This window comes from Marinobacter sp. NSM, assembly GCF_052380025.1.
Lineage (GTDB): Bacteria > Pseudomonadota > Gammaproteobacteria > Pseudomonadales > Oleiphilaceae > Marinobacter.
The window spans coordinates 1-113,925 of sequence record NZ_JBQTCK010000001.1; the positions used below are offsets into that span (position 1 = coordinate 1).

General features: G+C 57.8%; 108 protein-coding genes (1 of these 108 only partly in view). 77 read left to right on the plus strand and 31 right to left on the minus strand.

Features of this window, described 5'->3' with window-relative positions:
* Positions 1 to 277 precede the first annotated feature (277 nt).
* Complete coding sequence (locus ACTZWX_RS00005; protein WP_444712214.1) at positions 278 to 838, plus strand: hypothetical protein; 561 nt, start codon at positions 278 to 280, stop codon at positions 836 to 838.
* 72 nt (positions 839 to 910) lie between these two features.
* Here ACTZWX_RS00005 and ACTZWX_RS00010 read toward each other — a convergent pair whose 3' ends face one another.
* The 6 genes from ACTZWX_RS00010 to ACTZWX_RS00035 all read right to left on the minus strand — a co-directional run bounded on the left by ACTZWX_RS00010 (position 911) and on the right by ACTZWX_RS00035 (position 7,731).
* The gene (locus ACTZWX_RS00010; RefSeq protein ID WP_444712215.1) at positions 911 to 1,381 is read right to left on the minus strand and encodes a response regulator; all 471 of its coding nucleotides are present in this window, start codon (positions 1,379 to 1,381) and stop codon (positions 911 to 913) included.
* Positions 1,381 to 3,219, minus strand: a complete 1,839-nt coding sequence (locus ACTZWX_RS00015) for a sensor histidine kinase (protein WP_444712216.1) — start codon at positions 3,217 to 3,219, stop codon at positions 1,381 to 1,383. Before ACTZWX_RS00015 ends, ACTZWX_RS00010 begins: the two co-directional genes overlap by 1 nt.
* Before the next feature lie 56 nt (positions 3,220 to 3,275).
* Positions 3,276 to 4,031 carry a response regulator transcription factor gene (locus tag ACTZWX_RS00020; protein ID WP_444712217.1) on the minus strand — a complete coding sequence of 252 codons (756 nt, stop codon included), beginning with the start codon at positions 4,029 to 4,031 and terminating at the stop codon, positions 3,276 to 3,278.
* Between the two features lie 108 nt (positions 4,032 to 4,139).
* Complete coding sequence (locus ACTZWX_RS00025) at positions 4,140 to 5,147, minus strand: hypothetical protein (protein ID WP_444712218.1); 1,008 nt, start codon at positions 5,145 to 5,147, stop codon at positions 4,140 to 4,142.
* 53 nt (positions 5,148 to 5,200) lie between these two features.
* On the minus strand, positions 5,201 to 6,409 hold the full coding sequence (locus ACTZWX_RS00030; protein WP_444712219.1) for an acyl-CoA dehydrogenase family protein: 1,209 nt from the start codon (positions 6,407 to 6,409) through the stop codon (positions 5,201 to 5,203).
* Between the two features lie 17 nt (positions 6,410 to 6,426).
* On the minus strand, positions 6,427 to 7,731 hold the full coding sequence (locus tag ACTZWX_RS00035) for an acyl-CoA dehydrogenase family protein (protein ID WP_444712220.1): 1,305 nt from the start codon (positions 7,729 to 7,731) through the stop codon (positions 6,427 to 6,429).
* A gap of 217 nt (positions 7,732 to 7,948) precedes the next feature.
* Here ACTZWX_RS00035 and ACTZWX_RS00040 point away from each other — a divergent pair, with 217 nt between their 5' ends.
* Together ACTZWX_RS00040 and ACTZWX_RS00045 are read left to right on the plus strand one after the other, a co-directional pair.
* Positions 7,949 to 9,697: an autotransporter assembly complex protein TamA gene (locus ACTZWX_RS00040; RefSeq protein WP_444712221.1), complete on the plus strand. Its 1,749-nt coding sequence runs from the start codon at positions 7,949 to 7,951 to the stop codon at positions 9,695 to 9,697.
* Positions 9,694 to 13,473, plus strand: a complete 3,780-nt coding sequence (locus ACTZWX_RS00045; RefSeq protein ID WP_444712222.1) for a translocation/assembly module TamB domain-containing protein — start codon at positions 9,694 to 9,696, stop codon at positions 13,471 to 13,473. Before ACTZWX_RS00040 ends, ACTZWX_RS00045 begins: the two co-directional genes overlap by 4 nt.
* A gap of 10 nt (positions 13,474 to 13,483) precedes the next feature.
* On the opposite strand, the gene ACTZWX_RS00050 is transcribed toward ACTZWX_RS00045, so the two are convergent.
* Genes ACTZWX_RS00050 through ACTZWX_RS00060 form a run of 3 tightly spaced genes read right to left on the minus strand, consistent with a single transcriptional unit; the run spans position 13,484 to position 15,910 of the window.
* Positions 13,484 to 14,170: an SIMPL domain-containing protein gene (locus ACTZWX_RS00050; protein ID WP_444712223.1), complete on the minus strand. Its 687-nt coding sequence runs from the start codon at positions 14,168 to 14,170 to the stop codon at positions 13,484 to 13,486.
* 2 nt (positions 14,171 to 14,172) lie between these two features.
* Complete coding sequence (locus ACTZWX_RS00055) at positions 14,173 to 14,916, minus strand: gamma-glutamyl-gamma-aminobutyrate hydrolase family protein (protein WP_444712224.1); 744 nt, start codon at positions 14,914 to 14,916, stop codon at positions 14,173 to 14,175.
* Positions 14,909 to 15,910 (minus strand): amidoligase family protein, encoded by a 1,002-nt coding sequence (locus ACTZWX_RS00060; protein ID WP_444712225.1) that lies wholly within the window; start codon positions 15,908 to 15,910, stop codon positions 14,909 to 14,911. Before ACTZWX_RS00060 ends, ACTZWX_RS00055 begins: the two co-directional genes overlap by 8 nt.
* A 166-nt stretch (positions 15,911 to 16,076) precedes the next feature.
* Between ACTZWX_RS00060 and lexA the strand changes: the two genes are divergently transcribed.
* On the plus strand, positions 16,077 to 16,685 hold the full coding sequence (gene lexA, locus ACTZWX_RS00065; RefSeq protein ID WP_058090186.1) for a transcriptional repressor LexA: 609 nt from the start codon (positions 16,077 to 16,079) through the stop codon (positions 16,683 to 16,685).
* A gap of 40 nt (positions 16,686 to 16,725) precedes the next feature.
* Complete coding sequence (locus ACTZWX_RS00070) at positions 16,726 to 17,217, plus strand: cell division inhibitor SulA (protein WP_444712226.1); 492 nt, start codon at positions 16,726 to 16,728, stop codon at positions 17,215 to 17,217.
* Positions 17,218 to 17,223: 6 nt separating this feature from the next.
* Here ACTZWX_RS00070 and ACTZWX_RS00075 read toward each other — a convergent pair whose 3' ends face one another.
* Together ACTZWX_RS00075 and ACTZWX_RS00080 are read right to left on the minus strand one after the other, a co-directional pair.
* Entirely contained in the window at positions 17,224 to 17,484 is a 261-nt protein-coding gene (locus ACTZWX_RS00075; RefSeq protein ID WP_444712227.1) for a hypothetical protein, read from the minus strand.
* Positions 17,485 to 17,545: 61 nt separating this feature from the next.
* A complete protein-coding gene (locus ACTZWX_RS00080) occupies positions 17,546 to 18,028 on the minus strand; it encodes a DUF6586 family protein (protein WP_444712228.1) in 483 nt (160 codons plus the stop codon).
* Between the two features lie 222 nt (positions 18,029 to 18,250).
* Between ACTZWX_RS00080 and ACTZWX_RS00085 the strand changes: the two genes are divergently transcribed.
* From ACTZWX_RS00085 to flhB, 23 genes are all read left to right on the plus strand, one after another.
* Entirely contained in the window at positions 18,251 to 19,609 is a 1,359-nt protein-coding gene (locus ACTZWX_RS00085; RefSeq protein WP_444712229.1) for a DUF1329 domain-containing protein, read from the plus strand.
* Positions 19,610 to 19,698: 89 nt separating this feature from the next.
* Positions 19,699 to 20,028: an SOS cell division inhibitor gene (locus tag ACTZWX_RS00090; RefSeq protein ID WP_444712230.1), complete on the plus strand. Its 330-nt coding sequence runs from the start codon at positions 19,699 to 19,701 to the stop codon at positions 20,026 to 20,028.
* Between the two features lie 70 nt (positions 20,029 to 20,098).
* Positions 20,099 to 21,547: a sigma-54 dependent transcriptional regulator gene (locus tag ACTZWX_RS00095; RefSeq protein ID WP_444712231.1), complete on the plus strand. Its 1,449-nt coding sequence runs from the start codon at positions 20,099 to 20,101 to the stop codon at positions 21,545 to 21,547.
* Between the two features lie 202 nt (positions 21,548 to 21,749).
* Positions 21,750 to 22,988, plus strand: coding sequence for a sensor histidine kinase (locus ACTZWX_RS00100; RefSeq protein WP_444712232.1), 1,239 nt, complete (start codon positions 21,750 to 21,752; stop codon positions 22,986 to 22,988).
* A gap of 25 nt (positions 22,989 to 23,013) precedes the next feature.
* Positions 23,014 to 24,471 carry a sigma-54-dependent transcriptional regulator gene (locus ACTZWX_RS00105; protein WP_444712233.1) on the plus strand — a complete coding sequence of 486 codons (1,458 nt, stop codon included), beginning with the start codon at positions 23,014 to 23,016 and terminating at the stop codon, positions 24,469 to 24,471.
* 250 nt (positions 24,472 to 24,721) lie between these two features.
* Positions 24,722 to 25,090 (plus strand): flagellar hook-basal body complex protein FliE, encoded by a 369-nt coding sequence (gene fliE, locus ACTZWX_RS00110; protein WP_444712234.1) that lies wholly within the window; start codon positions 24,722 to 24,724, stop codon positions 25,088 to 25,090.
* Positions 25,091 to 25,105: 15 nt separating this feature from the next.
* Positions 25,106 to 26,809 (plus strand): flagellar basal-body MS-ring/collar protein FliF, encoded by a 1,704-nt coding sequence (fliF, locus tag ACTZWX_RS00115; protein ID WP_444712235.1) that lies wholly within the window; start codon positions 25,106 to 25,108, stop codon positions 26,807 to 26,809.
* On the plus strand, positions 26,802 to 27,848 hold the full coding sequence (fliG, locus tag ACTZWX_RS00120) for a flagellar motor switch protein FliG (RefSeq protein WP_058090175.1): 1,047 nt from the start codon (positions 26,802 to 26,804) through the stop codon (positions 27,846 to 27,848). Before fliF ends, fliG begins: the two co-directional genes overlap by 8 nt.
* Positions 27,848 to 28,738 carry a flagellar assembly protein FliH gene (locus tag ACTZWX_RS00125; protein ID WP_444712236.1) on the plus strand — a complete coding sequence of 297 codons (891 nt, stop codon included), beginning with the start codon at positions 27,848 to 27,850 and terminating at the stop codon, positions 28,736 to 28,738. The genes fliG and ACTZWX_RS00125 overlap by 1 nt, the downstream gene beginning before the upstream one ends.
* The gene (gene fliI / locus ACTZWX_RS00130; protein ID WP_230714313.1) at positions 28,719 to 30,110 is read left to right on the plus strand and encodes a flagellar protein export ATPase FliI; all 1,392 of its coding nucleotides are present in this window, start codon (positions 28,719 to 28,721) and stop codon (positions 30,108 to 30,110) included. The genes ACTZWX_RS00125 and fliI overlap by 20 nt, the downstream gene beginning before the upstream one ends.
* Positions 30,110 to 30,553, plus strand: a complete 444-nt coding sequence (gene fliJ, locus ACTZWX_RS00135; RefSeq protein WP_444712237.1) for a flagellar export protein FliJ — start codon at positions 30,110 to 30,112, stop codon at positions 30,551 to 30,553. Before fliI ends, fliJ begins: the two co-directional genes overlap by 1 nt.
* A 133-nt stretch (positions 30,554 to 30,686) precedes the next feature.
* Positions 30,687 to 30,992, plus strand: a complete 306-nt coding sequence (locus ACTZWX_RS00140; RefSeq protein ID WP_058090171.1) for an STAS domain-containing protein — start codon at positions 30,687 to 30,689, stop codon at positions 30,990 to 30,992.
* Positions 30,967 to 32,760: a SpoIIE family protein phosphatase gene (locus tag ACTZWX_RS00145; protein ID WP_444712238.1), complete on the plus strand. Its 1,794-nt coding sequence runs from the start codon at positions 30,967 to 30,969 to the stop codon at positions 32,758 to 32,760. The genes ACTZWX_RS00140 and ACTZWX_RS00145 overlap by 26 nt, the downstream gene beginning before the upstream one ends.
* A complete protein-coding gene (locus tag ACTZWX_RS00150; RefSeq protein ID WP_152437757.1) occupies positions 32,753 to 33,103 on the plus strand; it encodes an Hpt domain-containing protein in 351 nt (116 codons plus the stop codon). The genes ACTZWX_RS00145 and ACTZWX_RS00150 overlap by 8 nt, the downstream gene beginning before the upstream one ends.
* Before the next feature lie 85 nt (positions 33,104 to 33,188).
* Positions 33,189 to 34,331, plus strand: coding sequence for a flagellar hook-length control protein FliK (locus ACTZWX_RS00155; RefSeq protein WP_444712239.1), 1,143 nt, complete (start codon positions 33,189 to 33,191; stop codon positions 34,329 to 34,331).
* A gap of 180 nt (positions 34,332 to 34,511) precedes the next feature.
* Positions 34,512 to 35,015 (plus strand): flagellar basal body-associated FliL family protein, encoded by a 504-nt coding sequence (locus ACTZWX_RS00160; RefSeq protein ID WP_152437759.1) that lies wholly within the window; start codon positions 34,512 to 34,514, stop codon positions 35,013 to 35,015.
* Positions 35,016 to 35,055: 40 nt separating this feature from the next.
* On the plus strand, positions 35,056 to 36,054 hold the full coding sequence (fliM, locus tag ACTZWX_RS00165; RefSeq protein WP_058090166.1) for a flagellar motor switch protein FliM: 999 nt from the start codon (positions 35,056 to 35,058) through the stop codon (positions 36,052 to 36,054).
* Positions 36,047 to 36,550 (plus strand): flagellar motor switch protein FliN, encoded by a 504-nt coding sequence (fliN, locus tag ACTZWX_RS00170; protein WP_444712240.1) that lies wholly within the window; start codon positions 36,047 to 36,049, stop codon positions 36,548 to 36,550. The genes fliM and fliN overlap by 8 nt, the downstream gene beginning before the upstream one ends.
* Before the next feature lies 1 nt (position 36,551).
* The gene (gene fliO, locus ACTZWX_RS00175) at positions 36,552 to 36,998 is read left to right on the plus strand and encodes a flagellar biosynthetic protein FliO (protein ID WP_444712241.1); all 447 of its coding nucleotides are present in this window, start codon (positions 36,552 to 36,554) and stop codon (positions 36,996 to 36,998) included.
* Positions 36,999 to 37,002: 4 nt separating this feature from the next.
* The gene (gene fliP, locus ACTZWX_RS00180; protein ID WP_058090163.1) at positions 37,003 to 37,764 is read left to right on the plus strand and encodes a flagellar type III secretion system pore protein FliP; all 762 of its coding nucleotides are present in this window, start codon (positions 37,003 to 37,005) and stop codon (positions 37,762 to 37,764) included.
* Positions 37,765 to 37,774: 10 nt separating this feature from the next.
* Positions 37,775 to 38,044: a flagellar biosynthesis protein FliQ gene (gene fliQ, locus ACTZWX_RS00185; RefSeq protein WP_061331811.1), complete on the plus strand. Its 270-nt coding sequence runs from the start codon at positions 37,775 to 37,777 to the stop codon at positions 38,042 to 38,044.
* A 3-nt stretch (positions 38,045 to 38,047) separates the two neighbouring features.
* The gene (fliR, locus tag ACTZWX_RS00190; protein ID WP_444712242.1) at positions 38,048 to 38,833 is read left to right on the plus strand and encodes a flagellar biosynthetic protein FliR; all 786 of its coding nucleotides are present in this window, start codon (positions 38,048 to 38,050) and stop codon (positions 38,831 to 38,833) included.
* A gap of 2 nt (positions 38,834 to 38,835) precedes the next feature.
* Positions 38,836 to 39,972 carry a flagellar biosynthesis protein FlhB gene (flhB, locus tag ACTZWX_RS00195; RefSeq protein WP_444712243.1) on the plus strand — a complete coding sequence of 379 codons (1,137 nt, stop codon included), beginning with the start codon at positions 38,836 to 38,838 and terminating at the stop codon, positions 39,970 to 39,972.
* 241 nt (positions 39,973 to 40,213) lie between these two features.
* Here the strand turns inward: flhB and ACTZWX_RS00200 are convergent, their stop codons facing one another.
* Both ACTZWX_RS00200 and upp read right to left on the minus strand, forming a co-directional pair.
* Positions 40,214 to 41,467 (minus strand): uracil-xanthine permease family protein, encoded by a 1,254-nt coding sequence (locus ACTZWX_RS00200; protein ID WP_444712244.1) that lies wholly within the window; start codon positions 41,465 to 41,467, stop codon positions 40,214 to 40,216.
* A 2-nt stretch (positions 41,468 to 41,469) separates the two neighbouring features.
* Positions 41,470 to 42,108: a uracil phosphoribosyltransferase gene (gene upp, locus ACTZWX_RS00205; RefSeq protein ID WP_106695409.1), complete on the minus strand. Its 639-nt coding sequence runs from the start codon at positions 42,106 to 42,108 to the stop codon at positions 41,470 to 41,472.
* Positions 42,109 to 42,333: 225 nt separating this feature from the next.
* On the opposite strand from upp, the gene flhA reads away from it, so the two are divergent.
* The 16 genes from flhA (at position 42,334) to ACTZWX_RS00285 (ending at position 59,987) form a co-directional block, all read left to right on the plus strand.
* Positions 42,334 to 44,508 (plus strand): flagellar biosynthesis protein FlhA, encoded by a 2,175-nt coding sequence (gene flhA / locus ACTZWX_RS00210; protein WP_058090157.1) that lies wholly within the window; start codon positions 42,334 to 42,336, stop codon positions 44,506 to 44,508.
* A 57-nt stretch (positions 44,509 to 44,565) separates the two neighbouring features.
* Entirely contained in the window at positions 44,566 to 45,882 is a 1,317-nt protein-coding gene (gene flhF, locus ACTZWX_RS00215) for a flagellar biosynthesis protein FlhF (RefSeq protein ID WP_444712245.1), read from the plus strand.
* 69 nt (positions 45,883 to 45,951) lie between these two features.
* Positions 45,952 to 46,764, plus strand: a complete 813-nt coding sequence (locus ACTZWX_RS00220) for a MinD/ParA family protein (protein ID WP_058090155.1) — start codon at positions 45,952 to 45,954, stop codon at positions 46,762 to 46,764.
* Positions 46,765 to 46,796: 32 nt separating this feature from the next.
* A complete protein-coding gene (locus ACTZWX_RS00225) occupies positions 46,797 to 47,540 on the plus strand; it encodes an RNA polymerase sigma factor FliA (protein ID WP_444712246.1) in 744 nt (247 codons plus the stop codon).
* Positions 47,541 to 47,699: 159 nt separating this feature from the next.
* Positions 47,700 to 48,083: a chemotaxis response regulator CheY gene (gene cheY / locus ACTZWX_RS00230; RefSeq protein WP_011785448.1), complete on the plus strand. Its 384-nt coding sequence runs from the start codon at positions 47,700 to 47,702 to the stop codon at positions 48,081 to 48,083.
* A gap of 20 nt (positions 48,084 to 48,103) precedes the next feature.
* On the plus strand, positions 48,104 to 48,889 hold the full coding sequence (locus tag ACTZWX_RS00235) for a protein phosphatase CheZ (RefSeq protein ID WP_444712247.1): 786 nt from the start codon (positions 48,104 to 48,106) through the stop codon (positions 48,887 to 48,889).
* Between the two features lie 20 nt (positions 48,890 to 48,909).
* A complete protein-coding gene (locus ACTZWX_RS00240) occupies positions 48,910 to 51,003 on the plus strand; it encodes a chemotaxis protein CheA (RefSeq protein ID WP_444712248.1) in 2,094 nt (697 codons plus the stop codon).
* 44 nt (positions 51,004 to 51,047) lie between these two features.
* Entirely contained in the window at positions 51,048 to 52,208 is a 1,161-nt protein-coding gene (locus ACTZWX_RS00245) for a protein-glutamate methylesterase/protein-glutamine glutaminase (RefSeq protein WP_444712249.1), read from the plus strand.
* Complete coding sequence (locus ACTZWX_RS00250; RefSeq protein WP_444712250.1) at positions 52,208 to 52,948, plus strand: flagellar motor protein; 741 nt, start codon at positions 52,208 to 52,210, stop codon at positions 52,946 to 52,948. The genes ACTZWX_RS00245 and ACTZWX_RS00250 overlap by 1 nt, the downstream gene beginning before the upstream one ends.
* A gap of 17 nt (positions 52,949 to 52,965) precedes the next feature.
* Positions 52,966 to 53,748, plus strand: coding sequence for a flagellar motor protein MotD (motD, locus tag ACTZWX_RS00255; protein ID WP_444712251.1), 783 nt, complete (start codon positions 52,966 to 52,968; stop codon positions 53,746 to 53,748).
* Positions 53,749 to 53,935: 187 nt separating this feature from the next.
* The gene (locus ACTZWX_RS00260) at positions 53,936 to 54,733 is read left to right on the plus strand and encodes a ParA family protein (protein ID WP_444712252.1); all 798 of its coding nucleotides are present in this window, start codon (positions 53,936 to 53,938) and stop codon (positions 54,731 to 54,733) included.
* Positions 54,726 to 55,481: a chemotaxis protein CheW gene (locus tag ACTZWX_RS00265; RefSeq protein WP_444712253.1), complete on the plus strand. Its 756-nt coding sequence runs from the start codon at positions 54,726 to 54,728 to the stop codon at positions 55,479 to 55,481. The genes ACTZWX_RS00260 and ACTZWX_RS00265 overlap by 8 nt, the downstream gene beginning before the upstream one ends.
* A 153-nt stretch (positions 55,482 to 55,634) precedes the next feature.
* Positions 55,635 to 56,123 (plus strand): chemotaxis protein CheW, encoded by a 489-nt coding sequence (locus tag ACTZWX_RS00270; RefSeq protein ID WP_072677648.1) that lies wholly within the window; start codon positions 55,635 to 55,637, stop codon positions 56,121 to 56,123.
* 65 nt (positions 56,124 to 56,188) lie between these two features.
* Complete coding sequence (locus tag ACTZWX_RS00275; protein ID WP_444712254.1) at positions 56,189 to 56,581, plus strand: DUF2802 domain-containing protein; 393 nt, start codon at positions 56,189 to 56,191, stop codon at positions 56,579 to 56,581.
* 26 nt (positions 56,582 to 56,607) lie between these two features.
* Positions 56,608 to 58,887, plus strand: coding sequence for an ATPase, T2SS/T4P/T4SS family (locus ACTZWX_RS00280; protein ID WP_444712255.1), 2,280 nt, complete (start codon positions 56,608 to 56,610; stop codon positions 58,885 to 58,887).
* On the plus strand, positions 58,884 to 59,987 hold the full coding sequence (locus ACTZWX_RS00285; protein WP_444712256.1) for an ATP-binding protein: 1,104 nt from the start codon (positions 58,884 to 58,886) through the stop codon (positions 59,985 to 59,987). The genes ACTZWX_RS00280 and ACTZWX_RS00285 overlap by 4 nt, the downstream gene beginning before the upstream one ends.
* On the opposite strand, the gene ACTZWX_RS00290 is transcribed toward ACTZWX_RS00285, so the two are convergent.
* Together ACTZWX_RS00290 and fliK are read right to left on the minus strand one after the other, a co-directional pair.
* The gene (locus ACTZWX_RS00290) at positions 59,973 to 60,290 is read right to left on the minus strand and encodes an EscU/YscU/HrcU family type III secretion system export apparatus switch protein (RefSeq protein ID WP_444712257.1); all 318 of its coding nucleotides are present in this window, start codon (positions 60,288 to 60,290) and stop codon (positions 59,973 to 59,975) included. The genes ACTZWX_RS00285 and ACTZWX_RS00290 overlap by 15 nt on opposite strands.
* On the minus strand, positions 60,287 to 61,684 hold the full coding sequence (gene fliK, locus ACTZWX_RS00295; RefSeq protein WP_444712258.1) for a flagellar hook-length control protein FliK: 1,398 nt from the start codon (positions 61,682 to 61,684) through the stop codon (positions 60,287 to 60,289). The genes ACTZWX_RS00290 and fliK overlap by 4 nt, the downstream gene beginning before the upstream one ends.
* A gap of 135 nt (positions 61,685 to 61,819) precedes the next feature.
* Between fliK and ccmA the strand changes: the two genes are divergently transcribed.
* From ccmA to ccmI, 9 genes are read left to right on the plus strand one after another with little or no spacing between them, the layout of a single operon-like run.
* Positions 61,820 to 62,455, plus strand: a complete 636-nt coding sequence (ccmA, locus tag ACTZWX_RS00300; protein ID WP_444712259.1) for a cytochrome c biogenesis heme-transporting ATPase CcmA — start codon at positions 61,820 to 61,822, stop codon at positions 62,453 to 62,455.
* On the plus strand, positions 62,448 to 63,173 hold the full coding sequence (gene ccmB / locus ACTZWX_RS00305; protein ID WP_444712260.1) for a heme exporter protein CcmB: 726 nt from the start codon (positions 62,448 to 62,450) through the stop codon (positions 63,171 to 63,173). The genes ccmA and ccmB overlap by 8 nt, the downstream gene beginning before the upstream one ends.
* Positions 63,174 to 63,232: 59 nt before the next feature.
* A complete protein-coding gene (gene ccmC, locus ACTZWX_RS00310; protein ID WP_444712261.1) occupies positions 63,233 to 63,976 on the plus strand; it encodes a heme ABC transporter permease CcmC in 744 nt (247 codons plus the stop codon).
* Between the two features lie 3 nt (positions 63,977 to 63,979).
* On the plus strand, positions 63,980 to 64,216 hold the full coding sequence (gene ccmD, locus ACTZWX_RS00315) for a heme exporter protein CcmD (RefSeq protein WP_444712262.1): 237 nt from the start codon (positions 63,980 to 63,982) through the stop codon (positions 64,214 to 64,216).
* A 14-nt stretch (positions 64,217 to 64,230) separates the two neighbouring features.
* On the plus strand, positions 64,231 to 64,710 hold the full coding sequence (gene ccmE, locus ACTZWX_RS00320) for a cytochrome c maturation protein CcmE (protein WP_444712263.1): 480 nt from the start codon (positions 64,231 to 64,233) through the stop codon (positions 64,708 to 64,710).
* Between the two features lie 36 nt (positions 64,711 to 64,746).
* The gene (locus tag ACTZWX_RS00325) at positions 64,747 to 66,753 is read left to right on the plus strand and encodes a heme lyase CcmF/NrfE family subunit (protein ID WP_444712264.1); all 2,007 of its coding nucleotides are present in this window, start codon (positions 64,747 to 64,749) and stop codon (positions 66,751 to 66,753) included.
* The gene (locus ACTZWX_RS00330; protein ID WP_444712265.1) at positions 66,750 to 67,286 is read left to right on the plus strand and encodes a DsbE family thiol:disulfide interchange protein; all 537 of its coding nucleotides are present in this window, start codon (positions 66,750 to 66,752) and stop codon (positions 67,284 to 67,286) included. Before ACTZWX_RS00325 ends, ACTZWX_RS00330 begins: the two co-directional genes overlap by 4 nt.
* Positions 67,286 to 67,756, plus strand: a complete 471-nt coding sequence (locus ACTZWX_RS00335; RefSeq protein ID WP_444712266.1) for a cytochrome c-type biogenesis protein — start codon at positions 67,286 to 67,288, stop codon at positions 67,754 to 67,756. The genes ACTZWX_RS00330 and ACTZWX_RS00335 overlap by 1 nt, the downstream gene beginning before the upstream one ends.
* A 48-nt stretch (positions 67,757 to 67,804) precedes the next feature.
* Positions 67,805 to 69,082 carry a c-type cytochrome biogenesis protein CcmI gene (gene ccmI / locus ACTZWX_RS00340; RefSeq protein WP_444712267.1) on the plus strand — a complete coding sequence of 426 codons (1,278 nt, stop codon included), beginning with the start codon at positions 67,805 to 67,807 and terminating at the stop codon, positions 69,080 to 69,082.
* A 28-nt stretch (positions 69,083 to 69,110) separates the two neighbouring features.
* On the opposite strand, the gene ACTZWX_RS00345 is transcribed toward ccmI, so the two are convergent.
* From ACTZWX_RS00345 to ACTZWX_RS00370, 6 genes are read right to left on the minus strand one after another with little or no spacing between them, the layout of a single operon-like run.
* Entirely contained in the window at positions 69,111 to 70,838 is a 1,728-nt protein-coding gene (locus tag ACTZWX_RS00345) for a BatD family protein (RefSeq protein ID WP_444712268.1), read from the minus strand.
* Positions 70,832 to 72,634, minus strand: a complete 1,803-nt coding sequence (locus ACTZWX_RS00350) for a VWA domain-containing protein (protein ID WP_444712269.1) — start codon at positions 72,632 to 72,634, stop codon at positions 70,832 to 70,834. Before ACTZWX_RS00350 ends, ACTZWX_RS00345 begins: the two co-directional genes overlap by 7 nt.
* The gene (locus tag ACTZWX_RS00355; protein WP_444712270.1) at positions 72,627 to 73,646 is read right to left on the minus strand and encodes a vWA domain-containing protein; all 1,020 of its coding nucleotides are present in this window, start codon (positions 73,644 to 73,646) and stop codon (positions 72,627 to 72,629) included. The genes ACTZWX_RS00350 and ACTZWX_RS00355 overlap by 8 nt, the downstream gene beginning before the upstream one ends.
* On the minus strand, positions 73,643 to 74,110 hold the full coding sequence (locus ACTZWX_RS00360; RefSeq protein WP_444712271.1) for a DUF4381 domain-containing protein: 468 nt from the start codon (positions 74,108 to 74,110) through the stop codon (positions 73,643 to 73,645). Before ACTZWX_RS00360 ends, ACTZWX_RS00355 begins: the two co-directional genes overlap by 4 nt.
* Positions 74,107 to 75,045, minus strand: coding sequence for a DUF58 domain-containing protein (locus ACTZWX_RS00365; RefSeq protein WP_444712272.1), 939 nt, complete (start codon positions 75,043 to 75,045; stop codon positions 74,107 to 74,109). The genes ACTZWX_RS00360 and ACTZWX_RS00365 overlap by 4 nt, the downstream gene beginning before the upstream one ends.
* Positions 75,046 to 75,077: 32 nt before the next feature.
* Positions 75,078 to 76,040, minus strand: a complete 963-nt coding sequence (locus ACTZWX_RS00370) for an AAA family ATPase (RefSeq protein ID WP_061331841.1) — start codon at positions 76,038 to 76,040, stop codon at positions 75,078 to 75,080.
* 165 nt (positions 76,041 to 76,205) lie between these two features.
* On the opposite strand from ACTZWX_RS00370, the gene ACTZWX_RS00375 reads away from it, so the two are divergent.
* The 5 genes from ACTZWX_RS00375 (at position 76,206) to ACTZWX_RS00395 (ending at position 84,658) form a co-directional block, all read left to right on the plus strand.
* Positions 76,206 to 81,086 carry an NAD-glutamate dehydrogenase gene (locus tag ACTZWX_RS00375; RefSeq protein WP_444712273.1) on the plus strand — a complete coding sequence of 1,627 codons (4,881 nt, stop codon included), beginning with the start codon at positions 76,206 to 76,208 and terminating at the stop codon, positions 81,084 to 81,086.
* A 65-nt stretch (positions 81,087 to 81,151) separates the two neighbouring features.
* The gene (can, locus tag ACTZWX_RS00380) at positions 81,152 to 81,829 is read left to right on the plus strand and encodes a carbonate dehydratase (RefSeq protein ID WP_444712274.1); all 678 of its coding nucleotides are present in this window, start codon (positions 81,152 to 81,154) and stop codon (positions 81,827 to 81,829) included.
* A 124-nt stretch (positions 81,830 to 81,953) separates the two neighbouring features.
* Positions 81,954 to 82,127 carry a hypothetical protein gene (locus tag ACTZWX_RS00385; protein WP_444712275.1) on the plus strand — a complete coding sequence of 58 codons (174 nt, stop codon included), beginning with the start codon at positions 81,954 to 81,956 and terminating at the stop codon, positions 82,125 to 82,127.
* 144 nt (positions 82,128 to 82,271) lie between these two features.
* A complete protein-coding gene (locus ACTZWX_RS00390) occupies positions 82,272 to 83,339 on the plus strand; it encodes a methyltransferase (RefSeq protein ID WP_444712276.1) in 1,068 nt (355 codons plus the stop codon).
* 185 nt (positions 83,340 to 83,524) lie between these two features.
* The gene (locus tag ACTZWX_RS00395) at positions 83,525 to 84,658 is read left to right on the plus strand and encodes a class I SAM-dependent methyltransferase (protein ID WP_444712277.1); all 1,134 of its coding nucleotides are present in this window, start codon (positions 83,525 to 83,527) and stop codon (positions 84,656 to 84,658) included.
* A gap of 4 nt (positions 84,659 to 84,662) precedes the next feature.
* Here ACTZWX_RS00395 and ACTZWX_RS00400 read toward each other — a convergent pair whose 3' ends face one another.
* Positions 84,663 to 85,286 (minus strand): riboflavin synthase subunit alpha, encoded by a 624-nt coding sequence (locus ACTZWX_RS00400; RefSeq protein ID WP_444712278.1) that lies wholly within the window; start codon positions 85,284 to 85,286, stop codon positions 84,663 to 84,665.
* Between the two features lie 157 nt (positions 85,287 to 85,443).
* Here ACTZWX_RS00400 and ACTZWX_RS00405 point away from each other — a divergent pair, with 157 nt between their 5' ends.
* From ACTZWX_RS00405 to ACTZWX_RS00425, 5 genes are read left to right on the plus strand one after another with little or no spacing between them, the layout of a single operon-like run.
* The gene (locus ACTZWX_RS00405) at positions 85,444 to 86,340 is read left to right on the plus strand and encodes a hypothetical protein (RefSeq protein WP_444712279.1); all 897 of its coding nucleotides are present in this window, start codon (positions 85,444 to 85,446) and stop codon (positions 86,338 to 86,340) included.
* A gap of 60 nt (positions 86,341 to 86,400) precedes the next feature.
* Positions 86,401 to 87,078, plus strand: a complete 678-nt coding sequence (locus ACTZWX_RS00410) for a TetR/AcrR family transcriptional regulator (RefSeq protein ID WP_061331848.1) — start codon at positions 86,401 to 86,403, stop codon at positions 87,076 to 87,078.
* A gap of 50 nt (positions 87,079 to 87,128) precedes the next feature.
* Positions 87,129 to 87,638, plus strand: a complete 510-nt coding sequence (locus ACTZWX_RS00415; RefSeq protein WP_444712280.1) for a L,D-transpeptidase family protein — start codon at positions 87,129 to 87,131, stop codon at positions 87,636 to 87,638.
* Positions 87,639 to 87,661: 23 nt separating this feature from the next.
* Positions 87,662 to 88,867, plus strand: a complete 1,206-nt coding sequence (locus ACTZWX_RS00420) for a mechanosensitive ion channel family protein (RefSeq protein ID WP_444712281.1) — start codon at positions 87,662 to 87,664, stop codon at positions 88,865 to 88,867.
* Entirely contained in the window at positions 88,851 to 89,639 is a 789-nt protein-coding gene (locus tag ACTZWX_RS00425; protein ID WP_444712282.1) for an S-methyl-5'-thioinosine phosphorylase, read from the plus strand. The genes ACTZWX_RS00420 and ACTZWX_RS00425 overlap by 17 nt, the downstream gene beginning before the upstream one ends.
* Here ACTZWX_RS00425 and ACTZWX_RS00430 read toward each other — a convergent pair.
* Together ACTZWX_RS00430 and mfd are read right to left on the minus strand one after the other, a co-directional pair.
* Complete coding sequence (locus ACTZWX_RS00430) at positions 89,623 to 90,369, minus strand: CsiV family protein (protein WP_444712283.1); 747 nt, start codon at positions 90,367 to 90,369, stop codon at positions 89,623 to 89,625. The two genes, ACTZWX_RS00425 and ACTZWX_RS00430, sit on opposite strands and share 17 nt — an antisense overlap.
* 63 nt (positions 90,370 to 90,432) lie before the next feature.
* Positions 90,433 to 93,966, minus strand: coding sequence for a transcription-repair coupling factor (gene mfd / locus ACTZWX_RS00435; RefSeq protein ID WP_444712284.1), 3,534 nt, complete (start codon positions 93,964 to 93,966; stop codon positions 90,433 to 90,435).
* Between the two features lie 171 nt (positions 93,967 to 94,137).
* Here mfd and ACTZWX_RS00440 point away from each other — a divergent pair, with 171 nt between their 5' ends.
* The 10 genes from ACTZWX_RS00440 (at position 94,138) to sthA (ending at position 104,500) form a co-directional block, all read left to right on the plus strand.
* The gene (locus ACTZWX_RS00440) at positions 94,138 to 95,607 is read left to right on the plus strand and encodes a glyceraldehyde-3-phosphate dehydrogenase (RefSeq protein WP_444712285.1); all 1,470 of its coding nucleotides are present in this window, start codon (positions 94,138 to 94,140) and stop codon (positions 95,605 to 95,607) included.
* A 235-nt stretch (positions 95,608 to 95,842) separates the two neighbouring features.
* Positions 95,843 to 97,189, plus strand: coding sequence for a Na(+)-translocating NADH-quinone reductase subunit A (locus ACTZWX_RS00445; RefSeq protein WP_444712286.1), 1,347 nt, complete (start codon positions 95,843 to 95,845; stop codon positions 97,187 to 97,189).
* A 4-nt stretch (positions 97,190 to 97,193) separates the two neighbouring features.
* Positions 97,194 to 98,402, plus strand: a complete 1,209-nt coding sequence (locus ACTZWX_RS00450) for an NADH:ubiquinone reductase (Na(+)-transporting) subunit B (RefSeq protein WP_072677624.1) — start codon at positions 97,194 to 97,196, stop codon at positions 98,400 to 98,402.
* A complete protein-coding gene (locus ACTZWX_RS00455) occupies positions 98,395 to 99,189 on the plus strand; it encodes a Na(+)-translocating NADH-quinone reductase subunit C (protein WP_444712287.1) in 795 nt (264 codons plus the stop codon). Before ACTZWX_RS00450 ends, ACTZWX_RS00455 begins: the two co-directional genes overlap by 8 nt.
* 2 nt (positions 99,190 to 99,191) lie before the next feature.
* On the plus strand, positions 99,192 to 99,857 hold the full coding sequence (locus ACTZWX_RS00460; RefSeq protein WP_058090112.1) for an NADH:ubiquinone reductase (Na(+)-transporting) subunit D: 666 nt from the start codon (positions 99,192 to 99,194) through the stop codon (positions 99,855 to 99,857).
* On the plus strand, positions 99,857 to 100,465 hold the full coding sequence (gene nqrE, locus ACTZWX_RS00465; protein ID WP_072677623.1) for an NADH:ubiquinone reductase (Na(+)-transporting) subunit E: 609 nt from the start codon (positions 99,857 to 99,859) through the stop codon (positions 100,463 to 100,465). The genes ACTZWX_RS00460 and nqrE overlap by 1 nt, the downstream gene beginning before the upstream one ends.
* Positions 100,466 to 100,506: 41 nt before the next feature.
* Positions 100,507 to 101,733: an NADH:ubiquinone reductase (Na(+)-transporting) subunit F gene (nqrF, locus tag ACTZWX_RS00470; protein ID WP_444712288.1), complete on the plus strand. Its 1,227-nt coding sequence runs from the start codon at positions 100,507 to 100,509 to the stop codon at positions 101,731 to 101,733.
* A gap of 9 nt (positions 101,734 to 101,742) precedes the next feature.
* The gene (locus ACTZWX_RS00475; RefSeq protein ID WP_444712289.1) at positions 101,743 to 102,792 is read left to right on the plus strand and encodes an FAD:protein FMN transferase; all 1,050 of its coding nucleotides are present in this window, start codon (positions 101,743 to 101,745) and stop codon (positions 102,790 to 102,792) included.
* An 11-nt stretch (positions 102,793 to 102,803) separates the two neighbouring features.
* Positions 102,804 to 103,046 (plus strand): (Na+)-NQR maturation NqrM, encoded by a 243-nt coding sequence (nqrM, locus tag ACTZWX_RS00480; protein WP_152437793.1) that lies wholly within the window; start codon positions 102,804 to 102,806, stop codon positions 103,044 to 103,046.
* 62 nt (positions 103,047 to 103,108) lie between these two features.
* On the plus strand, positions 103,109 to 104,500 hold the full coding sequence (sthA, locus tag ACTZWX_RS00485) for a Si-specific NAD(P)(+) transhydrogenase (protein ID WP_444712290.1): 1,392 nt from the start codon (positions 103,109 to 103,111) through the stop codon (positions 104,498 to 104,500).
* 28 nt (positions 104,501 to 104,528) lie between these two features.
* On the opposite strand, the gene ACTZWX_RS00490 is transcribed toward sthA, so the two are convergent.
* From ACTZWX_RS00490 to dusA, 5 genes are all read right to left on the minus strand, one after another.
* Positions 104,529 to 105,302: a glycerophosphodiester phosphodiesterase gene (locus tag ACTZWX_RS00490; protein WP_444712291.1), complete on the minus strand. Its 774-nt coding sequence runs from the start codon at positions 105,300 to 105,302 to the stop codon at positions 104,529 to 104,531.
* Entirely contained in the window at positions 105,299 to 106,426 is a 1,128-nt protein-coding gene (locus tag ACTZWX_RS00495; protein ID WP_444712292.1) for a 3-deoxy-7-phosphoheptulonate synthase, read from the minus strand. Before ACTZWX_RS00495 ends, ACTZWX_RS00490 begins: the two co-directional genes overlap by 4 nt.
* Before the next feature lie 15 nt (positions 106,427 to 106,441).
* Positions 106,442 to 106,891 (minus strand): tellurite resistance TerB family protein, encoded by a 450-nt coding sequence (locus tag ACTZWX_RS00500; protein WP_061331864.1) that lies wholly within the window; start codon positions 106,889 to 106,891, stop codon positions 106,442 to 106,444.
* A gap of 33 nt (positions 106,892 to 106,924) precedes the next feature.
* A complete protein-coding gene (gene tal, locus ACTZWX_RS00505; protein WP_444712293.1) occupies positions 106,925 to 107,893 on the minus strand; it encodes a transaldolase in 969 nt (322 codons plus the stop codon).
* A 119-nt stretch (positions 107,894 to 108,012) separates the two neighbouring features.
* Positions 108,013 to 109,041, minus strand: coding sequence for a tRNA dihydrouridine(20/20a) synthase DusA (dusA, locus tag ACTZWX_RS00510; RefSeq protein ID WP_444712294.1), 1,029 nt, complete (start codon positions 109,039 to 109,041; stop codon positions 108,013 to 108,015).
* A gap of 229 nt (positions 109,042 to 109,270) precedes the next feature.
* On the opposite strand from dusA, the gene ACTZWX_RS00515 reads away from it, so the two are divergent.
* A complete protein-coding gene (locus ACTZWX_RS00515; RefSeq protein WP_444712295.1) occupies positions 109,271 to 110,125 on the plus strand; it encodes a putative RNA methyltransferase in 855 nt (284 codons plus the stop codon).
* Here ACTZWX_RS00515 and ACTZWX_RS00520 read toward each other — a convergent pair.
* Both ACTZWX_RS00520 and ACTZWX_RS00525 read right to left on the minus strand, forming a co-directional pair.
* Positions 110,122 to 110,850, minus strand: a complete 729-nt coding sequence (locus ACTZWX_RS00520; RefSeq protein WP_444712296.1) for a DUF3581 family protein — start codon at positions 110,848 to 110,850, stop codon at positions 110,122 to 110,124. The genes ACTZWX_RS00515 and ACTZWX_RS00520 overlap by 4 nt on opposite strands.
* A gap of 128 nt (positions 110,851 to 110,978) precedes the next feature.
* Positions 110,979 to 111,836, minus strand: a complete 858-nt coding sequence (locus ACTZWX_RS00525; RefSeq protein ID WP_444712297.1) for a PA4780 family RIO1-like protein kinase — start codon at positions 111,834 to 111,836, stop codon at positions 110,979 to 110,981.
* A 97-nt stretch (positions 111,837 to 111,933) separates the two neighbouring features.
* Here ACTZWX_RS00525 and ACTZWX_RS00530 point away from each other — a divergent pair, with 97 nt between their 5' ends.
* The 3 genes in view from ACTZWX_RS00530 to ACTZWX_RS00540 are tightly spaced (at most 32 nt apart) and all read left to right on the plus strand, a layout consistent with a single transcriptional unit that may run on beyond the window.
* Positions 111,934 to 113,442: an intermembrane phospholipid transport protein YdbH family protein gene (locus ACTZWX_RS00530; RefSeq protein WP_444712298.1), complete on the plus strand. Its 1,509-nt coding sequence runs from the start codon at positions 111,934 to 111,936 to the stop codon at positions 113,440 to 113,442.
* A 32-nt stretch (positions 113,443 to 113,474) separates the two neighbouring features.
* Positions 113,475 to 113,654 (plus strand): YnbE family lipoprotein, encoded by a 180-nt coding sequence (locus tag ACTZWX_RS00535; RefSeq protein ID WP_058092783.1) that lies wholly within the window; start codon positions 113,475 to 113,477, stop codon positions 113,652 to 113,654.
* 29 nt (positions 113,655 to 113,683) lie between these two features.
* Positions 113,684 to 113,925: the 5' portion of a YdbL family protein gene (locus ACTZWX_RS00540; protein WP_444712299.1), read on the plus strand. The gene runs 103 nt beyond the window's last position; the window shows 242 of its 345 coding nt (coding positions 1–242); it begins with the start codon at positions 113,684 to 113,686; its stop codon lies off the right edge, out of view.

Here is a 113,925-nt window from a genome sequence, read left to right on the forward strand (position 1 = left end):
TTTGGATATAGAGATTTGATGGTGATCGGGATTTGCCACTTTGGGACAGGTAGTTATCCGATTCATTGCTAAAGCCCAGTCAGCGCCTGGTTCTGCGCCATTATCTGGATCAAGAGTGAGGGCGGCTGATATTTATGTTACGAAAACTAATATGCCGATTGGCATACAGTAAATTATGCCGATCGGCAGACGACTCGTACTTTGGGTTTGCCTAATATGTTTGGCGTATGAGGGCTTTTGAAAAGCATTCTTGGATCAACAATTGAGGTAATTCCAGATGAATAGGTTAGCTACTAAACATAAGATATCCGGTCTCGTTGCTCTTTCTCTTGCTGTGTCTGCGGCTTTCTCTGCAAACGCCCATGCAGACATTTCTGAGGCAGATGTACTTGCTGCCCAAAAGGCGTGGGGGGATGCGGTTGTCATGCTTTCAGAACACTATGCTGAAGGCGGCATTGAAAAAGCTCGAAATTCGGCGAGAGAGGTTATCGATTCGGCCTATGGCTACACGATGGGCCCTGTTTTGTTTAAGCCGACACTGGCCGCTATTCCTCAGAACATTCGTCTGACAGCTGAAGGCGCATTAGCGTATTTCGTTGGTCACGACGAAGCCTTTCCAAATGACGGAGGTTTTGGCATCAAGGGTTGGGCTGCGGTTGAGTTTGAAAACGCAGCCATCCATCTCTCGGGCCCCGTAGCTATGTCCATGGGCAACGTTCATTTCACCCATAATGATGGCTCTGTTACAACTGTAGACAAGTCATTTGGTTACCAGCTGGATGACGCGGGCAATCTGCGCATCGTTCTTCATCACTCGTCACTGCCTTACGGCAATTGAGCCAGGCGCTTGTTACGTCCCGGAAATGAATTCCGGGACGTAACAGCGGATATGTTGCTCTGCTCTGGCGCCTCAGGACTGCCATGGCCCATGGGGCGACATATTCGGTGACTCGCCCAAGGACTTTAGTTGAAGGTAAAGGCGTCTCATTTCCAGCAGGTTCCACACGCGTAACACGACTTCCATATGGTCGAAGGGTTTGGTTAGGAAATCCGAGGCACCTAGCGACAACGCTTTGTAACGAGCTTCCTTGGTAATGTCCGCAGTGAGAACAACAACTGGAATCCAGTGCCCCTGCTCGCGCAAGTCATCTAGCAAACTTAATACTTCAAAACCATCAATATCAGGCATTCGCAAATCGAGTAAAATGATGTCAGGGCGAAATCCCTGGATAAGTGAAGAGACTCGGACAGCATCAACGGATGAAAGCACTTGTTCAAAGCCTTCTTTTGCAAACAGCTCTTCGAGCAACTCAAGATTTGCTGGTTCATCATCGATGATCAGCAGCTTGGATTGGCGAATATCGTCGAGAATCGCTGACATTAATGCATCTCCTTTAATAAAAGCCGAATTCGCATAGGCGTTGCGGGAGGAGCGAGCCATCGGATGTCGTTGTTTTGATCGCTCGGAGGAGGCTCTGGCGTGATGTGCAGCTGTTTTCCTGACCGCAGGCTGGGTGGCAGGTCCAGTCGAGCTGCTGGTATGTCTGTGATGAGAACAACATGAGTGTCTGGGAGTAACTCCGGCCAACATGGATCGGACACATGAATAACCTTGGCGTGAAACCGAGCTGCTAGCGTCTCAAACAGTATAGGGAGGTCCGGGCTTTCAATGGCGAGTACCCACGTCGTTTCAGGATAACGTTCCTCTTTGAGCAGTTTTGACTCCCTATCAGGCGGGCCATAGCTGTCTGAACCTCTGCCTCGTGAAGAACCATCAGCCGCCGGCAATCTGAGTACAAATTCACAGCCACCTTTGGTGGCCCGATGTTCTATGTGGCCGTTCATATTCGTTGCCAGAGAACGGCTGATGGCCAGCCCTAAACCGATGCCGTCAGTTTTGCTATCGAGGCGATTGAAGGGACAGAACAAGTCTTTCTCAAAGCCGGGCGTTATGCCTGGCCCGCAATCATGAACGACGATTTCATAATTCTCTCTACCAGAACTGCCTAACGGTCGCCAATTGACGGTGACCGCCGTCTTTTTCGGAGTGAATTTAATCGCGTTGTCCAAAAGATTGATGAGAATTTGTAGCAAGCATTTCGGATCAGCCAACACATAGCTTTTGTCGTCGTCCGAGATATTCAGTTTAACGGCTTTAGCTCTTGCTGCCTGGGAAACAAAATCTACTGCTGTGGTGACAATCTCTTTCAATGATACTGGTGTGATCTCTGTTGAGATGTTCCCGTTCTCGAATCGAGAAAGGGTCAGAAGATCGTTAACCAGCTCTAGGAGATGGCTGGCGCTGCGCCGAATGACACCCACATGCTGTAATTGGTCGCGTGTCAGTATGTTGTTGCCTAATAAGTCACTGAATCCGATTATGGCATTGAGAGGAGTTCTCAGTTCATGACTGGTGCGGGACAGGAAGTCGGTTTTCGCCTGGTTTGCATTTTCCGCAAGTAACTTCGCATATCTGAGCTCTTCAAGTCTTTTGTCCTGCATAAAACCTGTCTGTACCACTAGCTTGTCGAGTTCAGCCAGTTCGTCTTGATATTCACTCTGCCGCTCCTTCAAAGGGATGCCTCGACCAATGTTGGTCGCGTTATCTCGTATGCGGCGTATCCGTATTATCAGGTCTTGGGCGAAACTCTGAGAAAATAATACGGCAAGTGCTACAGCCACAACCAGGGTACTGAAAATGATCCACTGGCTATTTTTTCGCGCCCGTTGCAGGTCTTGCTGCAAAGCAAGAATGATTTGATTTTCACGGGTCTCCATCTCTTTGATGTGTTGGCGCAAACGATCAAGCAGTGCTTTGTTGTCCAGCGAGTAGGAGCGAATAGCGCCGCCATTTCCTTCCAGGTCCGGGCTTTTGAGTTGGGCGAGGTTAGCCAGCTTTACGGCAACGAGCGCGGATATGTCGAGCAGATTCTGGCGCTGCACTGGATCTTTCACATCTACCTCCAGCTGCCGCAGCGATTGCTTCAAAAGCTCTTCAGCCCGCTGGTAGGGTGCCAGGAATGCTTCATCCTGCGTCAGCAAATACCCTCGTACACCACTGGCAGCCTCGGCTAAAGCAGCGTGTGCCGCGTGAATCTGCCCGAGAACTCGTAAACCGCGCTGAAGTTCATCCTCTGCGTGCCGGTTGAAAGCAAGGACTTTCGCCATAACAAGGAGAACGATGGTCGCAACCAACAGTGGGATAATCAGCGAAGCCAAGCTGCGACGTCTCAGGCTCCACCCATGCCAATGCTTTTTGATAGTGGCTATCATCTTTAACAACCAGAGTTGCCCAACTTGGATTCCACCGCAAACGCAGCGGCTTGCGCTCGATCTTCAAGCTGAAGCTTCTTGAGAATACGCTCTACATGAGTTTTGACCGTTCCCGGTGCAATATCCAGAGTGGCGGCGATACGGGCGTTGCTCATGCCTCGTGGTAACAAGCTCATGACCTCTTTTTCGCGCGGTGATAGCAGCGATAATTCAGAGTGTTTGTGCCGAATCTTCTGGTTTGTTGGCGTGCTTGTGAAAATTAATTGGCCCGTCAATAGGCTTGCAAGAATCGACATTAGCTGTTGATCACGTTCTCCTGGAGCGGGTTGCGACTCAAAGCCGGCCAGTGCCAGTAAACCAATGACCGATCCCTGAAGAGTGATGGGGACGAGCCATTCGAATCCCGGGTTTGTGCAATAGAAGATCCAGGCACTTTCGGGCAGGTTCCGGAGGTAGGGCTTACATGGCCATTTCAGAAAGGGTGCGAGGTTGGCTTTTACGGCTTGCCTCGATGCGTTTATTGCTGCGCCACCGGTAGACGCCAGTGTACGTAACCTCCCGGATTGATAGGCAAACAGAGCAGCATGAGGAACGCCATAATGAATAACTACGGTTTCTAATAGCTTTGTGCAACTTTGTTCGTCCGGCGATTGAAGCAGCCCGGCACATATTCTCAAACATGAAAGTTGACGCTCAGATAGCCCCGTTGCCCTGTAGCCTGCCCTCAGGTCTGCGGCAGTCGAATTTGATTCAGACATTCAACGTCCTTCTGGAATCTATTGTCTGTTAGCCTAAATAATGCGGTCTTGTATGAGATTATGAAGTTGTGCTGTGTAAATTTATGTAGATCCTTCAGCGCCTGAGTGTCATGGAAGGTTGGCCCGCCAATGCTTCACTTTCACCTGATCCTTAACTGCATCGAGTATTTCCAGGACCAGATTTATCAACGCTTCTTGCTCCCTCTCCTCGGCACTTTTATTGTCTGGCTCGGGCAATAAGACGTTCACGATATCTTCAATGAACGCATGGTTTGAAGATGAAGCGAGGTCTTCCAGAATCTGGTGAATCACGTTTGCGACAATATCGCCAACGGCATTTTCCAGAGTGTCCTGTATGGTGGGGCCCACTACCGGCAGGTATTTCAGTCTTGAGAGTTCGAGGTTCTGGTTGAGAGCGTTGTCTACACGGTCTTCCAGGTACACCCGCAGGGCGCCCCGGTTGGGAATATAGCCGTGCTGCGCAGCCAGGGCGACGCGTTCCGATAACCAATCCGACAACATGGACCGTCTCGGGAACAGGATGTCAGTCTGGATCCGTTCAAACAGGGGCGAACCACGCTTTACCTCATCCTGAACGCCGCTCAGAACCTTTAGAACAATCCGGTCTGATAACTCTTCCATGAAGGCTTCATAGTAAAACGACACAAACTGGTACAACCGAGTGCTGGTGAAGTCGATGATCTTGTATTGGTGCAGGCGGTAGATGATCGAAATGATCCGCAACGCCCGCAGGAAGCGGAAGCCGCCAACGGGGATGCAGCCCACCAGATCGTACCAGTGTATGAACGGGTAGAAATACCAGCGGTCGTAGATCTTGGCTTTGACGGCGTATCCCCAGCGGACAAAAAACTCGGTCAGGAAGATGGAGACGAAGATCAGATCATAGAAAATAAACCGTTCATGGATCGGCTGGTAGATCGCATTGACGGCGGGGAGGCTTTCTTCCAGCAGGTTCTGAACCGCAACGAAACTGTATATCGAATCCCAGATGATAAAGGCCAGGTTGATGATCAGCAGGCCCAGCATCAGGAAATCGATAAGGAACCAGATCAACTGATGGCTGGACCGAAGGTTGTCGCGGTTAATCCTGAGCATCCGGGCTACCTGTCATTGGTCAGGGGCATTATATAAGTCCCTGACAGGTTAGCTTATTTCAGCTCGGAGGACGACTTTCCGAGTAATCGTCGGGCGATGATCAGCAGCTGGATCTGCTGGGTGCCTTCGAAAATATCGAGTATTTTGGAGTCCCTGGCCCATTTTTCGAGCAGTTCCGTTTCCTGGTACCCCAGTGAAGCACACAGCTCCACGCAGCGGAGCGTGATCTGGTTACCCACCCGGCCGGCCTTGGCTTTGGCCATGGAGGCTTCTTTGGAGTTGGGTTTGCCGTTGTCGGCCATCCAGGCGGCTCTGAGCGTCAGTAGCCTGGCGGCTTCCAGTTCCGCTTCCAGCAAATGCAGTTCCCGGACAGCGGCGGTGGTTGGCCAGCTCTGTTGTTGGTAGGTAAGGTTCAGTCCCGCTACCTTCAGAATTTCCTGAGTGCGCTCCAGGGCGGCCCGGGCCACTCCGATGGCCATTCCAGCGACCACCGGGCGGGTGTTGTCAAAGGTTTGCATGGCGCCGGCAAAACCCTTGTCCACGCTGATCTCGGGATCACCCAGCAGGTTTTCTTTCGGAACCCGGCAATTGTCAAAACGGATAGCGGCCGTGTCTGAGGCGCGGATACCCAGTTTCTTCTCCAGTCGCTCCACGGTCATTCCAGGCGTGCCTTTCTCCACCACGAACGATTTGATGGCGGCTCGGCCCAGGGATTTGTCGAGTGTGGCCCACACCACAACGGCATTGGCCCTCTCACCGGCGGTCACATAGATCTTTTCACCGTTGATAATATAGTGGTCGCCGTCTTTAGTGGCAGTTGTCCGAATGGCGGCGGAATCCGAACCGACACCGGGTTCGGTGATCGCCATGGCTGCCCAGGTCTTGCCAAACCGTTGAAGCTGTTGCTCGTTGGCAACGGCGGCAATTGCGGAGTTACCCAAACCCTGGCGAGGGATGGACAGAGCCAGGCCGACGTCGCCCCAGCAGAGTTCCGTGAGACCCAGAACGGTTTTCATGTTGGTGCCATTCTGGTTGCCGGTGCCAGTGTCTCCAGCGGACCGGGCCAGGCGGCCAGCCCCGGCACCACCATCGGCAGCGCCATCGTTCATGCCGTCCATGATGGATGCGAACATATCCAGTTCCTTGGGATAGGCGTGCTCGGCGCGGTCATAATATCGGGAAATCGGTCGGAAAACTTCCCGGGCCACCTGTTGGGCCTGATGAACAATCGGTGCAAACTTTCCAGGAATGTCGAGATTCATAGCGAATGTCCTTGATGTCAGGCGTGAACGCCGCCATGGTGAGTGGCGGTGGAGCGAAGATCCCGATACCAGCGCTCTACCGGGTGTTCTTTAACAAAACCGTGGCCACCGAGCAGTTGGACACCGTTGGTTCCAATTTCCATGCTTTTCTCATTGCACAGCAAGCGGGCCAGGCAGCTTTCCCGGTGGTAGCTTTGGCCGGTTTCGGCCCGGCTGGCGGCGCGCCAGGTGAGCATGCGCATACTGTCGGTCTCAATGGCCATATTGCTGATCATGAACGCCACCGATTGCCGGTGGCTGATAGGCTCGCCAAAGGCCTGGCGGTCGTTGCAGTAGGGAATGACATAGTCCAGTACCGCCTGTGACGTGCCTATGGCCAGGCCGCAGCGCATCAGGGCGGCTCTGTCGATGAAGGTCTGAAAGCAAAAATCGTCATCGCCGAGCAGTGCGTCGGACGGTACGTCCAGGTTGTCGAACCGGACCGAGGTGGCCGCCGCCGCGCGCAGCCCCATACCCGGGGTTTCCGCCATCGCCAGGTTTAGGCCAGCAGTTTCAATAATAAAAACCCGGGGTGTGCCATTGAGGACAGCCGAGACCAGCAACAACTCGCACTCGGCGCCTGCAATCACAAACGATTTTTCACCGTTAATCCGGTAGCCCTGATCGGTCTCGGTAGCCATGGTGGACGGTTGCATTGGGTCAAACAGCGGCGTTGGTTCGTCAATGGCGAGGCTGGCCACCGGCGGCGTATCCTCGCAGAAGGCTGGCAGATAGCGGGACTGTTGCTCGCCAGTGCCCCAGGAACTGATCGCCTGGGCAACGCTGAAGGGTGCCAGTAGCCGAATTGCCAGAGCCATATCGCCCCAGGCCAGTTGCTCAGCAATCAACACGCTGGTCACCGGCGACTGCTGTTCGGCCACCCCGCCAAATTCACTGGGTACCGCGTACATGGGCAAGCCAAGGGCAGCAGCCTCGTGTTTAACGGCCTCAGGCAATCGGCCCTGTTCGTCGGCCTCCTGGGCTGCGGGCCTGAGGACATCACGTGCCAGGCGTTTGAGGCTGTCGACAATCATTTGCTGGTCGTCGTCCAGGCTAAGGTCAAACAGGTCCCCTGGGGCCCCGGGTGGCAGTCGCTTCCGGGGCAGCCAGTTGCGAACCCGCTTGAACTCACGGCCCGCCAGGGCAATGGTCCGGAAACCGGTCCGAGTACCTTGGTATGCCGTGCGTTCAAGGGGAGATCTCAAGCCCAGTCGATCCAGTAAAGGGTTGCCGGATATCCGGTTCATGATCGAGAGTGCAAGTCCGATTGGATCCCTGGTCACGCTGAACTCCTGAGGTTGTCTGATTGATCACACCACGTGGAACCGAGCATGGCCCCGGAGGTCACAATGGCCATTGGCAGGCGCAGCATTCCCTTGTGGCATTGTGGTCAATTGTGATTTTGGCGCTCCAGTCGTAGAAGCGCGCATCCGCTATCGGTAAACTCACCCCCTTACTCAGGGATTCGTCAATCATCCAGGTGGAAAACCCAAACACTGCATGCTGTTAGCCCGATACCACATTCAAAGAATCCTGAAGCTGACCGGGCTTGCGGTGCTGTTGAGCGCGTCTGCCAGCCATGCCAGTCAGGTCAGGGTTGAGGTTGAGGGCGATCACAGTGACTTGAGAGACAATGCCCGGATTTTTGTGGGTGAGGTAGAGGGCCGCTCAGCTGATGGCCTGCGCCGTTACGCCTCCACGGCGATAGCCCAGGTTGAACAGGCCATTCGGGCCCTGGGGTACTACAATCCGGTGATCGCATTCGAAGTCACCGAAGATGCGGATGGGCTGGCCGAGCTGGTGTTGACGGTGGTACCGGGGGAGCCCGTACGCATTCGTTCCCGGTCAGTGCTGATCGAGGGGCCAGGCAGCGAGGACCCGGCACTGTTTGATCAGATTCCGAGAGAGCCAGCGGAAGGAGACGTGCTTCATCATGGCCGTTACAACACGCTGCGGCAGGCCATACAGAATCGGGCGCGACGTCTGGGTTACTTTGACGGTGAGTTTGTGACCCGCCGACTGGAAGTAGACCCGTCCGAGAATCAGGCAGATATTACCTTGCACTACCGTACCGGAGAGCGGTATCGCCTGGGCGCGGTTACCTTCCTGGAAGACCATGGTTTTGATGAAGGTTTACTGAACCAGTTTGTGACCTTTGAACCCGGCACACCTTTCCACGCCGATGAAGTGGCGAAGCTCAACAGCGATCTCTCCAACAGCGGTTACTTTTCCGGTGTCGATATTGATGCTTCACCGAACCGGGCAGAGGATGGTGTGATACCGGTGGATATTGGTCTTACCCCCAGGCCGCCCCGGTCGGTAGGCGCCGGTGTTGGCTTCTCAACAGACGTCGGCCCCCGGTTCCGCGGTAACTGGCGAGAGCATTACACCAACTCCATGGGTCATCGACGCGGGGCAGACACGGAGCTTTCGGAGCTACGGCAGAACGTCAGTGGATGGTATGAGCTCCCGCTGGACCCACCGATGACGGATTCTATTCGGTTTGGCACCGGTTATCAGCGAGAAAATATTGAGGATGTGGAGTCAGAGCGACTGACGCTCGGCCAGCAATGGCGGCACCAGCTGGATACCGGCTGGATGCAGGTGCTGTCCCTTCGATGGGAAGGCGAGCGCTTCAAAATTGGTGAAGATGAACGGGGCAACTCCAGCCTGTTGCTGCCGGGGCTCAGTTACTCCAAGCTCCAGGCCAACTCGCCCCTGGACCCGTCCCGGGGCTATCGATTGCAGCTTGATGTGACCGGTGCCCACCGGGCCATCATATCGGACGCAGACATCCTGCACGTGAATGTGCTGGCCAGGGGGCTGTATACCCTGGCTGATAATCACCGGTTCCTGACCCGGTTCAACTTTGGTGGGGTGGCGACCAACAGTTTTTCCGATGTGCCTCCCTCATTGCGCTTCTTTGCCGGTGGTGATCAGAGTGTTCGGGGCTATGGCTACGAAACCCTGTCGCCCCGTGATGACAACGGTGTAGCCGTTGGTGGTCGTTTTCAGCTGGTCGGTGGTGTCGAATATCAGCACGAGTTTGTCCGGAACTGGCGGGTGGCGGCGTTCGTCGACAAGGGCAACGCGGTGAACGATGTGTTTGACCGGCTGGCGACAGGTGCCGGCCTGGGGATTCGCTGGGTGAGCCCGGTCGGGCCGTTGCGCCTCGACGTGGCCAAGGGGTTGGACGAGGAGTTTGGCGGCGGCTGGCGTATTCACTTTTCCATGGGGCCAGAGCTGTGACCGATCATCCACCGGTGCCGCCAGAACAGGCTGAACGTCAGCCGGAGAAACACAAAAAGCCGCTGCGCCGGCAATGGTGGTTCTGGCTGTTGCTGGTCGTCGCATTGTTGCTGTTTTTGCCCCTGGTGCTGGTTGGGCTGATTTTGCTGGCCCTGCATACCGAAAAGGGTGCAGCCTGGACCATTGATCAGATTCCCGGGTTGCAGACCGAGGCCGACCGAGGTTCCCTGCTTGGCCAGTGGCAGGCCGACCGCCTTGAATGGCAGGGCTATGGCGTGGGTGTGGTGGTTGAGGCTCCGGAAGTAGACTGGTCTCCGACGTGTCTGTTCGAAAAAACCATCTGCCTGGATACGCTCAAGGCCGATCGGATTGCAGTGACCCTGCAGCCCTCTGAATCTGATGATGAACGTTCCGGTGATATCAGCCTTCCCAGGATTAACCTGCCGCTGGCAGTGGTGATCGGGGATGTTGCCTTGGGGCCGCTGACGTTCAATGACGGAGCCATCTGGGACCGGTTTGAGCTGCAATCCCGGGCCTCCGGTGCCAGCCTGGAGCTTGAACATGTGCTGTATCAGCTGGATGAGATACGGGTATCGGCGAGTGGTCGCGCTGACATGCGGCGGGATTGGCCCCTGGATATCGATGTTGACGTATCCTTGCCGCCGTCATCGGGAGACGACTGGCAGATCACCGTTAACCTGGGTGGCAGCGTCAGGGACTTGCGGTTGCGAGGTGCCAGTAAGGGTTATCTCAATGCGAATATACAGGGGCAGGTTCAGCCGCTGGAAAGCCGTCTGCCAGCGTCCATCAGACTCGAATCCGAGCGTTTTCTTGCCCATCATGATCTTCCGGAAACACTGACGCTGAAGAACTGGCGATTAACCCTTGACGGTTCCCTGGCCAACGGTTTCAGGACCCGCACCCAGGCGCTACTGCCGGGTACCGAGGGTGATATCCAGACGTCTATCCAGGGATTGGTCACCACAGAGAAGGTGACAGACCTGGTACTGTCCATGGCCGGCCCGGAAAGAGGGGGTGGTGAGCCACCCGGAACCCTGGAGGTGCAGGGCGAGGCCTCCTGGGCTGATGGCCTGGCCGCTGATGTGGGGCTGGCCCTGAATCGCTTCCCCTGGTACAGCCTGGTGCCGGGGCTGGACGAGCCTCCGGTTTCGCTCAACCGTCTGGCAGGTCGGGCAAGTTACCAGGAAGACCGCTACCAGGCGGATCTTGACGCGCAGGTTGCCGGTCCCCTTGGGGACGCCGAGCTGAAGGCCCGCCTTGATGGCGACACTCAGGCTGTCCGTATCACCCAGCTCGACATGACGACCGGAGCGGGTTCCCTGTCTGGTGAAGCCGAGCTCGATTTTTCTTCCCAGCTGGCTTGGAAAGCTGCCCTGGTTCTGGACCAGTTCAATCCGGGCTATTGGGTGCCTGTGCTGGAGTCCCGGTTGGACGGCAACGTAACCAGCGAAGGCCGGCTTCAGGACGACGCATTGCCCCGAATGTCGGCGGACTGGAATCTGCAGGGACGATGGCAGGGGAACGATGCTCGCGCCCGGGGCCAGTTGGCCATTGATGGTCGCGAATGGCAAGTGGATGATCTTGTGCTTGTCGTGGGTGAGAACCGTGTAGAAGGGCGGGGTCGTTACGGCAGCCAACTGGCAGGTGACTTGTCCATCCTGTTGCCTGAACCGGCGATGGTTGCCGAAGGCTTGGCTGGTGAACTGGAGGCCAGCCTGCAGTTTGCGGGCACCGTGGATGAACCCACCGCCGAGCTTGTCGTGGCTGGCCGCGGATTGAGCTGGCAGGATCTGTTGCAGATTGAGGCCGTGGATCTTGAGGCCAGTCTGGCCAAAGGCGGTGTGCTGGATGCAGCGCTGGAGATCAATGAGATTCGTGCTGCCGACCAACAGCTGGAGAGCGTATCCCTTCGCCTTGAAGGTACCCGGGATGAGCATCAGCTAACAGTCAATGCCAGCCACAGTGAGGCGACCCTGCTTGCCGTATTCGCCGGCGCCCTGGGTGAGAGCCTTGATGGCTGGCAGGGTGCCCTGAACCGTGGTGAAATCGACATACCCGGCCCGGGCCAGACGTGGCAACTGGAATCTCCCGCTGACCTTGCCTACACCGAAGAAGGCAAACTGAGCCTAGGCGCTCACTGCTGGCGCTGGCAGGACAGTTCTGTGTGCGCTGACGATCAGCAGCTATTGCCGGATGCCCACATCGCCTTCCAGATTCGCCAGTTTCCGACCACGGCCCTTGAACCACTGTTGCCTGATACCTTCCGATGGAGTGCGCACCTGGATGCCGACGTGGATCTGTCACTGACCGACGCAGGGCCGGATGGCAGAATCACACTGGATGCCGGTGAGGGAACCTTCGAATTCCTGGTGCTGGATGAGTGGGAAACCCTGGGTCATGAGCGTTTGATCGTTGATGCTCGTCTTCAGCCCAGCATCGCTGAGTTGTTAGTTGCCCTGCGAGGGCCGGAGCTGGGCGATTTTAATGCCGAGCTGGCGGTTGACCCGATGGCTGAAGAGCGACCGGTACAGGGCCGTTTCAGCCTGAACTCACTGGATCTGGCGTTTGCATCCGTCTTTGCCGGGGTGGAAGAGATTGGAGGTCAGGTTAACGGCCAAGGCGAAATTACCGGCCCATTGTTACGACCCATGATTCATGGCGAGCTGGCTCTTACGAGCGGTCGTTTTTACGATCCCGGCCTGCCACTACCACTGAACGATGTGGTTCTGGTGCTCGAGTTTCTCGGGGATTCCGCTGATATCAGCGGGCGCTGGAACAGTAACGACCGAAGTAGTGGGCAACTCTCGGGGATGGTCAATTGGCAGCAGGAGCCCGAGATTGAGCTGTCGATTGTTGGCGACAGGCTGCCGGTGAATGTCGAACCCTATGCCCGGGTTGAAGTCGGGCCAGACCTCACCATTGCTTTCCGCAGTGGTGAGCTCTCTGTGTCTGGACGGGTGGAAGTACCCCGTGGTGAGATCGAGATCAAGGGGCTTCCGGAGTCAGCGGTTTCTATCTCCGAAGATGAGGTGATTGTCGGAGTTGAAACCGAGGAGCCGACCATCCGGCGAATGGTGATGGACGTGACTGTGGTGGTGGGTGAAGACCGGGTAGCGTTTGATGCTTTCGGTGTGACCGGGAATCTCGAGGGGACCCTGCGGATTGGCAACGACATGGATACCCGGGGTGCGCTTCAACTGGTGAATGGTCAATACCAGGCATTTGGGCAGGATCTGGAACTGCGGCGAGCGAGAATCCTGTTTGTTGGTGCCCTGACGGAACCCTACCTGGACATAGAGGCAGTGCGCAGAGTAGACACTGTTGTTGCCGGTATCCGGCTTAGCGGCCCCGTGAACGCCCCTGAAACCGAGGTATTCTCAGAACCCTCCATGCCCCAAAGCGATGCGCTGTCCTACATTATTCTGGGCCGCCCGCCTCAAAGCCGCGGTGACGACGGGCAGATGGCGCAGGCTGCTCTGTCGCTGGGGCTGACCCAGGCAAGCCGTCTGACCCAGGGTGTTGGAGACGAGCTGGGCATTCGCAATCTCACCCTGGAAACTGCGGGCTCCGGAGATGAAGCCTCGGTGGTGGCCAGCGGATACATAACCGATGAGTTGAGCCTGAGGTACGGCGTCGGGATATTCGAACCGATCACCACGGTCGCACTGCGTTATGATCTGGGCCGGTATTTCTATCTGGAGGCGGCCAGTGGCCTGGCCGCCTCGTTGGATATCTTCTACACCCGGGATTTCTGATCGACGGTTGTTAATCCAGGTTGAAGGTGGCGTTGACGCTGGCCTGGATTTCCCGGGGGGCGATACTGGAAACGGTGTCGCTGGCGGCTCTTGCTCCCGCCATCATCATGGGCATCGGGCGTTGCCCACCATTGATGTTGATGGTTTTGACCTCACCACAGGTTTTGCCCAACTGTTCCGCCACAAAGGCACACCGGCTGCGGGCATCTTCGATGGCTCTGGCCAGTGCCTGGCGTTGCAGGCGCTCTTCGTCGGAATGGAAGAATTGGTGTTCGCTCAGATGGTATTGCAGACCAGCCTTGTGGGCCTGTTCCAGCAGAGGGTTCAGGAGTTCAAGATTGTCTATGGAAAAGCTGACTGTCTGGCTTGCCACCGCCATTCGCTCCGGTTGTTGCCCACGCTCCTGAACCGGTAGTGACCGGGTATACAGGTTAACGTTGGCGTCTGAATAGTCCACCAATTGGTCGCGCATGCCCTGTATCGCCTTGCGCCATTGCTCCATGGTCTCGGAAAGGCGATCAGAAGCCCGCTCGGGCAGGTTGTGCTCGGCACTGGCGGTAAATTGCAAACGGGCGCTGTCCGGAATGTAGCGAACGCTGCCCTCCCCACTCAGGCTCACTTCGCCAGCGGAAACGGCCAGTGGTGCCAATGAAGCCACAAACACCGTTGCGGCCAGTGCTTTGGTGTATTTTTTCATGATCAGTCTCCTTGTTGGCCAAAGGCCATATCTTGGCTTTGCAGCCGCTCCAGTTTCCGAGCCCGAGCGGCATGCACAAAGTGGCTGAAAATCCGCCGGTGGCCGGTGTGATACAGCAGGTATTCCGGATGCCACTGAACCCCCATCAACCATTGTTGCCCGGTGTTTTCGATGGCCTGCACGAACAGGTCGTTGTCTAGTGCCGTTACCCTGAGATTCCGCCCCAGGTGATTAATCGCCTGGCTGTGAATACGGTTCGCGCCAATCAGGGTGCTGTGCATCAGCCGGCCTATACGGCTGTCCTGGACCAGCTGGACCGTTTGAAGGGGGAGCAGCAAAGGGCGGTGGCGGGTTTTCATTCGCAGCGGGGTCACGTTCTGGCACAACGACCCGCCATGAAAGACATTGATGAACTGGGCCCCACGGCATATACCCAGTACCGGGATGTCTATTTCCTCGGCTTGCTCAAGCAGCCTGAAGTCGGTTTCGTCCCGTTTCAGGTCGTATCTCGCGGTCACTTGTGGCTGTTTGCCATAGCGGTTGGGGTGTACGTGGGTGCCGCCAGAGAGCACCAGGCCATCGAGCAGGGAGACGTCCGTGCTGAATCCGGGGCGAATGTAGTGCGTGTGGGCGCCATGCAGCCGCAGGCCCAGATTGATCAGTCTGTGGGCGGTGCTGCGCCGGGCGGGGCCGCTGATGCCAATGGTGATCCCCGGCGATCCTGGTGCTTCTGAGATCTCAGACATAACCGCGCTGTTTAAGCCATTGTTCCGTGGTGTCATGCCATGAGCGGGTGAGATTGCGAAAACTGAATGTCTGGGCTTCGCGGAACAGTTCCCTGAGTTCTTTCAGGTGCTCTGGATGGCTTGCGATCTGCTCCAGTACCACCCAGTCGTTCCAGACCGTGGAAAAATGCCATCGGGGGTTGTCGATATCGCAATCGGGTAACCGGTAGTGGAGCGTCGGCCGGCTCTTGATTCTCGGGTCGTCCACATAGTCGTGCAACAGCTCTGAATCCAGATGTGCAAACAGTGGCAGAAGGTCCAAGGCCTTGTTCCGCGTCGGGTTGAAGTTCAGGTAGTCTTTCATCAGCGAGGCCTGGTCGGGAGCATAATCTTCCGCCATCAGCATGTCCGTGTAACGGCTGCTCCAGGGCTCGATGTAAGTGGTAAATTTTCGGCTTATGTCAATCTGATGCCGGGATTTGAGCCAGTCATAAAGTGCCGCGAAGGCCTGCAGGTAGGTGACAATGGTTGCGGGTTCCAGGTCCGGCAGTTCGGGATTGAGTTGCAGGCCGAAAGCAAAATAAATCGCTTCCCGGCTGCCTTCCGCGCCAAGTTCGCGCAGCTCGTCTACCAGTTCTTCGATCAGACCCAGTCTGGAAAAGGGCAGAGGTGGCCCGACAATCTCAAGAGGCACAATGCGTTCTGCGGCAAAATCGATGACATCCATGGCGTGGGTGCCCAGCTCGCGGATTGACTCGGGCAGGCGTTCGTCCGCCAGGTCAAGATCTTTCACAGGGTCAGAGTCCAGCTCAATGGTGAAGGTTCCGGCGTCAGTCTCCAGGCGGCTGACATAACGCGACTCCAGCTCCGGGCTGCCCTTGAGCAGGCGGGCGACATGTTCAACCAGTTCATCGTAGCCCAGTCCGGAGAGTTCGATCTCCACGCCAACTCTACGCTCTTCTCCTTGATGATTACGAAGCCGCTCCGGCATCGCACAACGCTCTGTCGAATTCATTGGCACCTTGCATCCATATAATTCACGGACTTAAACCATAACACACCGATATGCAGCGGCCCGATTACATGACAGAAAATTTCAATCGGGCTTTACACTGGATAAAACACTGTATATAGTCAAATCACTGTATATAAAACCAGGATGAAAAACCCGGAGTACATGCATGAAGCTGACCGCGCGACAGTCCCAGGTGCTGGATATCATCCGGCGGTACGTAGACGAAACCGGTTACCCGCCAACGCGGGCAGAAATCGCTGCCGAACTGGGGTTTCGCTCCGCCAATGCGGCAGAGGAGCACTTGCGGGCCCTGGCCAGGAAAGGCGCCATCGAAATGGTGCCTGGCGCCAGCCGGGGGATTCGACTGCCGGAAGTGGAGCAGGACCCGGGGTTACCGGTTGTCGGCCAGGTTGCGGCGGGTAGCCCGATTCTCGCCCAGGAACACATTGAAGAGCACTGTACTTTGCAACCGGAATTTTTCTCGCCATCCGCCGATTACCTGCTCCGGGTGCGCGGCATGAGCATGAAAGACATTGGCATTCTCGACGGTGATCTGCTCGCAGTACATCGCACTCAGGATGTTCATAACGGGCAGGTGGTTGTGGCCAGGGTTGGTGAAGAAGTGACGGTAAAGCGGTTTCGCAGGGACGGCTCAAAGGTCTGGTTGATTGCGGAGAACGAAGAGTTCGCCCCGATTGAAATTGATCTGGCTGAACAGGAGTTGTTTATCGAAGGTCTGGGTGTGGGCGTGATCCGCCGATCAGATTTGCATTGATAACCAGCAATAAGAAACGATTAGCGCAGGTAGGTGAGCAATGGAACAGTTAAGCTTCACTCAGAACATGGCGTTCCAGCCGGCGGCCATCATGCCCGCCCGCACGGTGTCTACAGGAAAAGCACGGGCCACAGCCCTTGACTCTTCGTCAGACGTCGGTCGGGGAACCAGGGATTTTGGCGGTAACGTGACGGAAATTATTCTTCCTGAAGGCCAGGTAGAGAATGTCCAGTTGCTGCTCCCTATGCTCACCCAGCTGAACCAGGAGAAGCGCTGGCTGGCCCTGATTGACCCGCCACAGTCCCTGGTTGGTAAGTGGCAGAAAATGCACGGTATTGTGGCCAGTGAGTTGCTGGTATTGCGCTCAACCAACGATTACTCCGCACAGCAGCTGGCAGAGCGGGCTTTGAGTGCTGGAACCTGTCATGCGGTGGTGCTCTGGACTAACAAGCTCGGGCGTTCAGCCTTTGAGTCCCTTCAAAAGGCTTCGGCGCAAGGTAGCAGCCACGGCGTGGTGCTGCGTCATCGGTAAAGGAGTTCAGTGGAGGGTGTATCGGGGCTGGGATTCGGCCAGATCATTGTCGTCATCGTCCCAGTCAATATCGTGTGCGATATTGCCAGCGGCCTCAATCCCTGCTGCAATCATCGCCTTGGCAATGCTCATGTCGCGGTCTTCCATCATTTCCCTCGCCTCCTGCGAGAAGGAAATGCGCACCAACGGTGCTGCGTCGTCATCAATGCGGCGCAAGGCGTAGTCGCCATTGGCAAGCTGTACGATTTCAAAAAACGATGGTGACATTCGTTCAACCTTTGTCTTGGTGTATTCGATTCGGTGCGGGAATTTAGCCAACAGGATGGGGCTACCACTCGCTGTGTTGTTCCTCAAGCCGTTTGGCCAGTTCAGTCATGGCCGCCAGAGTCTTTCTGAGTGTTGCGGCGGAACGGTCCGGGCCCTGTTCGACGGAAACCGCAATGATATTCTCTTTCGTAACATTCTTGCGTGTGGTCGGAGGCTGGCTCAAAGCTGATTCAACCTGGTCAAGATGGTTCCACCAGCTTCCTGATGTCTCCGCCAGTTCTCTTAAAAGCCGGGTCTCGTGTACCTCGTAAGGAAACAGCGCTTCCAGTTCCTCCAGTGTCTGTGGTTTTTCGGCTTTATGCTGATGGTATCGGGCAATCATGACCAGCAGCGTTTGCCTTGCCCGCAGCAGGAGCTCGGCGGAGCCCTGAGACAGCGCTTCCGTTTCCGCAGCGGAGCGCTTGGTGTCCGACTCAAGCCTGGCGAGTAAGGTGTTGGCCAGAAAAAGCTTTTGGGCTACCAGTGAGTACCATTGTGATGCCATCTACCACCCGCACTACGTGAGCGTTCAAGAGTCCAATCAGAACAACCGTCAGAGTATATCATTTTTGCGCGCAAATTTCTCCTCCCCTGGGCTCCCCGGAATAGCTGCATTTCACAAGAAACTACAAACAATCACTTGAAACGGTCGTTTGAAACTGGCACAAAGGCGCACAGATTGAACAAGCTTTGATCGTCTTATGGTCCATTATTGGAGGTAATGAGGATGCGGAACCGGATAATTGCTGCTATTGCAGCGGCGGTATTGGGGTGTTCAGGTCCTGTCTTGGCCAAGGTGTCGCCGGCCGAGGCCGAGCGTTTGAAGAATGATCTCACACCAGTGGGTGCAGAACGTGCGGGTAACGAGTCTGGCACTATTCCGGCATGGACTGGCGGGTTGGTTTCACCCCCGGCCAATTGGCGCGAAGGCACCGTAGAGATTAATCCGTTCCCGGAAGACGAAGCGCTGTACATTATCACCCGTGACAATCTGGACCAGTACCGGGACGTACTGTCGGACGGCCACATCCAGATGCTGGAGCAGTACGGCCCGGAATTTTTCATGCCGGTGTACCAGACCCGCCGAACAGCAGCGTTCCCCGAGCATGTCTTCGAGAAGTTTTACCAGAACGCTCTGACAGCTGAACTCCTGGATAACGGTAACGGTGTTCGAGACACCATCATGACCAGTCCGTTCCCCATTCCACAGAACGGTCTGGAAGCGATCTGGAACCATATTCTCCGGTACCGGGGTGAGGAACTGTCGTTCCGCAGTGCATCGGCTACGCCGCAGCGCGACGGCTCATTCAACCCGGTCGTCAACCAGTACGACTATTTCTTTGCATACAGTCGCCCCGGCGCTGAGCTGGAAGACATCGATAACAAGATTTTCTACCTGAAAACCGAAACCGTCGCGCCGTCCAGCCTGGCTGGCACCATTACCCTGGTGCATGAAACCCTTGACCAGGTTCGCTCACCGCGGCTGGCATGGCGTTACGATTCCGGTTCCCGCCGTTTGCGCCGGTCCCCGAATCTGGCCTATGAGACGGACCTGCCGAACTCTTCGTCTCTGCGTTCAGTCGACCAGAAGGACATGTACAACGGTGCCCCCAACCAATACGACTGGGAACTTAAGGGCAAGCGTGAACTGATCGTTCCCTACAACGCCTACAAACTGCACGATGAAAGTGTTCGGCCAAATGACGTGATCCGGCCGAACCACATCAATCAGGACCTGACCCGATACGAGCTTCACCGGGTGTGGGTGGTCGAGGCGAAGCGACGCACCGGCATCAGCCATATCTATGATCGCCGTGTTTACTACATTGATGAGGACAGCTGGCAGATTCTGGCCACGGAAGAATATAACGAGGCTGGTGAACTCTGGCGTGTATCCGAAGCACACAACATTGTTTATTACAGTGTGCCGGTCTTCTGGACCACCATGGAAATGACGTATGATCTGAAAGCACAGCGTTATTACATCGATGGCCTGGATAACGGCTACCCGGCCTACAATTTCGAGCCTGGGTATCGGGGCAACGAATTTTCCGCTGCCGCCGCCCGCAGGGCCGCGCGCCGGTAAACCTCCCCGGGTGCTGCCTGCTTATGGGCGGCACCCGCCTCAACCAACTGCCAGGCTCCAACATCCCGTCAAAACGTGGAGTACATCGCATGGCAGACCCCCAGGCTCTTCTTGAAAGTCTTGATCAACTCCGGTCCGAGCTGGACCAGGCCCTCGCTGCCCAGGACTGGGAGCAACTTGCGGGACTGAATGCCCGTGTTAAACCCGCAATTGAACCGTTAATGGTGGCGCTGGAACAGGGGCGCATTGATGCGGCCCTGGTCAGGGATCGACTAGACGCCTTGAATCAGTTTGTGGAAGCGGCAAACCAGGCCGCAATCAAGGCCCGGGATGAAGCCCGGGAATCGCTCAAGGGCGTCAATGAAAACCGTACGGCGGCCCGTGCTTATCAGAACGTTTCAACAAACCGCCAAAGATAGCGTCATAAAATTGACTCCTGAGCTTATACAGTCTTAAATACCGCACAAATTCCCAAAGAGATTCTCGTGAATGTCCAAAAATAACAAAGTGCTGGTGCTGAGTGAGGATGACTCCAGGCGCAGGGACCTGATCACCATTCTGGAATTTGTCGGCGAAGAGCAGGTGCTGGCCGGTGACGAAGCATTGGCGCTTTTGGAGAGCGACGACGAGCAGACCAAAGAAAGTATCGGCGTAGCCGTGATCAACGGCGAAGACGCCGCCAGCACCGCGCATGTGCAGAGAGTGTGCAAACTGGCCAAGGGGCTGCCGATTCTTCTGGTGGGTGACCCGGACCTTAAGGGCGTGTCGGAAGACGATGCAAACCGTATTATCGCCAGGATGGAATGGCCCCTGAACTACACCAAGTTTGTGGATTCACTCTACCGGGCCCAGATTTACCACGACCAGTTCAGTCGCAGCAAGGAGCGGGGGCAGCAGCGGGGTGTTCAGTTGTTCCGCAGTCTGGTGGGCACCAGTCGCAAGGTTCAGCAGGTGCGCCAGTTGATGGAGCAGGTGGCTGATAAAGACGTCAGCGTTCTGATCACCGGTGAATCCGGTACCGGCAAGGAAGTGGTCGCTCGTAACCTGCATTATCATTCCTCCCGCCGGGATAAGCCGTTTGTGCCGGTCAACTGCGGCGCCATTCCAGCAGAGTTGCTGGAGAGCGAGCTGTTCGGGCATGAGAAAGGAGCCTTTACCGGCGCCATTACCGCCCGGGTAGGGCGTTTTGAGTTGGCCGAAGGGGGCACCCTGTTCCTGGACGAAATCGGGGATATGCCGCTGAACATGCAGGTTAAAATTCTGCGGGTGTTGCAGGAGCGTACCTTTGAGCGTGTGGGCAGTAACCGTACCCAGTCTGCGGATGTGCGGGTGATTGCCGCCACTCACAAGAATCTCGAAGACATGATTGAATCCGGCGATTTCCGGGAAGACCTCTATTACCGTCTCAATGTATTTCCCATTGAAATGCCGGCGCTGCGGGAACGGGTGGAAGACATCCCGTTGCTGATTAATGAGCTGATCTCCCGGATGGAGAAAGAGAAGCGCGGCTCACTGCGGATGAACTCCGCTGCCATTATGAGTCTGTGTCGCCATGACTGGCCGGGCAATGTGCGGGAGCTGGCCAACCTGGTTGAGCGCTTGGCCATCATGCATCCCTACGGGGTGATTGGTGTGCAGGAGCTGCCCAAGAAGTTTCGCTACGTGGATGACTATGACGAGAACCGCCCAGTGGAGGACACCGGCATGCCATCGGCCATTCCCGGGCTGGTGGGCCTGGATGCGCCGGCCCTGTTACCGGTGAATGGTATCGATCTCAAGGACTACCTCTCCAATCTGGAGAAGCAGCTTATTCAGCAGGCGCTTGATGAAGCTGCCGGCGTAGTGGCGCGGGCGGCCGAGAAACTCAGAATTCGCCGTACCACCCTGGTGGAGAAAGTCCGAAAATATGGCCTTCGGGAAGAGTCAGACGAAGGTTGATCGCGCTCCCTGAGCGGCGTCAAAGGTTTGTAACCTTCGGCGCCGCTTGCATTTTCGACCGACGGAAACTTGTCGTTTTCCAGTTCGTCGTTTTCTTAACCTTCTAAAAAATATAGCAAAAACCAAGTTGGCATAGTGTTGGCTTAATCAAACCTGAACGAAAGATCCGTTGGCCCGGTCGGGGCCCGTCAGGGGGTAGGTTATGAGTCACGCACGCGTTGCCATGGAATCCGGTCACCAGAAGTCAGGTGCCAATGCCGCTGCTGATGTTAATGACAAGGTCACCGCTCTGTTTCCACAACAGGGTGATGAGGCCGTGGACTCTGCGCTTGAGTTGTTTAATCGCATGTCCCGGCAGATTACCGACTCCTACCGAACCCTGGAATCCCGCGTAAACCAGCTTTCCGGTGAACTCTCCCACGAGACGCTTCAGCGTCAGCAGGAGCTGGAGGAAAAGGAACAGTTGGCCGACCGGTTGTCGACTCTGCTCAAGGCGTTGCCGGCTGGCGTGGTGGTGCTGGATCAGCAGGGCGTGGTCAGCCAGTGCAATCCGGCGGCTATTGCGCTGTTGGGGGAGCCCCTGGATGGCGAGCGCTGGGTGGATGTGATCCGGCGCTGCTTTTCTCCCCGCAGCGATGACGGTCACGAGGTGTCCCTCAAAGATGGCCGGCGCGTCAGCATTGAAATCCGGACCATGGAAAACCAGCCCGGCCAGTTGATTCTGTTAACCGACCTGACTGAGACCCGGCAGCTGCAGTCACAATTGGCCCATGCCCAGCGCCTGTCTGCCATGGGTCGGATGGTGGCGTCTCTGGCCCACCAGATCCGCACTCCGTTGTCTGCCGCCATTTTATACGGCGGTCACCTGAGCCAGCCGGACCTGGACGAAGAGCTGCGTCAGCGGTGTGCTTTACGACTGATGTCGAGGTTGACTCACCTGGAGCAGCAGGTGCGGGACATGCTGATTTTCGCCCGTGGCGAAACCCGCCTGGCGGAGGAGTTGTCGGCCGGCAAATTGATGGCCTCCCTGTCCGCGGCCGTTGAGGGTCTGAAACCCGCCAGTGGTATTGATGTGACACTGGACAGCCGGGTAGATGACCAGTGCCGATTGATGTGTAACCGCGATGCCCTGGTTGGCGCCTGCATGAACCTGGTGAACAACAGCCTGGAAGCCGGTGCCACCGATGTGCAAGTTCAACTGGCGTCCTCCGCTGAAGGTATGGAGATACGGGTGCTGGACAATGGCCCGGGCTTTTCGAAAGAGCAGTCCGGCAGGATCACCGAAGCATTTTACACCACCAAGTCTCACGGCACCGGTCTAGGCCTGGCCGTGGTGCAGGCGGTGGTCAAGGCCCATAACGGCCGCTTTTCTATTTTCTCGCCGGAGCAGGGCGGCGCAGTGGCGACACTGCAGCTGCCGACCCTGGCCGACAGAGCATAACGAATAGACGTTGGAGGCAGATACCATGGCTAAGGCCCAGATTCTGATCGTTGAGGATGACAGGGACCTGAGGGAGGCGCTGGTCACCACCCTGGAGCTGGCCAAGTTCCGGGTGCGGGAAGCTGCCAACGGCGAGGAGGCGCTTGCCGCCCTGGCTCGCGACCCCGTCGATATGGTGGTCAGCGATGTCAACATGCCGGGCATGTCAGGCCATGAGTTGCTGGCGGAAGTGCAGCGCCATTATCCCGGGCTACCGATGATGCTGATTACTGCCTATGGCCAGATCAGCCACGCGGTGTCTGCCATGCAGTCCGGAGCCATTGATTATCTGGTCAAACCCTTCGAGCCCCAGGTTCTGGTGGAGGCGGTCACCAAGGTGGTGGGAGGCGCGAAACCAAAATCCGGTGACGAACCGGTGGCGGAAGATCCGATCAGCAAAAGAATGTTCCAGTTGGCGGCGAAAGTTGCCGGCAGTGATTCCACGGTCATGATCTCTGGCGAGAGTGGCACCGGTAAAGAAGTGCTGGCCCGCTATATTCACCAGCAGTCGCCCCGGGCAGATCAGCCCTTTGTGGCGATTAACTGTGCCGCCATTCCCGAGAACATGCTTGAGGCCATACTGTTTGGTCATGAAAAAGGTGCCTTCACCGGTGCGGTGGCGTCGTCCCCGGGCAAGTTTGAGCAGGCCAATGGCGGCACCATCCTGCTGGACGAAATTTCCGAAATGGAGCTTGGCTTGCAGTCTAAACTCCTACGGGTGTTGCAGGAGCGTGAAGTGGAGCGGGTAGGAGGACGAAAGACCATCCCGTTGGATGTTCGTGTCGTGGCAACCACCAACCGTGACCTGGCGGATTACGTCCGCGAGGGTAAGTTCCGTGAAGACCTGTATTACCGGCTAACGGTGTTCCCCATGCACTGGCAGCCGCTGCGGGAGCGACCGCTGGATATTCTTCCGTTGGCCAAATTCCTGCTCAAGAAGCACTGCCGTAAAATGAAGCTTACCGGTATTGCTCTGGCGGAGGATGCGCGCAAGGCACTGATCAGCCACCGCTGGCCCGGTAATGTTCGCGAGCTTGATAATGCCATTCAGCGGGCACTGGTGCTGCAGCAGGGCAATGTGATTCACGAGGGCGATTTGTGCCTGGAGCTGGGGATCACTGGCCGGGCCGATTTCGGCTCACCGGGTTTGCACACTGTCGCACCACAGATTAATCACCAGCCGTCAGAGCCCGACCCCCTCCATTCCGTTCCTATGGAGTCGGCACCGGAAACGCTCAGTGAAGAGCTTCACGAGGCCGGTTCACTGGGGGATGATCTGCGACAGCAGGAGTTCCGTATCATTATCCAGACGCTCAAGAAAGAACGAGGCCGTCGCAATCGGGCCGCAGAGCAGCTGGGTATCAGCCCCAGAACGCTCCGCTACAAACTGGCCCAGATGCGCGATGCCGGGATCGACCTTGAGTCCGAACTTGCGTTGGCCTGAAAGCCGTTTTTGTTTGTTGTCTTGACCTATACTCCTTCGGGCACCCTACGGGGTGCCGTTTTTTATACGCCTGTCCTTACTACCTGTCTTCGTCAAATGTCCGTCACTGATTAACCCTCTTTGACATTAACGATCCTCAATATATTGAATTTAAACGATAAAGTGTTTCTGGCCTGTCATTTGCTTGGCCCTATCCATGTAACGAACAAGTGAAGCCCGAGGGCTTAGCCTGGTTAGCGTGGAGAGAAATATGGTTCAGCGTGCCGACATCAACAGTGTTCTGTCAGATATCCGTTCCCTGCGTTCCCAGATGATGCAGAACCAGCGTATTGAGCAGGATCAATCGGTTCGTGGCCGTGTTGACGGCCCGCGCAACGTTCAGGAACCCCGGGAAATTCCCAGTTTCAGCGATATGCTGGGAAATGCGGTCAACAGTGTGAATGATGCCCAGAAGCAGGCCAACGACCTGCGCACGGCCTTCGACATGGGCGACCCCAATGTCGATATCACCCGAGTGATGATTGCCGCCCAGAAATCCAGTGTGTCTTTCGAGGCGCTCACCCAGGTGCGTAACCGGGTGGTACGAGCGTACGAAGACATCATGAATATGCCGATCTGATAACGGAGCACCAGCATGGCAAGCGTACCAGCACAAACCACTGCCACTGACGTGCCGGCAACCCAGGACGCGGATGCACCTGAAAGCCGCAGCAACCTTCTGCTGGGCTTCAACCGCCTGAATCTGTTACGACAGGTTGGCCTGATGGTCGGCCTGGCGGCCAGTGTTGCGCTAGGGGTTGCCGTGGTGCTTTGGGCCCAGGAGCCCAACTACCAGCCGGTTGTGGGGGATCTCTCTGCTTACAACCCACAGGATGTCACGACCATTCTGGACAGCAATGGCATCAAGTACCGGATGGATCCGCGCACTGGCGCGCTCCTGGTTCCTTCTAATGAAGTTCATAACGCCCGCCTGAAACTGGCCGCCGAAGGGGTGACCGATCGGCGTACCATCGGTTACGAGTTGCTGGATCAGGACCGGGGGCTGGGTACCTCCCAGTTCATGGAAACCATCAGCTATCGCCGTGGTCTCGAGGGTGAGCTGGCCCGCACCATCGCCACCATGCGTGGTGTACGCAATGCCCGGGTACACCTGGCCATTCCCGAGCGTTCGGTGTTTATCCGGGATGCCCGAGAGCCAACGGCGTCGGTGTTCCTGGAAGTGTTTGCCGGTCGCCGGCCCGAACAGGAACAGATCCGCGCCATTGTTAACCTGGTCGCCGGCAGTGTGCCGATGATGAGCCGGGAACAAGTCACGGTGGTGGATCAGAACGGCAATCTGCTGACCGGGGACGAAACCCGGGCTAATGCCGACCAGATGAAAGACCAGTACGAGTATACGGCGCGGGTTGAAGACCGTCTTTCGCGCCGGGTGGCGTCAATGATCGCCCCGATTGTCGGCAATGGACGCTTCCGTACGGAAGTCACCGCAGATCTCGATTTCTCCGCCGTGGAGCGGGCGGAAGAACTGTATAACCCGGAACAGCAGGCGGTGCGCAGCGAACGTGAGCTGAGTGAACAACGCGGTGCCGGTGCGAACGGTGGCATTCCGGGTGCCTTGAGCAACCAGCCTCCGGGCAATGCAACCGTGCCTGAACAGGCAGCAGGCCAGGAAGGCGATGGTGCTCCCGCGGCACCTCCGGTGAATGTGCGTCGTGAATCCACCCGAAACTATGAACTGGACCGCACCGTCAGCTATACACGTCAGCAGTTGGGCGGTATCAAGCGGGTAACCGTTGCCCTGGCAGTGGATGACATGAAGGTGGTGAACCCGGAAACCGGGCAGGTTACCTATGAGCCCTGGCCGGAATCCGAACTTCAGCGCCTGAGTATGCTGGTGCGGGATGCGGTCGGTTACTCGGCCGCCCGAGGCGACAGTGTGACGGTTATGAACACGGCGTTTTCGCCGGAAGAATCGGTGGAGTTTGACACGCCTGGATTCTGGGAGCAGCCCTGGTTCTGGGACCTGATGAAGCAGGTTCTGGCCGGCCTGGTGATTCTGATTCTGGTGTTAGGCTTGCTACGGCCCACGCTTAAGAGCCTTTCTGGCGCGGGAACCAAAGAGCGCGGTGATGAATCTGACGGTGGTGGTTACGGTGGCTTGGATGGAATCGAGGGCGGCGATGCGCTCAGAGACGCCATGTCAGCCCAGGATGATCTGCTTTTGCCGGGTGCCACAGATAGTTATGATAGGCAATTGAATGCTCTCAAAGGCCTGATTGCGGAAGACCCGGCCAGGGTCGCTCAGGTCATGCGCCAGTGGGTGAATGTCGATGACTGAAGAGAACGCTCAGTTCCAGGGGGATAACACCCCTAGAAAACAGCAGCGCAAGATTCCGCGTGTCGAGCAGGCGGCCATACTGTTGATGTCCCTGGGCGAGGCAGATGCCGCCGAGGTGCTCAAACACATGGGCCCGAAAGAAGTTCAGCGTGTGGGCGTTGCCATGGCCCAGATGAGGGATATCAGTAAAGACGACGTCACCTTTGTGTTGAACCAGTTTGTCGAAGCCGTGGGCGGCCAGACCGGGCTCGGGGTTGGTAATGACGATTACATCCGGGCCATGCTGACCCAGGCCCTGGGCGATGACAAAGCCGCCAGTTTGATTGACCGGATTCTGGTGGGCGGCAACACCACGGGCCTGGATACCCTGAAATGGATGGAGCCACGGGCCGTTGGCGATATTATCCGTTACGAACACCCCCAGATTCAGGCCATCGTCATTTCCTACCTTGATCCGGACCAGGCCGCCGAAATTCTGGCAACCCTGGATGAAAAAGTCCGGCTCGATGTCATGATGCGGGTAGCCTCTCTGGAAAGCATCCAGCCCCAGGCCCTGCAGGAGCTCAACGACATTCTCGAAAAACAGTTCTCTGGCGGTTCCGCAGCCCAGACCAGTCGGATTGGCGGTGTCAAACGGGCGGCGGATATCATGAACTTCATGGACCGTGGCATTGAAGGTAACCTGATGGACTCCATCAAGGACATGGACCCGGATCTGGCCTCAACCATTGAAGACCTGATGTTTGTCTTCGACAACCTCAAGGAAGTGGACGACCGCGGCATTCAGGCGCTGCTCCGGGAAGTATCTTCCGAAGTGCTGGTGGTTGCCCTTAAGGGCGCTGATGATGCGGTCAAGGACAAGATCTTCAAGAATATGTCGAAGCGTGCCGCTGAACTTCTGCAGGACGATCTGGAAGCGAAGGGTCCGGTGAAAGTCAGCGAGGTGGAAGCCGCCCAGAAAGACATCATTACCGTGGCACGCCGGATGGCGGAAGCCGGTGAGATTTCCCTCGGTGGTGCCGGTGAAGAAATGATGTGATGAAAGATTCAGACCAGGACACCAATCGCATTCCGAAAGAACAGCTGACCGCCTGGGAACGGTGGGAGCTTCCCCTGCTTGATGAACGGGGCAACCAGGTGGTTCAGGAGCAGGAAGTCAAACCGCTGACAGCGGCGGATCTTGAAGAGATTCGTCAGGCGGCCAGGGAAGACGGCTTTCAGGAAGGTCGGGAGGCAGGCTACCGGGAAGGCTTTGAGAAAGGCCGTGCCGAGGGGCACCAGCAGGGGCTTCAGGCCGGCGAAGCAGAGGGCCGGGAACAGGGCCAGCAGCAGGCCGAAGAAGCGACTCGAAAGGAAGTGGAATCCCGGGTTGATCGCCTGGAGCATTTGCTGGGCGAACTGGTGTTGCCGATCCAGCGCCATGAGGAAGAACTGGAATCTGTATTGGTCAATTTGACCACCGTGCTGGCAAGGGCGGTGGTTTACCGGGAGCTTAGCCTGGATTCTTCCCAGATTCGCCAGGTGGTCCGTAAAGCCCTTGCGGCCTTGCCTTCCACCGCCGATAACCTCCGAATACATATTCACCCAGATGATCTTGAGCCGGTTCGCGAAGTGGCCGGTCGGTTGGAAGTCAGTCCCTCAATCATCGAAGACGACACCCTGATGCCTGGCGGATGTAAAGTAGAGTCCCGCCACAGTCTGGTGGACTACACCGTTGAGAAACGCTTTCAGCGGGCGGTACAGGGCATGCTTGAGGAGCAGTTGAGTGATCACGCCGGCGCCGAAGATGAAGAGCTGGGTTCAATCATGGTGGACCGGAGCGATTTTCATCGGGACGTCCTGAGCGAATCGGACATGACCAGTCCCGAGACTGATTTGCCGAATGCCGCAACAGAGCAGGGCGAGGACGATGACCTACCGCCTGGCTGAACGCCTGCGCCAGCTTCAGGGCGCCATTGTTGCTGAACCCGAACCGGAATTGTCTGGTCGATTGACCCGCATGGTGGGACTGACCCTCGAGTGTGTTGGCTGCCCGATGGTCGTGGGTGATCGTTGCATCATTCAGGGCGAAAGCAGCGGCAGTGTGGAAGCAGAAGTGGTTGGCTTCGAGGAAGACAAGGTTTACCTGATGCCGCTGACGGCCATCGAGGGCTTGAAGCCCGGCGCCCGGGTTATTCCGCTGTCGTCGGCCAGCCTGGTGCCGGTGGGTCCGCAAATGCTTGGGCGGGTAGTGAACGGTGCTGGCGATCCGTTGGATGGCAAAGGGCCTTTGCAGGCTGAGGCCAGGGTTCAGCTGACAGGAGACATCATTAACCCACTGAACCGGGCTCCGGTTCGGCAGTCCATGGACGTGGGTATCCGGGCGATCAACGCCTTGCTGACTGTGGGCCAGGGCCAGCGGCTGGGGCTGTTCGCCGGCAGCGGTGTGGGTAAAAGTATGCTGCTTGGCATGATGACCCGGTTTACCGACGCCGATATCACCGTGGTTGGCCTGATTGGTGAGCGGGGTCGGGAGGTAAAGGAGTTCATCGAAGACATTCTGGGCGAGGAAGGTCTGGCCCGCTCGGTTGTGGTGGCTGCCCCGGCGGATGATTCGCCGCTGATGCGGCTGCGGGCCGCCATGCTGACCACCCGTATTGCCGAGTACTATCGTGATCAGGGAAAGCGGGTGCTGCTGTTGATGGATTCGCTTACCCGTTATGCTCAGGCCCAGCGTGAGATCGCCCTGGCTGTGGGGGAGCCGCCCGCCACAAAAGGCTATCCGCCCTCGGTCTTCGCAAAATTGCCACAGTTGGTTGAACGGACCGGCAACGGACGGCCAGGTGGTGGCTCCATCACCGCCTTTTATACCGTTCTGACAGAAGGCGATGACCAGCAGGATCCGATTGCCGATGCTGCCCGGGCGATTCTGGATGGCCATATTGTGTTGTCCCGCCGGTTGGCCGAAGAGGGCCATTACCCGGCCATCGATGTGGAAGCGTCTATCAGCCGGGTCATGCCTCAGGTTACCGAAGCCGAACATTTCTCCCGCGCCCAGCGGTTCAAGCAGGTGTATTCCCGTTACCAGCAGGCTCGGGATCTGATCAGTGTGGGTGCTTATGTCAAGGGCTCTGACCCTGAAACTGACTTTGCAATTCAGCACATCGGTAATATGCGGCAATTCCTGCAACAGGGGCTGAACGAGTCCGCCCCCTTGAGCGAGAGCATAGAACAGTTGCTGGAGGTGGTTCCGGAGCGCCGATCGCCAGAACGGCGCAAGACGGCCGTTCATAACCCCGCCGCTGAGCGTGGTGAAGGTTAATGTTACGCTCGAAGCGGCTGGAACCGGTACTCGCCCTGGAAGAACGTAAGGAGCAGGAAGCTCTGGAGCGCATGGGTGAGGCCCGCAAGCTGGCTGAAGCGCATCGGGAACAGGTGGAAAACCTGGAACGCTATCAGCAGGAATACCGTGACCAGATCCGTGCCAACCAGCAGGGGGTGGTGCCCGTGGCTCGCTTGCAGGCCTGGCAAGCCTTTATTGCCCAGCTCGATCAGGTGATTGCCCAGCAGAACCGCCAGTTGCAGCAGGCCGAGCAGATGTTCGAGGTTCGCCGCAAAGAGTGGCAGCAGGCCTGGGAGAGACGTCGGGGCATGGAAAAGTACATTGAATCCTGTCGCCAACAGGAACAGCGGGACCAGGACATGAAGGATCAGAAGTTGGCGGATGAAGCCGCCGGCCGTGCCTTCGCCCGCCGAAATCGATAACATGCCGGGTTGATCTCAATCAGTAATGTCAGATGCATTTTTCGCTAACTTGGCTATGCTTACCCAGATACGGTAGAAGCTGAACAGGGAGAACTGCCATGATCGTTGAACACAGGGGCCGGGGGGTGATGGAATGCCAATAGAAACGCGCCGGAGTGACGACGGTCAGACTCTGACAATCCGGGTAGAGGGCCGTTTTGATTTCAGCACTCATCAGGCCTTCCGAGACGCTTATGAGCACAGTGATGCCAGCGTCAACCGTTATGTGATCGACCTCTCCGACACCACTTACCTCGACAGCTCCGCCCTGGGTATGTTGCTCCTGTTGCGGGACCATGCCGGTGGAGACAGTGCCAGTATCTCTATCGAGAACTGCAACAGCGATGTCCGGCGCATCCTCTCTATCTCCAATTTTGAGCAACTCTTCAGTATCGGCTGAGGCCGACGCCCTGAGGGTACTGATCGCTGAAGACAGCGACAGTGACCGGCTGATCCTCTCTGCCCTGGTTCGGCGACTTGGCCATCAAGTTGTTGAGGCCAGGGACGGCGTAGAGGCGGTTGCCATGTTCTGTGATCATCAGCCGGATATCGTCCTGCTGGATGCGCTGATGCCCAGGATGGATGGCATGGAGGCGGCCCGGCAGATCAAGGCCCTGGCCGGTGAACGCCTGGTCCCCCTGATCTTCCTGAGCTCCCTGTCCGATGCCGCTGAGCTGGCCCGTTGCCTGGAGGCTGGGGGGGATGATTTTCTGGCGAAACCCTATAACCGGGTGATCCTGGAAGCCAAGATCAATGCCTTCAATCGCATGCGCAAGATGCACCAGGTGTTATCAGACCAGCGGGACCAGATCCGCCGACAGCACGAACAACTGGTCGAGGAACAGATGGTCGCCCGGCGGGTATTCGACAACGTTGCCCATACCGGATGCCTGAATGTCCCCCATATTCGCCACCACGCTTCCCCGCTGTCTGTCTTCAATGGTGACGTACTGTTTGCGGCGGAACGTCCCGGGGGCGGTACATTGATATTTCTGGGAGATTTCACTGGCCATGGCTTGCCTGCGGCCATCGGTGCGATGCCCGTTGCCGAGATTTTCTACGGCATGGCAACCAAGGGGTTTGGCGCGGCGGACATTCTCTCTGAGATCAATCGAAAGCTGAAAAAGATCCTGCCGGTGGGGATGTTCTGTTGTGGGGCCATGCTCGATGCTGATTTCAAGCTGGGCCAGCTGCGCGCCTGGAATGGCGGATTGCCGGATGGCTGGTTGGTGCGTGCCAATGGCAAACACCTGACCATCCCCTCCCGGCATTTGCCGTTGGGGGTCCAGGCCCCTGATCAGTTCCAGGCCTCCATGACGGTGCTGCCTGTGCAACCTGGTGACCAGGTTGTCATCATGACCGATGGCTTCTCGGAGTCACGGAATATCCGGGGTGAGCAATTCGGGGAAGAGGGCATGCACCGGGTTCTGGCGGATCTTGAGCCACCAAGGGAGCCCTTTGATGCGCTGATGGAGCACATCCGCATGTTCACCGGAAAACCGGATGCCGCGGATGATCTGACGCTGTGTGTGCTGGAAATCATTCATCACGAACAGCTCCAGGCACGGACTGACCTGGCGCCGGAATCGGCGCTGTCCGGGCCGGTCGACTGGCACTGTGTCTATGAGGTACGAGAGCGAACGCTAGCGGATTTCAACCCGCTACCCCTACTGCTACACATTTGTATGGAGGTCCCTGGTCTTCGTCGCAAGAGCGGTGAGGTTTACACCCTGTTGTCCGAGCTCTACAACAACGCCCTGGAACACGGCGTGCTCGAACTGCCGTCGGATTGGAAAACATCCCCCGACGGATTTGGTCACTATTACAAGGAAAGAAGACGTCGACTGGCCCATACCAACGGCCACTATATCCGGTTTGCCCTGAGCCACCAGCCCACGGATACGGGCGGTCGGTTACATGTGGTTTGTGAGGATAGCGGGCAGGGCTTTGATTTTGAGAGTTATTCTGAGAAGGTGTTGGAACAGATGTTGCCTCCCGGTACACGTTACGCGGGCCGCGGCCTTGAATTATTGCGCCGGATGACCCGGCAGCTGAGGGTGCATGGGCGCGGCAATCATGTAGAAATCGTTTATGATTGGGAGTCAACCGAACCCGCCGACAATGCGCCTTCCGGCCACAACGATACGCAGAGGATTGCAGATGACTGACAAACCACATCTTGACGAAGAGGCGTTGGCTGAATTGCAGGATGTCATGGAAGATGAGTTTGAAGTATTGATTCAGACCTATCTGGCAGACTCGCGAACGCGCCTGGACAGCCTCAGACAGACCCTGGAAGCAGGCGACGCCGATGCCTTCGCCAAAACCGCCCATAGTTTCAAGGGCAGCTGTATCAATATCGGTGCGCCGTGTCTCGGGGCATTGTGTATGGAGGCTGAGCAGGCGGGTAAGGCTGGCAACCTGGATGCGGCAGAGCCCATTGTCAAAGCCATAGAAGTGGAATTCTCTGAGGTGACCACACGGCTGAATTCCTTCGGTGAATCAACCTGACACCTGTTCTGGCATCGCTTTTGCTATCTTCTGCTCAGAGCCCGATTGCGGGCAATACAGGTTGATAAAGCGGCAAGAGGTTGCCATGCAGCAGATGATTCTTCCCCAGGCGCCAGCGCCGGGGGCACAGAAGGACACAGCGACCAACAAACCGGCGGGCAATCGGGATTCCGGCTCTGAATCTCGGTTTGACGAGGTCTCCCGCGCAGAAAGGAAGCGCCTGGACCAAAAGCAGGCAGACCGTCAGGACCAGAGCCGAGCGGTTCAGGACAAGCGCGAAGCCCGGCGTGCCGACAAGAAAGACGCCAATGCGCCCAAAGAGTCCACTGCCTCGGAAAGTGCCGATAAGGCGGGCGCCCCGGTTACAGCGGGTAAAGAGCCTGGTTCACAGCGCACGGCGGCCGAACAGGACGATCCTGCCCAGATTGATGCAGTGACCATGACCTTCGCCAGTCTGCAGTCCTTGCTAACGCCCGCAGGCAATGCCTTGCCGGCTACGGATGCCGATCCCCTGATGGACCCCGCCCTGATGCCGATGGCTGGCATGCAAGGCGCCATCAATGGCCAGAACGGACTACAAGGCCCGACTACCGCCACCATGAATCTGAGTACGCAACTAACTGACCTGTTGTCGGCCGGCGTGGCCGGTGAAAGTACAAGACCGGTTGATCCCGCCAACCTGTTGTCGGCCCCCAGATTCCAGGCAGCCCTCGAGGTTGCTTCACAACAGGCGGCCCAGCCCGCACGGCTGGCGGCAGAGGCTGCTGTGCCCTTGAAGGGATATGCCACATCGGTAGAAGTGCCCGTGGGGCAGGCGGAGTGGGGCGACAAGGTGATGGGCAAGCTCAGCTGGCTGACCGCCCGAAACATGTCTGTGGCAGAAATTCACCTGACGCCGCCGGATATGGGACCGATGGAGGTAAAGGTTCGGGTACAGAATGACCAGGCCAACATCACCGTGCATGCCGCCAACCCGGTTGTACGAGAGCAGCTGGAACTCAACTCCCACAGGCTGCGGGATATGCTGGGGGAGCAGGGTTTGTCTCTGAGTCAGTTTGATGTTTCCGACCAGCCCGGCAGGCAGGGTGGTGAGCAGGGAGATGGTTCCGGAGAGCATGCGTCGGCTGGCGGAAGTGGCGGGCCGTTGACCGGAGATACGGATGAGTCCCTGCAAGAGATGGCTGGCCTCGACCTGGCCTGGAAGGGTGAGGTGGATGTGTTTGCCTGATTTTGTTCGTTTTCTGACCGCTTTGAGTTAACTCTCCAATCCTCTTTGCCCATCCCCTCCGGCAACGCTAAACTGCGGTTCTGAACCGGGGGGATGGGAGTTCTGGCCCGCCCCTTGCATTAATCATGGAAAGTCAGGTGCAGATTGCCTGACTGACAAAAATCTGACAAAGCGGACATTATGGCTGAGAACACTGCTGCACCGGCACCCGCCAAGAAAGGTAAACTCAAGCTCATCATCATGCTGGTGGTGATCATTGTTCTGGCGGTTGCGCTTTCGGTCGCTGGAACGCTCTGGTTCCTTGGGGGAGGCCTTCCAGGTGGCGGAGAGGGAGAGCAGCAGGCCTCTCCGGCAGAGCCGGCCTTTGTCGCCAGCAGCTATATTGACCTGGAGCGCCCTCTGGTGACGACAGTTCAGGCCCAGGGGCGCCAGCGTTATGCCCAGGTTCACCTGTCACTCGAAGCGTCGGACCCAGCCGCCCTGGCCGCGGCGGAAACACACATGCCGTTGATTCGCAGTCAGTTGGTGATGGTTCTGGGGAACAGTGAATTCAATGAGCTGCAAACGCCGGAAGGGCGGTCAGCCCTTGCCGAGCAGCTGCTAACGACCGTTAATCAGGTGCTTGAGGAAGAAGGCGAGCCGTCGATCAAGCGGGTGCTATTCAGAAACTTTGTAGTGCAATAGGTACCCGATCGGGTAAACGAATCTCAGGGCAGGGTCAGGTATGCAGGATTTATTGTCACAGGACGAAATTGATGCGCTTCTCCACGGTGTGGATGACGGTGACATAGATACCTATGAAGAGACTGATGAAACCGGTGTAAAGACCTACGACCTGGCCAGTCAGGACCGTATCGTCCGTGGCCGTATGCCCACCCTTGAGATGATCAACGAGCGGTTTGCCCGCTACACCCGTATCAGCCTGTTTAACCTTTTACGCCGGAATGCTGACGTCTCCACCGGTGGCGTGCAGATCATGAAGTTCGGTGAATATATTCACACCCTGTATGTGCCCACCAGTCTCAATCTGTGCAAGGTGCGCCCACTGCGTGGCACCTCGCTGTTCGTTCTGGACGCCAAGCTGGTGTTCAAGCTGGTGGATAACTTCTTCGGCGGGGAGGGCAGGCACGCCAAGATCGAGGGCCGTGAATTCACGCCCACCGAAACCCGTATTGTCCAGATGGTTCTGAACCAGGTTTTCCACGACATGAAAGAAGCCTGGCATGCGGTCCTGCAGGTGGAATTCGAATACCTGAGCTCAGAAGTGAATCCGGCGATGGCCAATATTGTCAGCCCGAGCGAAGTGGTGGTGGTCAGTACCTTCCATATCGAACTGGATGGCGGTGGTGGTGAGCTGCACTTCGCTTTGCCCTATTCCATGATTGAGCCCATTCGGGATGTGCTGGATGCCGGGGTGCAGAGCGATATCGACGATGTTGATGAGCGGTGGGTCAACGCCCTGCAGGAAGACATCAAGGAAGTGAATGTTCCGATCAATACAACGGTTTGCCGGCGCAGGATATCACTTAGGGATATTGCCAGGATGAAGGCCGGGGATGTGATCCCTGTAGAAGTGCCCGAGCATTTGACGGTTACCGCCAATGGAATTCCGATCTACAAGGCCACACTGGGAACCCGAGACGGAAAGCTGGCGCTGAGAATTCATGAGCGGGCGACATTGCCCAAAGTAAAGAAACAACTGAAGGTGGGACGCAATGGCTGAGGACGACAAGAAAGACGATAAGGAGCTCAGCGAGGACGAAAAGCTGGCTGCTGAGTGGGAAGCTGCCATGGAGGAAACCGGCGGTTCTGAAGAGAGCGATGCGGATGGCCGTGAGGACGAATGGGCAGCCGCGATGGCCGAAGCCGAGGGAGCCGATGAGCCCGGGCAGGATGTCCGTGCCGCCCCGATGGAAGAATTCCCTGAAGACGCAGGTATGGGTGGTAGCGGGGAAGCTCCGGATATCGACGTTATCCTCGACATTCCAGTGACCATCTCCATGGAAGTGGGCAACACCCAGATTCCAATCCGCAACCTGCTGCAGCTTAACCAGGGCTCTGTGATTGAGCTGGACAGACTGGCGGGTGAGCCGCTGGATGTGCTGGTGAATGGCACCTTGATTGCCCACGGTGAGGTTGTGATGGTGAATGAAAAGTTCGGTATCCGCCTGACCGATGTGATCAGCCCGGGTGAGCGCATCAAACGGTTGCAGAAGTAACATGGTGCGACTTCTGAACGGCCTGGTGCCCCTTATTTTCGCTGTTCCAGCATTCGCCGAGGAGGCCAGTGCACCGGCTCGGGACGCTGGCCGAAACGCGCCGGATACTCTGGGGACCATTGTCAGCCTGGGCCTTGGGTTGCTGGCGGTTGTTGCGGTGATCTACGGCTGTGCCTGGTTGATCCGGCGTATGAACGGCATGACCGGCATGAATAACAACGCGATCAAGGTGGTCTCTGTGCTGGCCATTGGGGCCCGGGAGCGGATTGCCCTGGTGGAGGTGGGTGGCCAACAGATATTGCTGGGTATTACCCCTTCCACCATTCGAACCCTGCAGGTGTTCGACCACCCGGTTGTGGATTCCGCCAACCCTCCCACCGGTGAGTTTGCCCGCCGGTTACAGGGCATGATCGGCAAGTCCTGGTCGGCATCGGAAAGGAAAGACTGACGCTATGACCGTGGCCCTGCTCAAACGCTGTCTGCCATTGCTTGTGCTGTTCCCTGGGTTGTTGCTGGCGCCTGTGGCTTTTGCCGACCTGCCAGGCATTCCGGCCTTTACGGTGCAGCCTGGAGAAAACGGAACCGAGGAATACTCGGTCACCCTGCAAATCCTGGCGTTGATGACAGCACTGACCTTCCTGCCCGCGATGTTGATGATGATGACATCGTTCACCCGCATCATCGTGGTCTTCGCCATTCTCCGGCAGGCCCTGGGGTTGCAGGCAACGCCATCCAACCAGATTCTGCTGGGTTTGGCACTGTTCCTGAGTATTTTTATTATGAAGCCAGTGCTGGAAGAGGCCAACCGGGTGGGGTTGCAGCCCTATATGCAGGAGGAGGTCACCTCCTTGGAAGCCGTGGAGCTGGCCAGTCAGCCGTTCCGCCGGTTCATGCTGGAGCAGACGCGGGAGTCAGATCTCGCGTTGTTTATGCGCATCGCCGATGTGCAGTATGAAACCCCCGAAGACGTTTCCTTCTGGGTGCTGATGCCGGCATTTGTGACCAGTGAACTCAAGACGGCGTTTCAGATCGGGTTTATTCTATTCATACCCTTTCTTATCATCGATATGGTGGTGGCCAGTGTTCTGATGGCCATGGGTATGATGATGCTGTCGCCCATCATCATCTCCTTGCCATTTAAAATCATGCTCTTTGTTCTGGTGGATGGCTGGGCGCTGATCATGGGCACCCTTGCCGCCAGTTACGGGATATAGGAGGCCAGCCATGACCCCTGAGACCGTGATCGACATTTTGCGCGAAGCGCTCTGGATGATTGTTCTGTTGTCGGCTGTCATTATCGGGCCGGGCCTGGTGATTGGTTTGGTCGTGAGTACCTTTCAGGCGGCGACCCAGATCAATGAGCAGACTCTGAGCTTTTTGCCGCGCCTTCTGATTACACTGATAGTCATTATCGTTTGGGGGCCCTGGATGCTGACATTGTTGTTGGACCATGCAAACGGCCTCATTTCAAGCATTCCATTTCTGATCGGCTGACGGATGGTACCGGCAGAGCTCAGCGCAGACCTGATCAGCCAATGGGTGGGTCAACACCTGTGGCCGTTGTTCCGGCTGGCCAGCTTTTTGATGGTCATTCCCATTTTCGGTACCCAGCTGGTGCCCGCACGGGTGCGGCTTGGGCTGGCCCTGCTGATGACCGTGCTTATTGCTCCATTGATTCCCGAAGTTCCCCAGGTTGAGGCGTTCAGTGCGGATGCCGTGGTGATTACCCTGCAGCAAATCCTGATCGGCGTTGGGCTGGGGTTTGCGCTGACCGCTCTGTGGCAGCTTTTCGTGATTGCCGGCCAGATGATCGCCATGCAGATGGGCCTTGGTTTTGCCTCCATGATGGATCCATCCAATGGGGTGAGCGTTCCAGTGCTCGCGCAAATCTACACCATTACTATCACCCTGTTGTTCCTTGCCATGAATGGACACTTGGTGGCGTTTGAGGTGTTTATTGAGAGCTTCTATATTCTGCCTATTGGTATGGAGGGACTCGGCCAGGCAGGGGTCTGGGAGCTGGCTCACAGGATTACATGGATGTTTGCATCTGCGATGCTATTGGCGCTGCCAGCGGTAACGGCAGTATTTATTGTCAACATATCGTTTGGTGTGATGACACGAGCCGCCCCGCAAATGAACATTTTTGCCCTTGGTTTCCCCATTGGTCTGATTTTTGGCTTGTTTGCTATCTGGGTGCTACACGCCAATTTCCTGCCGCACTTTGACCAGTACGCCCGTGAAACTTTCGCTTTCATGAGACGGCTGCAAGGACAACCATAGCAATGGCTGAAGAGAACGATAATAGCCAAGAGAAAACCGAGGAGCCTACGCCACGAAGGCTCGAAAAGGCCCGAGAGGACGGCGAAACTGCGCGCTCAAAAGAGCTGGCGACGATGGCAGTCTTGCTGGCTGGTGCAGGCGGTCTCCTGATGTTCGGTGCCAGCATAGCCACCATGCTCGAGGAGCTGATGCGGGACGCTTTTATTATCGAGCGTGCTGCCGTTTTCGATACCCGGCATATGAGCGTGCAGCTCATACTCTCGACCAAAGCGGCTTTGGTTGCGTTGCTACCGATCATGGTTCTGCTTCTTGTTGCTGCTATTGCGGGATCTGTAGGAATCGGCGGATTACTGTTCAGCAGCAAAGCCATTGCGCCCAAACTCAATCGGATAGACCCTATAAAGGGCTTGGGCCGGATGTTTTCCATGCGATCCCTGATCGAGCTGGTCAAAGCGATCGCTAAGGTTGGGTTAGTACTTGCCGTAGCTATTCTCATTCTGGACCTCCGCACAGAAGACTTGCTTGCTATTGCGGAAGAGCCTGTCATACCTGCAATGGAACATGTGATGTGGACTGTTGCTTGGAGCTTTTTCCTGCTCTCTTCTGCCACCATCATCATTGCTGTGATTGATGTACCTTTCCAGATCTACGACCACCAGAAGAAACTGCGTATGACCAAGCAGGAGGTGAAGGACGAGTACAAGGACACCGAGGGTAAGCCAGAGGTAAAGGGCAAGATTCGCCAACTGCAGCGTGAGATGGCCCAGCGCCGGATGATGCAGGATGTGCCGACAGCCGATGTGGTGATTACCAACCCGACCCACTATGCGGTGGCGTTGAAATACAACCAGGATTCAATGGGTGCGCCGGTGGTGGTGGCCAAGGGGGCGGATGAGATTGCCTTCAAGATCATGGAGATTGCCCGTGAGCACAAGGTAGAAATCCTGCGGACGCCGCCGCTGACCCGGGCGGTGTATCACAATACCGATGTGGGGCAGGAGATTCCCGACGGTTTGTATATGGCCATTGCTCAGGTGCTGGCTTATGTGTTCCAGCTCCGGCAGTTCCGCAAGGGGCGCGGGGCCAAGCCGGGTATGCCTGATTTTCCGATTCCGCCGGAGATGCGGCGCGATATTTAGATATTGGAGTTTGGCTCGTTCTAGCCTGCAAGGTGCCGGGGATTGTAGTGTTGGGTGGGCCTCCCAAAAAACGCTACGAGCTCATCCATGAGCGCTTCGCTCCGGCCATCCATGGCCTCCGAGATTTTTGGGAGGCCCACCCAACACTGCATCGCAAGCTTGGTCAGTATAGGAATCAAGAGGTCTTTGTAAGTCAGATGGGCCAGGCGGCGCTTGATGTCGGCCTGGCCATTTTCGTTGCTTAAGCCTTGGGCTCCTGAATTCGCTTACCCCAGGCTTCTTTCTCGCCCGGCAGAATCAGGTTCAAGGCGATCGCGACAACCGCGCACAGAGCAATACCCTCCAGCGTACCAACCACCATGTTGCCGATACCGAATACCAGGGTCACGCCTACGATCACCAGGTTACGGGGCTGGGACAGGTCTACCTGGTGGCGGATCAGGGTGTTCAGGCCGACCACGGCGATGGAGCCGAACAGCAGGCACAGGATTCCGCCCATAACCGGAACCGGGATGGTCTGCAGGGCTGCACCGAACTTGCCGACAAAGGCCAGGACGATGGCCGTGCCCGCGGCCCACCACATGACTTTCGGGTTGAAGTTGCGGGTCAGCATGACGGCGCCGGTGACTTCAGAGTAGGTGGTGTTGGGTGGTCCGCCGAGCATGGAGGCGGCGCTGGTGGCCAGGCCGTCGCCCAGCAGGGTGCGGTGCAGGCCGGGCTTTTGCAGGTAGTTTTTGCGGGTGACGTTGCCGATGGCCAGTACGTCGCCAATGTGTTCAATGGCCGGGGCGATGGCGACCGGGATCATGAACAGGATGGCGCCCCAGCTGAAGGCGGGTGCGACGAAGTTGGGAACGGCAAACCACGGGGCCTCCTGGACCGGGGTGGTGTCTACAATGCCGGCGAACCAGGACAGGGTGTAGCCCACGATCACTCCGAACATGATCGGGATGAGCCGGAAGATGCCCTTGGCCCAGACCGACATGACGATGGTAACCGCCAGGGAGATCATGGCAATGGTGATGGCGGTGTTGTAAGGCACCAGTTCCGCAGCGCCGTCTCCGGTGCGGCCAGAGGCCATATGCACCGCCACCGATGCCAGTCCCAGGCCGATGGTCATAATCACCGGGGCGATGACCACAGGCGGCAGCAGGCGGGTGACAAAGCCCGTGCCCCGTGCCCGCACGACGCCGGCGAGGATGATGTACAGGATGCCGGCCGCCATCAGGCCCCCAAGAGTTTCTTCCAGCCCGAAGCGGCCTTTGGCGGCGATGATTGGTGCGATAAAGGCAAAGGATGAGGCCAGGAAGATGGGAATCTGGCCACCGGTGACCACGTGGAAAATCAGGGTGCCGACGCCGGCAGTAAACAACGCGACGTTGGGGTCCAGCCCGGTGATCAGGGGCATCAATACCAGGGCGCCGAAGGCGACCAGTAGCATCTGGGAGCCGGCTAGTGCCTGCTTCCACACGGGTTCATTGGTGTGTTCCTGCATGCTCAGACGTCCTTCTGCTTGGTGCCGAAGATTTTGTCACCGGCATCCCCCAGGCCAGGCAGGATGTAGCCTTTTTCGTTCAGGCGCTCATCAACAGACGCGGTGTAGATGGAAACGTCCGGGTGTTTCTCCAGTACTTTTTCGACGCCTTCCGGGGCAGCCACCAGCACCAGGGCCCGAATTTCGGTGCTGCCGGCTTTCTTGAGCAGGTCGATGGTGGAGATCATGGAGCCACCGGTGGCCAGCATCGGGTCGATGATCAGGGCCATACGCTGGTCCAGCTCGCCCACCAGTTTTTCCAGATAGGTTTCAGCTTCCAGGGTGTCTTCGTTACGGATCTGGCCTACCACGCTCACTCGTGCCACCGGGATCAGGCTCAGCACGCCGTCGAGCATGCCCAGGCCAGCGCGCAGAATCGGCACGATGGTGACTTTCTTGCCGTGAATCTGTTCCACGGTCACCGGCCCGGCCCAGCCATCAATGGTCTTTTCCTGCAGGTTGAAGTCTTTGGTCGCCTCGTAGGTCAGAAGCGCGCCAACTTCCTGTGCCAGTTCACGAAAATTCTTGGTGCTGATGTCTGCGCGGCGCATCAGGCCGAGTTTGTGGCGGATCAGGGGGTGCTTCACTTCGTGGATCGGCATTGGGGTCACCTGTGTGTTCGAATGTTCGGGCTTGGATTCGGATGCAATAAATGGCGCAAGGATACCGTATCTGGGCGCCTGCGTCAGGCGCTGGTCGTGCCGTAAATATCAAAAATTGTAAGGCCTGGTACGGTTCTTGCGATAACTCTCCCAGATTGGCGCGCCGCGTCAGATTTTCGACCCTGACAGTTCCGGAAAGCACGGCAGAGCGGAGAAGTATCCAGCATGGACAGAGCGTTAGTTCTGAGTAACGTCAAAACCCTGACGCGGGGCAGTATCGGTATTCCGCTGATGCTGATGGGTTTGTTGGGTATGATGATCCTGCCCATGCCGGCCTTCCTGCTGGATGTGTTTTTTACCTTCAACATCACTTTGTCCATCGTCATCCTGCTGGTGTGTGTGTACGCGCTTCGGCCCATGGAGTTTGCGTCGTTCCCGACGGTGCTGCTGGTTGCCACGCTCCTGCGTCTGGGGTTGAACGTGGCCTCTACCCGGATTGTCCTGCTCAACGGTCACGAAGGTGGCGATGCCGCCGGTAAGGTGATCGAATCGTTCGGTGAGGTTCTGATCGGCGGTAACTACGCCGTTGGTCTGGTAGTGTTTGCCATCCTGATGATAATCAACTTCCTGGTAGTGACCAAGGGCGCCGGACGGGTGTCGGAAGTCAGTGCCCGCTTTACCCTGGACGCCATGCCCGGCAAACAGATGGCCATTGATGCGGATTTGAACGCGGGCCTGATCAACCAGGACGAGGCCAAAAGCCGCCGTTCGGAGATTGCCCAGGAAGCGGATTTCTATGGGTCCATGGATGGTGCGTCCAAGTTTGTGAAGGGCGATGCCATTGCGGGGTTGCTGATTCTTGCGATCAATATCATCGGTGGTATCTCGATCGGCATGCTCCAGCATGGCCTGGACTTTGGCCTGGCGATGCAGCGGTACGCGCTGCTGACCATCGGTGACGGCCTGGTTGCCCAGATTCCATCACTGTTGCTGTCTACTTCCGCTGCCATCATGGTAACGCGGGTAACGGCCAGCCAGGACATGGGCGGGCAGATCATTCATCAGATGTTCAACGCGCCGAAGGCCATCGGTATTGCCGCCGTCATCCTGATTATCCTGGGCCTGATTCCGGGCATGCCCCATGTTGCCTTCCTTGGATTGGGCAGCCTTGCGGCCGGTGCGGCCTGGCTGATCTGGAAAAAGCAAAGCCAGACTGTGGAAGAAGAGGGCGTTTACGCCGGTCGTGGAGGCATGGCTGGTGGAGCGCCCCGTGCCGGTGGCGAGGTGGTTCAGGATCGGTCCGGCGCAGAAGGACAGGCGCTGCCGGCGCCCGGTGAAACCCGGGAGCTGGGCTGGGATGATGTGGCGACCGTTGACATCGTTGGTCTGGAAGTGGGCTACCGGCTGATTCCTCTGGTCGATAAATCCCAGGGCGGGCAGCTGCTCAGTCGCATCAAGGGGGTTCGCAAAAAACTGTCTCAGGATCTGGGTTTCCTGATGCCGTCAGTGCACATTCGGGACAATCTGGACCTGATGCCGAACGTCTATCGCATTACCCTGATGGGTGTGACCATTGCCGAGGCGGAGATTCACCCGGAACGTGAGCTGGCCATTGATCCGGGCCAGGTGTTCGGCAAGGTGGAAGGCATTGCCGGCAAAGACCCGGCCTTCGGCCTGGATGCCATCTGGATTGAGCCTGACAAGAAAGACCAGGCCCAGACTCTGGGCTACACCGTGGTGGATGCCAGCACGGTGGTGGCTACCCACCTTAACCAGATTCTGCAAAAGCACGCCCATGAACTTATCGGCCATGAAGAGGCCCAGAAGTGGCTGGACCAGTTGGAGAAAATGGCTCCGAAACTGGCTGAGGAGCTGGTGCCTACGACGATTTCCGTGAGCGTCCTGTTGCGGGTGCTTCAGAATCTGCTCCGGGAAGAAGTGCCGGTCAGGGATATGCGCTCCATTGCCGAAGCCATCGTTAACGTCCACCCCAGAAGCCAGGACCCGAAACTGTTGACCACCCTGGCTCGGCAGGCGTTGCGCCGAATGATCGTTCAAAGCATCTGTGGCAACGACACCGAGATACCGGTGATCACTCTGGATCCAGACCTGGAACAGTTGTTGCTTAAGTCAGTGCAACAGAGTCAACAATCCGGCGGACAGGACGATATTGGCCTGGTGCTTGAGCCCAATATGGTGGAAAAGCTACAGCGGTCCCTTCAGGACAGTGTTCAGCGCCAGGAAATGCTGGGCAAGCCGGCGATTCTTCTGGTTTCCGGGCCCTTGCGGCCGGTGCTGGCAAAGTTTGCCAGTTATGGGGTAGAGCGTTTGCATGTGCTCTCGTACCAGGAAATTCCGGATAACAAACAGATCACGATAGTCGCCTCTGTTGGCCAGTAAGGCCGGCAGGGCAAGGCGAACACCCGATTTGGGCACGCCGGGGGAGGATGAAGCGCTATGAAAGTACAACGGTTTTTTGCAAAGACCATGGCCGAAGCCCTGAAGCAGGTCAGTCATGAGATGGGACCGGATGCCGTTATTTTGTCCAATCGCCGGGTGGACGGAGGCGTCGAAATTGTGACGGCCCTGGACTATGACGAAAATATGGCACGCCAGCGCCTTGGCGAGAAAGCGGCACAGGCCACCAACGGCTCGCGCCTGGCGGAGCTGCAGGCAGACCAGCATCGTCGGCTGGAAGAAGAGTTGAACCGATCGCGCAGTCGCATTCGCGAAGTGCGGGAGAAGCGGGCGGGTGTCGGCGCGGAATGTGATCGTGCACTGGCTGACGATCGGCCGGCTGCCGACTGGTCAGGTGAGCTGGCTGGCGGGTCGACCTCGGTGGGCAATGCAGGTGGCCGGCCAGCGGCGGGCTACTCGGATGAGTTGGCGAGCATGAGAGCGGAAATCAACTCCCTGAGAGAGATGGTCAGCGGCCGTACCTCGGCACCCGAGAAGCCTGCAGTCGCGGCATCCAATGCAGTTCAGCAGAGGCTTGCCGAGCGGCTGCAGGAATTTGGTCTGGGCACGGAGCTGGCAACCTCTCTGTCCCGTCAGCATCGCGCCGGCAGGTTGGAAGACGGTTGGAAGCAATCCCTGAAGATGCTGGCCAACGGCGTACGTACCGCTCGGGAAGACTGGCTTGAGGCCGGCGGCGTCTATGCTCTGGTGGGGCCAACCGGGTCTGGGAAGACCACCACCATTGGCAAGCTGGCAGCCCAATATGTACTGGAGCATGGGCCGGATTCCCTGGCGTTGGTCACCACCGATCGCTACCGGGTGGCAGCCCATGAACAGCTGTTCGTGTTTGGCCGTATTCTCAATGTGCCTGTCCGGGTTGTGGACGAGAGTCATTCCTTGGATGATATTCTGGACGAACTGTCAGATCGGCACCTGGTTCTGATTGATACCGCCGGGCTGACCAGCTCGGATCGCGGTTATCAGGAACAGCTGGCGGAGTTGGCCCGGAGCGATCACAATATCCGTACCCATCTGGTCGTGTCTGCCACCAGCCAGCCGCGCATCATGAAATCGGTGTGGCATTGCTATAAGATGGCAAACCTTGCAGGCTGCGTCATGACCAAGATTGACGAAGCGCTGACACTGGGTGAGTCTTTGGGCTTTGTCATGGAAACCGGCCTGCCAGTAGCGTGGTATACCGATGGCCAGAAGATTCCCGAAGACCTGCACCGGGCAGAGGCCATTCCTCTGATGCGGTTGGGCGTAGAACGCCTGAAAATAATGCAGCACGGCCAGGCCGTTGCAGAAGGGGCTTGAGGCCCGGTGGTACAGCCGGTGCGCTGCCTTTGTGCCCACACAAGAACGCAGTAAGAGACTGATAACAGTATGAGCAGACCACATCCGGTTCAGGTGATTGCGGTTACCGGCGGCAAGGGCGGTGTCGGCAAGAGTAATGTGTCCGTCAACCTCGGTATCGCGCTGGCCCAGAAAGGCCGACGGGTGGTGTTGCTGGATGCAGACCTTGGCCTTGCCAATATCGATGTGCTGTTGGGCATTACCGCCAATCGCAATCTGCAGGATGTGCTCAGTGGCGAGTGCGACCTCAAGGACGTGCTGGTCAACGGCCCGGGTGGTATCAAGATTGTTCCCGCATCGTCCGGCACCCAGCGTATGACCCAGTTGAGCCCGATGGAACATGCGGGGCTGATCAACGCCTTCAGCGAGCTGGGTGACCAGATTGATGTGCTGATCGTTGACACAGCAGCCGGTATTTCCGAGTCCGTCGTCAGTTTCCTGCGGGCCTCACAGGAATTGCTGCTGGTTGTGTGCGATGAGCCTACCTCGATTACCGATGCCTATGCCCTGATCAAGCTGATGAATCGCGACTACGGTACCAACCGTTTCCGTATTCTGGCGAATCAGGTGCGAAATGAGCAGGAAGGCCGGCATCTGTATGAAAAACTGACCCGTGTCACCGAGCGTTTCCTTGATGTAGCGCTACAATATGTAGGTATCGTGCCTTACGACGAAGCCGTCAAAAAAGCCGTTCAGAGGCAGAGGGCCGTTCTGGATGCCTATCCACGGGCCAAGGCGTCGCTGGCGATCCGTGCCCTGGCAGAGAAAGTGGACAGCTGGCCGCTGCCATCCTCGCCAAGAGGGCATCTGGAGTTTTTCGTGGAGCGGCTCGTCGAAGTCTGATCTGAATCCAGTCCTATAAGAAAACCGGATACATGACATTGGCGAAAAACCTGGGAATCTACCATCAGGCTGGCGCAAAAGGCCCCTCTCAGCTGATTGAGGAGCATGCGCCGCTGGTCAAGAAAATCGCCCTACACTTGATGGCCCGTTTGCCGGCCTCGGTTCAGCTTGAAGATCTTATGCAGGCGGGCATGATCGGCCTGCTGGAAGCTGCGCAACGCTATTCCACCGGCAAGGGTGCCACCTTTGAAACTTACGCAGGTATTCGTATCCGCGGTGCCATGGTGGATGAGATCCGCAAGGGCGACTGGGTTCCCCGCTCCGTTCACCGAAATGCCCGCCGTATCGCGGCAGCCATCAAGACGGTTGAAGACCGCACCGGGCGCGAGGCCCAGGACGTTGATGTTGCCGAAGAGCTGGGCATTGGCTTGTCGGAATATCATGCCTCCCTGGCAGACGCCAACAGTGGCCGACTTTTTAGCCTTGATGAACTCAATGAATCCGGGGAGCTGCCGATAGAAGAAACAGAGGCCAGCGATAATCCCCTGGATGGTATTGCATCAAATGCATTCCAGAAAAGCCTGGCAGAGGCAATTGAAGAGCTTCCTGAGCGAGAAAAGCTGGTGTTGAGCCTCTACTACCAGGAAGAGCTCAACCTGAAGGAAATTGGCGCGGTGCTTGGCGTCAGCGAGAGCCGGGTCAGCCAGATTCATAGCCAGGCGGCCCTTCGTCTCAGGGGGCGGTTGTCCGATTGGCGGGAAGACGAGCCAGAATAAACCGGGCCGGCGCTGACCGCGCGGCGCGTAACTGTGTAGATTTTGGTAACCGGCGCTTTACAACGCGGCCAAACAACACACAATAAGCGGTTAAAGCAGCGGCCTGCTAGACTTTCAAAAGGCTTAATGAAATCCGGGTGTTACTGACTGGAGGTCCCATTGGACAAAAACATGAAAATTCTCATTGTGGATGACTTTTCCACAATGCGGCGAATCATCAAAAATCTGCTGCGCGATCTTGGCTTCACCAATACGGATGAAGCGGACGATGGCAACACTGCCTTGCCCATGCTGAGGAGCGGCAAGTACGACTTCCTGGTGACCGACTGGAACATGCCTGGCATGTCGGGTTTTGATCTGCTCAAGGCGGTGCGGGCAGACGAGAACCTGAAGAACCTTCCGGTGCTGATGGTAACTGCGGAGGCCAAGCGTGACCAGATTGTGGCGGCGGCCCAGGCCGGCGTTAACGGGTACGTCGTCAAACCGTTTACTGCTGCCGTTCTCAAGGAAAAGATTGAGAAGATCTTCGAGCGAATCCAGTAACCAGGGGTCGGATGGCTGTCATGACTGACAAGAACGAGAACCATCAGGGCCTTGACCCGGAAGTAACCGAAAAGCTCCAGCAGCAGAGTTCGGAGTTGGCCGAATGCATCAGTTCCGGTAACTACGCCCGGGCAATGTCGGTGATCAACGAGCTTAGTGAAGTTCGCGACCAGAGCCTCTATCGGGAAGTGGGGCGGTTGACCCGGAGCCTGCACGAGGCTATCCGGAATTTTCAGATAGACGCCCGCAGTGCCGAGCAGAAAGAAGCCTTGTCCAAGATGTCCGATGCCTCGGATCGGCTTGCCTACGTTGTCCAGATGACCAGCCAGGCGGCCAATCGCACCATGGACCTGGTCGAAGAAAGCATGCCGGTGGCGCATAACATGCGCGACGAAGCGACCGCCCTGCGAGACGAATGGCAGCGGTTGCGCCGTCGGGAAATGGAGCCGGCAGAATTCCGGGAACTGTACGGACGCATTGATCGCTTCTTTGCGGGCCTGGCCACCGATTCCGACACCCTGTATAGCAATCTGTCTGAAATCCTTCTGGCCCAGGACTTCCAGGATCTTACCGGGCAGGTTATCCAGAAAGTCACGGCCCTTGTGAAAGAAGTCGAAGAGAACCTGCTTGACCTGGTGGTGATGGCCAGCCACGTGGACCAGCTCACCGGCACCGTGCACCAGATTGAAGAAAAAGAAGAATCGGCCGAAAAAGGGGTAGGGCCTCAGATCAAGGCTGAGGAGCGTGATGATGTAGTTTCGGGGCAGGACGACGTTGATGACCTGTTATCCAGTCTCGGTTTCTGAACGATTATAGAGGGTGACGCATGGCGCTTGATGCTGACGAAGAGATCCTGCAGGACTTCCTGGTTGAGGCCGGCGAGATTCTCGAAAAGCTGTCCGAGCAGCTGGTAGATCTTGAGCAGCATCCGGATGACAGCAACCTGCTCAACGCCATCTTCCGTGGTTTCCACACGGTCAAGGGCGGTGCCGGGTTCCTGCAGCTCGAAGCGCTGGTCAACTGCTGTCACTCTGCGGAAAATGTGTTCGATATCCTTCGCAACCACAAGCGCAAGGTTACCTCCGAATTGATGGACGTGGTGCTGGAAGCCCTGGACCACGTCAACGCCATGTTTGATCAGGTTCGTAACCGTGAAGAGCCGACGCCGGCTCCGGACGAATTGATCGCCGCGCTGGATGAACTTGCCAAGCCGGAAAGCGACACGGCAGCGCCAGCAACGCCAACCCCAGAACCCGAACCTGCCGTGGGTGGGGGCAATGATTCCGGTGATATTACCGACGAAGAATTCGAGCAACTGTTGGATGCTCTGGCCGATGAAAAAGGTGCGGATCAACAGCCGGCGGCCGCACCGGAAAATACCTCTGACAATGACGCCGGATCAGACGGCGACGAGATCACCGACGACGAGTTTGAAGCCCTGCTGGACCAGTTGCATGGCAAAGGCCAGTTTGCCGGCCCCCCGGTTGTTGATAACGACACCCCGCCGGAGCGGGAACCAGAAGAACCGGCAAAATCATCCACTGGTGATGATCTGATCACCGATGACGAGTTTGAAAACCTGCTGGATGAGCTGCACGGCAAAGGCAAGAGCCCTGGTGCAGCCCCCGTAGCGGAGACCAAACCTGAGCCTGCGGCCAAGCCTGAGCCAAAGAAGCCGGAACCAAAACAACCGGAACCCGCCAAGCAGGAAGCCAAACCGGCAGCCCCCGCCGCCCCGGCAAGAGATGCGGCGCCCGCAGCCGAGACCACCGTGCGGGTGGATACCAAGCGCCTTGACGACATCATGAATATGGTGGGTGAGTTGGTGCTGGTCCGTAATCGCCTGCAGCGTCTGGGCTCCGAGAGCGAAGATGAACATATGCACAAGGCGGTCGCCAACCTCGACGTGGTGACCACCGATTTGCAGGCGGCGGTCATGCAGACCCGCATGCAACCGATCAAAAAGGTATTCGGGCGCTTCCCACGGGTGGTACGAGACCTGGCCCGAGGGCTGAAGAAAGAAATCAACCTGGTGATGCACGGGGAAGAAACCGACCTGGACAAGAACCTGGTCGAAGCGCTGTCCGACCCGCTGGTTCACCTGGTAAGAAACTCCGTTGATCATGGCATTGAAATGCCAGAGGTGCGGGAAAAGGCCGGAAAGCCCCGTGCAGGCACTGTTACTCTGTCAGCGGAACAGGAGGGGGATCATATCCTGCTTTCCATCTCTGACGACGGTGCGGGTATGAACCCTGATGTTCTGCGCCGAAAAGCGGTGGAGAAGGGACTGTACGACCAGGATGCCGCAGATCGACTGACCGATAATGAGTGTTTTAACCTGATTTTTGCCGCCGGTTTCTCGACCAAGGAACAGATATCCGATGTGTCTGGCCGGGGCGTTGGTATGGACGTGGTGAAGACCAAGATCGGCCAACTTAACGGCCAGATCGACATCGTGTCTGAACAGGGCAAGGGCACCAGCATTATTATCAAGGTGCCGCTCACCCTGGCTATCATGCCTACGCTGATGATCATGCTAGGCGATCAGTCCTTCGCTTTGCCCCTGGTGAACGTGGTTGAAATTTTCCATCTGGATTTGTCGAAAACGAACATCGTCGATGGCCGGGAGTGCATCGTGGTTCGTGACAAGGTATTCCCGCTGTTCCATATCAAGCGCTGGCTGGTACATGGCGCAGCTGGGCAGAAAGAGCCGGAAAACGCCCATGTGGTGATTGTGGCCATGGGTACAAAGCAGGTCGGGTTCGTGGTGGACCAGCTGATCGGCCAGGAAGAGGTGGTGATCAAGCCCCTGGGGCGGGCGTTACAGGGTACGCCCGGTATGGCCGGGGCCACCATCACCGGTGACGGCCGCATTGCCCTGATTATTGACGTACCCAGCCTTCTTCAGCATTACGGTTAGCGGTGCCAGGGCAGACAACATGCAGGATTGTTTAGGAGAAATGGATGACAGTTTCTGTCCTGGTCGTTGATGATTCAGGGTTCTTTCGCAAACGGCTGACGGAAATCCTCACGGCCTCGGGGCAGATCGAGGTTGTTGGTGCGGCAACCAATGGCCGTGAAGGGGTGGAGCTGGCCGAAAAGCTGCGCCCTGATGTGATTACCATGGACTACGAAATGCCCGTGATGGATGGCATTTCGGCGGTTCGTGAAATCATGAAAAAGCACCCGACCCCGGTGTTGATGTTCTCCTCTCTGACGTATGAGGGCGCGCGGGTTACTCTGGATGCCCTTGAAGCCGGGGCAGTGGACTTCCTGCCCAAGAACTTCGAGGAAATTGCCCGGGATACCAGCCAACTTCAGAAAATCCTCATCGATCGGATTCTTGACGTGGCCGGCAGCAAGCCCAGCGGTCGTTCTGCGGCTCCGGTTGCGCGCCCGGCAGCGCCGCGTTCCGGGGGGGCGCGCCCGGCTGCCCCGCAGCCTCCAGAGCGGCCCGCCAGACCGGTAACCCGCGACCGCTCAGCCCCGGTCCAGCCAGAGCCGACCCGCCAGCCGGAAGCGCCAAGACGGCCCTCCCGGAAAGCCGCACCAAGACATTACAGCGTGGTTGCAATTGGCACTTCCACAGGAGGACCGGTGGCGCTGCAGAAGGTCTTGACCGCGCTGCCGGCGTCGTTCCCGGCTCCCATTGTGCTGGTGCAGCACATGCCTGCCAGCTTTACCCCGGCTTTTGCCGAGCGCCTGAACAAACTTTGCCGTATTCAGGTCAAGCAGGCAGAGGATGGCGATATCCTGAAGCCTGGTCATGCCCTGTTGGCGCCCGGCGGCAAGCAAATGATGATCGAAAATCGTGGCGGTCAGGCGAGAGTCAGGATCCTGCCGGGTGACGAACGGCTGAACTACAAACCCTGTGTGGATGTCACTTTCGGTTCTCTTGCCCGCAGCTTCCCGGGAAAAACCCTGGGCGTCATCCTGACGGGAATGGGAGCAGACGGTAAAGAAGGCTGCCGGATGATGAAGCAGTCCGGTTCGGTGGTCTGGTCCCAGGACGAGAAATCCTCGGTGATCTACGGCATGCCCATGGCCGTCGCCAAGGCCGGATTGAGTGACGAAATCCTGCCGCTTGATGAAGTGGGCCCCCGGCTGGTTGAAGGCGTGAGCTGATGGATATTCTGAGCCTGCTGGGCATCATCCTTGCCTTTGTAGCCATCCTGGGTGGCAATCTGCTAGAAGGTGGTGCCGTCGGTTCCCTGTTCAATGGGCCTGCCGGGCTGATCGTGGTTGGGGGCACACTGGCGGCCACCATTCTGCAAACCTCCTGGCCGATGCTCAAGCGTGCCATGGCGCAGATTCGCTGGGTGTTTGTGCCGCCCTACATCAGCCTGGAGGATGGTATTGGCAAGGTCATCGACTGGAGCGTGAAGGCTCGTAAGCAGGGTTTGCTGGGCCTTGAGGGTCTGGCAGAGCGAGAGCCGGAGAAATTTGCCCGCAAAGGGCTGCAGTTGCTGGTTGACGGCGCTGAGCCGGAAGCCATCCGCAGCATTATGGAAGTGGATCTGGAATCCCGTGAACAGCGGGATCTTGAGGCGGCGCGTATCTACGAAGCCATGGGTGGTTATTCGCCGACGATCGGTATCATCGGGGCGGTCATGGGCCTGATACAGGTAATGACCAATCTTGAAGACCCGCAGTCCCTGGGAAGCGGCATTGCCACCGCGTTCGTAGCCACCATCTACGGCGTGGCCCTGGCTAATCTGCTGTTTTTCCCTGTCGCCAACAAGTTGCGAAGTATCGTCAAGGAACGTACCCGCTACGAAGACATGATGATCGATGGCATCATCGCCATCGCTGAGGGTGAGAACCCGAAATCCATTGAACTGAGGCTGCGGGGCTTCCTGCACTAATCAGGACGGAATAGCCTATGCGTCGGCGCAGACAACCCCAGGATGACCTGCACAACAAAGAGCGTTGGCTGATTTCCTACGCGGATTTCATCACGCTTCTGTTCGCTTTTTTTGTCGTCATGTACTCGGTGTCCTCGGTTAACGAGGGCAAATACAAAGTTCTGTCCGAAACCCTGACAGGCGTGTTTAACGCACCCCAGCGCTCGGTGCAGCCGGTCCAGGTGGGCGACCAGCCACTGCGGGTACGGACCAGTTCACCAGAAGACGTCATTCCCCCGCCGGTCACCGAAGCCCCTCGCAATCCTCAACTGGATGCCGAGAGCCGCACACAAGCCCTCAGAACCATGGCAGATCAACTGACTATGGAGTTTGATGAACTGATCAGTCAGGGCGTGGTCAGCCTGGAAACCAATGAACACTGGCTGGAGCTAAACCTGCCAAACAGCATGCTGTTCAGTAGTGGCGACGCCGAACCCCACCATGATGCCTTCCAGGTCATCGAAAAAATCGCGACAGTGCTTCGCAACCGGGATAACGCCGTGAAGGTGGAAGGTTTTACCGATAATCAACCAATCAGAACCAGCCGGTTTCCGTCCAACTGGGAGCTTTCCAGTGCCAGGGCATCGGCGGTCGCTCGCATGTTGATGATGGAAGGTGTCGAGCCCGAGCGCCTGGCAGCAGTGGGTTACGGCCAGTACCAACCGGTGGCAAGAAACGATACCGAGGAGGGGCGGCGGCGTAATCGCCGGGTTGTACTTCTGATTTCCCGAGACGCCAGTATTCGAGGTGCCGTTCGCTGATCTATCGGTGGCAGATGCGTATGGCCGAACTGGCACGCTTCCTGTATTACAGTCTTTTTATCATCCGGATCGGCAAAGGCTTGCCGCGTAAAACGGACAGCGGACAGTCAAGTTTCGGGTCCGCGTGCCGATATGGTCAGTAGCGGCCGGTATTTCTGTCGGGCATAGCCAAACTGGAGTAACAAGCGTGCGTATCTGGGCTGTAGCCAATCAAAAAGGTGGTGTAGGTAAGACAACCTCGGTGGTAGCCCTCGGCGGGTTGCTGGCCGAACGCGGCAAGCGCGTGCTGGTGGTCGACCTGGACCCCCATGGCTCTCTGACCAGCTGGTTCGGGTATGACCCGGATTCGCTGGCGCACAGCGTATTCGATCTGTTTCAACACCAGGGCAAGGTGCCGGATGGCTTGCCTGCCCAGCTGATTACCGAGACCAGTTGTCCTAACCTGTCGCTGCTACCGGCCAGCACCGCCCTGGCCACACTGGAGCGACGGATGATTGGCGTGGAGGGCATGGGGCTGATTGTCTCCCGGGCCCTGGCGCAACTCTGGGATGACTTTGACTACGTGATTCTCGACAACACGCCGTCGTTGGGCGTGTTGATGGTCAATGCCCTGGCGGCGGCCCAGCACCTGATTATCCCGGTGCAGACGGAGTTTCTGGCGATCAAGGGCCTGGAGCGTATGCTGCACACCCTGCAAATGATAATGCGTTCCCAGAAGAACGAATTGTCGTACACCATCGTGCCTACGCTTTACGACCGCCGCACCCAGGCCTCCGTGAAGAGCCTGAATCTGCTGCGTAAAACCTACGGCGATAACCTCTGGCGTTTTGCCATTCCGGTGGACACCAAATTCCGGGATGCCAGCCAGGCCGGTCTCATCCCCTCCGTACTGGATGCGGAAACTCATGGTGTTCGGGCCTACCGGCACCTGCTTGACGATGTTCTGGCGTTGACCGCTACCACGAGGGAGCGGCAGCATGGCTGACAAAAAAATGACACAGCTGGCCACGCCCGACGCGGCGATCGCCAGTTACCTCGACGAACTTCTGCACACGGCAACCAGCAGTGTAAAGGAACAAGAGCCCGAAAAGGTTCAGCTGGCGCCGACGCCGAAGACCGAAACCAAAGCCAGAGTACGGGAAAAGCCCGTCCAGATCGCGAAACCAGAGCCTGTACCGGTTATCGAGGAAGCGCCGCAGGCACCGCCGGAGGCCACCGTGGTGACTACCCCGGAGCCGTCGGCAGACAGCACAGAACCACCGACTCGGCCAGACTGGTCTCAGGGGCCTTTTGAGTGTCTGATTTTTACGGTGGCAGGCCTGCAACTTGCCGTACCCCTGGTGTTGCTTGGTGCCATTCATCGAATTGAAGAGGAAATCCGGCCGATTCCCGGCAGTCCCCGGTGGTACATGGGAATTCGCCCTGACAGGGACCATAACCTGCGGGTGGTAGACACCGCAGAGTGGATCATGGCCGGGCGGGTTCCCGCCGGTGCCAGGGATAACTATCGGTTTGTTATCCGTCTGGATGACAGCGATTGGGGCCTGGCCTGTGACGATGTCGCCCAGTCGTTCACCCTCAAACCGGATGAGGTTCGCTGGCGCACCGCGCGGAGCAAGCGGCCCTGGCTGGCCGGCACGGTAATTGATCACATGTGCGCACTGATTGATGTCAGAACCATGGCGCACTTGTTGGTGAGAGCGGAGCGGGAACACCATCTGGATCTGAGTTAAGGTGACCGCACAGGCAGAAACTGTACAGATTAGTTACTGAAAGAAACCGTGTAAGGCTGGCACGGTTTGTGCCCTTAACTATAGTATTGGGCACTGATGATGAATTTTTGACGATCAGGTTGCCCGCCGGGCAGCCGAAAAGGAGAGAGCGCTATGGCATCCCCGAGCGGACAAGTGAATCAGGCCCAGGATGATCAGGTACTGCAGTACGTGACCTTCCGCCTGGATGATGAGACCTATGGCATCAATGTGATGCAGATCCAGGAAGTACTTCGGTATACCGAGATTGCTCCGGTACCGGGTGCTCCGGATTACGTACTGGGCATCATCAACCTGCGGGGCAACGTGGTTACGGTTATTGATACCCGTCGGCGCTTCGGCCTGGCGGACGCAGAAGTGACGGACGCCACGCGCATTGTGGTAATGGAATCTTCCAGCCAGGTCATGGGTATTCTGGTGGATTCAGTGGCGGAAGTGGTCTATCTCAAGGCCAGTGAAATTGAAACCGCACCGAACGTGGGTAACGAGGAAAGTGCCAAGTTTATCCAGGGCGTGTGCAACAAGAATGGCGAGCTGATTATTCTCGTCGAGTTCGACAAAATGTTGTCAGACCACGAGTGGGCTGAAATCGCATCGCTGTAAGGGCTTGTCCTTCCAGCGCTCCCGATGGACGTCTTCCGTGGTGACACACAAGGGAGACGTCTGTCATGAGTTATACCATTCCTTCCTGGCTCCCCTGGGGCCTGACTGCAATCGCGATTGGCCTTGTCCTGGTTCAGGGCATCATCCATGGTCGTCAGATCCGCGCATTGCGGGCTTCCGTTAAACAGCGTTGCGACACCCTTGGTCGTGAATTGCATGCCACGACCAGTGGCAGCATGGGGGTAGGCCAACGCCTGGTGGCCTGCGAGCGGCAACTGCATGAGCTGCGGAACGCCCTGGATGAAATGCGCCAGAACGACCCGCTGAGAATTTCCTACGACGAAGCGGCTCGCCTGGTTGATCTTGGTGCGGATATCGACGATCTTATGAATACGTGCGGAATATCCCGCCCCGAGGCCGAACTGGTGTCCGCGTTGAAGAAGCGTCAGGCGGCCTGATTCAGAGCAGTCACAGGCGTTGCTGAATGAAGAAACTCTACCCGAGAGCCGCCGAGGCTCTCACCGCTGTAGACCGTCGGGCGTTCGTCTCCGGTGCTGATATTGGCCCGTCAATTACCGGCCATTCCATTCCCAAGGAAGAAACCGTTGAACATCTTCTGGCACTGTGCCCGGAGATTGAGCCTGATCACGTGGTTATGCACATCGGCGGTGGTTCCGGCTATCTCACTGCCGTGCTGTCCGAGCTGGCGTACCGGGTTCTGTACGTGGATCGCAATCCGGTCATCGCCGAAAAAGCCAGAGAGCGATTTACCCTCGGGGGCAAACACAACATTGAGGTGCTGACGGCTGATGCGGGTCGTGGCGTACCGACCGACGAGTTATGTGACCTGATCCTGTGTACCACCTTTATTCCCGAGCCTGCGGCTTTGGTGACAGCGTTACGTGACGGCGGCAAGCTGGTGTGCCTGGAAGGCCGGGCGGGGCCGGTACCAAGTCTGGCCATGTTCCAGCGCAGTGGTACACGAATGGAGAGGGTTAGAACCCTTGGTTGGGTGGATTTCAACCGCAATGCCGAGCAGATCCTGATTGATCTGGGTATTGTGGACGAGGCTATTCTGGCGCAAGCAAGGGTAGAAGCGGCCAAGAAGAACGAGCGTATTCTGGACGTGGTCCGGAGCAAGCTGAATCTGGAAGAGATTGATCTTTACCGGTCCCTGGCCCAACAACGGGGAATGACCTTCACGGATGCTGACGAAGTGCTTGGCACCCTGCAAACCGAACTGTTCAGGCGGTTCTCCCGAACGTTCCTCGATCTTTCCCGGATGATCCCGGTGGCGGAGGAAGACGGCAGCCTGACGGTGGTCACCGACGACCCTGACGCCCGTACCGATCAACTGGAACGCCTGACACCCAGGCACAGTATCACCTGCCTTCTGGTTACGCCGACCGACTTCCGAAGGATTTGGTCAGCCCTGGATCTGACCGTCAAGGGCAGCCGGTTTGTCGCAGAGCACGGCAAGGCCGCTCCAGAAAACGAGAACGCCCGGTCCCGGGACCTGCTGGGAGAGGAGAAGGGCCACAACCGGAGTATCAGCCCCTATCTGGTCTCAGTGTATGAGGCCATCTTGCTGGACGCGGTCAGTGAGAAAGCCAGCGACATACATATCGAACAGTACGAGAACCGGGTTCGCATCCGTTTGCGGGTGGATGGCGAGTTACGCGACCTTCCCCAGTACCAGTTGTCTGCCCGTGAAATCCGGGGTGTGATCAACGTCATCAAGCTGCGGGCCGAGCTCAATATTGCCGAACACCGTTTGCCCCAGGGCGGGCGCTCCCGGTTGCAGCTGGGAGATACCTCGTACGATCTCAGAATCCAGACCCAGCCATCGTTGCATGGCGAAAATGCCATTATTCGGTTGTTACCCCAGACCGGGCGGGCCATGACCATCGCCGAGCTGGGTATGTCACCGGCCATTGGCAGCCGCTACCAGCGTTTGCTGGACAACCCGGCGGGCCTGGTGCTCGTGGTTGGGCCGACCGGGTCGGGTAAATCCACAACCTTGTATGCGGGCCTGCAGACCCTCGCCGATGACGGCCGCCGTAAAGTGATCACGGTGGAAGATCCCATCGAGTATTCCATTGAGAACATCCAGCAAACCCGCGTGCGTGCGGACATTGGTTTCAGCTTTGCGGATGCCATGCGAGCGTTCGTTCGGGAAGATCCGGATGTCATTCTGGTGGGCGAAATCCGGGACCAGGAGACTGCTCTGGAAGCTATCCGGGCCTCCCAGACCGGGCACGTGGTGCTCTCGACACTGCATTGTAACGACGCTGTGGATTCCCTCCAGCGCCTGTACGATCTCGGGGTTCACCCCAACTCTATCGCCGGTGAACTGCTGGCGGTGATTGCCCAGCGCCTGGCCAAACGTATCTGCAAACATTGTCGCAAACCGGCCAAACCGGACCCTGCCATTATGGCCGAGGTGTTTCCGGATGGCGCGCCTGCAGATTTCCGGTGTTTCCAGGGAAGAGGCTGCGATAAATGCAACGGCCGTGGCACCCAGGGGCGAGTGGCAATTGTTGAGTATATGGAAGTGGAAACCGATATCCGAAATGCCATTTCCAGCCAGCCCCCCATCGGTGAGCTGCGTTGGCGGGCCCTGGATGCCGGCCTGGTGACCATGCGGGACACCGCACTGGATCACGTTATTGAAGGGATTATCCCGCTGTCGGAGCTGCCGCGCATCCTGCCGAGAGAGCGTATGGCGCCGGAAGTTCGCGGCGGTCGCAGGAGTATCGGATGAAACACAATAAACAAGCCACACGCTCGGCCCAGAGGGAGCCGGCCGAAGTGACCTATCGGGAAGAGCTCGAAAAACTGATCGCCATGGACTCGGGGCCAGTGCCACCTGGTTGGCAGATGTCCCCCCGTGGGGTGGAGAAATTCCTGCTGGGCGATGACAAGCTGGGTATCGAACGCAAGTTCGTCGCCGATCGCGGTGTGGTAGTCCGTATCATTATATCCCTGTGCACCAGTCGGGGTTGCCTGTTGGTCGGCGAACCCGGCACAGCCAAGTCCTGGTTGTCTGAGCTATTGGCGGCGGCGATCTCCGGCAATTCGACACTGACCCTTCAAGGCGGCGCTATCAGCCAGGTCAGTCAGTTGTTGTACAGCTGGAACGAAGCGATTCTGCACAGTGAAGGACCAACCCTGAACGCCCTGGTGCCAACACCATTGCTACGGGGCATGATGGAAGGGCGCCTGGTTCGCTTCGAAGAAATCGCCCGCTGCCCTCAGTCGTTGCAGGACGCCATACTGTCGGTATTGTCTGACCGGGTTGTGGTGATTCCGGAACTGGCCGGGGAGGAAGGGGTCATCCTGGCTCGGGAAGGGTTCAATCTGGTGGCTACCTCGAACAGCATCGATGAGGGCGTGCATAGTATGAGTGCCGCCCTCAAGCGTCGGATGGATTTCGAAGAAATCCGGCCTATCCGCCACCTGGCTGATGAAATGGACGTAGTCCTTCGTGAGGTGGCCAAGGCGAATCGGCGTGCCGGTGTCGAGGTGGCGCTGGATGAACCAGTGGTTGAGGTGTTGGTGACGCTGTTTCACGAATTGCGCAACGGCCAGACCCTGGATGGACGAAGCACCGACCGCCTTGCGGGCGCCGCCCTTTCAACCGCCGAAGCTGTCTCGGTGGCCCACGCGGCCAGCCTGAATGCCTGGTACTACGGTGGCGGAGCCATGACCGTGGAGCACCTGATGCACCACATCATTGGTTCCGCACTCAAGGATCAGCCGGAAGACCGGCGGCGCCTGAAGCACTATTTCGAGACCGCAGTGGCGCCCCGCAAAGGGGATCATTGGCAGCAGGCCTGGGCCCTGCGCTCACTGATTAACTGAAGCGCTGCCCTCGGTTGGCCGGGCGTCTCCGGGCGTCCGGCCCCGAATGTGAAACGCGAAAGCGAGTATTTCCGCAATCATCCGGTAAAGCTCTTCCGGGATTTCTTCGTTCAACGACAGTCTGGCGAGAATGCTGGCCAACTCGGCATTTTCATACAGCGGCACGTCGTGCTCCCTGGCGATGCGGATAATCTCTTCCGCCAGTTCCCAGGTCCCGGTTGCTGCGATAACCGGTGCCCGCTCGCCATCGTATTTCAGGGCGACGGCTGCCGGTATGGCTGTGTCAGTCTGTTTGTTCTTCATGCCTTGGTGTCCACCAGTCGGTGTTCCAGTCGGGTTTGTGTGCGCTGGGGGCTGCCGCGCCGGCAATCCAGGTCTTTTACCTCCAGCCCCAGGTCAGTCAGGCTCTGCCGAAGCAGCGGCAGTTCTTCGTGTACCTGGCGCAGGGTGCTCTGCTTTTCCGCCCACACCTGTGCACTGACGGACGGATACCGGAAAGAAACGTCGAAGTGAAGCGGCCCGGCTTCGTCCAGATCCATGGACAGCGCCAGCCGCCATTCACTGACAGTGGCATGACCGGTGGCTTTGGCAGACGCCTCGTCCCTTTCATATTGTTCCAGCCGCAGTTGAGCCATTCGTGGTTCCTGATGCGGCGTTAGCCAGGGCAATTCGATCAGTAGCGTGTTGGTGGGTGTGCCGGGTTCGGCACCGGCCCTGGCAGTAAGCACCTGGCTATGGAGCTGATTGACGGTAATCCGGTTCAGCATGCCGGCCAGCAGGCGCAGGGCTTGTGCCACCGACAGCGGTTCGGCCGTGCTGGTTGATGAAGGGCCAGTGGTATTCGGGAATTGCAGAGGTGATTGAACCAGGTCGTGGCTTGCAAGCGGTGTCAGCCGATTGAAGTGTTCAGGCCCCTGGCCCTGTGCAGCCAGGAGTGCATCTGCAACCCGAGCCAGGGCCAGCTTCAGATCGGTCGGCGAACCCTGGGCCGGGCTGGAATGCAATAACCTGGATTCTGCGAAAACTCCACTTTCGGTTAGCCATTGCCGGACCTGTTGGGCAATACCATCGGTCTTGCCCACGCCGGGTGCCAGGGCATCCGAGCGAGGCAGGCTAGCAAGCAGGTTCTGCAGTTGTTGCTGGGCCAGGGCAGGCAAGGGCTGGGTAGCATTTCCGACCGGTGGTTGGCCAGGTTGTAGCGCAGGCTTCAATCCACTGGTCAGACTTTGCAGCAGTTGCCCGAGCCCGGCCTGTAAATTCTGTTGCCAGGGCAGCCTCTGGGCCAGTGCCCGCGCAATACTGGCGTCTGGGCCCGGGGCCAGTTTGCCAAGTAGTCGCAGCTCGTTGCCGGCCCGCATCACCTTGATCAGATCGCCTGCGGACAGGCCTGCGGAATCCGGGCCGGTCGACACCGCTAAGGCACGGCCACGCAACTCCAGAAGCAGCTCATGGCCACCACCTTTCTGTTGAATAATGTCGGCCACCCGGGCCAGGGCGGTTTCATTATTGCTGAGCCCGAGTTGCATTAGCTGCTGCTGTGCAGATTTGAACGGGTCTGCCCGGGGCACAGACGTTGCACCGTCCCGAAGTTCAGGGGTAGCCTGCCCGGAGGAGCTCCGGGCCGCTGGCGCGTCCGGTGTTTTGACTGGAGGTTGTCCGCCGTTCAGCTTCATTGTCATGGATTTGATGTCGGGCAAGAGTATTCCGGTAACGCTTTCGTTATAATACGCCGCGCTGGCTGTGAATGCCGTGATTTCATGTTGGTACCTGCGTGACCTTCATCCATGCACCCGATGCCTGCTGCGCATCCTTCGTCCTGAAACGGGGCCACGATGTCCGAGCCGTTACTACAGGCGGTTGATCTCGAGTGTGAACGGGATGAGCGCCTGTTGTTCCAAAATCTGTCTTTCTCCATAGTGCCCGGTACGCTCACCCGTGTCGAGGGCCCCAATGGCTCAGGTAAAACCACTCTGCTACGTATTCTCGCGGGTTTGAACGATGCCTGGTTTGGAGACATTCTGTGGTGCGGGCAACCCCGGAGGTATGATCGCGAGTCGTTTCACCGAAACACCCTGTACCTGGGCCATCGGCCTGGTATCAAACCATTGCTGACGCCGATGGAAAACCTGCGGGCACTGATGGCGGGCCGCCGCCCGGTCAGTGACGAGGTGTTGGAGCAAGCCCTGGCCGGCACGGGTTTGGCGGGCTATGAACATGTTCCTTGTCGCAACCTCTCGGCAGGTCAGCAGCGCCGGGTCGCGCTGGCCCGGTTGCTGATCGCCGACGAGCCCCTGTGGTTGCTGGACGAAGTATTTACCGCCATCGACGCGGATGGCGTTCAGGCCATCGAAACCCTGCTCAGGCAGCGAGCGGCCGAGGGTGGCGCTATTCTGGTCACCACCCACCATGACCTTCAGGTTGAAGGTATGCGGCGTATTACCTTGGGCGGGGGGCAGTGTGATGAATAGCTCGGCCCATCATCTGATAAAACCGGTGGAACAGGGCGTCGGGCCTGTCAACGCCATGGCGGCGGTGTTCGCTCGCGATGTCAGAGTGGCGTTCCGGCAGCGCCAGGATCTGCTTAACCCCCTGTTGTTCTTTGTCATGGTTGTCACCCTGTTTCCCCTTGGTGTCAGCCCCGAGGTGGGGTTTCTGAAGCAGTCCGGGGCGGGCATTCTCTGGGTGGCGGCGCTGTTGTCGGTGCTGTTATCACTTGATCATCTGTTCCGGCATGATTTTGATGACGGCACCCTGGAGCAACTGGTGTTGCAGCCACAGCCGCTGTTCTTGCTCATCCTGGCAAAAACACTGGCGCATTGGATGCTCACCGGCCTGCCGTTGGTGGTGCTGACACCGGTTCTGGGCGTAATGGTGCATCTGGACGGGAACTCTGTTGCAATTCTGTGTCTAACGCTGCTGATTGGCACACCGGTACTCAGCCTGATTGGTTCTATTGGTGCTGCGTTAACACTGGGGCTGCGCTCTGCGGGCGTGCTCTTGTCATTACTGACTATTCCGCTGTACATTCCCGTGCTGATTTTCGGTACCGGCACGGTGGCAGCGGCGGCAGAAGGTGCGCCGGTGGCCGGCTACCTGGCCCTGATGGGGGCATTTCTGGTGCTGGCCCTGACATTGGCCCCGTTCGCTTCCGCGGCAGCGTTGCGGATCAGTATGTCCAACAGTTAAACGCCCCGGGTGCGCCCGCCGGCAAAACGAACAGTGAACAGTAAGACGGTGACTAACTGATGTGGCAATGGTTTCACAAATTGGGTTCCCCCAAGTGGTTCTTCGGGATTGCAACCCGGTTTATGCCCTGGCTTCTGGCCGGTGGTTTGCTCCTGCTGGCGGCGGGACTGGTTTGGGGTCTGGCTTTTGCGCCCAAGGATTATCTGCAGGGCAATAGCTACCGGATTATTTTCATTCACGTGCCCAGCTCTTTCCTGGCCCAGTCGATCTATGTCTCTATGGCGATCGCCGCAGTGGTGACTCTGGTATGGCGCATGAAACTGGCAGATGTTTTTGTCAAAGCCATAGCGCCGGTCGGGCTCGTGTTCACGTTCCTGTCGCTCTTTACCGGTGCTGTCTGGGGCAAGCCTACCTGGGGCACCTGGTGGGTTTGGGACGCCCGCCTGACCTCCATGCTGATTTTGCTGTTCCTTTATGGCGGCGCCATTGCCCTGGACCGGGCCATTAATGATGAAAAGTCTGCCGCTCGGGCCGTCGCGGTTCTGGTTCTGGTGGGGGTAGTAAATATCCCGATTATTCAATACTCCGTGGAGTGGTGGAATACGCTGCACCAGCCCTCCACGTTCAAGCTGACCGAAAAGCCTTCCATGCCCATGGAAATGTGGATGCCGTTGCTGCTTTCTGTACTGGGCCTTTACCTGCTGTTCGGCTGGTTCGCTTGTATCAGAATGAAAACTGAGATCCTGATTCGAGAGCAGAGAACCCGGTGGGTAAAAGATATGGTACTGGCAGGAAGGAAATAACCGATGGCGTTTGATTCGTTCTCAGCATTTATGGTGATGGAAGGCCACGGACCCTACGTGTGGGTATGTTACGCGGTCTTTGCCGTTCTGCTAGGTGGTTTGATGATCTGGTCAGTGAAGCGGAATCGAGTGGTCCTCGAAGACTGCCGGCGCCGGCATGAGACAGAAAGCCGGGCATCGGCCAGGGCACCGGGCAACGCATCGGCAACCTTTACCCGAGTTGAAATTCCCCAAGACTGAAGAGCAGGTAATTCATGCATCCGATTCGTAAAAAGCGACTGACCATTGTGTTGTTCCTGGTAGCCGGGCTTGCCATCGCCGTTGGCCTGACGACCTATGCGTTGCGCCAGAATATCAATCTGTTCTACGACCCAACTGAAATCGCTGATGGCAAGGCGCCGGTGGATGTTCGCATAAGGGCTGGCGGCATGGTAGAAGAGGGCAGCGTGGTGCGTGATCCGGAGAGCCTTAAGGTAGAATTCCGGGTGACCGATTATGCCTCATCTGTGTCCATGGAGTATGTGGGTATCCTGCCGGATCTGTTTGCCGAAGGTCAGGGCGTTGTTGCGATGGGGCGACTCAATGCGGACGGCCGGTTTGTTGCTGACCAGGTGTTGGCCAAGCACGATGAGACCTATATGCCACCGGAAGTAGCCGAGGCTCTGGAACGAGCATCGATGGGCAAGCATAAGGCTACCGACGTAGAGAAGGCCGCGGAATCCGCCGCTTACTAATTATTCACCCCCGATCCCCGTTGCTGGAGGAACCCGATGTATCCGGAACTCGGACAGCTTGCACTGATTATCGCGCTGCTGCTGGCAGTACTCCTTTCTGTCGTCCCGTTAGCCGGGGCATTGACTGGCCGTGACAGCCTGCAGGCGTTTGCCCGCCCGCTTTCTGCTGGCATGTTTGTGTTCACCGGGTTGTCTTTCGCGGTGCTTACCCATGCTTTCATGGTGGATGACTTTTCCGTTGCTTATGTGGCGAATAACAGCAACAGCATGTTGCCGTGGTACTACAAATTTAGTGCCGTATGGGGAGGGCATGAGGGCTCTTTGCTACTGTGGATTCTGATGCTGGCGGGCTGGACCCTGGCGGTGGCTGTGTTCAGCCGAAAGCTTCCGTCTGTCATGGTGTCGCAGGTGCTGTCGGTGATGGGAATGATCTGCGTTGGGTTCTTCCTGTTTATCATCATCACTTCAAACCCCTTCGAGCGCATTCTGCCAAACATTCCTGCCGACGGTCGGGACCTTAATCCGCTTTTGCAGGATATCGGGTTGATCTTGCATCCGCCTATGCTTTACATGGGCTACGTTGGCTTCTCTGTGGCCTTTGCCTTTGCCATCGCCGCTCTTATTAATGGCAAACTGGATGCGGCCTGGGCGCGCTGGTCTCGGCCCTGGACTACCGTGGCGTGGTCATTCCTGACGCTTGGTATTGCGCTGGGCAGCTGGTGGGCCTATTACGAACTTGGCTGGGGTGGCTGGTGGTTCTGGGATCCGGTGGAAAACGCCTCTCTGTTGCCTTGGCTGTCCGGCACTGCTCTTATGCATTCACTGGCGGTGACTGAAAAACGGGGCGTTTTCAAGAGTTGGACAGTTTTGTTGGCGATTGTCACCTTCTCACTGAGCCTGTTGGGCGCCTTCCTGGTTCGGTCCGGTGTTCTCACGTCGGTGCATTCGTTCGCCAATGATCCCGAGCGGGGAACCTTCCTTCTGGCGCTGCTGGGTATTACCGTCGTTTGTAGCCTCACACTGTATGCGTTCCGCGCGCCTGTGGTGCACGTGCGGTCCCGTTATGGTTCCCTGTCACGGGAAACCTTCCTTTTACTCAATAACGTGTTGCTGGTGGCAGCGACCCTGTTAGTGGCCCTTGGCACGCTTTACCCACTGGTTCTCGATTACCTGAACATGGGCAAGTTGTCGATTGGCGAACCCTTCTTTAACGCGACGTTCAGCCCTATGGCTGTGGCTGCCGGATTGCTGCTTGGGGCCGGTATCTTCTCGCGCTGGAAAAAAACAGACGGCGGCTGGATGGGGCGAAAACTGCTCTGGCCCCTGGCGGTCAGCATACTGGTTTCAACCGCGGTGATGTTGGTTTACGGTAGTTTTGCGCCTTGGGCATTCGCTGGCGTGTTCGCGGCGGCCTGGGTAACCCTGGCTACGATCTGGGACCTGTGGGACAAGTCTGCATCCCGGAACGGCCGTTGGCGCGGCTTGAAGCGCCAGTCGCGGAGCTATTACGGCATGGTGCTCGGGCACCTTGGTATGGCCATGGTGATGGCCGGCGCCACAGTGGTGTCAAATTATGGTATCGAGCGGGATGTACGCATGGTGCCGGGGGACGCCGCAGAAGTGGGTGGCTATACCGTGGTGTTCAATTACATCGGAGAGCGGCAGGGTCCAAACTTTACTGCCCAGTACGGTGAGTTTGATGTCTTCGTTGATGGCAGGCAGGTCGCCAACCTGCACCCCGAGAAACGCAATTACCCCGTGGGCATGAGCGTGATGACCGAGGCAGCCATTGATGCGGGATTCTTGCGGGATGTGTTTGTAGCCATCGGTGAGCGCATCACCGACGATGCCTGGGCCATTCGCCTGCAGTACAAGCCTCTGGTCCGGTGGTTATGGCTGGGGTCACTGATAATGGCGATTGGTGGTTTCCTGGCTATCTCAGACAAGCGTTACCGGATCCGGGTGAAGGCCGCGGCTGGGCTGACTGATCCGAAGACAAAAGCGGATACGTCGAGCGGGAAGCCGGTGGAGGCTGGCACATGAAGCGCTTGATGCTGTTTTTGCCCCTGGTGCTGGCTGTGGCTGTTGGTGTCTTTCTCGCGGCGGGCATTGGCAAAGATCCCACGGAGCTGGAATCGGCACTGATCGGCAAGCCGGTTCCCGAGTTTAGCCTGGAGAGCCTGCACGAGCCTGGTGAGATGCTGGATCAGTCCGTGTTCCAGGGCGAGGTGGCACTGCTCAATGTCTGGGGCGAATGGTGCCCGGCCTGCTGGGACGAACATGAATACCTGATGTGGCTTGCCAAAGACAAGGGTGTTCGCATTATCGGTCTTAACTACAAGGACCAGCGGGACAACGCGTTCCGTTTCCTGGGGCGCCTAGGTGACCCATACCAGGCCATCATCTTCGATCCACGAGGCACACTTGGCTTCGATCTGGGGGTTTACGGTGCCCCGGAGACCTTCGTGATCGACGCAGCGGGTGTTGTTCGCTATCGACATGTAGGTGTGGTTAACGAACGGGTATGGGAAGAGATACTGCTACCGGTCATCAATCAGGCAAGGGGGGCTGGCTGATGCGGTTCGTGCCGATTTTACTTGCAGCGTTGCTGGTGTTTTCAACGTCGGCCCGGGCTGAGGCACCAGAATTTTACGATTTCGATACCCAGGTTGAGGAACAGCGTTTTCGCAGCCTTATTGCTGAGCTTCGTTGCCCGAAATGCCAGAACCAGAACATTGCTGATTCCAACGCGCCAATCTCAAAGGATATGCGCGATCAGGTGTACTTGATGATGCAGGCTGGCGCAACGGATGAGGAGATTGTCGGTGCTTTGGTTGACCGGTTCGGGGAATTCGTTAAGTACAAGCCCCCGGTAGATCGACGCACTATTGTGCTCTGGGCGTTTCCAGCCATCGCCGTGTTCGGTGGTGTGCTGATCGTTGCTGGCGTTGTACTGCGCTCCCGGCGTCGAGATTCTGCGGCGCCAACCTTGAGCCCGGATGAAAAAGCGCGGGTCAATCGAATACTGGCCGATGAGGATCGGTGAACACTCCGCTGATCTCTGCAAACTCTTTTCAACTGTGATGATAACTCCATGACCGAAACATTCTGGATTGCCGCAACGGTACTCATTCTCTTTGCCTTGGCGTTTGTACTTTACCCGGTCTTTTTTCACCGTCCGCAAGCGCGCCAGGAGACCGACCTCAGAAACCAGAACCTGTTGGCGTATCGCAGCCGACTGAAAGAGCTGGAGCACGAATATGAATCAGGTGTTCTGGACGATGAAAACTACCAGCTGTTGAAAGAAGAGCTGGCTGGCGCCATGCTGGACGACGTTCCGGAAGATGAGGTTCCGGAGAAGCGCATCCCCGGCCGTCGCAGTGCCATGGTGGTTGCCCTGGCCGTTGTGTTGTTGTTACCTGCTGGCACCTTCCTGGCCTATGATCGCTGGGGTGCCATGGAACAGGTGGAGCAGTACCTGACGATGCAGGAGATGAACGCGTCCGGTGGTGAACAGGTAGCACGGGTTTCCGAGCTGGCTGAACAGTTGCGTAACCGGTTGGAGGCCAATCCCGATAACCCGGATGGCTGGGCCATGCTGGGCCAGACCTACATGCGCATTGAACGTTACGAGGACGCTGCCCAGGCGTTCCGCAGGCTGGCTGAGGCCGTTGAAGAAGATCCTGCTTCCAGTGCGGTGGCTTATGGACTGTCTGCCCAGGCCTTATTTTTTACCACTGAAGGCCAGATGACTCCGGAGATTGTGGAGGCCATCGAAGCGGCACAGGCGTTGAACCCGGACGAGGTGAACTCGCTGGGGTTATTGGGTATCAGTGCCTTCAGCCAGCAGAATTATCAGGGGGCCATTGAATACTGGGAGCGGATTGTGGAGGTGGCGCCGGATCACCCGCAGATTGCCTCAATCCGCGGTGGTATTGACGAGTCCTACCGGCGCCTCGGTCAGCAGCCTTCAGCACCTGAGGAGCCGGCCGAGCCCGTGTCGGCGAGTGGCCCGGGTGTTTCTTTACGGGTATCGCTGGATGAAGATCTTCAGGGCCAGGTACCTGCCGATACTGTATTGTTCATTTTTGCCCGGTCAGCGGGCACCAGCCAGGGGGCACCGGTGGCGGTTGCCCGCCTGACCGCCGGCGCCTTGCCGGCAGATATCCGGCTGGATGATCGCTACGCGATGTCACCGGAAACCACCATTTCGGCCGAGCAGGACGTGGTGATTATTGCGCGCCTCAGTCGCAGCGGCAGTGTTAACCCGCAGCCAGGAGACTGGCAGGGCAGGGTAGAGGCCCAGGTGCTGTCATCGGATGCCCAAGGTGAGCCCGTTCAGCTGGTGATCAATCAGGAACTCACCAACTGATTCTTCGGATCCTCTGCGGCCGGCCCCGTCATTGTGACAGGCCGGCCGGATACAGTGGCGGCAAACCTGCTGTGTCGGTCGGGGCCACCTGACGCTTTCTCAGGTCTTCCAGGCATCTGGTCAGCTCTTTGGTCACCAGGTCGCCATGGGATGGTGAATGATTGGAGAACAGCCTTTCCTGAAATCGCCCGACCGCTTTCGCCAGGCCCGGGTCCCCGCTAAAGTCGATGACATCCTCCACAGTGACGAAACCCTGACCGGGAAATCGCAGTCTTGCCCATTTCACCATGAGCCCGGTGGTCTGGGCTGAGAGGCCATCAATGGCCGCCTTGAGCGTGGCGAAAGCCTGTTGTTCGCTTGCATCCTCCGGATGACTCTCGTGATGTGCTGGTGTATTCCGCTTGCGGGAATACCACCACAATCCTGCCGTGGCCAGCCACAAGCCTGCCAGAACGAGGCTGGAGATGAACCAGGGTGAAACCCCGGCCGCGCCAGATGGCATCGTCACGGTTGCCTCCGGCAGCGAGTCCGGCGTTGGTCCGGACTCCGATAACGGCGCGGCGACCACGGCGCTTCCACCTGAAATCGTGTATTCGCGTGGTGGCAATTCTGCGTATTCGAGCTCGTCGGTCTGCGTGTTCCACCAGGGAATGCGAATAGCCGGCAACGCGGTTTCGCCGGATTGCACCGGCACCAGGGCAGAGACCTGCTGCAGGGTCGAGCGCAGGCCGTCAGCGGTGGTTTCGGTGTTTCTCAGTGGCTGCTCCGGGTAGCTGCGGATGGCATCGGGCACGTTTTGGGGCAGCGCTGGCAGGGCTTCGGATGGTAGCCCCACGGCTTCCAGAGTCAGTTTTCGGTTCAGGTTGCTGCCCGCGTCCAGTTCTCCGGAGGGAGGCAGCCCTTCATCGGTCAGGCTCAGTTGGCTGGCAGGCAACCAGGTTTGATTGGCGGGATAGCTGTCGGGTACCGGCTTTACCCTTACATCGAAGAGCTCCTGGCGGTCTCGCAGAAAGCGGAGCTGGCCGGAGGCATCACGGGCTTGCCCTTCAAAACGGATCGGAGACAGCGTCAGCTCACCCGGTTGTTGCGGGAAAATGGCGTAGCTTCGCTCGACCACACGGTAGCGAACCCCGTCGCGGTAGCGAGCGTATTCCCGTTGCTTGCCCAGGGGTTCAATGATTGCGTCGGGATGTTCGGGTTCCGACAGTTCGCCCCGTATCAGGTTGCCGGAGAAGAACAGCTGGATAGTCAGTACCAGTTGTTCCTGTACATACACCTCGGCTTTATCCGCTGCCAGCTCGATAAAGCTGTCCCTGGCAGCGGCGGTTTGATTGGGCGGGGTGCCGTCGGTTACCTCGATCGTGACCGGGGAGGAGCTGGCATCTTTGAACGTCAGCTCCGGGATGGTCAGGGTGCCGGTTCGGTTGGGGGCCAACTGGTAGGTCCAGGTAATCTCACCGACCATGTCATTGTTGACCATTTGCACGCTGTAACGCTGATTCCGCGCGAGAATCTCGAAATCCGGTTCGACTTTCTCGATATCCGGTGATGGCAGCTGAGACAGGTCGAAGTTGAACAGGTTGTTCAGGTTAATGTCGATTTTCATCGAGCCTTTGACCGTCAATGTAAGGACTTCCCCCTGATACAGTTGGGTGCGGTCTGGCTCTACCGACAGGGTGTCTGCGAGGGCCGAGGAGGCTGTCAGCAACACGAGCAAGCCCAGACGGCTGATGGTTTTTAGAAAGCGTTTTACCATGGTGTGTCGCCCTCTTCTGCTGTGGTCTGACGTTGTTGGTGTTGCTGCAGGAATTTGCGTTGCAGCAGTCCGCCGGGGTTGTCGGGTACGCGTCTGAGCCACTGTTCCTGGCCCTGGGTGAGGGGCTGCTCAGAGATGGCTGCTGGCGCCTCGGCGGTCTGCTCGCCGGTGTCCTGCTCTGTGTTCTCGGACGGTTCCTGCGGGTCGCCCTCGGCTGTGTCCGGTTCGGGCTCGCCATCGCTCTGATCGGTGTCATCGGGCTGATCAGCATCTGGCTGCCGGGATTGGCCTGGGTCATTGCCCTGATCGTTCTGTTCCGATTCTGAACCTTCGCCCTGCTGTGAATCCTGGCTCTGGTCACCGGAACTGTCTTGCTGGTCCTGATTATCCTGGCTCTGATCACTGTTTTGCGAACTTGAGTCCTGCTGTTGTTCCAGCAACTGTTTGATCAGTTCATGGTTGGCCCGGGCATCTTCGAAGTCGGGCTGATCATTCAGGGCTTCTTGGTAGGCGTCGAGAGCCTGCTTCAGTTGCCCGGCCCGGGCCAGGGCATTGCCACGGTTGTAATGGCCAGCGGCGCCAGGTTGGTCTACAAAGGCCTGGGCGGCGTCATCGAATCTTCCATCGCGGTATAGGGCGGAGCCCCGCCAGCCTGGTTTCTGAAGTAAATCAGCGGCCCGTGCCGGGTTCTGCTCGATCAACTCAGGACCTCTTTGGTCTTCTCGCTGCCAGAGCCCTCCCCAGTCAAAGGCCATCACCGGACGGGGAGCGAGCGTCAGCGGCAGGATAGCCATCGCACAAATGGCAAACGCGCCTTTTCGCCAGCCCAGCAGTAACAGGGGCAGTGCAAGCCACAACAACCAATAGCCATCATCCTGCCAGCGATTGACGGTCAGGCCATCTTCGCCCCGGGACCAGTCATCACGTACCTCCGGTTGCAGTCGCAGTTGCCGGATGTCGGTGTCACCCAGGGTCAGCTCGTGGCTTAGGCCACGGTTTTCCCGAGCGAGCTTGGCAAGGCTGTCCGGATCGGCCCGGGTGATGACAATGTTTCCGTTATCCCTGATGAAGCCGCGCTTGGCCAGGGGTATGGGGCCGCCCTCCCGGGAGCCCACTGCCAGGGTATTCAGGCTGTATGGAGTGCCTTGCAACCGGGCGCGGATATCGCTGTGGTGGCGGGCCGGTACGTCATCAGCAATGAGCAGAATCCGACCTTGGCCCGGCGCCCCCTGTTCCAACAGCTCAACAGCGCGCCTGATTCCGAGGTCAGCCCGATTACCCTGGGCAGGCATGATGGTCGGTTCCAGCACGTTGAGCATGGCTTCAATGGTACGGCGATCTTCGGTCAGGGGTGTCACCACATGGGCATCACCAGAATACACCAGCAGTCCGGTCAGGCCGCCTTCCCGGGCGGCCAGAATGTCCCGGATCTTGCGTTTGGCCAGAGTCAGCCGGTCTGGCTCAACATCCGTGGCCAACATGGATAACGACAGGTCCAATACAATCACCAGGCTGTCTTCGGGCTGTTTCAACGGCGTTGGTGCCTGGCGCCAACTGGGGCCTGAAAGTGCTATCGACAGGGCGAGGATGCCGAGGCTGAGTGGTAGCAGGGGAGGGATGGTCCGGGCTCCGGGTTGCTGGCCCTGGCGACGGATCAATGGGTTCAGCAGCGCTGGCGGGATATATTGCTCCCAGCCAGTACCGCCTTGCCGGAGCCGATGGCGCATCAGGTAAAGCAGGGGAATGGTCAGCGCCAGCAGCAGCCAAAGTGGGCGGATCAGGTGAAAATCAGCCATGGTCTGCCTCCTGATTATCCGCCTTGCGCCTTAGACCCGCGCCTAACCTTGTTGCCAAGAGGATAAGCCATAAGCCAATCGCTGCGCTGGCAGGCCAGACATAGAGTTCGGTGACGGGGCGATAGAATTGCCCCTCCTGTTCAATGGGCTCCAGTTGGTTGATGCTGTCGTAGATCATTTCGAGTTCCGGCAAGCTGCGGGCCCGGAAGTATCGCCCGCCGGTCATCTCGGCCATTCGGGTCAGCAGGTCTTCGTCCAGGTCGCGGGAGGGGTTGACCCGTCGGGTTCCCAGCAGTCCTCGCTGGACCATGGAATCCGCTCCGATGCCGACGGTATAGACTCTGACGCCGGCTGCCTGGGCAATCTCGGTGGCTTTGTCCGGCGTGATCTGGCCAGCTGTGTTGGCGCCGTCTGTCAGCATTACCACCACCCGTTGGTCCTGGGGCCGATCACGCAGTCGTTTGACCGACAGTCCGATGGCATCGCCGATGGCGGTGGCCCTTCCGGCCATGCCTATGCCGGATTCATGCAACAAGGTGCGTACGGTTTCCCGGTCAAAGGTCAGGGGAGCCTGCACATAGGGTTCTGTGCCGAACAGGATAAGCCCGAGCCGGTCACCCTCCCGGTGGTCAATAAACTCATCGAGTACTCGTTTTACCGCCTCCAGCCGATCGATGCCACGACCGTGCAGGACCATGTCTTTCTCATCCATACTCGGGGAGATGTCCACCGCCAGCATCAGGTCGCGACCACTGACCGGCATCTGGATCTGCTCGCCAACATGCTGGGGCCTGGCGATGGCCACGACCAGACACAGCCAGGCCAGCAACAACAGTAGCTGCCGCCATCGGGGTGTTGCCTGACCACTGCTGCTGACGCCGGGCAACCCGGAAAGCCAATGGCCGACAGGAATCACCGGTGCGTCGCCCGCCTGCTTGCCATGCCGGCGGACCATCAGCAGTGCCGGTAGCAACGCCAATAACAGAAGCCAGGGGTGGGCGAGGCTCATCATAACTGCGCCTCCAGCCATAGGGTGGCGAAATCCAGCGCCTGATGTGGGTTGGCCGTTGGGTTGGGTTGCCAGGTGCTGATCACCATGGCTTCCACCACCGGCCGAGAGGCAATCCGGTTGCTCGGCGCGGTTGCCAGCAAAAAGGCGATCCACTGCTCGCCAGACATGGCTTGCGGATTCTGTCCGGGGTGGCTCCGCCGCGCCACCCGCTTCAGCAATGCATTGAGTTCACTGAACCAGTCCGGGGTCTTGCTGGCACGGGCTTCAAGATCGGCCATTAGACGACGGGCTTCACGGCGCCATGCTGTATGTCGGCGTTGTCGGCGCCAAAGAATCACCGCGGCTACAAGGCCAACGGCGCATAGCATCGCCAGAAGCCACCAGCCAGGTGCCGGCGGCCAGATTCCGCCCGTGTCCGGAAGGTGGATATCCCGTAGTTGGGCCAGTGGATCCTGTTCGTTCATCCGATACGACCTCCCGGACCCAGCAAGATACGCAGTGCGGCGGCAGGTTCCTGTTGAGTCAACACCGTGGCTGCCTGCACCCCGGAGGTGCGGAAGCAGTCACCCAGTTGCTGTTCATGGGTGGCTACTTTTTCGCGCCATGCCCTCTGGAAGGCCGGGTTGGAGGCGTCGAACCAGATGGGGCCATCCGGGCCTGCAACGGCGAAACGCCCGCTAGTTGGTAACTCATTTTCCAGAGGGTCAAGAATACGGATGGCGCTGACGCTGTTGTGCCTGGCCAGTGCGCCCAACAGGCTGGTTGTTGTGTCTGTTACCGTCATGAAATCGCTGATCACAAAAATCCGACTGCCGGTATGGGCCACCCGGCGGGCCTCTGCCAGTGCGGTATCAAGCCGGTGTTCGTTAGCGGCGGACGGGGCGGGCGGTGAGTCCGACCGGTGCTGCAGGCCGGCCAGCTGGTCCAGCAGGCGCAGTACCGACTTCTGACGCCGAGCCGGGCGCAGTACTTCCAGTTTCCCGTTGTTGAACACCAGCCCACCTACCTGGTCGCCGGCCCACAACGCCAGCCAGGCGAGCAATGCTGTGAGCTGGGCACAACGTACCTGCTTATAGGCGCCGGCACTGGCGAAAAACAGGGTTGGGCCCAGGTCAGCGATCAATAGAACCGGTCGCTCCCGTTCTTCTTCGTACAGTTTGGTATGGGGAGCCTGACGCCGGGCGGTTACCCGCCAGTCGATACTCCGGATGTCGTCCCCGGGCTGATACTGACGAACTTCGGAAAAGGTCATTCCACGGCCTCGCTGGCGAGATTGCCGGAGGCCAGACTGGCGGGACCGCACCGGCCGTGCCGAAGGCAGCTTCAGTGCCCGGGCGTCAGCCTGGAGTCGCACCAGCTCCTGCAAGGTGATGTGGGTGGCGGGAATTGGGTTAGCCATGCTGTCGTTACTGCCTCCTGCTGCAGGTAACTTCAGGCTGTCACCGGAACCTGGTCAATCAGTCTCTGGAGCACGGTGTCTGCGGTCATGCCTTCAGCCTCGGCTTCAAAGGTCAGCAAAATCCGGTGCCGAAGCACGTCAAAGGCCATGGTCCGAACATCGTCCGGTGTGACGTAATCCCTGCCGTCCAGCCAGGCCAGGGCGCGGGCGCAGCGGTCCAGCGCAATGGTGCCGCGGGGGCTGGCGCCGAACGCGGTCCAGCGGGCCAGTTCCGGGTCCAGGCTGGCGGCATCCCGGGTGGCAAGAATCAGGGCTAACAGGTACTGCTCGACCGGTTCTGCCATGTAGATGTCCGATACCGCCTGGCGTGCAGACATCACCTGATCCTCTGTTAGACGAATGTCTACGTTCGGGATTCCCTGACGGTAGTCGCTGCGAGCAAGGTGCAGAATCTGTCTCTCGGCATCGGCAGACGGGTAGTGAATCACCACATGCATCAGGAAACGGTCGAGCTGGGCTTCCGGCAGCGGGTAGGTGCCTTCCTGCTCGATCGGGTTCTGGGTGGCCATCACCATGAACAGTTTGGGTAATGCGAAGGTTTGCATGCCAACACTGATCTGGCGCTCTCCCATGGCTTCCAGCAGGGCGGACTGAACCTTGGCTGGTGCGCGGTTGATTTCATCGGCCAGTACCAAGTTGTGAAAGATGGGCCCGCGCTGGAACTCGAACAGGCCCGTCTCAGCCCGATAGATCTCGCTGCCTGTGACGTCGGACGGAAGTAGATCCGGGGTGAACTGGATACGGTGGAAATCACCCTCAAGGTGGTCGGAGAGTGCTTTTACGGCGGTGGTTTTGGCCAGGCCGGGGGCGCCTTCCACCAGTAAATGGCCATCAGCCAGCAAGGCAATCAGCAGCCGGTCTACCAGTTTCTCCTGGCCGATGATGCGTTTTGCCAGTTGCGCACGGAGGTCACCAAACGTTTGCTGTAACGACATGAAATTCTTTGCTCTTGGTTCTTGATAGTCCAGCGGGCGCGGGACGAAATTCTGCGTAAGTAGTTGTCGCAGTTTTGGTGTCTGGCCGGCAAAAATCAAGGGCTTGACTATGCTTATGTGACGATACCCTGATTACGTTTACTTCACACAAACCAGAGGTTGAATATGAATGCGCTGACAATCGCCAGCAAGGATCAGTTTTTTGAACAGTTGGCCGATGCGTTCTCAGAGAAGATTGCAAAGACCGAGGCGAAAAAGATCGCGGAATTCGCCCGACAGCATTATGCGCATGTTCCTCTAGAGGAATTGGTGAGTCGCCGGTTTTCAGATACCTATGGTGCGATGCTTGCGGCGTGGCAGTTTATCCAGAAACGTAATGCCGAGGCGACACCTGTTTCAGTATTCAATCCCGATCTGGAAAGCGACGGATGGCAATCCACTCATACCGTCATTTTCATCCTGCACCCTGACATTCCGTTCCTGATCGATTCGCTACGAATTGCTATTAATCAGCGTGAGATCGGGACGCACTCCATTCAATATTCCATCCTGAATGTGCAGCGGGACAAGGATGGCAAGCTCAAGAAATTGCTATCCACTAAAAAGGCGACGGCCGGTGCCGCCTACGAATCGTTTATTGTCCTCGAGATAGACCGGCACAGCGCTCCGGAAGATCTGCGTAACCTTGAGGATGCCCTGCAGAATGTGCTCCACGAAGTGCGGATTGCCGTGGAGGATTTTCCGGTTGTCAAAAACAAGGTGAGTGAGATTCTTTCCGAACTCGAGGCCACGACGGCTGGCATCAGTGACGAAGGAAAGCAGGAGGCGAGGGCCTTCCTGCAGTGGTTGGTGGAAGATCACTTCACGTTCCTGGGCTATGACGAGTATGACTTCGCGAAGGACAAACAGGGCATGGTGGTCCGCCGGGTTGAAAATTCGGAGCTGGGCATTCTGAGGGTCAACAACGAACGCCCTGACAAGGTTCGCCTGAATGAGCTGCCCCAGCGAACCCGGCACGAGATGACCCGCACGGACGATATTTTCATCTTTGCCAAGTCGGCACAGCGTTCCCGGGTACATCGCCCGGCGTACCCTGATTACATCGCGGTCAAGAAATTCAACAGTAAAGGTGAAGTGGTCGGTGAGCGCCGGTTCCTGGGGCTGTACACCGCCAGGGTATACAACGAGCGGCCCGATGAAATCCCCCTGCTGCGCCGCAAATTCCAGAGTGTCATGAAGCGTTCCGGTTTCCTGACCGATGACTACGCAGGCAAGGAGCTGGAGCAGATACTCACTCTGTATCCCCGAGACGAACTGTTCCAGATTGAAACCGATGAACTGTTGCGGGTGGCCAAGAGTATCCTGTACATCCAGGAGCGTCGGCGGATCGAGCTGTTCATGCGCGAAGACGTTTACGGCCAGTTCGTAACCTGCCTGGCGTTCTTTCCCCGTGATATCTACAACACCGAGCTGCGCTTGAAGGTTGAGCAGGTACTGCTGGACCGGCTGGAAGCGGAAGACATCGAATTCGTTACCCACTTCTCCGAATCGGTGCTGGCCCGGGTACAGTTCACCATCCGGGTGCCGCAGGTTGAAAACCGGCAGCTGCCGCTGGCGGAAATCCGGGACAAGGTCATTGAACTGGCGCAATCCTGGCGTGATGGCCTGTATGAGGCGCTAAGTGAAGCCTACGGAGAGGAATACGGTAACGATATGTACCGGGTCTGGGCCGGTGGCTTCCCAGCGAGCTATACCGATATGTTCTCTCCCCGGCGGGCGGCTATTGATTTGGAGCACATTGTCGCCTCGGCCCGTAACGATGACCTGGCCATGAGTTTTTACCGGGCGCTGGAGGAAGACGAGAGCACCTTGCACTTCAAGCTGTTCTATCCGGATGAACCGCTGCCCCTGTCGGATGTGATGCCGATTTTCGACAATCTCGGCTTTCGTGTCATCGGAGAGCACCCTTTCGAGGTCATCGACCGTACCGGCAAGGCGGTATGGATTCACGATTTCACCCTGCAGGCTCATTCCGGCAGCGTGGTCGACATTCATCGCATTCGCCCGATCTTCGAGGAGCTTTTCCGCCGAGTATGGCACGGTGAGGCGGAGAACGACGCCTTCAACCGGATGATGCTGTCGTCCTACATGAGCTGGAGGGAAATCGCGCTGTTGCGGACTTACGCCCGCTATATGCGCCAGATCCGCTTCTCCAATAGTCAGACCTTTATCTCCAACACCCTGGTGAACCACGTCAATCTGACCCGGACACTGCTGGAGTTGTTTGAGATCCGTTTCAATCCGGACCGGTTCCAGAGCCGGGGCAAGTGCGAGGCAGCTCAGCAGAAGCTGGAAATTGAGTTCAATGCCGGCCTTGATGAAGTTGAGAACCTCAGTGAAGACCGGGTGCTGCGGCTGTTCATGGAACTGATGCAGGCCACGTTACGCACCAATTATTACCAGCCGGATGCCGACGGTCAGCCGAAGCCGTACATCAGCGTGAAGTTTGACCCAACCCGGATACCGGACATGCCGTTGCCCATGCCCATGTTCGAGATCTTCGTGTACTCGCCGAGGGTTGAGGGTGTGCACTTGCGTGGTGGTAAAGTGGCCCGTGGTGGCCTGCGCTGGTCCGACCGTTTCGAGGACTATCGCACTGAGATCCTGGGCCTGGTCAAGGCCCAGCAGGTGAAGAATGCCGTCATCGTGCCTGTTGGCGCGAAAGGTGGTTTTGTGGCCAAGCGCCTGCCAGATCCTTCGGACCGCGAGGCGTTCCAGGCGGAGGGTATTGCTGCCTACAAAACCTTCATTCGCGGGCTGCTGGATATCACTGACAATCTGGTGGATTCGGCCATTGAGCCGCCGCAGCGGGTGATCCGTCACGATGACGATGATCACTATCTGGTGGTTGCTGCGGACAAAGGCACGGCGACCTTCTCGGACATTGCCAACGGATTGGCGGCCGAATACGGCTTCTGGATGGGCGATGCGTTCGCCTCCGGCGGCAGTAATGGCTATGACCACAAGAAAATGGGCATCACTGCCCGGGGTGCCTGGGTGTCGGTTGAGCGGCACTTCCGCGAAATGGGCATCAACCCCGCGGTAGACGAATTTTCCGCCATTGGTATTGGCGACATGGCCGGCGACGTTTTCGGTAATGGATTGCTGTGCTCCGAGAAAACACGGCTGGTAGCGGCCTTCAACCACATTCACATTTTCATCGATCCCAACCCGGATGCTGAAAGGAGCTTCAAGGAGCGTAAGCGGCTGTTTGAGTTACCCCGTTCAGCCTGGACCGACTACGATGCCAAGCTGATTTCCAAGGGGGGTGGCGTATTCAGCCGGAGCGCCAAGTCCATTCCGGTTAGCCCGGAGATGAAAAAGCTGCTGGGTATCAAGGCCGACCGTGTTCCGCCCAATATGCTGATTAGCCACATTCTTAAGGCGGAAGTGGATCTGCTTTGGGTGGGTGGTATTGGCACCTATGTGAAATCTGCCTCTGAAAGTCACTCCGATGTAGGCGACAAAGCCAACGATGGCCTTCGGGTCAACGGCGGTGAGCTGCGCTGCAAGGTGGTCGGAGAGGGCGGTAACCTGGGCTTTACCCAGCTCGGGCGCATCGAGTACGCCTTGAAAGGCGGTCGGCTGAATACCGATTTCATCGATAATTCTGGTGGTGTGGATTGCTCGGACCATGAAGTGAACATGAAGATCCTGCTCAATCGTGCGGTCGCCATGGGCGATCTCACCGGCAAGCAGCGCAATATCATGCTCGAAGAAATGACCGACGATGTTTCCGCATTGGTGCTCAAGAATAACTACCGCCAGACCCAGGCCATCAGCATTGCCAGTATCGACACGGCGCCACGCCTGGAAGAGTATCGCCGGCTGATGAATACCTTCGAGGGGCAGGGCAAGCTGAACCGGGATCTGGAGTTTCTGCCGGACGACGAAGCGTTGTCCGAGCGCAAGCTGGCCAAGAAGGGCCTGACCCGACCTGAATTGTCGGTGCTGATTTCCTATGTCAAAGGCGACCTGAAGCAGACCTTGATTGACAGCGACCTGCCGGATGACCCGCTGCTGGCCGGGGAAATGTACAAGGTGTTCCCGAAGGAACTCACCAAGCGGTTTTCCTCGGAGCTTGGCGAGCACCAGTTGCGGCGGGAGATCATCGCAACGCAGATTGCCAACGATATGGTTAACCACATGGGTATCACCTTTGTCGAGCGGCTGAACCAGTCAACGGGCGCGGATGCGGCATCCATTGCCCTGGCCTGGATTATTGCCCGCGACGTCTTCCGCATTGACAACTGGTGGGACCGCATTGAAGCACTGGATTACCATGTGTCCGCCAGTTTGCAGATAGAACTGATGCAGGACCTGATGCGCCTGATGCGACGGGCTGTGCGCTGGCTGCTTCGCAATCACCGCGCAGAGCTCAATATCCAGAGCCATATGGAACGCTTTGCCGACAGCGTCTGGGCGATTACGTCCAGCCTGCCAGAGTACCTGGGTGAACAGGCTTGTGCCGTCTGGGAAAAACGCCATTCCGACCTGTCCAGCGCGGGCCTGCCAAAAGACCTCGCTCAGGTGCTGGCGGGTACCGGGTATCTGTACTCGTCCCTGGGTATCATCGAGGCTCAGGAAGCAACGGGTATGCCGCTGAAAACCGTGGCTAATCTGTACTACGACCTGGGTGAGCGGCTTGATCTGAACTGGTTCGCCAACTCCATTGCGGTGCTGACACCGAATTCCCATTGGCAGGCGCTGGCCCGTGAGAGCTTCCGGGAAGATCTGGATTGGCAGCAACGGGCCCTGACGACGGGCGTCCTTAAGCTGGCCAGAAAACCCGAGGATGTCATGAACAGTGTGGACGCCTGGCAGGTGAAGCATCAGCCCATGATTGATCGCTGGAAAGCCATGCTGGCCGAGCTGAAGAGTGCCCGGGAGCCCGAATACGCAATGTTTTCAGTGGCTCTGCGGGAGCTGTTGGACCTGGCCCAGAGCACCATGCACCAGTCCCCCGAAGACGCCAAAACCAACTGACTCTTGCGTTATGCCGTTGATTCCCGTTCAATCCCGGGCGGGAATCAAGGCCGGGAGACGTGTAAATGCCACACCTGCAACATTTATTGGAGAGAAACCGTGCCTGGGCGGACGGCATCAAATCGGGCGATCCGAAGTTTTTCGAGCGCCTGAAGAACCAGCAGGCGCCGGAATATCTCTGGATTGGGTGTGCAGACAGCCGGGTGCCGGCTAACCAGATCGTCAATCTTATGCCGGGGGAGTTGTTTGTGCACCGCAACGTGGCGAACGTGGTGGTGCATACGGACTTTAATTGCCTGTCGGTACTTCAGTTTGCGATCGACGTGCTGAAGGTCAAACACATCATGGTTGTTGGCCACTATGGTTGCGGTGGGGTGCGTGCAGCTCTGCTGAACGAGGGCTTCGGCCTGATTTCAAACTGGCTGCGCCATGTACAGGATGTTCGGGACCGCCACCAGTCCGTTCTGGATGCCTTGCTGACGGTTGAGGACCGGGTGGACCGCCTGTGCGAACTGAACGTGTTGGAACAAGTAGCCCACGTGTGCCAGAACAACATTCTCCTGGAGGCATGGCGCCGTGGCCAACCCCTGACCGTTCATGGATTTGTCTACGATGTGGCCGATGGCCTGCTGCGTGACATGGGGCTGGCGATCACCGGTGAAGAGGAGCGGGAGAAGGTTCGTCAGAAAAACCTTCAGGCGCTGGTGGAGCGACCCGTTCGGTCAGGTCGTCAAAAAACATGACACCTTAAATGTCAAAAAGTGTCAAAGAACCGTGACGAGCGTCACTTGTTGACCCTTGGCGTCATCACAGATGGTCACCCCTGTGTTTGGTACAGTAGTTACTGTAGTAATGAGGGAGGTGACCATGAAAGAACTGATGCAAAAGGCCCTGAGTGCAATCGAAGCTCGCAGAAACGCGGCCACGACCATGAACAGTAATCGGCAGGACAGCAAGCGAAGCGAACCCCGCCCCCAGGAAGACTGGGGAATGTCACCGGAAGATGCACTGCGTGTCGGCACCGTTGCTCGATACAAGTAAGGCCTTCAGCAGGTGCCCACTGGTGTTCTGATTTTCTGCTCCGTTTCCCTTTCTGATAAAGCCCTGATGTGCCGCGATGGCAGACTCAGGGCTTTTTTCCGGTTAGCATAACGCCTTTTACGATCTCCAACGGGCTTGCTATCCATGTCTGCACTGACCAATACCCACGACGTTCTTCTTCGTAACCGCGATCTGTTACAGGGACGGCTTGCCTTACTGGGTGTTACTGAGCCTCTTGTACTGTTCCAATGTGGTGACAGTGGCCTGGCCATGAGTGAGCATGCGGGCGTATACAGCGCACTGGCACAGCGGTCTGGCTGGAAGACCTGTTTTGGCTACGACACCGATGGTCTGGCCGCCGCAGATTACGACACGGTTGTGGTTTTTCTGCCCAAGGCCCGGGCGGAGCTGGCTTTGCGCCTGACAATGGCTCGGTTTCTGGGTTGTGAAGGCGCCAGGTTGGTGCTGATTGGCGAGAAGAAAGAAGGCATCGGTGGTGCGGTCAAACAGTTCAACGAAGTGGCTTCCGATACGGGCAAGGTGGACAGTGCCCGGCATTGTCAGGTCTGGGTCGGCACCAATAGTCAGCCCCTGTCGGTGTTTGATGTTCGTGAATGGATCAGCTGGAGCGAGCTCGAGTGTGCAGGCGTTGAAATCGCCGTGGCTGGACTGCCGGGGGTATTCAGTGAAGGGGAGCTGGATGCGGGCACGCGGATGCTGCTTGAAACCCTGGCGGAGTCGCCCTTGAAGGCGGAGCGCGTGCTCGACTTTGCCTGCGGCGCCGGCGTGATCGGTAGCTGGTTGCAGGGCTTTGCCAAGCGGCAGGGGCGCTCACCGGTGACAGTGGACGGCGTGGATGTCCAGGCCCAGGCTGTGCTTTGTTCCGAAGCCACCTATGCCAAGGCAGGCCTGCATGGCCAGATCTACGCTGCCGACGGGCTTTCGACCCTTGAAGGGCGGTGGCAGGCGGTAGTGACCAATCCGCCGTTCCACAGCGGGGTCAAAACCGACACGTCCATGACCGAGCAGTTTCTCCGGGATGTGGCCGGTCACCTGGTGCCCGGAGGGGAGTTGCGCCTGGTGGCAAACAGCTTCCTGCCCTATGAGGGCGACATCCAGCGGCATATCGGGCCGGTAGAGCGACTGGCTCAGGATCGTCGCTTTACGGTTTATCGGGCTTTTCGCCGCGCCAGTGCCGGGTTGCGCCCATAAAAAAAGCCCCTGGGGTAAGGGGCAAAAGTGTATCTCCGGAAAAGTGCCATTCGTCCGGGCATGAATAGCCGGACAACGTAACCGGAAAGGGTGTTCGGCGTGAACAGCTCTAACTTAGGATTATTTTCTAGAGTAAACAGCCTAAAACCGGTCATTTTCATCAAACCTGAAACAGAGTGCCCAAAATGACAACCGCAACGTTAGAGTTCTCTGCTGGTCAGCGAGTGCTCTGTCGCCCCGGCGTGAGTGACCCGAACTTACGTGCCTGGGATGCAGCGGATGAGCTGCTTCTGGATGAAGCCATACGCCGAGTGCACGCTGGCGATCGCGTATTGGTGGTAGATGACCAGTTTGGCGCACTTACGCTCGGGTTGTCTGACTACGCACCGGTATCGGTGGCAGACAGCGCAGTTCTTGAGGGTGCATTGAGCACTAACGCTCCTTTGAATCCGGGTATACCTTCCCCTGCACAGCTGGCCAGTTGGCTGAATCCACCGCAGGGGCCCTTTGACCTGATCGTCATGCGTGTGCCGCGTCAGAGCGAATACCTGGCGTGGCTGCTGCGCTGGGTGAATTCCGCACTGGCAGGCAATGGCTGCCTGCTTGCCGGGGGCATGATCAAGCACCTTCCAGATCGCAGTGTTGACGTATTTGCCGAAGCCATGCCCAGGGAAGCGGTTCTGCCAGCGCGCAAAAAGGCGCGTGTTGTGGCCTGTCGCCGGGGAGAGGCAAGCCTGGCGGGCTGGTCAGGGCTGTGGAAAGCTTATTCCGTTCCGGACGTTCCAGTCGCCGTGGAGGCCATGCCTGCGGTGTTTGCCCGGGACCGTCTGGACATTGGTACCCGTGAATTGCTGCCACTTGTAGCCCCTGCCGTTGCCCGGCTCCCAAAGGGTGCCCGGGTACTGGATTTGGCTTGCGGTAACGGTGTTCTGGGGTTGGCGGCACTGGCCTGCCGCGACGATATCCGTGTGGAATTTGCCGATGTGTCCGCCCAGGCTGTGGCGAGTGTACGGCATAATCTGATGCGTTGCGGGTTTGAAGCAAGGGCCAGCGTCTGCCATTCCGACGGCGTCGACAGGGGCGCGGGAAACTATCAGCTGATTCTGCTCAACCCGCCGTTTCATGAGGGTGGGGTAGTAGGCGATCACATCGCCTTGAGGCTATTCCGGGATGCTGCCCGGCACCTGGAACCCGAGGGCACCTTGTTGATGGTGGGGAATCGCCACCTGGGGTATCACCGCTCCCTGAAACGCTATTTCAGCAGTGTGGTACAGCGGGCGGCAAGCCCGCGTTTCGTCGTTTTTGAAGCCTGCCTGTGAACCCTCAGCTCCCGGCTGTCGGCGGCCGGTCGTAGCCGAGCCGGGCCAGGGTGTCTACGATGGTCTGGGTCTGGCTGTCTACCTCAATGTTCACCCTTTGCCCTTGCTCAGCGCTTCCGAACGTGGTGGCGCGCAGGGTTTCCGGGATCAGGTGCACGTTAAACCGGTTCGCCTGAACCTCGCCGATGGTCAGGCTGGCGCCGTTGATGGCGATATAGCCTTTCGGGAACACGTACTTTTGCCACTCTGAAGGAAGTTCGAACCACAACGTTACGTTATTCTCTGGCCGAACGATGTCCACCAGGGTAGCCGTGGTATGAATGTGGCCGCTGAGCAGGTGGCCGCCGATCTCATCGCCAATTCGAGCTGCCCGTTCAAAGTTTACTGTGTCTCCGGGGGATAGCTCCCCAAGTGTGGTCAGGCGTAGGGTTTCCTGCATGGCGTCAAAATAAAGGCGGGTTCCGTCCTGTCGAGTGACCGTCAGGCAGGTTCCGTTAATGGCAACCGACGCCCCGATGGTCACGCCTTCAACCCGTGCCCCTGGAAAGTCGACTACCAGAGTATTCAGGCCCGGTGATGCAATAATCTCGGTGACTTTGGCGATACCCTGAACAATACCGGTAAACATAGTGGTGCTCCTGAACCCTGATGTGATCGAGCAAGGATACCGGTGGCCGGTTCGGTTGCCAAGAAAGCCCGCTGAACAAGCGTCGGCAAACAGGACATTCAAGAAACAGTCGTATTGGCCGATACTTGCAAAAGGAACGAACCGATAAGGTGGCCTCATGGCTGAGCAAACAGCAAAGAACCCGACAGACGATGCCAACGCTCCGGGCGCGGTCCTGAGGCCGGGCCGTGCGGCTGATCCGGTGCCCGACGCTGCGGGGTCTGCCCTGAACTCGGCTCAGCGCACTGCGGCTCTGCAAGCATCAGAGGCGGCGCGGTCGGAGTCTGATCGAACCCCGGAGCCCGCCGAACAGGAGGGGGGTGATGAGCAGGACAACGAGGCAGGGCGCGAGTCACAGGGTGACATAGAGAAAGCGCTGGCGGAATCAAAGCAGCGCAAGCTAAGACTGATGCTGCGCCAGTGTGATCGGGTGCTGCTGATGGATTTCGACCTGTTGTCGATGTCTGACTGGCCAGCCAACTATCAGATGGCTGCCGCCCGCCGGAGTCGCGACCTGTGGGTGTTCAGTGCACTGGTGGCCGCCACCATTTTTCTCTCCGGGCTCACCGGTTTCATCCCGGCCTGGATTGCCGGTGGTGGCTTTGGAGCCTTCGTTATCATCCTGTTGCTGGGAGTGCCGAGCATCCGGCGGATCTACACTGAGAAGCCGTCCTATCTGGACCTTGTGGTTAAGCGGCAGCGCCTGCTGCGTGATGCCCGGAAGCACGTGGAGCATCTGGAAGGCAAGGAGGGGTTGGTGTGGCAATGCGCCAGGATGGCGGAGTATAACCCTGCACTGAAGCATCCCAGGTTCAGCGATATTATCCGCTTGAGTGAACAGCGGGTTCTGGCCAGGCAACTTGTCCGGCGGGAGTATGTGCGCCTGTATCTGATTTACATGCTGGAAGCAGAAAAGGCGTACAGCCGCGTTCAGCAGGCGTTTTTCGATGGTAATCAGGAAGCCATCGATAAGGGTTGGCAATCGGTTGCCGCGGTGCCGGCCGAGCGAACTTGACATGGTGGGTCTTCAAACGTATGTTTCAAACAGACGTTTGCTAGAGGCACTGAAAACAACATGGCGCAGTCTGATACCGTTGACCGCATACTCGACGCTGCTGAGGAGCTGTTTGCCGAGCGGGGGTTCTCCGAAACATCACTCCGGATGATCACCAGTAAGGCTAAAGTAAATCTGGCCGCTGTCAATTATCACTTTGGGTCTAAAAACGCGTTGATCCACGCGGTTTTTGCCCGATTTCTGACGCCATTTTCGGCGACTCTGGAAACCGCCTTCGACGACCTGGAAGAGCGGTGTGACGGCAATCCCCCCACGCTAAACCAGACCCTCTGGGCGCTCACTGAGAGTGCCATACGGATGCCCCAGCGCAATGAGCGTGGCATTTCCATCTTCATGCGCCTGTTGGGGCTGGCTTACACCCAGTCCCAGGGCCATCTGCGAAAGTTCCTGGAGCAGGAATACAGCCAGCCGTTTGGCCGGTTCATGCGACTGCTCAAAGAGGCTACGCCGGAACTCACCGCCGTTGACCGTTACTGGCGCATCCAGTTCATGCTGGGAGCCACGGCGTTCACCATGTCCAGCAGTGATGCTTTGCGGGATATCCTGCAGAACAAACTGGGTGTTGAAACCTCCGTGCAGGAGATTGCCGCCAGGCTGGTGCCATTCCTGGCAGCCGGCATGCAAGCGCCCGATAAATTGCTGACTCCGCCACCTGAGAGCAAAGTCTCTGTTGCCTGAGGTTCCCCGCCTCGGGTAGGCTTCCCTCTGGTTTTTAACCGGAGGGAGCCGTGCCCCCTGTACACACACCATCCAGCCTGATCTCGCACATTGAGATTTCCATCACCGACCAGACCCTGGTGCTGGTGGATTGCAGCGGGCAGGCGTTAGCCCGTTACCGGATATCCACGGCCCTGAATGGTCCCGGGGAGCGTAACGCCAGCGGTTGCACACCTCGCGGTGAACACTATGTGCGGGCCATGATCGGCCGCGGCCTGCCGCTGAACACGGTGTTTATCGCGCGCAGGCCCACCGGTGAGCGCTATTCGCCAGAGGTGGCCGCGGCGCACCCAGACAGGGACTGGATCCTGTCCCGTATTCTCTGGTTGTGCGGCCGTGAATGGGGGCGTAATCGTGGGCCAGGAGTCGATACGTTTCGCCGCTTTATCTACATCCATGGCACGCCGGATACCGAGCCTATGGGCGTTGCCCGCTCCCATGGATGCATTCGCATGCGCAATCAGGACGTTGCGGACCTGTTTGAACGCGTTGCGCCGGGCACACGGGTCTTGATTCTTTAATTACTGACGTTCAGAGAGATACGATGATCGGAGAAGCATTAAGCATTTTGAACAGCTGGATAAAAGATTTCGGAATGCTTTCGGAAGGGTGGCGTGCCGGTATTCTGATTTTCATGCTGGTGTTTGCAACGGCCACTGCGGCATTCATTGCGTCCCGCGTGATCGTTGCCCTGGAGAATAAATTCAGTGCCACCCGTAATCTGTGGGACGACGCTGTGCTCCATGCCGCCCGCAAGCCGGTTGTGGCGTTTATCTGGCTGCAGGGGGTCTACTGGGCAGCTGAGGTGGCCCACCACTTCTCCGATGCTGAAATCTTCAAGGCGAACGGTACGCTGTTGCAGATCGGATTTGTCTGGGTGTTGGTCTGGGCCATGCTCAGGCTGGTCAAAGAAGCGGAGAAGATACTCACCTCGCCCATGAAAATGCGCAAACCGATGGACTACACCACGGTGAACGCTATCAGCAAACTGCTGAGGGCAGTGATCATCATCACGGCGGCTCTGACCGGATTGCAGACCCTCGGCTTTAGTATCTCCGGGGTTCTTGCCTTTGGTGGTGTGGGCGGTATTGCCGTTGGCTTTGCAGCTAAAGACCTGCTGGCGAACTTCTTTGGTGGCTTTATCATCCATCTGGACCGACCGTTCAAGGTGGGCGACTGGGTGCGTTCGCCGGATCGGAGTATTGAAGGTACGGTGGAACACATTGGTTGGCGCCTGACCACTATCCGGACCTTCGACCAGCGCCCGCTCTATGTGCCGAATGCAGCATTTACCACGATTGCGGTGGAAAACCCGTCGCGGATGTTTAACCGTCGGATTTCAGAGACGATTGGTATCCGTTATGCCGATATCAGTTCGATGAAGCAGATTGTCGATGATGTTCGTGACATGCTCAAAAACCACGAGGAGATTGACCTGGACCGCACTCTGATTGTCAATTTCCTGGCATATGGGCCGTCTTCCCTGGACATTATGGTCTACACGTTTACCAAGACTACCCAGTGGGTTCGTTTCCATGAGATCAAGGAAGACGTGTTGCTGAAAATCAGTGAAATTATTGAAAGCCACGGTGCGGAAATCGCCTTCCCGACACGCACTCTGCACCTGCCGGACGGCGTAAAAGTCTGCGGCGACAATCAGGAGCAGTCAGCGTCTGAGCCAGCCAGCAAGGATGGCCGGGGGCAAGACTCAGGAACACAGGCGGAGAAACAGAATGAAAGCAGTCGCTGATAGCAAGCCGGTTGGTATCATTGGTGGAACCGGGCTGACCAGCCTCAGTGATCTCACCATTGTGGGTGAGGAAACCGTATCCACCCGCTGGGGGGAGCCGTCTTCCGCCCTGGTTCATGGTGTGCTGGGGCAGCAGAAGGTGACTTTCCTGGCCCGCCACGGTAACCCGCACAGGATTCCGCCCCACGAGGTTAACTATCGGGCCAATATCCAGGCGCTCTACGATGCTGGTGTCCGCACCCTGGTGGGTGTTAACGCTGTTGGCGGCATCCACCCTGAGATGGGGCCGGCCCATGTGGTCATTCCTGATCAACTGATTGACTACACCTGGGGCCGCCCCAGTACCTTTTTTGAAGGGGAGCTGGAGCACGTCACCCACATCGATTTCACCTGGCCTTACGACGAGCAGGCCCGGGCGTTACTGGTTGCCACCGCAAAGGAGGCGGCGGTTTCGTTCTCGGACTTTGGTGTTTATGGCGCCACCCAGGGGCCGCGGCTTGAAACGGCAGCAGAGATACGCCGAATGGAGCGTGATGGCTGTGATATCGTGGGTATGACCGGCATGCCGGAAGCGGTGTTGGCGGCGGAACTGGGAATGCGCTACGTGAGTCTGGGCCTGGTGGTGAACTGGGCGGCGGGCAAATCCGACCACATCATTACCATGGCCGAGATTGAAGCGGCCATTGAGCAGGGAATGTCCGGGGTCCGGTTGATCCTTGAGCGCTCAATGGCCGGTCTTGGTCAGCTTGAGCTGCTCACTCCACCCGCTTGAAGAACACCAGTACGCCGATAGTGGGGGAGTCGATGAAGTGGATTTCCTCACTGCGCATGCGGCGGGTTTCCCTGATCCAGGTGATCAGTTGAAGTGGTGAAGCCGGCGTGGTTGTCTCGGACAGGCCGAAGCTGGCGTCGCCTTCTGTGCCTGGCCATGGGTCTGATGCTTCCGAGGCGCCAGGCTCCATGGCGTCTTCTGAAACGTTCTGTGTTACCTGCATAACTCGCGGCGCGCTCTCGTCAATCATCCAGTGGTTCAGATGAATGCCCACGTGCAGGAACCGCTGGCGGTCAATGGTGATGTGGCCTTCCACCGCTCGCAGGCCCGCTTGCTGTAGCCAGTCTCCCAGCGCAATCTCAAGCGGCTCGCCGTCGTAATCCGGCGGGAAGGTCTGGTACCAGCCCGTGGCCGCGAGTACCCGATAGTTACCGCTGTTTTCAAGCCGTCGGGCAGCCTGGTTCAGGTGCAGCTCACTCTGTGGAACCAGCTTCAGATCGGATTGCCGGCGACCATCGGCCTGGTCTACCCAGAGGGCTTTGTCGGGGCGAATGGTGGGCTCAACCTGTTTGCCGGACATTTTTTCTTCAATGCCGGACGGGTCAACCAGTCGTTCCAGGATAACGAATTCCGCTCGGTAGTAGTCCCGCGGTGAATTGCCTGACTGGCTCTGGGCCATCAGGGTGGTCGGGGTGAGCATGAAGGCCGCTGCCAGAAGGGCACCGATCACTGTGTGCCGTAAACAGAAATGCTGGGCTTGCAATAGTCTTACTCCACCTGAGTCGTTGATTGCTCACGACGCCTTGGCTGGTTTGGTATCGGGCGTCAATTCCGTGAGCATGGCTGCAATGGCGTCGAGTTTACCACTGGTTGAATCATCATTCAGCCGGAAGCGGAAGCTGTTGGCGCCTTCCAGCCTGTAAGTATCTGGTGCGGATTGCACTTTTTTAACCAGCACCAGGGGGTCCACCGGTGTGGTTGCACCGAACTCCAGTCGCACCCATTCCTTGCCAGCGTCCACTTTCCCGATGCCCAGGGCCTCGGCTTTCAAACGCAGCCGGGTCTGGTTGATCAGATTCTTGGCCGGTTCCGGTAATAGTCCGAAGCGGTCGATCATCTCAACCTGAAGTTCTTTTAATTCATCTTCGGTCTGTACGCTGGCAATGCGCTTGTACAGCATCAGGCGGTTGTGCACATCGGGCAGGTAGTCGTCGGGAATCAATGCCGGGATGCGCAGATTCATTTCGGTGCCGTGGCTCAACGGCAGTTCCGCATTCGGGGTACGGCCTTCGCGAATGGCCTTTACCGCCTCATCCAGCAACTGCATGTAGAGGGTGAAACCAATACTTTCAATTTGTCCGCTCTGTTCCTCGCCCAGCAACTCGCCGGCGCCGCGGATTTCCAGGTCGTGGGTGGCCAGCATGAAGCCGGCGCCCAGGTCCTGGGCCTCGGAGATGGCGTCCAGGCGCTTCTTGGCGTCGTTGGAGATGCTCTTGGGTGGTGGCGTCAGCAGGTAGGCATAGGCCTGGTGGTGCGACCGGCCAACGCGGCCGCGCAACTGGTGCAGCTGGGCCAGGCCAAACTTGTCGGCCCGCTCGATAATGATGGTGTTGGCGCTGGGAATGTCGATGCCGGTTTCCACAATGGTGGTGCACACCAGCACGTTGAAGCGCTTGTGGTAAAAGTCCGACATGATCTGTTCCAGCTGCCGCTCCCGCATCTGGCCGTGGGCCACGCCCACTCGGGCCTCGGGGATCAGCCGGCGCAGGTCTTCGGCGGTTTTTTCAATGGTCGACACATCGTTGTGCAGGAAGTACACCTGGCCGCCCCGCAGTATTTCCCGCAGTATGGCTTCTTTTACCGTGGCCTCTTCACGCTGGCGCACGAAGGTTTTAACCGATAGCCGGCGGGCCGGCGGCGTGGCGATGATCGACAGATCCCGCAGGTGCCCCATGGCCATGTTCAGGGTTCTCGGGATCGGCGTAGCGGTCAGCGTGAGCATGTCCACCTCCGCCCGCAGGGATTTCAGCCGCTCTTTCTGCTGAACACCGAACCGGTGCTCCTCATCGATAATGACCAATCCCAGATTCTTGAACTTCACATCGCCCTGCAGCAATTTGTGGGTGCCGATCACGATGTCTGCCTTGCCTTCCTCGATCGCGGCCATGGCTTTGGTGGTCTGGCTGCCACTTCGAAAACGGCTGAGCAGTTCCACTGTGACCGGGGTGTCGGAAAAGCGGTCCCGGAAGGATTCGTAGTGCTGCTGGGCGAGCAGGGTAGTGGGTACCAGCACGGCCACCTGCTTGCCGGACCAGGTGGCCAGGAAGGCGGCCCGCATGGCTACCTCGGTTTTGCCGAAGCCCACATCACCGCATACCAGACGATCCATGGGGCGCTCGCCGGTCATGTCTTCGAACACCGACTGAATGGCCACTTGCTGGTCCGGCGTCTCCTCGAACGGGAAACCGGCGGCAAAGGCCCGGTAGGCCTCTTTCGGATCTTCAAACTGAAAGCCTTTGCGAGCTTCACGGCGGGCGTAAACGTCCAGCAGCTCGGCGGCGGTATCGCGTATCTTCTCCAGGGCCTTTTGTTTGGCATTGTTCCACCGGTCGGTGCCGAGCTTGTGCAGGGGCGCGTGCTCTTCGTCGGTGCCGGCATAGCGGGAAATCAGGTGTAGGCTGGAGACCGGCACATACAGCTTGGAGCCACCAGCGTACTCCAGAGTCAGGAATTCATCGGCCTGGCCGCCGGCATGGATGGTTTCCAGGCCTTTGTAACGGCCAACGCCGTGGTCGATATGCACCACCGGCGAGCCGATACGCAGCTCGGACAGGTCCCGGTAGCCGTGGTCGTCCACTTCCGTGGGCTTTTCACGCCGGCGCCGCTGCAGAACCCGTTCGCCGAACAGGGCGGTTTCAGTAATCAGAGCGAGGTTCTGCTCCGGTAGCACCATTCCCTGTTCCATCGGCGCAATGGTGATGGCCAGGGCAGCATTATCGCTCTCGCTAAAATCCTGCCAGCCGCTGACGGTGACAGGCTTTAGCTTGTGATCCCGCAGGTTCTCGATCAGGGCTTCGCGCCGACCGGAAGATTCGGCGCAAATCAGCACGCGGCCCGGGAATTCCTTGATAAAGCGTTTGAGTCGCCCGGCCGGGTCTGCGGCCCGGCCATCCATGGCCACGTCCGGTAATGGTGTGGCGCCGCAATTGGCAGTGCCGGCGCCGTCCATGGCGTCGGGGGTGCAGGTGATGCGCGGGTATCGCTTGATCTGGCTAAATACTTCGTCCTGTAGCAGGAAAAGCTCGGCCGGCGGCAGAATCGGTCGCAGGCGGTCGTGCCGGCGGTCCTCGTGCCTGGCGCGGGTTTCCGCATCGAAAGCCGCAACAGCATCGTTCAGGCCGTCTGCGGTAAACACCAGTGTGGTGGCCGGCAGGTAATCAAACAGAGTGGCGGTCTGGTCAAAGAACAATGGCAGGTAATACTCGATGCCCGGCGGGGTAATACCGTTACTGACGTCCTGATAGACCGGGGCGTCTTTGTCGGCATGGGGGAAATGTTCAAACCAGCGGTTGCGGAAGCCGGAGCGGGCCTCCTTGTGCCAGGGGAACTCATGGGCTGGCAGCAGTTCGATCTGTTCGATTCGGTCAATGGAGCGCTGGGTTTCCGGGTCAAACGTGCGCAAGGTTTCGATTTCGTCGTCGAACAGGTCAATCCGGTAGGGCAGGTTGGAGCCCATCGGGTAGATGTCCAGAATCGCCCCGCGCACCGCGTATTCGCCGTGCTCATACACATTTTCAGCGTGGTGATATCCCGCAGCCTCCAGTTGCATGCGCCAGCTGTCGATATCCAGGCGCTGGCCTACTTTTAATAGCAGGGTGTTGCCTTGCAGGTAACTTGGCGGCGCCAGCCGATGCATCAGGGTGCGGGCGGGCACCACCAGAACACCGTGGCGTGTGGATGGCAACCGGTGCAGGGTGCGGATACGCCTGGAAGTAATGTCCTGGTGGGGTGAAAACAGGTCGTAGGGCAGGGTTTCCCAGTCCGGCAGCGACAACAGCTCAAGGCCGTCTTCGGTTACCGTGGCGCCGTCTTCTTCCGGTGGCAGGTTCAGGAAAAACCGGATGGCTTGTTCCAGGCGGATGGCCTCATCGGTGCTTCGGGTGACCACCAGGGTCAGTCCTTTGTGCAGCTTGGCGCTCTCGCAGATGGCCAGGGCGTCGCTGCAGCCGTGAAGCTGGCCCCATTTGCGGTGGTCGGCGCTTTTATCCGGCAGCGTCGGGGCAATCAACGGGGCGGGTGAGGCCGCACGGGCGGAACCTTGGGGCATGAGCTGTCAAATCTCCTGAGTTGGCGCGTCTGGAACCGAGCGGCGCTATTCTAGCGTTCGGGGGTTTCAGTGTCATGGCTGGTACCGACAAATCGCTATTTGCCGTCGGGCGTCTTAAGTTGGATAATGTGCGCCTCAAAATTATTCCCAGTGCTATACGAGGTTCCAACCGTGAGTCACGAACAAATCAACCAGCACCTGTCCAACTGGACAGAAAGAGAGTCCACCGCCGAAGCGATGATCCCGCTGATTGGCCGCCTGTACCGCAAGAACAACGTTGTTACGTCGGTATACGGCCGGGCGATCATCAATCAGTCGGTGATCGACATCATCCGTGCCCATCGTTTTGTTCGTCAGGTTGAGAACAGCGAGCTGTCCGTTCACGACACGCTGCCGATCCTGCAGGCCATGGACAAGCTCGATCTTGGTCGCGCCCACGTGGACATCGGCAAGCTGGCGGTCAAGTTCAAGGCTGAAGGCGGTGACCTCACCGAATTCCTGAAGCGTGAAATCGGCCCGGTGGTTGGCCAGTATGCCAGTCAGTCAGAGCAGGACGCCCAGAACGAAACCAAAGACGTAGTGCTCTATGGTTTTGGCCGTATCGGCCGTCTGCTGGCCCGCATCCTGATTGAAAAAGCCGGCGGCGGTAACAATCTCCGCCTGCGAGCCATTGTGGTTCGCCAGGGCGGTGCTGAAAACGATCTGGAAAAGCGCGCCAGCCTGCTGCGCCGTGACTCTGTGCATGGTCCCTTCGATGGCACCATCACCATTGATGAAGAAAACTCCGCCCTGATCGCCAATGGCAACTTTATCAAGGTGATATATTCCGATGGCCCGGACAAAGTGGATTACACCGCTTACGACATCCACAATGCCATTGTGATCGACAACACCGGCAAGTGGCGTGACGAAGCCGGCCTTGGCCTGCACCTGAAGTCCAAGGGTGTCAGTCGCGTGATCCTGACCGCGCCGGGCAAGGGTGATATCAAGAACATCGTGTATGGGATCAACAACGACTGGATTACGGATGAAGACAAGATCCTGTCTGCGGCTTCCTGTACCACCAACGCCATTACCCCGGTGCTGAAGGCCATCAATGACGAATACGGTATTGAAGATGGTCATGTTGAGACTGTTCACTCCTACACCAACGACCAGAACCTGATCGATAACTACCACAAGGGTAGCCGTCGTGGCCGTAGTGCAGCACTGAACATGGTTATTACCGAGACAGGTGCGGCCAAGGCTGTTGCCAAGGCGCTGCCGGAGCTCAAGGGCAAGCTGAGCGGTAATGCTATCCGGGTGCCGACGCCGAACGTGTCCATGGCCATCCTGAATCTGAATCTGAAGTCCGACGTGGATGTAGAGAAGGTGAACGATTACCTCCGCGACATGGCTTTGCACTCTGAGCTGCAGAAGCAGATCGATTTCGTGAATTCCCCGGAAGTGGTATCCACAGACTTCGTAGGCTCCCGCCATGCGGGCATTGTCGATGCCCAAGCAACCATCGCCAACGGTAAGCGCCTGATTCTGTACGTATGGTACGACAACGAGTTCGGTTACAGCGCTCAGGTTATCCGCTGTGTCAATCAGATGGCCGGCGTAACTTACCCGATCTTTCCGAAGCGGGCACGTGACTAAAGTCTAAGTCTGTTTCAGTCAAGTCGGATCAAAAGGCCCCAGTAGCGAGAGCTACCGGGGCCTTTTTTGCTACTTTCGAGGGATAAAACCATTTTCCTTACCGGTGGAAATAGGTTTCCTTAATCTCTATAATTGGCGCGATTTTGGGTATGTCTGGCACCCATGTTCTCGCCCCCGAGCGGCGGGGCCAGGCGTTAAAATCCACAGAAAAGTTTCTGATGATTGGATGAGGCTAATGATCAAGATCAAAAAAGGCCTGGATCTTCCCATCAGCGGCGCTCCCGAACAGACCATTACTGACGGCAAACCGATTCGCCACGTGGCATTGATCGGCTTTGACTACAACGGCATGAAGCCGACGATGGCTGTGAAAGAGGGAGACCGTGTCAAGCGCGGTACGCTGCTGTTCACGGACAAGAAGACCGAAGGCGTTCGTTATACTTCACCGGCAGCCGGTGTAGTGAAAGAAATCAACCGCGGTGAGCGTCGCGTGTTCCAGTCTGTTGTCATCGAAGTGGATGGCGATGAGGCGGAAACCTATGCCCGCTACAACGATTCCGATCTTGCCGGCCTGGAACGCCAGCAGGTAGTTGATAACCTGGTTGAATCCGGTCTGTGGACAGCGTTCCGCACCCGGCCTTACAGCAAGGTTCCGGAAATCGACTCCGCACCGAACTCCATCTTTGTTTCTGTCATGGATACCAATCCGTTGGCAGCAGACCCTACCGTTATTATCGGCGAGAACAGCAAGGCGTTCGAAAAAGGCCTGACCATCATCTCCCGCCTGACCAACGGTAAGGTATTTGTGACCGGCAAACCCGGCTCCGACGTGTCTGTGCCAAAAGCAGACAACATCGAAGTACACCAGTTCGATGGTGTGCACCCTGCCGGTAATGTGGGCACTCATATCCACCACCTGGACCCGGTTTCAGCCAGCAAGGCTGTCTGGAGCATCAATTATCAGGACGTGATCGATATCGCCAAACTGTTCGAGACCGGTGAAGTGCCGGTTGAGCGCATTGTGGCCATCGGTGGCCCTAAAGCCCTGAAGCCCCGCCTGGTTCGTACCCGCCTGGGTGCCAGCTTGCCGGAACTGCTGGATGGCGAGATCGCCACTGACTGCGAAGTCCGCGCCATTTCAGGCTCGGTGTTCGGCGGGCGTCGTGGTGATGGCCCCTGTGCCTTCCTGGGCCGCTTTGCCAATCAGGTGTCGGTGCTGGAAGAAGGCACCAAGCGTGAGTTCATTGGCTGGCTGTCTCCGGGCACCAACAAGTTCTCGGTGCTAAACATCTACCTGTCCAAGCTGACCGGTGGCAAGCTGTTCAACTTCACCACCACCACCAACGGCAGTGAGCGTGCCATGGTGCCTGTCGGTGCCTATGAGCAGGTGATGCCGCTGGACATCCTGCCGACTCAGCTGCTGCGAGCACTGATTGTTGGCGATACCGAAGTGGCACAGAAGCTTGGCGCCCTGGAGCTGGATGAAGAAGATCTGGCGCTGTGCACCTTTGTGTGCCCCGGCAAATATGAATACGGTCCGATTCTCCGCGAGAACCTGACCCGAATCGAGATCGAGGGCTAATACGATGGCTATCCGACAGTTTCTCGATGGAATCGAGCATCATTTTGAAAAAGGTGGTAAGTACGAGCGCTGGTATGCCCTGTACGAAGCCGTTGATACCATTTTCTACACCCCTGGCAAAGTGACTTCCACCACGGCCCATGTGCGTGACGGCGTAGACCTCAAACGCATCATGATCACTGTATGGTTGTGTACTTTCCCTGCCATGTTCTTCGGTATGTGGAACATTGGTTTTCAGGCCAACAATTTTCTGGCAGCAAACCCGGATGCCATGATTGCCGACGGCGGCCTGCGTGAAGCCTTTATCACCGCCCTGGCCGTGACCGGCTCCGGTGCCGGCTGGTGGGACAACTTTGTCTACGGTATGGCCTACTTCATTCCCATCTATGCCGTCACCTTTGTGGTGGGTGGTTTCTGGGAAGTGCTGTTTGCCACCGTGCGTCGTCACGAAGTGAACGAAGGCTTCTTTGTAACCTCTGTACTGTTCGCACTGATCTGCCCGCCCACCATCCCTCTGTGGCAGGTGGCCCTGGGTATCACCTTCGGTGTGGTTATCGGTAAGGAAGTGTTCGGTGGTACCGGCAAGAACTTCCTGAACCCGGCCCTGACTGGCCGTGCCTTCCTGTATTTTGCCTATCCCGCGCAGATTTCCGGCGACACTGTCTGGACTGCAGTTGATGGCTTCAGTGGCGCAACGGCTCTGAGCTGGGCTGCCTCTGGCGGACTGGAAGCACTGGAAACCCAGATCGGCTGGATGAATGCCTTCGTGGGTAACATTCAGGGTTCCATGGGTGAGACGTCCACCATTGCCATATTGATTGGTGGCCTGATTCTCCTGGCCATGAAAATCGCCTCCTATCGCATTGTCGGCGGGGTGTTGATCGGCATGATCGGTATGTCGTTGCTGTTGAACATTGTCGGGTCCGAGACTAACCCGATGTTTGCCATTCCGGCTCACTGGCACCTGGTTATGGGTGGCTTCGCCTTCGGCATGATGTTCATGGCAACAGACCCGGTATCCGCTGCGATGACCAATACCGGTCGCTGGATGTTTGGCATTCTGGTCGGTGTGATGACTATCCTCATCCGTGTGGTCAACCCGGCCTTCCCGGAAGGTATTATGCTGGCCATTCTGTTCGCCAACCTGTTCGCCCCGCTGATGGACCACTACGTGGTTCAGGCCAACATCAAACGGAGGCTCGCACGTGGCTAAGAAAAAAGAGACGGTCGGAAAGACCATTCAGGTCGCTTTCGCCCTATGTATTGTTTGCTCCGTGATTGTGTCTGCTGCAGCTGTATCCTTGCGCCCGCAGCAGGCCCTGAATCAGGAGGTGGACATCAAGTCCAACATCCTTCAGGCCGCCGGCATGACTGAGCCTGGCGCCAATCGGGCCCGTATCGAAGAACTGTTTGGTCAGTTCGAGCCGCGCCTGGTTGACCTGCGCACTGGCCGGTTCACCACCCCGGAAGAGCTGGGCGTGCCTGATGTACTGAGCTACAACCAGTACCGTGCTGCCGGTGATCCGAGCATGTCTACCCGCCTGTCGGGTGAGCAAGATACCGCCAACCTGCGTCGTCGTGCCCACGCAGCCACGGTTTACATTCTCGAGGAGAATGGCGAGCTGGTTCGTGTGGTGCTGCCGGTTCATGGCCCCGGTCTGTGGTCCACCCTCTACGGATTCATTTCACTGGAAGGTGATCTGAACACCATCGAAGGTCTGGGCTTCTATGACCACGCGGAAACGCCTGGTCTTGGCGGTGAGGTAGACAACCCCCGCTGGAAAAGCCAGTGGGTTGGCCAGAAGATCTACGGTGACGACAAGAGTGAGCCCCAGATCCGCCTGATCAAAGGCGGCGCTAATCCGGACAGCGAGCATCAGATTGATTCCCTGTCTGGTGCAACGCTGACGGCTCGCGGTGTCGAGAACCTGGTCAACTTCTGGATGGGCGAGAACGGTTTCGCGCCGTTCCTGAAAAATCTGCGCGACGGGGAGGCCTGATCATGTCTGACGTATCAGCCAAGAAGGTTCTTTTTGAACCGATTTTCAGTAACAACCCCATCGCCCTGCAGATTCTTGGGATCTGTTCGGCGCTGGCGGTTACCACCAGCCTGAGCGTTACGCTGGTTATGTGTGCTTCGGTTATTGCAGTAACCGGGTTTTCAAACCTGGCGGTATCTCTGATTCGTACCCAGATTCCCAACAGCATCCGGATCATCGTGCAGATGACCATCATTGCGTCGCTGGTAATCGTGGTTGACCAGGTACTGAAAGCCTATGCCTATGAAATCAGCAAGCAGCTGTCGGTATTCGTTGGTCTGATCATCACCAACTGTATCGTTATGGGGCGGGCCGAAGGTTTTGCCATGCAGAACCCGCCCATGCTGAGTTTCCTTGACGGTATTGGTAACGGTCTGGGCTACTCCATTGCGATCCTGTTCGTGGCGTTCTTCCGTGAGCTGTTCGGCTCTGGTGAACTGCTTGGTTTCACCATCCTGGCCTCGGTTAACGATGGTGGCTGGTATGTGCCGAATGGCATGATGCTGCTGCCGCCGAGCGCGTTCTTTATCATCGGTCTGGGCATCTGGGCACTGCGTACCTGGAAGCCGGATCAGGTTGAAGAGCCTGATTTCAAGATGTCAGCCCATAAAACCCGGGAGGCCTTCTAATGGATCATTATCTGAGTCTTCTGGTTACGGCTATTTTCGTTGAAAACCTGGCGTTGGCGTTCTTCCTGGGGATGTGTACCTTCCTGGCGATCTCCAAAAAGGTAGAGGCAGCGATTGGTCTGGGTATTGCGGTCGTTGTAGTGCTGACTCTGTCAGTACCGGTGAACAATCTGATCTTCAATACCGTTCTGCGTGAAGGTGCCCTGTCCTGGGCGGGGCTGCCAGATGTGGATCTGAGCTTCCTGGGACTGCTGACCTACATCGGTGTTATTGCGGCACTGGTGCAGATTCTTGAGATGGTTCTCGACAAGTACATCCCGTCGCTGTACGCAGCGCTGGGTGTATTCCTGCCGCTGATCACCGTTAACTGCGCGATCCTGGGTGCGTCACTGTTCATGGTTGAACGTGACTACAACTTTGGTGAGAGTGTGGTGTACGGCTTTGGCGCCGGCGTGGGCTGGGCCCTCGCCATTGGTGCCCTGGCGGGTATCCGCGAGAAGCTCAAGTACAGTGATGTTCCCAACGGCCTGCGTGGCCTTGGTATTACCTTCATCACTGTTGGCCTGATGTCGCTCGGCTTTATGTCGTTCTCCGGCATCTCGCTGTAATGCGCACCCGGATCATCGGATAACTACGAGAAGGCGAGACCATGAATACCGAAATTATTCTTGGCGTGGTCATGTTTACCGTCATCGTGCTTGCACTGGTGGCGGTGATCCTGGCAGCGCGCTCAAAACTGGTCAGCACCGGCGACGTCACCATTGAAATCAATGACGACCCGGAACACACCATGAAAACGGAAGCAGGTGGAAAACTGCTGAACACCCTGGCGGGTAACGGCATTTTCCTGTCGTCTGCCTGTGGTGGCGGTGGCACCTGCGCCCAGTGTAAATGCAAGGTTCTGGAAGGTGGCGGTGCCATGCTGCCCACTGAAAAGACCCACTTCACCAACCGTGAAGAAAAAGAAGGCTGGCGCCTGTCGTGCCAGGTTCCTGTAAAACAGGACATGAAGATCGAAGTGCCTGAAGAGTTCTTTGGCGTGAAGAAGTGGGAGTGCGAGGTGGTGTCTAACCACAACGTGGCCACCTTCATCAAAGAACTGGTACTGAAGCTACCGGAAGGCGAGGAAGTGGACTTCCGCGCTGGTGGCTACGTGCAGCTGGAGTGCCCTCCCTACGAAATCGATTTCAAGGACTTCGATATCGAGGAAGAGTTCCACGAAGACTGGGACAAGCACGATATCTGGCGCTATAAGGCGATCAACAAGGAAGACACCATCCGTGCCTACTCCATGGCGAACTACCCGGAAGAGAAGGGTCTTCTGAAGTTCAACATCCGTATTGCGACACCGCCTCCGGGAACCAATCACCCGCCAGGCATCATGTCCAGCTACGTGTTCAACCTGAAGCCGGGTGACAAGGTCACTGTAATGGGGCCATTCGGTGAATTCTTCGCCAAGAAGACCGACGCTGAAATGGTGTTCATCGGTGGTGGTGCCGGTATGGCGCCCATGCGCTCCCATATCTTTGACCAGCTCAAGCGTCTGAACTCCAAGCGCAAGATCAGCTTCTGGTATGGTGCCCGCAGTGTGCGCGAGATGTTCTATGTGGAAGACTTTGATGGTCTGGCTGCCGAGAACGACAACTTCGAGTGGCATTGCGCCCTGTCGGACCCTCTGCCGACTGACGACTGGGATGGCCCGACCGGCTTTATCCACAACGTGTTGTACGAGAACTATCTGAAGGACCATCCGGCTCCGGAAGACTGTGAGTTCTACATGTGTGGGCCCCCCATCATGAACGCGTCCGTCATCAAGATGCTGAAAGATCTTGGTGTTGAGGACGAAAACATCATGCTGGATGATTTCGGAGGTTAACAGGCTCAGATGACATCCCGCATGTTTGGACCCGTCAGGGTGGTTGTGATCGGCGTCTTTATGACGCTGATCATGGCTGCCCTGGCGGGTTGCTCGTTTCAGGAAAAGGAAAAAGTCTGGGAGATTTCCGGAGGTATCTTCGGAACGACCTATCACATAAACGTCGTATTGCCAGAAGACAGGGAACGCCTGCAGACTCTGGCTCAGGGTATTCAGAAAGAGTTGGACGCGGTAGATGCGTCCATGTCGACCTGGAAGCAGGATTCCGAGTTGTCACGTTTGAATCGCAAACAGGACCAGTCGGAGTGGACGGAGCTTTCTCCGGCCTTGTTTGAAGTGATACAGCGTTCCCAGGAAATTGCCGAGCTGACCGACGGGGCGTTTGATATCACCATCGGTCCCGTGGTCAATCTCTGGGGCTTTGGGCCGGATGCCCGGCCCGATACCGTGCCGTCTGAAGCGGCCCTTGAGAAAGCGCTGGCAGATACTGGCTACCGCTATCTCGAGCTGAACGCAGAGACCATGGCGTTGCGTAGCGAAAAGCCCCAGTACATCGATTTGTCCGGGATTGCCAAAGGCTATGGTGTCGATGTGGTGGCCCGTTACCTGGACCGTGAAGGTGTGCAGGCGTACCTTGTGGAGATCGGTGGTGAGGTGAGGGTCAATGGGCGGAAACCTGACGGCGGTGCCTGGCGCCTGGCCGTTGAAGAGCCATCGGAACAGGCAAGGCAGGTCAGCAAGATAGTGGCCATGGATCAGCACGCGATGGCAACCTCCGGTGACTATCGTAACTATTACGAATCGGATGGGCAGCGTTACTCGCATACAATAGATCCATCGACGGGTAAGCCGATCACGAACAAGATGGCGTCTGTGACGGTTATTACCGAAGACAGTATGACCGCGGACGCTCTGGCCACCGCTTTCACTGTGATGGGGTTTGAACGAGCCCGGGCGCTGGCAACACGGGAAAATATTCCCGCTTATTTCATCGTGCGAGGTGAGAGCAGCTTCGAGGTGCATGAAACACCGGCTTTCTCTTCCTTCGTGGTTCAGTAAAGGAGGGCAGTATGGGTACCTTTCTTCTCGTTTTGTTCATTGTGGGCATTCTGATTGCCGGTATGTCGATCGGCGTGATCTTTGGCCGCAAGCCCATCAGCGGCACTTGCGGTGGTATCGGTGCCCTGGGCATCAGCCAGTCCTGCGATATTTGTGGCGGTAACACGCAGAAGTGTGAGGAAAGCCGCAGCGAGACCGGGGCCTCTGAGAGTGGCGAAGACCTGGCCTACGACGCCTCGCGCACAGAAAAGTAAGCGACACTCATCAATAAATAAAACTACGCATTCTATAGCGTAGATAAGGAGTCACTGCGCACATGGCAGAGCATCATTACGACGTCGTCGTTATTGGCGCCGGCCCTTCCGGTGAAGGGGCGGCAATGAACGCGGCCAAGCACAACAAGCGAGTCGCCATCATTGAAGACAAACCGACGGTGGGCGGTAACTGCACGCACTGGGGCACCATTCCATCCAAGGCGCTGCGTCACTCGGTGAAGCAGATCATCACCTTCAACACCAATCAGATGTTCCGGGATATCGGCGAACCGCGCTGGTTTTCCTTCCCGAGGGTGTTGCAGAACGCGCAGAAGGTCATCGGCAAGCAGGTTAAGCTGCGTACCCAGTTCTATTCCCGTAACCGGGTAGACCTGATCAATGGCCGTGCATCGTTTGTAGACACGCATCGGTTGGAAATTCGTGGTAACAAGTCGGTTGAGACTATCCACTTCAAACAGGCCATTATTGCTACTGGCTCCCGCCCGTATCTGCCGCCCGATGTGGATTTCCGCCATCACCGGATTTACAACTCTGACTCCATCCTGAACCTGTCCCACACCCCGCGCACCCTGATTATCTATGGCGCCGGTGTTATCGGTTCCGAGTACGCCTCCATTTTTGCCGGGCTGGGTGTAAAGGTCGACCTGATCAACCCGGGGAGCCGCCTGTTGTCATTCCTGGACGACGAAATCTCCGATGCGCTCAGCTACCACCTTCGCAACAACGGTGTGCTGGTTCGCCATAACGAGCAGTACGAATCGGTGAAGGGCGACGACCACGGTGTGGTAATTTCACTGCAGTCTGGTAAGAAAATTCGCGCCGATGCCTTCCTCTGGTGCAACGGGCGAAGTGGTAACACGGAAAACCTTGGGTTGGAGCATGTGGGCCTGGTGCCCAATGGCCGCGGCCAGTTGGCAGTGGATGACCACTACCGTACCGAGGTCGACCACATCTACGCGGCGGGTGATGTGATTGGCTGGCCGAGCCTGGCCAGTGCAGCCTATGACCAGGGCCGTGCGGCTTCGTCAGACATCACCCAGGACGAGTATTTCCGATACGTAGATGATGTGCCCACGGGTATCTATACCATTCCTGAAATCAGCTCCGTAGGTAAAACCGAGCGGGAGCTGACAGAAGCCAAAGTGCCATACGATGTTGGTCAGGCTTTCTTCAAGGACCTGGCGCGGGCACAGATAACGGGTGAAGCGGTGGGCATGCTGAAGATCCTGTTCCACCGTGAGACTCGGGAGATTTTGGGTATCCACTGTTTCGGTGACCAGGCGGCTGAGATTGTGCATATCGGCCAGGCGATCATGAACCAGAAAGGGGAGGCGAACTCCCTGAACTACTTCATCAATACCACCTTCAACTACCCGACCATGGCGGAAGCCTATCGGGTGGCGGCATTGAACGGCCTGAACCGGATCTTTTGATCCGGTCAGTTCCGTACCCGAGCCGGTATTACGCTGGCTCGGGCATTCCTTCCTTCGCTGGCAAGCTCAGAACGGCTCTGGCGCGGTTATCGAAGAAGATCCGTGTGCTTGTGGGGTAGTCGGTAATAATGCTGTCTACGCCCATCTCTTCCAGCTTCAGCATGTCGTGAATGCGGTTCACCGTCCAGGTGGACACATGCATATTACGCTTGTGGGCCTGGGCAACCATGTCGGCATTGAGAATCTTCCAGTTCACGCAGAAATACTCACAGCCCAGCCGGGTAGCCAGGTTCAGCGGCTTGGGGAACTTCCGCTCGGCCACAAGGCCAATCCGGAGGTTCTTGTCACGGCGCCTCAGTTCCCTGAGAAACCAGGGATCGGATGAGGTAATGGCGGCGGTCTGGTAAAGGTTCCGGCGCTGGATAATTTCTGTCAGGCGGTTGCAAAGTATGTTCAGGCGGGCCCGGTTGTCCTTCTTCACTTCCAGTTGCAGGTGCTCCAGGTCGTCGAACTGGTCGAGCAGGTTTTCGAGAGTGGGAATGCCCGCTTTGCGGGGCCAGGCGCTGGTGTTGCGCCGAGCGTCCATGTCGGCCAGCTCAGCGGCCGTGTAATGGCCGACATTGCCCTTCTGCCCGGTAGTCCGATCTACCGTCAGGTCGTGCACCAGCACTGGCACGCCGTCTTTTGACAGCACCAGGTCCAGCTCGAAGTGCCGGATACCATGCCGATAGGCATGGATAAAACCGGGCATGGTATTTTCTGGAGCCTCACCTTTGGCTCCGCGGTGACCATAAACGATCATTCTGCAGCACTATCCTTGAGGGTCTGGTAAATAGCCTGGCGTTTCTTCCAGGTGTCATGACACAGGCGTATATCTTCCAGGTACGCCGGCAACTCTTTCATCAGCAGGGCCTGGGGGCCGTCAACCAGGGCTTTCTCCGGTTTTGGGTGGAAGTCTACCAGCACCATGTTGGCGCCGGCGATCACGCCCTGAGCGGTGGCGTGCATCACGTCCAGAATACCATCCGGTGAGCGGTCCCGGCTGCCCACGGAGTGGGACGGGTCTACACACACCGGCATGCGCGTCAGGCGCTTTACCGCAGGTACATGGGCGAAATCCACCATATTGCGGTGCGGCTGGCCGGCTTCGGTTTTCATGCCCCTCAGGCAGAAAATCACGTTGGCGTTGCCCTCACTGGCCAGGTACTCCGCGGCGTTCAGCGACTCGTTCAGGGTAATACCAAAACCGCGCTTGAGCAGTGCCGGGTAGGTTTTCTGCCGGCCTATGGCTTTGAGCAACTCGAAGTTCTGGGTATTCCGGGTGCCAATCTGCAGCATCACGCCGGTAGGCCGGCCCAGCTTCTCCAGGCAGGTGTCGATTTCTTCGATATGGCTCTCGTGGGTGATCTCCATGGCAATCACCTTGATGCCATGCTTGCCGGCTTTCTCGAAGACCCAGGGCAGGCAGCCCTTGCCGTGCCCCTGGAACGAGTACGGATTGGTGCGCGGCTTATAGGCGCCCATACGGGTGCAGACCTCGCCATTGTCCTCCAGCGCCTGCATCATCTGCTCAACGTGCTCGGGCACGTCAACTGCACACAGGCCGGCAAAGATGTTCAGGTTGTTTTGGCTGAACTCGACGCCGTTGTAGGTGAAACCGCTCTGGCGGTGATCGTCTTTGTGGCGGCCCAGAATGCGGTAGTCATCAGAAATTCGGACGGCCCGCTCCACAGCGGGTAGCGCTTCAATCTCTTCCTTGCTCAGGGTTTTGGTGTCGCCCAGCAGATAAATCTCCGTCAGCCGCTGGCTGGCGCCTTGAATCTCGTGTACGCGAACACTGACACCGGGCAGGTTTTCCAGGTAATGCATGGTCTGGCGGTAGGCTTCGCTGTCCAGTTCTGTGTTGGGGTGAAGAATGGCTAACATGAAATCTCCTTGGGGTTAACCGGCGGCGTCTTCCGCCCTGTGCCTGGCCTGCATGAATTCCCGATGATTAAGATGCAGCAAGTCCGCAATCCGGCGAATAAGGTGTTCTTCGTATTTGTCGATACGGCCGTCTGCCAGGGCTACCCGCCAGATACTCTCCAGCAGGGCCTGTTTCTGGGGCTGGTCAAAGTGGTCGTTGATCTGTCCGGTGAACTCATACAACGACGTGGAATCCTCTGCGTGTGCCAGGGCGTCGGCAAGAATCTCTTCCGCTTCTTCCCGGGTAACCTGATGGGCCTGAACGGCGCAATCGACAATAATCTTCAGCTCGCGCTCGTCCTCGTGATTGTCGACACGGGCAAGCTGTACCATCAGGGCTGTGGCAGCCACCGCCAGTTGGTGAGCGTCGGTTTGTACAGGCTCGGATTCCGGCACTGCAAACAGTTTTTTCAGGCGATCAATCATACAGCGCCCCTTGGCTAAAGGTTGGGGTGTTGATCAGGCAGCTTCGGTCGCTAACTGTCGCACCCGGCTTTCCAGTTCAATCTGGTCTGTGGCAAACCGGCGAATGCCATCAGCAAGTTTCTCGGTGGCCATGGCATCCTCGTTGGATTCCCAGCGGAAACGCTTCTCGTCCACGTGGTGTGGTTTGTCGGCGGTGCTTGCGCTGCCCGCGTTCAGTTGCTGGGGTAATTCGCCATGATCGTCTTTCAGCTCCTGCAACAGGGCAGGGCTGATGGTCAGGCGATCGCAGCCGGCCAGCATTTCAATCTCGCCAGTATTGCGGAAGCTCGCCCCCATCACCACGGTATTGAAGCCACTGGCCTTGTAGTAATTATAGATGCGGGTGACCGATTGCACGCCCGGGTCTTCCGCCGCCGGGTAGCTGTCGCGGCCAGTGCTGGCCAGGTGCCAATCCAGAATGCGCCCGACAAACGGTGATATCAGATAGGCACCGGCTTCGGCGCAGGCGGCAGCCTGTACAAAGGAGAACAGCAGGGTCAGGTTACAGTGGATGCCTTCTTTTTCCAGCTGCTCAGCGGCGCGGATGCCTTCCCAGGTAGCGGCAATCTTGATCAGCACCCGACTGGTGTCTACGCCCTGGCGGTCATAGTAGTCGATCAACCGGCGTGCGCGTTCCAGGGTGGCGGCGGTGTCAAACGACAGGCGGGCGTCTACTTCTGTGGAGACGACGCCGGGAATCAGGTTCAGGATTTCTTTACCGGCCAGCACCGCCAGCATGTCAGTGGCGATGGTCAGTTGTTCGGCGCCAGAGCCCCCGCGCTGGCTGGCGAAGGCGACGGCCTTGTCCAGCATCGGGCGGTAGGCTTCCGATGCTGCGGCTTTCAGCAGCAGTGAGGGGTTGGTGGTGGCATCTTGTGGCCGCCATTGGGCAATGGCGTCAAGGTCGCCGGTGTCGGCCACCACGGTGGTCATGGTCTTCAGTTGGTCCAGCTTGCTGTTCATTCGTCGTGTCGTCCCGGTTGTGCGGTGTTATGGCGGTATCCAGCTCCAGAATACCTTTGTAACCCTTACAATAACGGCAGCTTACGACAGGAACAAGACAACAAAAGGTATGGGTATGATCAACTTTCCGTAATGAGTTCCGGTTCCCTGACTTTGGCCAGAGCCTGCTCCACCACTTCCAGGCCGGAACCCGGCTTGTTGGCGTTCTCGCTCAGGTGGCGGCGGAACTGTCGCCCTCCTGGCTGGCCCAGGAACAGGCCCATGATATGGCGGGTAATGTGGGTCAGGTACACCCCGCGGTCCAGTTCCTGCTGGATAAACGGAAACATGGCGCGCAGGGCATCATGACGGCTGGTGGCAGCTGCCGGCTCACCAAAGAATTCGGTATCCACGTCGGCCAGTAGCCAGGGGTTGTGGTAGGCCTCCCGGCCCAGCATCACACCATCGGTATGGGCCAGATGTTCGTGGCATTCATCAAAGGTTTTGATGCCTCCGTTGATGATGATTTCAAGATGAGGGTAGGCCTGTTTCAGACGGTACACCCAGTCGTACTTCAGCGGTGGGATATCGCGATTTTCCTTCGGGCTCAGGCCCTCCAGAATGGCAATGCGGGCGTGCACGATGAACGTCTTGCAGCCGGCGGCGGCAACGGTTTCGATAAACTCGCACAGCTCATCCCAGGATTCGCGGCCGTTGATGCCAATGCGGTGTTTGACGGTGACCGGCAGATCCGTGGCTTCTATCATCGCCGCCACACCTTCCGCCACCTTGTCCGGATGGCCCATCAGGCAAGCGCCGATCATGTTGTTCTGCACCCGATCACTGGGGCAGCCGACATTCAGGTTCACTTCATCAAAGCCAAACTGCTGAGCCAGCTTTGCGCAATGAGCCAACTCACCGGCATGGCTGCCACCAAGCTGCAGCGCCAGCGGGTATTCGGAAGGATCATGGCGCAGAAACCGCTCGGTATCCCCATGAATCAACGCCCCGGTGGTCACCATCTCGGTATACAGCAACGCCCGGCGGCTCAGAATCCGCGCCAGGTAGCGAAAATGCGGCGTGGTCCAATCCATCATCGGAGCCACACAGAAGCGGCGGGAAGGGCCGGAATCGGCGGCAAATGGAATCGGCGATGGAACAAAAGACATAGAGCTACCTGTAAACGGCAATGGCACAGATCATACGAAAATCCAAGCGTCCTAGTTTATCAGGAATACCCCTGATAAGCAGGCTGCAAGGGGGGCTCCCAGTGCTATCCCCAAATGTAACAAAATGTACCGGGGTCTGACCCCAGTGCATTTGACCGGGCGAAATGTCTTGGGGTCTGACCCCAGCATGTATAATCCGCGGTGGATGAACCGGACAACAGGATATTGAATGACCATCACAGCCTTTGACGCCTTAGCCTGCCCCCTGGATGGCGCTGCCTTGCAGCGGGAGTCGGGTTCGTGGCGGTGTGCCAGTGGCCATAATTTTGATGTGGCGCGGCAGGGCTATGTGCATCTTTTGCCGGTGCAGAAGAAGCGTTCGCTGGACCCCGGTGACAGTAAGGTGATGGTGGCGGCACGCCAGCGGTTTCTTGAGGCAGGGTATTACCAGCCGATTGCCGAGGCGGTGTCGCGGGCTACGATGGAAGGTGCGCTGGCCAGGACCACACTGAATTGCCTAGATGCCGGTTGTGGTGAAGGGTACTACCTGCGGCAACTGGCCCGGGCGGCGGGCGAGGAGCGCTCCCTGGCGCTATTGGGCCTGGATATCTCGAAATGGGCGGTACTGGCGGCGGCCCGTGAAGACAAACGGCCGAGCTGGGTGGTGGGCAGTAATGCGAATCTGCCGGTGCTACCTGGCTCACTGGACCGTATTCTCTGCCTGTTTGGCTTTCCCGTGTACCCGGAATTTGCCCGTGTTCTCAAACCGGGCGGTAAGCTGATTCAGGTGGACGCAGGGCAGGACCACCTGCGGGAACTGCGGGAAATCATCTATCCTGAAATCCGGAGCGAATCGAAGAAAGTAACGCCGGCCCCGGAAGGATTCCGCCGGGTGGCTTCGGAAGATGTTCGGTTTTCACTGCATCTGGCGGGGGCGGAGCCCATCGCAGACCTGCTGGCGATGACGCCCCATTTCTACCGCGCAAACGCGGAAGGCCGGGAGCGGGCGGCTGCCCTGAACTCCCTGTCACTCACGGTAGACGTTTACTTGCACACTTTTGAGCGGGTTGCTGAGGGCGATTAATCTGCGTTTTCCATGCCCAGCCGGGTACCACGGGCCTTGAGCCGGTAAAACTCCTCAACAATACCAGCCATGGCCTCCGGGCAGTATTCCCGGAGCCCGCCCAGCATCAGGCGTTTGGACACTTCACCAACCGAGCTGCCATCGGACATCAAGTGGTAAGAGAGGGTTACGTTGCCGCGCTTGCCCGCCACTTCCAGGTCCGCCTTGTTCAGTTCCAGGTCTGGCTGAAGATTGTCCTGTTTATTGATCGCCACGCTCATGCTTTCATACATCACCATCGGGCGGTCGGGGTTGAACATGACCCCGTGGGATTCCATCAGCGGTTTGAGCGTGTGGGGGAAGTTCTTGCCAGAGGCCGCCACGTAGGCGCGGGTGAAGTCATCAATCACTTGCTCGTCCTGGATTACCGCACCGCTGCGGCTCACTTCCAGGTAGACCTTGCCGGCTTCGTCGCAGACTTCGATGGTGTTATCACCGGTTTCCCGGAATTCCAGGGGAATTTCTGCCCCCAGCAGATTGCGGAAACGGAATGTCATGTTCTCTGATAACCCAAAGCGCCCGACCACAATGGCAAACAGCAGATCACCAGGCACGCAGAAGCGGCGGGCGTCCGGATCGTGGATCGGGTTGAAGTCTCCGGCAATCTCTTTGGCAAAATGACTGGCCTGGGGCGCAGTAATAACAATGCGTCCGTCCTGGACGGTATAAAAACGTTCTGAAAGCATGGTGTACCTTTTACGGATCGCAGAGATGAGGGAACGAAATGTTTGTCGGTCCGCAGATTGATCCTGCCATTCTAGACGATTAAACGCCGCAGGGCCTTCCGGCTTTCGTACAATGCCCGGTGGCAACGTCAGTCATCGTCCTCGGCATCCCGCAGGCGTTCCTGGCGCTCCCATTCTTCTTCCTTGGCGGCTTCAATCACATCGAGCAGCTCATCCACGTTCGCGCTTTCTGTGTCGTGCTCAAAGCACCCAGTCAGCTGGCTATCGGGGTGCAGGTCGCCGGCTTCATAAAGCGCCCAGATCTCCTTGCCATAATCGGTAGTCAGCAGTTCCGGGGCAAAGCGGCCGAAATAGCGGCGCATGTTGTCCACATCCCTCTCGAGCATGCGCTCCGCGCTGTTATTGCCAGCTGCATTGACCGCCTGGGGCAGGTCGATAATGACCGGACCGGTGGCATCAACCAGAACATTGAATTCGGACAGGTCGCCGTGAATCAGGCCGGCACTGAGCATGCGCACGACGTCGGCAATCACCTTGCCGTGGTAACTGCAGGCCTGTTCGGGGGTGAGGGTAACGTCGTCCAGCCGGGGCGCGGCCTTGCCTTCACCGTCGGCAATTATTTCCATCAGCAGCACGCCATCAACAAAACCGAAAGGTTCTGGCACGCGAACGCCGGCTTCTGCCAGGCGGTAAAGGGCATCCACTTCGGCGTTCAGCCAGGCGTCTTCCTGCTCTTTCTGGCCATAGCGCGTTTTCTTGCTCATGGCCCGTGCGCGACGGCTGTTCCGTACCTTACGGCCTTCCTGATACTGAACGGCCTGTTTGAAACTGCGCTTCTGGGCCTCTTTGTATACCTTGGCGCAACGCACCTGGTCGCCGCAGCGCACCACAAACACCTGGGCTTCCTTGCCGCTCATCAATTGGTACAACACCTCATCCACCATGCCTTCATCAACGAGGGGTTGTAATCGTTTTGGTATCTTCATATAAGTTTCTGTGCCCGGTTCAGCTTGCTGGCTCTGTATAGTCATGGCCAGCGTTTATCGGCACATACTACCTGATTGTGAGCAAAGGAGTGTTGTATTGATCCCGCGCGGACGATTTCCATGGCGATCGCTGATCATCCTGTTGGCCTGCTTGCTGTGGGTGCCGTCAGCTTTCGCGTTGGACTGGTCGTTCTTGCTGCAGCAGGGGCGGATGGGCATTGCCCTGCCGGATATCGAGACTGCGGATTGGCGCGTGACCGGCATCCGGGCTGAGGTGGTTAACTCGGTTGAGGCAGACAGCCAGGCGGTTATTGTCCGTTTCAAACCCGGTTCCCGACTGACGGCTGCCACCCTTGCACAGAACGCCGGAGATTCCCCGGTTGTGTTAAACAACGTTCGGCTGGATCTGACCGATGTAACCCTCACCATCAACCAGGGCGGCGCTGGCGGCTTCGCGGACCGTACTAAGGTGGCTGGCCAGCTCTCTATTGAAGTTGGCGATTTACGGCACCCCAGGCTGAAACCCCAGGGGTGGCGCTTTGAAGGGCGGGTGAGTGGTGCTGTCTCGGATATCCGTCTTGAGGGCCTGCTGCGATCAGATTCCGGCCTGCTGGCGGAGGTAGTGTTCAGAAACCAGGCCGATCAGTTCATGGCTGGCCAGGTAGACTTGGCCATGGCCGCCGAACAAGCCGGCACGACATTCGCTGATACGCTCGCCCAGTGGCCCTCATTGCTTACGTTAAACCATGGTCGGCTTGAAGCGGCCGCCAGCTTTCGGCTGGAACCTGACGCCCCCCTCGCACTGGATGCCCGGCTGAATCTGGCGGGCGTGAGTGGGGTCTTCGATCGAACGGCGTTTTCCGATATGAGTGGCCGCCTGTTGTTCAGCCTCGAAGACGAATCACTGGCTGCCCGCCTGCGCGACATCACCATAGGCCAGATCAACTCCGGCATTGGCCTAGGGTCGGTGCGGTTGCTGGCGGATTATCAGGCGCCGGCCGCCGAGCCGCTCACTGGCCAGTTAGAGATTAAGCAGGCCACAGCCGAATTTCTCAATGGCCGCCTGAGAGTTGCACCGCAAACCCTCGACCTGGCCAATCATCCCGTTAACGTCCCGTTAGACGTCTACGAGTTATCGCTTGAACGGCTGTTGGAAGTCTACCCGGCCGAAGGGTTTGAAGGCTCCGGCAGGCTTAATGGCCGTATACCGCTGATGATCTCCGGCACATCGGTAGAGGTTGAACAAGGCACCATGGCAGCTATCGTTCCGGGCGGCCGCCTTCGACTGCCAGGCGAGCGATTGCAGGCCATGCTGGGCAGTAGCCAGGCCGTGGACCTGGTGGTGCAAGCTTTGCAAAACTTTCACTATTCGGTGCTGGATAGCACGATAGACTACGATAAGAATGGAAAGCTGATGTTAGGCCTGCGGCTGGAAGGGCAAAGCCCGGGCGTTCGCGGCGGCCAGCCGGTGGTGCTGAACATCAATCTTGAAGAAGACATTCCTGCGCTGTTAACCAGCTTACAGCTGAGCGGCAGGGTGAACGAAGCCGTTACCGAACGCGTTCGGGAGCGGCTGCAACAGTCCGGGCAGGAGGCAAAACCATGATCAATGTGTGGCGGTCACGCAGGCCGCTGGCCATGAGAGTTCTGATGATATCGGTCCTGCCATTGGCGTTCATCGCCTGCACGCCAACCGTACAGATGGCGGCACCAAAAGAGCCGATTACCGTGAACCTGAACGTTAAAATCCAGCACGAAATCTACGTAAAAGTGGACAGGGAAGTGGATGAACTGTTCAGCGATAAAGGCCTGTTCTGAACAACAGCGGCCTGACCAAGGGGTTGAAGATGAAACGACTGATGCAACTGAGCGCCTTCCTTCTGGCCATCGGCCTGGCACTGCCGGCGCTCGCCATGGGCCTGGAAGAGGCCAAGCAGAAACTGGAAACCGTCAAACAGCAGGGCCTGGTGGGTGAAACCCCGACGGGCTACCTGGAAGTGGTTCGTGCAGAGGGCGATGCGCCTGCGGTGGTACAAGCTATTAACCATGCCCGCCGGGATGAGTATGCCCGTATTGCCGAGCGGCACGA

Coding starts and splice junctions, on each gene's coding strand:
- ACTZWX_RS00005 (WP_444712214.1), top strand. CDS start 278: ATGAATAGGTTAGCTACTAAACATAAGATATCCGGTCTCGTTGCTCTT.
- ACTZWX_RS00010 (WP_444712215.1), bottom strand. CDS start 1,381: ATGTCAGCGATTCTCGACGATATTCGCCAATCCAAGCTGCTGATCATC.
- ACTZWX_RS00020 (WP_444712217.1), bottom strand. CDS start 4,031: ATGTCTGAATCAAATTCGACTGCCGCAGACCTGAGGGCAGGCTACAGG.
- ACTZWX_RS00025 (WP_444712218.1), bottom strand. CDS start 5,147: ATGCTCAGGATTAACCGCGACAACCTTCGGTCCAGCCATCAGTTGATC.
- ACTZWX_RS00030 (WP_444712219.1), bottom strand. CDS start 6,409: ATGAATCTCGACATTCCTGGAAAGTTTGCACCGATTGTTCATCAGGCC.
- ACTZWX_RS00040 (WP_444712221.1), top strand. CDS start 7,949: ATGCTGTTAGCCCGATACCACATTCAAAGAATCCTGAAGCTGACCGGG.
- ACTZWX_RS00050 (WP_444712223.1), bottom strand. CDS start 14,170: ATGAAAAAATACACCAAAGCACTGGCCGCAACGGTGTTTGTGGCTTCA.
- ACTZWX_RS00055 (WP_444712224.1), bottom strand. CDS start 14,916: ATGTCTGAGATCTCAGAAGCACCAGGATCGCCGGGGATCACCATTGGC.
- ACTZWX_RS00060 (WP_444712225.1), bottom strand. CDS start 15,910: ATGAATTCGACAGAGCGTTGTGCGATGCCGGAGCGGCTTCGTAATCAT.
- lexA (WP_058090186.1), top strand. CDS start 16,077: ATGAAGCTGACCGCGCGACAGTCCCAGGTGCTGGATATCATCCGGCGG.
- ACTZWX_RS00070 (WP_444712226.1), top strand. CDS start 16,726: ATGGAACAGTTAAGCTTCACTCAGAACATGGCGTTCCAGCCGGCGGCC.
- ACTZWX_RS00075 (WP_444712227.1), bottom strand. CDS start 17,484: ATGTCACCATCGTTTTTTGAAATCGTACAGCTTGCCAATGGCGACTAC.
- ACTZWX_RS00080 (WP_444712228.1), bottom strand. CDS start 18,028: ATGGCATCACAATGGTACTCACTGGTAGCCCAAAAGCTTTTTCTGGCC.
- ACTZWX_RS00085 (WP_444712229.1), top strand. CDS start 18,251: ATGCGGAACCGGATAATTGCTGCTATTGCAGCGGCGGTATTGGGGTGT.
- ACTZWX_RS00090 (WP_444712230.1), top strand. CDS start 19,699: ATGGCAGACCCCCAGGCTCTTCTTGAAAGTCTTGATCAACTCCGGTCC.
- ACTZWX_RS00095 (WP_444712231.1), top strand. CDS start 20,099: ATGTCCAAAAATAACAAAGTGCTGGTGCTGAGTGAGGATGACTCCAGG.
- ACTZWX_RS00100 (WP_444712232.1), top strand. CDS start 21,750: ATGAGTCACGCACGCGTTGCCATGGAATCCGGTCACCAGAAGTCAGGT.
- ACTZWX_RS00105 (WP_444712233.1), top strand. CDS start 23,014: ATGGCTAAGGCCCAGATTCTGATCGTTGAGGATGACAGGGACCTGAGG.
- fliE (WP_444712234.1), top strand. CDS start 24,722: ATGGTTCAGCGTGCCGACATCAACAGTGTTCTGTCAGATATCCGTTCC.
- fliF (WP_444712235.1), top strand. CDS start 25,106: ATGGCAAGCGTACCAGCACAAACCACTGCCACTGACGTGCCGGCAACC.
- fliG (WP_058090175.1), top strand. CDS start 26,802: ATGACTGAAGAGAACGCTCAGTTCCAGGGGGATAACACCCCTAGAAAA.
- ACTZWX_RS00125 (WP_444712236.1), top strand. CDS start 27,848: ATGAAAGATTCAGACCAGGACACCAATCGCATTCCGAAAGAACAGCTG.
- fliI (WP_230714313.1), top strand. CDS start 28,719: ATGACCTACCGCCTGGCTGAACGCCTGCGCCAGCTTCAGGGCGCCATT.
- fliJ (WP_444712237.1), top strand. CDS start 30,110: ATGTTACGCTCGAAGCGGCTGGAACCGGTACTCGCCCTGGAAGAACGT.
- ACTZWX_RS00140 (WP_058090171.1), top strand. CDS start 30,687: ATGCCAATAGAAACGCGCCGGAGTGACGACGGTCAGACTCTGACAATC.
- ACTZWX_RS00150 (WP_152437757.1), top strand. CDS start 32,753: ATGACTGACAAACCACATCTTGACGAAGAGGCGTTGGCTGAATTGCAG.
- ACTZWX_RS00155 (WP_444712239.1), top strand. CDS start 33,189: ATGCAGCAGATGATTCTTCCCCAGGCGCCAGCGCCGGGGGCACAGAAG.
- ACTZWX_RS00160 (WP_152437759.1), top strand. CDS start 34,512: ATGGCTGAGAACACTGCTGCACCGGCACCCGCCAAGAAAGGTAAACTC.
- fliM (WP_058090166.1), top strand. CDS start 35,056: ATGCAGGATTTATTGTCACAGGACGAAATTGATGCGCTTCTCCACGGT.
- fliN (WP_444712240.1), top strand. CDS start 36,047: ATGGCTGAGGACGACAAGAAAGACGATAAGGAGCTCAGCGAGGACGAA.
- fliO (WP_444712241.1), top strand. CDS start 36,552: ATGGTGCGACTTCTGAACGGCCTGGTGCCCCTTATTTTCGCTGTTCCA.
- fliP (WP_058090163.1), top strand. CDS start 37,003: ATGACCGTGGCCCTGCTCAAACGCTGTCTGCCATTGCTTGTGCTGTTC.
- fliQ (WP_061331811.1), top strand. CDS start 37,775: ATGACCCCTGAGACCGTGATCGACATTTTGCGCGAAGCGCTCTGGATG.
- fliR (WP_444712242.1), top strand. CDS start 38,048: ATGGTACCGGCAGAGCTCAGCGCAGACCTGATCAGCCAATGGGTGGGT.
- flhB (WP_444712243.1), top strand. CDS start 38,836: ATGGCTGAAGAGAACGATAATAGCCAAGAGAAAACCGAGGAGCCTACG.
- ACTZWX_RS00200 (WP_444712244.1), bottom strand. CDS start 41,467: ATGCAGGAACACACCAATGAACCCGTGTGGAAGCAGGCACTAGCCGGC.
- upp (WP_106695409.1), bottom strand. CDS start 42,108: ATGCCGATCCACGAAGTGAAGCACCCCCTGATCCGCCACAAACTCGGC.
- flhA (WP_058090157.1), top strand. CDS start 42,334: ATGGACAGAGCGTTAGTTCTGAGTAACGTCAAAACCCTGACGCGGGGC.
- flhF (WP_444712245.1), top strand. CDS start 44,566: ATGAAAGTACAACGGTTTTTTGCAAAGACCATGGCCGAAGCCCTGAAG.
- ACTZWX_RS00220 (WP_058090155.1), top strand. CDS start 45,952: ATGAGCAGACCACATCCGGTTCAGGTGATTGCGGTTACCGGCGGCAAG.
- ACTZWX_RS00225 (WP_444712246.1), top strand. CDS start 46,797: ATGACATTGGCGAAAAACCTGGGAATCTACCATCAGGCTGGCGCAAAA.
- ACTZWX_RS00235 (WP_444712247.1), top strand. CDS start 48,104: ATGACTGACAAGAACGAGAACCATCAGGGCCTTGACCCGGAAGTAACC.
- ACTZWX_RS00240 (WP_444712248.1), top strand. CDS start 48,910: ATGGCGCTTGATGCTGACGAAGAGATCCTGCAGGACTTCCTGGTTGAG.
- ACTZWX_RS00245 (WP_444712249.1), top strand. CDS start 51,048: ATGACAGTTTCTGTCCTGGTCGTTGATGATTCAGGGTTCTTTCGCAAA.
- ACTZWX_RS00250 (WP_444712250.1), top strand. CDS start 52,208: ATGGATATTCTGAGCCTGCTGGGCATCATCCTTGCCTTTGTAGCCATC.
- motD (WP_444712251.1), top strand. CDS start 52,966: ATGCGTCGGCGCAGACAACCCCAGGATGACCTGCACAACAAAGAGCGT.
- ACTZWX_RS00265 (WP_444712253.1), top strand. CDS start 54,726: ATGGCTGACAAAAAAATGACACAGCTGGCCACGCCCGACGCGGCGATC.
- ACTZWX_RS00270 (WP_072677648.1), top strand. CDS start 55,635: ATGGCATCCCCGAGCGGACAAGTGAATCAGGCCCAGGATGATCAGGTA.
- ACTZWX_RS00275 (WP_444712254.1), top strand. CDS start 56,189: ATGAGTTATACCATTCCTTCCTGGCTCCCCTGGGGCCTGACTGCAATC.
- ACTZWX_RS00280 (WP_444712255.1), top strand. CDS start 56,608: ATGAAGAAACTCTACCCGAGAGCCGCCGAGGCTCTCACCGCTGTAGAC.
- ACTZWX_RS00285 (WP_444712256.1), top strand. CDS start 58,884: ATGAAACACAATAAACAAGCCACACGCTCGGCCCAGAGGGAGCCGGCC.
- ACTZWX_RS00290 (WP_444712257.1), bottom strand. CDS start 60,290: ATGAAGAACAAACAGACTGACACAGCCATACCGGCAGCCGTCGCCCTG.
- ccmA (WP_444712259.1), top strand. CDS start 61,820: ATGTCCGAGCCGTTACTACAGGCGGTTGATCTCGAGTGTGAACGGGAT.
- ccmB (WP_444712260.1), top strand. CDS start 62,448: ATGAATAGCTCGGCCCATCATCTGATAAAACCGGTGGAACAGGGCGTC.
- ccmC (WP_444712261.1), top strand. CDS start 63,233: ATGTGGCAATGGTTTCACAAATTGGGTTCCCCCAAGTGGTTCTTCGGG.
- ccmD (WP_444712262.1), top strand. CDS start 63,980: ATGGCGTTTGATTCGTTCTCAGCATTTATGGTGATGGAAGGCCACGGA.
- ccmE (WP_444712263.1), top strand. CDS start 64,231: ATGCATCCGATTCGTAAAAAGCGACTGACCATTGTGTTGTTCCTGGTA.
- ACTZWX_RS00325 (WP_444712264.1), top strand. CDS start 64,747: ATGTATCCGGAACTCGGACAGCTTGCACTGATTATCGCGCTGCTGCTG.
- ACTZWX_RS00330 (WP_444712265.1), top strand. CDS start 66,750: ATGAAGCGCTTGATGCTGTTTTTGCCCCTGGTGCTGGCTGTGGCTGTT.
- ACTZWX_RS00335 (WP_444712266.1), top strand. CDS start 67,286: ATGCGGTTCGTGCCGATTTTACTTGCAGCGTTGCTGGTGTTTTCAACG.
- ccmI (WP_444712267.1), top strand. CDS start 67,805: ATGACCGAAACATTCTGGATTGCCGCAACGGTACTCATTCTCTTTGCC.
- ACTZWX_RS00345 (WP_444712268.1), bottom strand. CDS start 70,838: ATGGTAAAACGCTTTCTAAAAACCATCAGCCGTCTGGGCTTGCTCGTG.
- ACTZWX_RS00350 (WP_444712269.1), bottom strand. CDS start 72,634: ATGGCTGATTTTCACCTGATCCGCCCACTTTGGCTGCTGCTGGCGCTG.
- ACTZWX_RS00355 (WP_444712270.1), bottom strand. CDS start 73,646: ATGATGAGCCTCGCCCACCCCTGGCTTCTGTTATTGGCGTTGCTACCG.
- ACTZWX_RS00360 (WP_444712271.1), bottom strand. CDS start 74,110: ATGAACGAACAGGATCCACTGGCCCAACTACGGGATATCCACCTTCCG.
- ACTZWX_RS00365 (WP_444712272.1), bottom strand. CDS start 75,045: ATGGCTAACCCAATTCCCGCCACCCACATCACCTTGCAGGAGCTGGTG.
- ACTZWX_RS00370 (WP_061331841.1), bottom strand. CDS start 76,040: ATGTCGTTACAGCAAACGTTTGGTGACCTCCGTGCGCAACTGGCAAAA.
- ACTZWX_RS00375 (WP_444712273.1), top strand. CDS start 76,206: ATGAATGCGCTGACAATCGCCAGCAAGGATCAGTTTTTTGAACAGTTG.
- can (WP_444712274.1), top strand. CDS start 81,152: ATGCCACACCTGCAACATTTATTGGAGAGAAACCGTGCCTGGGCGGAC.
- ACTZWX_RS00385 (WP_444712275.1), top strand. CDS start 81,954: ATGAAAGAACTGATGCAAAAGGCCCTGAGTGCAATCGAAGCTCGCAGA.
- ACTZWX_RS00390 (WP_444712276.1), top strand. CDS start 82,272: ATGTCTGCACTGACCAATACCCACGACGTTCTTCTTCGTAACCGCGAT.
- ACTZWX_RS00395 (WP_444712277.1), top strand. CDS start 83,525: ATGACAACCGCAACGTTAGAGTTCTCTGCTGGTCAGCGAGTGCTCTGT.
- ACTZWX_RS00400 (WP_444712278.1), bottom strand. CDS start 85,286: ATGTTTACCGGTATTGTTCAGGGTATCGCCAAAGTCACCGAGATTATT.
- ACTZWX_RS00405 (WP_444712279.1), top strand. CDS start 85,444: ATGGCTGAGCAAACAGCAAAGAACCCGACAGACGATGCCAACGCTCCG.
- ACTZWX_RS00410 (WP_061331848.1), top strand. CDS start 86,401: ATGGCGCAGTCTGATACCGTTGACCGCATACTCGACGCTGCTGAGGAG.
- ACTZWX_RS00420 (WP_444712281.1), top strand. CDS start 87,662: ATGATCGGAGAAGCATTAAGCATTTTGAACAGCTGGATAAAAGATTTC.
- ACTZWX_RS00425 (WP_444712282.1), top strand. CDS start 88,851: ATGAAAGCAGTCGCTGATAGCAAGCCGGTTGGTATCATTGGTGGAACC.
- mfd (WP_444712284.1), bottom strand. CDS start 93,966: ATGCCCCAAGGTTCCGCCCGTGCGGCCTCACCCGCCCCGTTGATTGCC.
- ACTZWX_RS00445 (WP_444712286.1), top strand. CDS start 95,843: ATGATCAAGATCAAAAAAGGCCTGGATCTTCCCATCAGCGGCGCTCCC.
- ACTZWX_RS00450 (WP_072677624.1), top strand. CDS start 97,194: ATGGCTATCCGACAGTTTCTCGATGGAATCGAGCATCATTTTGAAAAA.
- ACTZWX_RS00460 (WP_058090112.1), top strand. CDS start 99,192: ATGTCTGACGTATCAGCCAAGAAGGTTCTTTTTGAACCGATTTTCAGT.
- nqrE (WP_072677623.1), top strand. CDS start 99,857: ATGGATCATTATCTGAGTCTTCTGGTTACGGCTATTTTCGTTGAAAAC.
- nqrF (WP_444712288.1), top strand. CDS start 100,507: ATGAATACCGAAATTATTCTTGGCGTGGTCATGTTTACCGTCATCGTG.
- ACTZWX_RS00475 (WP_444712289.1), top strand. CDS start 101,743: ATGACATCCCGCATGTTTGGACCCGTCAGGGTGGTTGTGATCGGCGTC.
- nqrM (WP_152437793.1), top strand. CDS start 102,804: ATGGGTACCTTTCTTCTCGTTTTGTTCATTGTGGGCATTCTGATTGCC.
- sthA (WP_444712290.1), top strand. CDS start 103,109: ATGGCAGAGCATCATTACGACGTCGTCGTTATTGGCGCCGGCCCTTCC.
- ACTZWX_RS00490 (WP_444712291.1), bottom strand. CDS start 105,302: ATGATCGTTTATGGTCACCGCGGAGCCAAAGGTGAGGCTCCAGAAAAT.
- ACTZWX_RS00495 (WP_444712292.1), bottom strand. CDS start 106,426: ATGTTAGCCATTCTTCACCCCAACACAGAACTGGACAGCGAAGCCTAC.
- ACTZWX_RS00500 (WP_061331864.1), bottom strand. CDS start 106,891: ATGATTGATCGCCTGAAAAAACTGTTTGCAGTGCCGGAATCCGAGCCT.
- tal (WP_444712293.1), bottom strand. CDS start 107,893: ATGAACAGCAAGCTGGACCAACTGAAGACCATGACCACCGTGGTGGCC.
- dusA (WP_444712294.1), bottom strand. CDS start 109,041: ATGTCTTTTGTTCCATCGCCGATTCCATTTGCCGCCGATTCCGGCCCT.
- ACTZWX_RS00515 (WP_444712295.1), top strand. CDS start 109,271: ATGACCATCACAGCCTTTGACGCCTTAGCCTGCCCCCTGGATGGCGCT.
- ACTZWX_RS00520 (WP_444712296.1), bottom strand. CDS start 110,850: ATGCTTTCAGAACGTTTTTATACCGTCCAGGACGGACGCATTGTTATT.
- ACTZWX_RS00525 (WP_444712297.1), bottom strand. CDS start 111,836: ATGAAGATACCAAAACGATTACAACCCCTCGTTGATGAAGGCATGGTG.
- ACTZWX_RS00535 (WP_058092783.1), top strand. CDS start 113,475: ATGAGAGTTCTGATGATATCGGTCCTGCCATTGGCGTTCATCGCCTGC.